At 65.0% G+C, this 115,343-nt stretch carries 95 protein-coding genes and 2 pseudogenes (2 of these 97 cut by a window edge); 57 read left to right on the top strand and 40 right to left on the bottom strand.

The window, feature by feature from the left end; genetic code table 11:
- Window positions 1–837 carry the 3' portion of an MFS transporter gene (locus HWV67_RS06365; protein ID WP_175650420.1) on the top strand. It extends 336 nt beyond the left edge of the window, so 837 of the gene's 1,173 nt are visible here — the last part of the coding sequence; its start codon lies off the left edge, out of view; it ends in the stop codon at window positions 835–837.
- Window positions 838–964: 127 nt separating this feature from the next.
- Here HWV67_RS06365 and HWV67_RS06360 read toward each other — a convergent pair whose 3' ends face one another.
- The 3 genes and pseudogenes from HWV67_RS06360 to HWV67_RS06350 form a co-directional block, all read right to left on the bottom strand.
- The gene (locus HWV67_RS06360; RefSeq protein WP_175650419.1) at window positions 965–1,273 is read right to left on the bottom strand and encodes a hypothetical protein; all 309 of its coding nucleotides are present in this window, start codon (window positions 1,271–1,273) and stop codon (window positions 965–967) included.
- 530 nt (window positions 1,274–1,803) lie between these two features.
- A pseudogene (locus HWV67_RS32025) lies at window positions 1,804–3,154 on the bottom strand (ATP-binding protein).
- Window positions 3,151–3,813, bottom strand: coding sequence for a response regulator (locus HWV67_RS06350; RefSeq protein ID WP_175650418.1), 663 nt, complete (start codon window positions 3,811–3,813; stop codon window positions 3,151–3,153). The pseudogene HWV67_RS32025 and the gene HWV67_RS06350 overlap by 4 nt, the downstream one beginning before the upstream one ends.
- 149 nt (window positions 3,814–3,962) lie before the next feature.
- Between HWV67_RS06350 and HWV67_RS06345 the strand changes: the two genes are divergently transcribed.
- Genes HWV67_RS06345 through HWV67_RS06335 form a run of 3 tightly spaced genes read left to right on the top strand, consistent with a single transcriptional unit; the run spans window position 3,963 to window position 6,467 of the window.
- Complete coding sequence (locus tag HWV67_RS06345) at window positions 3,963–4,229, top strand: PepSY domain-containing protein (protein WP_175650417.1); 267 nt, start codon at window positions 3,963–3,965, stop codon at window positions 4,227–4,229.
- On the top strand, window positions 4,226–4,768 hold the full coding sequence (locus HWV67_RS06340; RefSeq protein WP_175650416.1) for a cytochrome b/b6 domain-containing protein: 543 nt from the start codon (window positions 4,226–4,228) through the stop codon (window positions 4,766–4,768). Before HWV67_RS06345 ends, HWV67_RS06340 begins: the two co-directional genes overlap by 4 nt.
- A 16-nt stretch (window positions 4,769–4,784) precedes the next feature.
- Complete coding sequence (locus tag HWV67_RS06335; RefSeq protein WP_175650415.1) at window positions 4,785–6,467, top strand: phosphoethanolamine transferase; 1,683 nt, start codon at window positions 4,785–4,787, stop codon at window positions 6,465–6,467.
- A 15-nt stretch (window positions 6,468–6,482) separates the two neighbouring features.
- Here HWV67_RS06335 and HWV67_RS06330 read toward each other — a convergent pair whose 3' ends face one another.
- Window positions 6,483–7,553 carry an AbrB family transcriptional regulator gene (locus HWV67_RS06330; RefSeq protein WP_175650414.1) on the bottom strand — a complete coding sequence of 357 codons (1,071 nt, stop codon included), beginning with the start codon at window positions 7,551–7,553 and terminating at the stop codon, window positions 6,483–6,485.
- A 128-nt stretch (window positions 7,554–7,681) separates the two neighbouring features.
- Here HWV67_RS06330 and HWV67_RS06325 point away from each other — a divergent pair, with 128 nt between their 5' ends.
- Window positions 7,682–8,584, top strand: a complete 903-nt coding sequence (locus HWV67_RS06325) for a LysR family transcriptional regulator (protein WP_110973248.1) — start codon at window positions 7,682–7,684, stop codon at window positions 8,582–8,584.
- Window positions 8,585–8,590: 6 nt separating this feature from the next.
- Here HWV67_RS06325 and HWV67_RS06320 read toward each other — a convergent pair whose 3' ends face one another.
- The 3 genes from HWV67_RS06320 to HWV67_RS06310 all read right to left on the bottom strand — a co-directional run bounded on the left by HWV67_RS06320 (window position 8,591) and on the right by HWV67_RS06310 (window position 12,290).
- Window positions 8,591–10,744 carry a TonB-dependent receptor gene (locus tag HWV67_RS06320; RefSeq protein ID WP_175650413.1) on the bottom strand — a complete coding sequence of 718 codons (2,154 nt, stop codon included), beginning with the start codon at window positions 10,742–10,744 and terminating at the stop codon, window positions 8,591–8,593.
- 72 nt (window positions 10,745–10,816) lie between these two features.
- Window positions 10,817–11,212, bottom strand: coding sequence for a DUF2946 family protein (locus HWV67_RS06315; protein WP_175650412.1), 396 nt, complete (start codon window positions 11,210–11,212; stop codon window positions 10,817–10,819).
- Window positions 11,213–11,285: 73 nt separating this feature from the next.
- Window positions 11,286–12,290, bottom strand: coding sequence for a helix-turn-helix domain-containing protein (locus HWV67_RS06310; RefSeq protein WP_256680025.1), 1,005 nt, complete (start codon window positions 12,288–12,290; stop codon window positions 11,286–11,288).
- 439 nt (window positions 12,291–12,729) lie between these two features.
- Between HWV67_RS06310 and HWV67_RS06305 the strand changes: the two genes are divergently transcribed.
- From HWV67_RS06305 to HWV67_RS06280, 6 genes are all read left to right on the top strand, one after another.
- A complete protein-coding gene (locus HWV67_RS06305) occupies window positions 12,730–13,542 on the top strand; it encodes a transporter (protein ID WP_256680062.1) in 813 nt (270 codons plus the stop codon).
- 53 nt (window positions 13,543–13,595) lie between these two features.
- The gene (locus HWV67_RS06300) at window positions 13,596–14,636 is read left to right on the top strand and encodes a phenylacetaldoxime dehydratase family protein (protein WP_110973244.1); all 1,041 of its coding nucleotides are present in this window, start codon (window positions 13,596–13,598) and stop codon (window positions 14,634–14,636) included.
- Window positions 14,637–14,656: 20 nt separating this feature from the next.
- Window positions 14,657–15,283, top strand: a complete 627-nt coding sequence (nthA, locus tag HWV67_RS06295; RefSeq protein ID WP_110973243.1) for a nitrile hydratase subunit alpha — start codon at window positions 14,657–14,659, stop codon at window positions 15,281–15,283.
- Window position 15,284: 1 nt separating this feature from the next.
- Window positions 15,285–15,971 carry a nitrile hydratase subunit beta gene (nthB, locus tag HWV67_RS06290; protein WP_175650410.1) on the top strand — a complete coding sequence of 229 codons (687 nt, stop codon included), beginning with the start codon at window positions 15,285–15,287 and terminating at the stop codon, window positions 15,969–15,971.
- A gap of 174 nt (window positions 15,972–16,145) precedes the next feature.
- Window positions 16,146–17,660, top strand: a complete 1,515-nt coding sequence (locus HWV67_RS06285; protein ID WP_175650409.1) for an amidase — start codon at window positions 16,146–16,148, stop codon at window positions 17,658–17,660.
- A 346-nt stretch (window positions 17,661–18,006) separates the two neighbouring features.
- Window positions 18,007–18,687, top strand: a complete 681-nt coding sequence (locus HWV67_RS06280; RefSeq protein WP_175650408.1) for a hypothetical protein — start codon at window positions 18,007–18,009, stop codon at window positions 18,685–18,687.
- A 268-nt stretch (window positions 18,688–18,955) separates the two neighbouring features.
- Here the strand turns inward: HWV67_RS06280 and HWV67_RS06275 are convergent, their stop codons facing one another.
- Window positions 18,956–20,284 (bottom strand): OprD family porin, encoded by a 1,329-nt coding sequence (locus HWV67_RS06275; protein WP_175650407.1) that lies wholly within the window; start codon window positions 20,282–20,284, stop codon window positions 18,956–18,958.
- Window positions 20,285–20,648: 364 nt separating this feature from the next.
- On the opposite strand from HWV67_RS06275, the gene HWV67_RS06270 reads away from it, so the two are divergent.
- From HWV67_RS06270 to HWV67_RS06255, 4 genes are all read left to right on the top strand, one after another.
- Window positions 20,649–21,167, top strand: a complete 519-nt coding sequence (locus HWV67_RS06270) for a sigma-70 family RNA polymerase sigma factor (RefSeq protein WP_175650406.1) — start codon at window positions 20,649–20,651, stop codon at window positions 21,165–21,167.
- Entirely contained in the window at window positions 21,164–22,084 is a 921-nt protein-coding gene (locus HWV67_RS06265; protein WP_175650405.1) for a DUF4880 domain-containing protein, read from the top strand. Before HWV67_RS06270 ends, HWV67_RS06265 begins: the two co-directional genes overlap by 4 nt.
- 76 nt (window positions 22,085–22,160) lie before the next feature.
- A complete protein-coding gene (locus HWV67_RS06260; RefSeq protein ID WP_175650404.1) occupies window positions 22,161–24,530 on the top strand; it encodes a TonB-dependent siderophore receptor in 2,370 nt (789 codons plus the stop codon).
- A gap of 14 nt (window positions 24,531–24,544) precedes the next feature.
- Window positions 24,545–25,384 (top strand): alpha/beta hydrolase, encoded by an 840-nt coding sequence (locus tag HWV67_RS06255; protein WP_256680023.1) that lies wholly within the window; start codon window positions 24,545–24,547, stop codon window positions 25,382–25,384.
- Window positions 25,385–25,390: 6 nt separating this feature from the next.
- Here HWV67_RS06255 and HWV67_RS06250 read toward each other — a convergent pair whose 3' ends face one another.
- From HWV67_RS06250 to HWV67_RS06240, 3 genes are all read right to left on the bottom strand, one after another.
- Window positions 25,391–26,722 carry an MFS transporter gene (locus HWV67_RS06250; RefSeq protein ID WP_175650403.1) on the bottom strand — a complete coding sequence of 444 codons (1,332 nt, stop codon included), beginning with the start codon at window positions 26,720–26,722 and terminating at the stop codon, window positions 25,391–25,393.
- Window positions 26,723–26,863: 141 nt separating this feature from the next.
- Window positions 26,864–27,685, bottom strand: a complete 822-nt coding sequence (locus HWV67_RS06245) for an NADPH-dependent oxidoreductase (RefSeq protein WP_175650402.1) — start codon at window positions 27,683–27,685, stop codon at window positions 26,864–26,866.
- Window positions 27,686–27,819: 134 nt separating this feature from the next.
- Window positions 27,820–28,521: a GntR family transcriptional regulator gene (locus HWV67_RS06240; protein WP_175650401.1), complete on the bottom strand. Its 702-nt coding sequence runs from the start codon at window positions 28,519–28,521 to the stop codon at window positions 27,820–27,822.
- Window positions 28,522–28,715: 194 nt separating this feature from the next.
- Here HWV67_RS06240 and HWV67_RS06235 point away from each other — a divergent pair, with 194 nt between their 5' ends.
- The 3 genes from HWV67_RS06235 (at window position 28,716) to HWV67_RS06225 (ending at window position 32,328) form a co-directional block, all read left to right on the top strand.
- Window positions 28,716–29,777 (top strand): aromatic ring-hydroxylating oxygenase subunit alpha, encoded by a 1,062-nt coding sequence (locus HWV67_RS06235; protein WP_175650400.1) that lies wholly within the window; start codon window positions 28,716–28,718, stop codon window positions 29,775–29,777.
- A complete protein-coding gene (locus HWV67_RS06230) occupies window positions 29,774–30,724 on the top strand; it encodes a PDR/VanB family oxidoreductase (RefSeq protein ID WP_175650399.1) in 951 nt (316 codons plus the stop codon). The genes HWV67_RS06235 and HWV67_RS06230 overlap by 4 nt, the downstream gene beginning before the upstream one ends.
- A gap of 560 nt (window positions 30,725–31,284) precedes the next feature.
- Window positions 31,285–32,328 (top strand): ABC transporter substrate-binding protein, encoded by a 1,044-nt coding sequence (locus HWV67_RS06225; RefSeq protein ID WP_175650398.1) that lies wholly within the window; start codon window positions 31,285–31,287, stop codon window positions 32,326–32,328.
- A gap of 57 nt (window positions 32,329–32,385) precedes the next feature.
- On the opposite strand, the gene HWV67_RS06220 is transcribed toward HWV67_RS06225, so the two are convergent.
- The 7 genes from HWV67_RS06220 to HWV67_RS06190 all read right to left on the bottom strand — a co-directional run bounded on the left by HWV67_RS06220 (window position 32,386) and on the right by HWV67_RS06190 (window position 41,361).
- Window positions 32,386–33,519: an LLM class flavin-dependent oxidoreductase gene (locus tag HWV67_RS06220; protein WP_110970598.1), complete on the bottom strand. Its 1,134-nt coding sequence runs from the start codon at window positions 33,517–33,519 to the stop codon at window positions 32,386–32,388.
- A complete protein-coding gene (locus HWV67_RS06215; RefSeq protein ID WP_175650397.1) occupies window positions 33,509–34,522 on the bottom strand; it encodes an LLM class flavin-dependent oxidoreductase in 1,014 nt (337 codons plus the stop codon). Before HWV67_RS06215 ends, HWV67_RS06220 begins: the two co-directional genes overlap by 11 nt.
- A gap of 39 nt (window positions 34,523–34,561) precedes the next feature.
- Window positions 34,562–35,590 carry an LLM class flavin-dependent oxidoreductase gene (locus HWV67_RS06210; RefSeq protein ID WP_175650396.1) on the bottom strand — a complete coding sequence of 343 codons (1,029 nt, stop codon included), beginning with the start codon at window positions 35,588–35,590 and terminating at the stop codon, window positions 34,562–34,564.
- Window positions 35,587–36,603 carry an LLM class flavin-dependent oxidoreductase gene (locus HWV67_RS06205; RefSeq protein WP_175650395.1) on the bottom strand — a complete coding sequence of 339 codons (1,017 nt, stop codon included), beginning with the start codon at window positions 36,601–36,603 and terminating at the stop codon, window positions 35,587–35,589. Before HWV67_RS06205 ends, HWV67_RS06210 begins: the two co-directional genes overlap by 4 nt.
- Complete coding sequence (locus HWV67_RS06200) at window positions 36,600–37,538, bottom strand: 5'/3'-nucleotidase SurE (protein ID WP_175650394.1); 939 nt, start codon at window positions 37,536–37,538, stop codon at window positions 36,600–36,602. The genes HWV67_RS06205 and HWV67_RS06200 overlap by 4 nt, the downstream gene beginning before the upstream one ends.
- Window positions 37,535–38,878: an LLM class flavin-dependent oxidoreductase gene (locus HWV67_RS06195; protein ID WP_175650393.1), complete on the bottom strand. Its 1,344-nt coding sequence runs from the start codon at window positions 38,876–38,878 to the stop codon at window positions 37,535–37,537. The genes HWV67_RS06200 and HWV67_RS06195 overlap by 4 nt, the downstream gene beginning before the upstream one ends.
- 62 nt (window positions 38,879–38,940) lie before the next feature.
- Window positions 38,941–41,361, bottom strand: a complete 2,421-nt coding sequence (locus tag HWV67_RS06190) for a TonB-dependent receptor plug domain-containing protein (protein WP_175650392.1) — start codon at window positions 41,359–41,361, stop codon at window positions 38,941–38,943.
- A 247-nt stretch (window positions 41,362–41,608) separates the two neighbouring features.
- Between HWV67_RS06190 and HWV67_RS06185 the strand changes: the two are divergent.
- Window positions 41,609–42,669 (top strand): annotated as a pseudogene (locus HWV67_RS06185) (P1 family peptidase).
- Here the strand turns inward: HWV67_RS06185 and HWV67_RS06180 are convergent.
- The gene (locus tag HWV67_RS06180; protein ID WP_175650391.1) at window positions 42,656–44,023 is read right to left on the bottom strand and encodes a tetratricopeptide repeat protein; all 1,368 of its coding nucleotides are present in this window, start codon (window positions 44,021–44,023) and stop codon (window positions 42,656–42,658) included. The pseudogene HWV67_RS06185 and the gene HWV67_RS06180 overlap by 14 nt on opposite strands.
- A 338-nt stretch (window positions 44,024–44,361) precedes the next feature.
- Between HWV67_RS06180 and HWV67_RS06175 the strand changes: the two genes are divergently transcribed.
- From HWV67_RS06175 to HWV67_RS06110, 14 genes are all read left to right on the top strand, one after another.
- Entirely contained in the window at window positions 44,362–45,909 is a 1,548-nt protein-coding gene (locus HWV67_RS06175) for an ABC transporter substrate-binding protein (protein ID WP_175650982.1), read from the top strand.
- Complete coding sequence (locus HWV67_RS06170; protein WP_175650390.1) at window positions 45,906–46,898, top strand: ABC transporter permease; 993 nt, start codon at window positions 45,906–45,908, stop codon at window positions 46,896–46,898. The genes HWV67_RS06175 and HWV67_RS06170 overlap by 4 nt, the downstream gene beginning before the upstream one ends.
- Window positions 46,895–47,743 carry an ABC transporter permease gene (locus HWV67_RS06165; RefSeq protein WP_175650389.1) on the top strand — a complete coding sequence of 283 codons (849 nt, stop codon included), beginning with the start codon at window positions 46,895–46,897 and terminating at the stop codon, window positions 47,741–47,743. The genes HWV67_RS06170 and HWV67_RS06165 overlap by 4 nt, the downstream gene beginning before the upstream one ends.
- Window positions 47,740–49,377, top strand: coding sequence for an ABC transporter ATP-binding protein (locus HWV67_RS06160; protein ID WP_175650388.1), 1,638 nt, complete (start codon window positions 47,740–47,742; stop codon window positions 49,375–49,377). Before HWV67_RS06165 ends, HWV67_RS06160 begins: the two co-directional genes overlap by 4 nt.
- Window positions 49,374–50,597: an LLM class flavin-dependent oxidoreductase gene (locus HWV67_RS06155; protein ID WP_175650387.1), complete on the top strand. Its 1,224-nt coding sequence runs from the start codon at window positions 49,374–49,376 to the stop codon at window positions 50,595–50,597. Before HWV67_RS06160 ends, HWV67_RS06155 begins: the two co-directional genes overlap by 4 nt.
- Entirely contained in the window at window positions 50,590–51,429 is an 840-nt protein-coding gene (locus HWV67_RS06150; RefSeq protein ID WP_175650386.1) for an alpha/beta fold hydrolase, read from the top strand. Before HWV67_RS06155 ends, HWV67_RS06150 begins: the two co-directional genes overlap by 8 nt.
- A 670-nt stretch (window positions 51,430–52,099) precedes the next feature.
- Window positions 52,100–52,636, top strand: coding sequence for an XRE family transcriptional regulator (locus tag HWV67_RS06145; protein ID WP_256680019.1), 537 nt, complete (start codon window positions 52,100–52,102; stop codon window positions 52,634–52,636).
- Between the two features lie 38 nt (window positions 52,637–52,674).
- Complete coding sequence (locus HWV67_RS06140) at window positions 52,675–53,481, top strand: ubiquinol-cytochrome C chaperone family protein (RefSeq protein ID WP_175650385.1); 807 nt, start codon at window positions 52,675–52,677, stop codon at window positions 53,479–53,481.
- Window positions 53,482–53,516: 35 nt separating this feature from the next.
- Window positions 53,517–53,657 (top strand): hypothetical protein, encoded by a 141-nt coding sequence (locus HWV67_RS06135; RefSeq protein ID WP_175650384.1) that lies wholly within the window; start codon window positions 53,517–53,519, stop codon window positions 53,655–53,657.
- Between the two features lie 26 nt (window positions 53,658–53,683).
- Complete coding sequence (locus HWV67_RS06130) at window positions 53,684–54,913, top strand: hypothetical protein (RefSeq protein ID WP_175650383.1); 1,230 nt, start codon at window positions 53,684–53,686, stop codon at window positions 54,911–54,913.
- A gap of 91 nt (window positions 54,914–55,004) precedes the next feature.
- A complete protein-coding gene (locus tag HWV67_RS06125; RefSeq protein WP_175650382.1) occupies window positions 55,005–56,033 on the top strand; it encodes a radical SAM protein in 1,029 nt (342 codons plus the stop codon).
- Entirely contained in the window at window positions 56,030–56,896 is an 867-nt protein-coding gene (locus tag HWV67_RS06120) for a histidinol-phosphatase (RefSeq protein WP_175650381.1), read from the top strand. The genes HWV67_RS06125 and HWV67_RS06120 overlap by 4 nt, the downstream gene beginning before the upstream one ends.
- Window positions 56,893–58,023, top strand: coding sequence for a hypothetical protein (locus HWV67_RS06115; RefSeq protein WP_175650380.1), 1,131 nt, complete (start codon window positions 56,893–56,895; stop codon window positions 58,021–58,023). The genes HWV67_RS06120 and HWV67_RS06115 overlap by 4 nt, the downstream gene beginning before the upstream one ends.
- Window positions 58,020–58,820, top strand: a complete 801-nt coding sequence (locus HWV67_RS06110) for a glycosyltransferase (protein WP_256680018.1) — start codon at window positions 58,020–58,022, stop codon at window positions 58,818–58,820. The genes HWV67_RS06115 and HWV67_RS06110 overlap by 4 nt, the downstream gene beginning before the upstream one ends.
- Here HWV67_RS06110 and HWV67_RS06105 read toward each other — a convergent pair.
- The 5 genes from HWV67_RS06105 to HWV67_RS06085 form a co-directional block, all read right to left on the bottom strand.
- Window positions 58,811–60,280 carry a glycosyltransferase family 9 protein gene (locus HWV67_RS06105; RefSeq protein ID WP_175650379.1) on the bottom strand — a complete coding sequence of 490 codons (1,470 nt, stop codon included), beginning with the start codon at window positions 60,278–60,280 and terminating at the stop codon, window positions 58,811–58,813. The two genes, HWV67_RS06110 and HWV67_RS06105, sit on opposite strands and share 10 nt — an antisense overlap.
- Before the next feature lie 84 nt (window positions 60,281–60,364).
- Window positions 60,365–61,975: a methyl-accepting chemotaxis protein gene (locus HWV67_RS06100; protein ID WP_371929285.1), complete on the bottom strand. Its 1,611-nt coding sequence runs from the start codon at window positions 61,973–61,975 to the stop codon at window positions 60,365–60,367.
- 240 nt (window positions 61,976–62,215) lie between these two features.
- On the bottom strand, window positions 62,216–63,511 hold the full coding sequence (locus tag HWV67_RS06095; RefSeq protein ID WP_175650377.1) for an NAD(P)/FAD-dependent oxidoreductase: 1,296 nt from the start codon (window positions 63,509–63,511) through the stop codon (window positions 62,216–62,218).
- A gap of 30 nt (window positions 63,512–63,541) precedes the next feature.
- Window positions 63,542–63,964: a RidA family protein gene (locus tag HWV67_RS06090; protein WP_175650376.1), complete on the bottom strand. Its 423-nt coding sequence runs from the start codon at window positions 63,962–63,964 to the stop codon at window positions 63,542–63,544.
- A gap of 37 nt (window positions 63,965–64,001) precedes the next feature.
- On the bottom strand, window positions 64,002–65,141 hold the full coding sequence (locus HWV67_RS06085) for a tyramine oxidase subunit B (RefSeq protein ID WP_175650375.1): 1,140 nt from the start codon (window positions 65,139–65,141) through the stop codon (window positions 64,002–64,004).
- A 317-nt stretch (window positions 65,142–65,458) separates the two neighbouring features.
- Here HWV67_RS06085 and HWV67_RS06080 point away from each other — a divergent pair, with 317 nt between their 5' ends.
- Window positions 65,459–66,550, top strand: a complete 1,092-nt coding sequence (locus HWV67_RS06080) for an MBL fold metallo-hydrolase (protein ID WP_175650374.1) — start codon at window positions 65,459–65,461, stop codon at window positions 66,548–66,550.
- Window positions 66,551–66,693: 143 nt separating this feature from the next.
- Window positions 66,694–68,754: a TonB-dependent receptor gene (locus HWV67_RS06075; RefSeq protein ID WP_175650373.1), complete on the top strand. Its 2,061-nt coding sequence runs from the start codon at window positions 66,694–66,696 to the stop codon at window positions 68,752–68,754.
- A 4-nt stretch (window positions 68,755–68,758) separates the two neighbouring features.
- Here HWV67_RS06075 and HWV67_RS06070 read toward each other — a convergent pair whose 3' ends face one another.
- Entirely contained in the window at window positions 68,759–69,550 is a 792-nt protein-coding gene (locus HWV67_RS06070) for an ABC transporter permease (RefSeq protein ID WP_175650372.1), read from the bottom strand.
- Window positions 69,547–70,257, bottom strand: a complete 711-nt coding sequence (locus tag HWV67_RS06065; protein WP_256680017.1) for an ABC transporter ATP-binding protein — start codon at window positions 70,255–70,257, stop codon at window positions 69,547–69,549. Before HWV67_RS06065 ends, HWV67_RS06070 begins: the two co-directional genes overlap by 4 nt.
- 127 nt (window positions 70,258–70,384) lie before the next feature.
- Between HWV67_RS06065 and HWV67_RS06060 the strand changes: the two genes are divergently transcribed.
- From HWV67_RS06060 to HWV67_RS06040, 5 genes are all read left to right on the top strand, one after another.
- Window positions 70,385–70,897, top strand: coding sequence for a sigma-70 family RNA polymerase sigma factor (locus HWV67_RS06060; protein ID WP_175650371.1), 513 nt, complete (start codon window positions 70,385–70,387; stop codon window positions 70,895–70,897).
- A complete protein-coding gene (locus HWV67_RS06055; RefSeq protein ID WP_175650370.1) occupies window positions 70,898–71,875 on the top strand; it encodes a FecR domain-containing protein in 978 nt (325 codons plus the stop codon).
- A 141-nt stretch (window positions 71,876–72,016) separates the two neighbouring features.
- Window positions 72,017–74,449 (top strand): TonB-dependent receptor, encoded by a 2,433-nt coding sequence (locus HWV67_RS06050; protein ID WP_175650369.1) that lies wholly within the window; start codon window positions 72,017–72,019, stop codon window positions 74,447–74,449.
- 287 nt (window positions 74,450–74,736) lie between these two features.
- Complete coding sequence (locus tag HWV67_RS06045) at window positions 74,737–74,937, top strand: hypothetical protein (protein ID WP_175650368.1); 201 nt, start codon at window positions 74,737–74,739, stop codon at window positions 74,935–74,937.
- Window positions 74,934–76,766 (top strand): pentapeptide repeat-containing protein, encoded by a 1,833-nt coding sequence (locus HWV67_RS06040; RefSeq protein WP_175650367.1) that lies wholly within the window; start codon window positions 74,934–74,936, stop codon window positions 76,764–76,766. The genes HWV67_RS06045 and HWV67_RS06040 overlap by 4 nt, the downstream gene beginning before the upstream one ends.
- Here the strand turns inward: HWV67_RS06040 and HWV67_RS06035 are convergent.
- The 9 genes from HWV67_RS06035 to HWV67_RS05995 all read right to left on the bottom strand — a co-directional run bounded on the left by HWV67_RS06035 (window position 76,753) and on the right by HWV67_RS05995 (window position 86,106).
- A complete protein-coding gene (locus HWV67_RS06035; protein WP_175650366.1) occupies window positions 76,753–78,690 on the bottom strand; it encodes a sensor histidine kinase in 1,938 nt (645 codons plus the stop codon). The two genes, HWV67_RS06040 and HWV67_RS06035, sit on opposite strands and share 14 nt — an antisense overlap.
- A 51-nt stretch (window positions 78,691–78,741) precedes the next feature.
- On the bottom strand, window positions 78,742–79,425 hold the full coding sequence (locus HWV67_RS06030) for a response regulator transcription factor (protein ID WP_175650365.1): 684 nt from the start codon (window positions 79,423–79,425) through the stop codon (window positions 78,742–78,744).
- 168 nt (window positions 79,426–79,593) lie between these two features.
- Window positions 79,594–80,511, bottom strand: coding sequence for a dihydrodipicolinate synthase family protein (locus tag HWV67_RS06025; RefSeq protein WP_175650364.1), 918 nt, complete (start codon window positions 80,509–80,511; stop codon window positions 79,594–79,596).
- A 21-nt stretch (window positions 80,512–80,532) separates the two neighbouring features.
- Window positions 80,533–81,255: an amino acid ABC transporter ATP-binding protein gene (locus tag HWV67_RS06020; protein ID WP_175650363.1), complete on the bottom strand. Its 723-nt coding sequence runs from the start codon at window positions 81,253–81,255 to the stop codon at window positions 80,533–80,535.
- On the bottom strand, window positions 81,248–81,898 hold the full coding sequence (locus HWV67_RS06015) for an amino acid ABC transporter permease (protein ID WP_175650362.1): 651 nt from the start codon (window positions 81,896–81,898) through the stop codon (window positions 81,248–81,250). The genes HWV67_RS06020 and HWV67_RS06015 overlap by 8 nt, the downstream gene beginning before the upstream one ends.
- A 10-nt stretch (window positions 81,899–81,908) precedes the next feature.
- Window positions 81,909–82,574 (bottom strand): amino acid ABC transporter permease, encoded by a 666-nt coding sequence (locus HWV67_RS06010; RefSeq protein WP_110971629.1) that lies wholly within the window; start codon window positions 82,572–82,574, stop codon window positions 81,909–81,911.
- Window positions 82,567–84,342, bottom strand: a complete 1,776-nt coding sequence (gene lhpI, locus HWV67_RS06005; protein WP_175650361.1) for a cis-3-hydroxy-L-proline dehydratase — start codon at window positions 84,340–84,342, stop codon at window positions 82,567–82,569. Before lhpI ends, HWV67_RS06010 begins: the two co-directional genes overlap by 8 nt.
- Window positions 84,343–84,352: 10 nt before the next feature.
- The gene (locus HWV67_RS06000; protein ID WP_175650360.1) at window positions 84,353–85,171 is read right to left on the bottom strand and encodes an ABC transporter substrate-binding protein; all 819 of its coding nucleotides are present in this window, start codon (window positions 85,169–85,171) and stop codon (window positions 84,353–84,355) included.
- Between the two features lie 260 nt (window positions 85,172–85,431).
- A complete protein-coding gene (locus HWV67_RS05995; protein WP_175650359.1) occupies window positions 85,432–86,106 on the bottom strand; it encodes a GntR family transcriptional regulator in 675 nt (224 codons plus the stop codon).
- 380 nt (window positions 86,107–86,486) lie between these two features.
- On the opposite strand from HWV67_RS05995, the gene HWV67_RS05990 reads away from it, so the two are divergent.
- Complete coding sequence (locus tag HWV67_RS05990; protein WP_175650358.1) at window positions 86,487–87,476, top strand: DNA-binding protein; 990 nt, start codon at window positions 86,487–86,489, stop codon at window positions 87,474–87,476.
- Window positions 87,477–87,479: 3 nt separating this feature from the next.
- On the opposite strand, the gene HWV67_RS05985 is transcribed toward HWV67_RS05990, so the two are convergent.
- Window positions 87,480–87,995 (bottom strand): GNAT family N-acetyltransferase, encoded by a 516-nt coding sequence (locus HWV67_RS05985; protein ID WP_175650357.1) that lies wholly within the window; start codon window positions 87,993–87,995, stop codon window positions 87,480–87,482.
- A gap of 120 nt (window positions 87,996–88,115) precedes the next feature.
- On the opposite strand from HWV67_RS05985, the gene HWV67_RS05980 reads away from it, so the two are divergent.
- Window positions 88,116–88,325, top strand: a complete 210-nt coding sequence (locus tag HWV67_RS05980; protein WP_175650356.1) for a hypothetical protein — start codon at window positions 88,116–88,118, stop codon at window positions 88,323–88,325.
- Window positions 88,326–88,407: 82 nt separating this feature from the next.
- A complete protein-coding gene (locus HWV67_RS05975) occupies window positions 88,408–89,151 on the top strand; it encodes an enoyl-CoA hydratase (protein WP_175650355.1) in 744 nt (247 codons plus the stop codon).
- A gap of 27 nt (window positions 89,152–89,178) precedes the next feature.
- Here HWV67_RS05975 and HWV67_RS05970 read toward each other — a convergent pair whose 3' ends face one another.
- Together HWV67_RS05970 and HWV67_RS05965 are read right to left on the bottom strand one after the other, a co-directional pair.
- Entirely contained in the window at window positions 89,179–90,480 is a 1,302-nt protein-coding gene (locus tag HWV67_RS05970) for a spinster family MFS transporter (RefSeq protein WP_175650354.1), read from the bottom strand.
- Complete coding sequence (locus tag HWV67_RS05965; protein ID WP_175650353.1) at window positions 90,477–91,460, bottom strand: flavin reductase family protein; 984 nt, start codon at window positions 91,458–91,460, stop codon at window positions 90,477–90,479. The genes HWV67_RS05970 and HWV67_RS05965 overlap by 4 nt, the downstream gene beginning before the upstream one ends.
- A 197-nt stretch (window positions 91,461–91,657) precedes the next feature.
- Between HWV67_RS05965 and HWV67_RS05960 the strand changes: the two genes are divergently transcribed.
- The 6 genes from HWV67_RS05960 (at window position 91,658) to HWV67_RS05935 (ending at window position 100,703) form a co-directional block, all read left to right on the top strand.
- The gene (locus tag HWV67_RS05960; RefSeq protein ID WP_175650352.1) at window positions 91,658–93,094 is read left to right on the top strand and encodes a coniferyl aldehyde dehydrogenase; all 1,437 of its coding nucleotides are present in this window, start codon (window positions 91,658–91,660) and stop codon (window positions 93,092–93,094) included.
- Between the two features lie 18 nt (window positions 93,095–93,112).
- Window positions 93,113–94,765, top strand: a complete 1,653-nt coding sequence (locus HWV67_RS05955) for a methyl-accepting chemotaxis protein (protein ID WP_175650351.1) — start codon at window positions 93,113–93,115, stop codon at window positions 94,763–94,765.
- 97 nt (window positions 94,766–94,862) lie between these two features.
- Complete coding sequence (locus HWV67_RS05950; protein ID WP_175650350.1) at window positions 94,863–96,401, top strand: amidase; 1,539 nt, start codon at window positions 94,863–94,865, stop codon at window positions 96,399–96,401.
- 125 nt (window positions 96,402–96,526) lie between these two features.
- Entirely contained in the window at window positions 96,527–98,239 is a 1,713-nt protein-coding gene (locus HWV67_RS05945) for an FAD-dependent oxidoreductase (protein ID WP_175650349.1), read from the top strand.
- Window positions 98,236–99,927 carry an FAD-binding protein gene (locus HWV67_RS05940; RefSeq protein ID WP_175650348.1) on the top strand — a complete coding sequence of 564 codons (1,692 nt, stop codon included), beginning with the start codon at window positions 98,236–98,238 and terminating at the stop codon, window positions 99,925–99,927. The genes HWV67_RS05945 and HWV67_RS05940 overlap by 4 nt, the downstream gene beginning before the upstream one ends.
- Window positions 99,924–100,703, top strand: coding sequence for an SDR family oxidoreductase (locus tag HWV67_RS05935; RefSeq protein WP_175650347.1), 780 nt, complete (start codon window positions 99,924–99,926; stop codon window positions 100,701–100,703). The genes HWV67_RS05940 and HWV67_RS05935 overlap by 4 nt, the downstream gene beginning before the upstream one ends.
- Before the next feature lie 146 nt (window positions 100,704–100,849).
- On the opposite strand, the gene HWV67_RS05930 is transcribed toward HWV67_RS05935, so the two are convergent.
- Entirely contained in the window at window positions 100,850–101,779 is a 930-nt protein-coding gene (locus HWV67_RS05930; RefSeq protein WP_110970658.1) for a LysR substrate-binding domain-containing protein, read from the bottom strand.
- A 146-nt stretch (window positions 101,780–101,925) separates the two neighbouring features.
- Between HWV67_RS05930 and HWV67_RS05925 the strand changes: the two genes are divergently transcribed.
- A complete protein-coding gene (locus HWV67_RS05925; protein ID WP_175650346.1) occupies window positions 101,926–103,302 on the top strand; it encodes an L-serine ammonia-lyase in 1,377 nt (458 codons plus the stop codon).
- Window positions 103,303–103,376: 74 nt separating this feature from the next.
- Window positions 103,377–104,672 (top strand): serine/threonine transporter, encoded by a 1,296-nt coding sequence (locus tag HWV67_RS05920; RefSeq protein WP_175650345.1) that lies wholly within the window; start codon window positions 103,377–103,379, stop codon window positions 104,670–104,672.
- Window positions 104,673–104,763: 91 nt separating this feature from the next.
- On the opposite strand, the gene HWV67_RS05915 is transcribed toward HWV67_RS05920, so the two are convergent.
- The gene (locus HWV67_RS05915; protein ID WP_256680016.1) at window positions 104,764–107,391 is read right to left on the bottom strand and encodes a hypothetical protein; all 2,628 of its coding nucleotides are present in this window, start codon (window positions 107,389–107,391) and stop codon (window positions 104,764–104,766) included.
- A 355-nt stretch (window positions 107,392–107,746) separates the two neighbouring features.
- Here HWV67_RS05915 and HWV67_RS05910 point away from each other — a divergent pair, with 355 nt between their 5' ends.
- From HWV67_RS05910 to HWV67_RS05885, 6 genes are all read left to right on the top strand, one after another.
- Window positions 107,747–110,254, top strand: coding sequence for a hypothetical protein (locus HWV67_RS05910; protein WP_175650343.1), 2,508 nt, complete (start codon window positions 107,747–107,749; stop codon window positions 110,252–110,254).
- Window positions 110,255–110,265: 11 nt separating this feature from the next.
- Window positions 110,266–112,230 (top strand): GMC family oxidoreductase, encoded by a 1,965-nt coding sequence (locus HWV67_RS05905; RefSeq protein WP_175650342.1) that lies wholly within the window; start codon window positions 110,266–110,268, stop codon window positions 112,228–112,230.
- 300 nt (window positions 112,231–112,530) lie between these two features.
- Complete coding sequence (locus HWV67_RS05900; RefSeq protein WP_175650341.1) at window positions 112,531–113,202, top strand: DUF3313 domain-containing protein; 672 nt, start codon at window positions 112,531–112,533, stop codon at window positions 113,200–113,202.
- Between the two features lie 100 nt (window positions 113,203–113,302).
- On the top strand, window positions 113,303–113,881 hold the full coding sequence (locus tag HWV67_RS05895; RefSeq protein ID WP_110970651.1) for a flavin reductase family protein: 579 nt from the start codon (window positions 113,303–113,305) through the stop codon (window positions 113,879–113,881).
- A 105-nt stretch (window positions 113,882–113,986) separates the two neighbouring features.
- A complete protein-coding gene (locus HWV67_RS05890) occupies window positions 113,987–114,670 on the top strand; it encodes a helix-turn-helix transcriptional regulator (protein ID WP_256680014.1) in 684 nt (227 codons plus the stop codon).
- A 9-nt stretch (window positions 114,671–114,679) separates the two neighbouring features.
- Window positions 114,680–115,343: the 5' portion of a PhzF family phenazine biosynthesis protein gene (locus HWV67_RS05885; RefSeq protein ID WP_175650340.1), read on the top strand. It continues 131 nt past the right edge of the window; 664 of the gene's 795 nt are visible here — the first part of the coding sequence; the start codon lies at window positions 114,680–114,682; its stop codon lies beyond the right edge, outside the window.

The following is a 115,343-nucleotide window of genomic DNA, read 5'->3' as shown; positions in this document are numbered from 1 at the left end:
ACGCTGCCGACCCCCGGTTTGCTGCGGCGGGTGGTGCCCGAGGACCGGTTGTCTTTCAGCATGGGGTTGTGGGGTTGCTACGTGGCGCTCGGCACTGCTGCGGCGTTTCTCGGTGGGCCGCTGGCGATCGAATGGTTTGGCTGGCGCCTGTGGTGGACCCTGCCGGCGCTGGGCTCGGCGCTGATGATCCTCGGCGTGCTGCGCTGGGTTCCTGCGGACCCGGCGCGGCCTGAACGGTCGGGTGACGGATTGCGGCAGACCTTGCGGCAACTGCTTCAGGGGCGGGATGCCTGGCTGGTGGGGATCGGCTTTGCCCTGTACGCGGGGCAATGGCTGGCGGTGATTGGATTTTTGCCGACCATCTTCGCCGGCATGGGCGCCGGTCCGGTGCTCATCGGCGTGCTTTGCGCCAGTGCGGCGCTGGCCAATATCGTCGGCAGTCTTTCGGCGGCGGTGCTGTTGCACCGGGGTGTCGGGGTGAGCCTGTTGTTGCGGGTGGGGTATCTCGGCATGACGGTCATGAGCGTCATTGCTTTTTCGTCGTGGAGCAGCGGGTTGCCGGTGATGCAGTTTGTGGCCTTGCTGATGTTCTCGGCGTTGGGCGGGTTGATTCCTGGCAGTTTGTTTCTGCTGGCGGTCAAAGCCGCGCCGACCCCGCAGCGGATTGCGTCGACGGTTGGGCGGGTGCAGCAATTGACGTCCATGGGGATGTTTTCGTTGCCGCCGTTGTTGGCGAAGATGACCGCGTTTGCGGGCGGGTGGCAGTGGACGTGGGTGTTTAGTGGGGTGGCTTCGGTGGTGGCGGTTTTGGTGTTGGCGTTGCGGGAGGGGGAGTGAGGGCTGCGAGGTGCATGGCGATGGTTTTCTAGCGCCCTCAAGATCGAGCGCCGCGTGAGCGGCGCCCGATCTTGAGGGCGCTGAAGATCCACCGACATGCACCTGGCAGCCCTGACACGCTCCCCCGTCAGGTGCTTTGCCGTCGCCCCTGCTCAATAACCGTGTTCAGCATCGACATCACCAGCGCCTGGCTCATTTCCAGCGACTGCTGGGTGGCCCAGGCCAGATCACTGAATTGCTGGTCGACCAGTTCGCTGAGCTGGAGATTGGTTTCGGCGGCCGAGGTCAGTGATGCCGAGAGATGTGTGAGCGCATCGCGGAATTCGGCGCCTGCGCAGACGGCGAAGAGGGGTGGGTGGCCGGCGGAGGAGCCGAAAGGGGTATGGCTGGTGTAGAGGGAGGAGGTTTGAGGCGGATCGGGAACAAGCTTTTTCATCAGTGAATCCTTGGTCAGTTGAAAGGAGTCACCACGAGCGCGCTGTCAAACGAGAGGGTGGCAACTGTGCGCGGGTTGACAGACCAGGGACCAAGGACCCGGCGCGCCCGAAGGCGCCCACACGCACAGCCGCCATAAAGGACAACCAGCGTCTTGGATCGGTCCAGCCTGTCAAAGCCGGTCGTTGATGTGCAACGACGGGCGAAGACTAGGCAGCGTTTCCCAAGAGCGCAACGGCTAATACGGCGCGGGAGTATGCTTGGGAAATTGCCTACAAGAAAGACGGAAATAGCCGGGATTTCGTTGCTATATGCGACACCTTTTGGGTGGGCGGGGTGTAGGTCGGTGGGTTTTTTGTGTTGATGAGATCGAGCGCCGCCTGGGCGGCGCATCGCGAGCAAGCTCGCTCCTACGGACGTATCGCATGACAGACAGGAGCACGCCGGAATAACTGTAGGAGCGAGCTCGCTCGCGATGCGTCGCGCTAGCGGCGCTCGATCTCAAGAACACTAGACCTCTGAAGCCATGCACTACCCCGGCAACTGCAACCTAACCCCAAACCCACCCGCATCCCGAGTGAAAAACTGCAACCGTCCCCCCAACTGCTCCACCACCAACGCCACGATCGCCAGCCCCAGCCCGGCGCCCCCCGGGTTGTTGGCGCTGTAGAAACGGTCGCTCAGGCGTTGCAATTGCTCCGGCTCCACGCCCGGCCCCTGGTCCAGAACCTGCAAAACCAGCCAGCGCTCCTGCCGTTCCAACGCCAGGCTGATTTCGCTGCCCGGCGGGCTGAAGTGCAGGGCGTTGCCCACCAGGTTCTGCAGCATCACGGTGATCGCCGCAGGGTCGGCGTAAACCTGGCACGGTCCCTGATCCTCCAGCACCAGCTCCACCCGGCGACGCAACGCCAAAGGTGTCAGCTCCGCCAGTTCCTCCCGCACCAGCGCGTCCAGTTGCACCGCCCGGCGGTTCTGCGACAGCGGCTCCAGCCGGGCCATGGTCAGCAGTTGCCCGGCCAGCCGGGTGGTGCGGGCCACGCCTTGTTCGAGCCAGTTCAGGGCTTCGTCGCGCTCGGCCGCGCTGCCGGCACCGCGGGCGTTGCTGGCATGAATGGCCAGCACGGCCAGCGGCGTGCGCAGTTCGTGGGCGGCATCGGCGATAAAGCGGCGCTCTCGCTCCAGCAGCGCGGTGAGCTGTTGCAACTGATGGTTGAGGGCATTGGCCATGGGCGTCAGTTCTGCTGGCAGCCGGTCGATGGCCAGGGGGTCGGTGCTGTCAATGGGCCGCGCCCGCAGTTGCCGGGCCAACCGTTGCAGCGGCTGCAGGCCCCAGCCGAGCACCAGCCAGATCAACACCGCCAGCAGCGGAATGCCGATCAGCGCCGGGGTCAGGGCCTGGTCGGCGATGCGCTGGATCAGGTCTGGCGCAGGTCGTCCCGCTCGCCAACCCAGATCAGCAGGCCACGCTCCTTATCCACCAGCAACACGCCGCACCAGTCCTGGCCCTGGTAGAGCAGGTCGTGGATGCCGGGGGCGGGCGGGGCGTCAGGGGCGGGGCGTCGGAGGAGCGCATCAGCAACCGGCCGTCGTCGCGCCAGACCTGGAACGCCAGGTTGATTTCGTAAGGGTGGCTGAGGATGCCGTCGGCGGTGAGGTCCATGGCCTGTTGCAGGGACTGGCGCACGCTTTGCCAGTCGCGCTCGGCGGGCATCTGCCGGAACAGGCCCTGGAAGACCCGCGCCGCCTGCACCAGTTGGGCGTCGTAGACGTTCTCGATTTCCCGGTGGTTGTCGCGCACGGCGGTGAGTACCAGGCCGAAGCTGCCGAGCAGCACCAGCAGCAGGGTCGGCAGCAGGATGCGGGTGCGGATGGCGGTGGTCATGGGCTTTCGATCAGGTAGCCGACGCCGCGCACGGTGCGGATCAGCCCGCTGTCGAGCTTGCGTCGCAAGTTGTGGATGAGCACTTCGAGGGTGTTGCCGGGGCCGGCTTCCTGCCAGCCGTACAGGGCGTCGGCCAGGCGTTCGCGGGTCAGCACGGTGCCGGGGCGGGCGAGCAATTGGTGCAGCAACTGGAATTCCATGGGGGTGAGGGTTACCGGCTGGTCGCGGTAGCGCACTTCATGGCGGGCCGGGGCGAGGCTGACGCCGGCTTGGCTCAGCACCGGGTTGGCGCGGCCCTGGCTGCGCCGCAGCAGGGCGCGAATGCGCGCCTTGAGTTCGTCGACGTCGAACGGTTTGACCAGGTAATCGTCGGCGCCGGCGTCGAGGCCCTGGATGCGGTCGCTGGTGGCGTCGCGGGCGGTCAGCACCAGCACCGGCACCTGGCCGTCCGGGCGGGCGCGTACTTGGCGCAGCAGGCTGAGGCCGTCCCGCCGCGGCAGGCCGAGGTCGAGCAGGACCAGATCGAACGCCTCGTCGCGCAGGGCGCGCTCCGCGTCCAGGCCATCGGCCAGGCAGTCGAGGGTGTAGCCCTCGCCGCGCAGGGCCGCGCGGATGCCCTGGGCCAGGGCCTGATCGTCTTCCACCAGCAACACGCGCATGTTCAGGGCTCTCTCGTGAAAGGCGCCATCATGCCTTCTGTCCGGGAGTGTGTTACCCGATATCTGTAACAGCTCATGACTCGCTAAGCTTCCATTAAGCCTGACAAGGCATCGTCCGCAGCACCCTCAACCGATTGGAGTTTCTTGTCATGCGTACCCTGATGATGCTCGCCCTCCTGCTGGGTAGCAGCAGCGCCTTCGCCGCCACCCAGTGCACCACCGCCGACCGCAGCACCTGGCAGGACCCGGATGCCTTCCAGGCCCAGCTCAAGGAGCAGGGCTACAAGATCAACAAGTTCAAGGTCACCAAGGGCAACTGCTACGAGATCTACGGCTTCGACAAGGACGGTCGCAAGGTCGAGATCTACCACGACCCGGTCACCGGCAAGGCGGTCAAGACCGAGATCGAGGATTGAGCCCGACGGCCAGCGTCCGCCTCTGGGACCCGCTGCTGCGCCTGTGCCACCTGTCGTTCGCCACGGTGTTTGTCGCCAACTACTTCATCAATGAAGAAGGCGAGGACTGGCACCGATGGCTGGGCTACTACGCGGTCGGGTGCCTGGTGGTGCGGTTGATCTGGGGCTTCGTCGGCCCGCGCAGCGCCCGCTGGTCGGACTTCTGGCCGACCCCCGCGCGCCTGGCCGCCCATGGCCGGGCGTTGTTGCGCGGGCAGCCTTTCCATCGCCTCGGCCACTCGCCGATCGGTGCCCTGGTGATGCTGTTGATGCTGGCCTGCATCGGCGGCCTGGGCCTGAGCGGCTGGCTGATGGAAGAAGTGGACGCCCTGTGGGGCGCCGACTGGCCGATGGACCTGCACAGCTTCCTCGCCGACGCGTTGCTGGCGCTGGTTTGCGTGCATGTGCTGGCGGCCCTCGTCGAAAGCCTGCGAATGCGCGAGAACCTGCCGCTGTCGATGCTCACCGGACGCCGTCGGCGCTTGCCTGACGATCACTGATCACGAGAATTTTCCGATGCTCCTGCACCTGACCCTCCCGCGCTCGGGCTCAACCGGCGCGGACTGGCTGCGCCTGCTCGCACTGGCGACCCTGAGTTGCGCGTTGCTACTGGCCGATGACTTCATCCAGCAGCTTTTCACCGCCAATAACCGCGCCGAACTGGAGGCGGGCTGGGTCGCCGGGCTCTGGGTGTTCTGTCTGGCGCTGTGGTTGTGCAACCTGCGGACCGTGGTGGTGGCGATCCTCGCATCGTTCGCGGCCATGCAGGTGATGCAGCTGGCGAATATCAGCTTCTTCGGTGAGCCGCTCAGCGCCATCGATATTCGCGGCCTGCTGCGCGAGCCGGGCGAGGTGAGTGAGACTGCCCTGCACAGCGCGGCGGCGCACTGGCCGGCGCTGCTGAGTGTGGTGCTGCCTTACGCGGTGTTGATTGCGCTGCACTGGCGCTTGCCGGGACGGGTGGCGCTGCCGTCCAGCCGCTGGGCATTGGTGCTGATCGCCGTGGTGTTGCTGGCCAAGCCGTACCGCGCCACGTACCGCAATCTCGACTCGTTCACCCCGGGCCCGACCCGCAGCGGCCTGCACAACAGCCTCAACGCCTTTTCCGCCTGGGCCGTGCGCCTGGCCTTCAGCGCCGAAACCGTGCTGCCGCCAGCGCCCTTCGTGCCGTATCGGCTGAGCCCGCTGCCCAGCGGCGCGAAACATGTCTGGCTGGTGGTGGCCGATTCGCTGCGCAGCGAGCGCCTGGGTATCTACGGTTACCAGCGGGACACCACGCCACGGCTGCGCGAGTACCTGGCGCGACACCCTGAGGCGCTGGTGCGGCCTGGCGTATCCGCCGGCGTTGCGACCGATGTCAGCCTGCCGTACCTGCTCAACCCGATCCGCGAGCCGGGCCAGGATCACCTGCTGCGCAACGGCGAGATCAATCTGTTCCGCTTCGCCCGCCAAGCCGGCCTGCGCACCCACTGGATCTCGTCCCAGGAATCGCGGCTGCTGGCGCACCTGGGCAGCCGCCACCTCGACGTGTCGATCACCCGCGAAGACCACCCGCTGCGCTTTCTCCAGCGTCAGGACCACGCCGTGCTCGACCTGCTCGACCAGCAGGCGTGGGCGCCGCGTAACTTCGTCGTGCTCAACCTGCGCACCGCGCACCTGCCTTACGCCGCCAACTACCGCCACCTGCAGCAGGAGGCGCGCTGGCCGGATGCCGGTGCCGAGGGGCAGAACAATGCCTACGACAACTCCATCCACTACCTCGACACCTTGCTGGCCGGCGTGCTGGAGCGTTTCGACCGGCTCGAAGGCGAGCGCTATCTGGTGATTACCGGCGATCACGGCCAGCGCCTGGGAGAGGATGGCAAATGGGGGCACAACGATCTGGTGCCGGAGGTGAGCGATGTGCCGGTGATCGTCATCGCCCGCGACGCACCGGCCGCGCCGTTGGCGGCGTTGCAACCCGAGCGCTGGATCAGCCACTACGAGATCGGCAAGTGGCTGGCCGCGCGACTGGGCACCGGCATCGACAACCCCAACCTGCGCCCGAATGAGCACTTCGTGCATGGCAAGTTGTTGTTCAGCGACAACTACATCCAGCGGGTGTGCGAGACGCCCAAGGGATTGGTCCATCAGCCGCCGATGTTGCTCAGCCGGTTGTTGATCGAGGTGGGTAATGCGGGGTGTGGAGCCGGGGGCTGAGCTTGACGTGAGTCCTCACGCCCGCGTCAGCCGAATGATCTGCCGGGCGCACCAGGCGCCGGTCAGGATGACGCCGAACAGGCGCAGGGTCTGCATCGCCAGGACCATGCCGACGTCGGCGTGGGTTTCCACCGCGATAATGGCCATGGCGTCCAGTCCGCCGGGGCTGGTGGCCAGGTACATCGACAGGAAGTCGCTGCCCACCGCCTTGGCCAGCAGCCAGGCACCGCCGGCGCACAGCAGGATCAGCGCCACTGCGCCGGCGATCATGGTCGGCAGGCGCTTCCACACGTAGCGCACGGTCTGGCGGTCGAAGCGCAGGCCGATGTAGCAACCGATGGCGCCGTAGGCGAACGCCAGCACGCCGCTCGGCAGGGTGATGGTCAGCACACCGCCAAGCTGCAGCGCGGCGCCCAGCAGCAGCGGCATCAGCAACGCCCCCGCCGGCATCTTCGCGCCCACGGTCACCCCGAGCAGGATGACCGCCAGGCTGAGCAGCAGGTCACCCCACTGGGTGGCGTCGACCACTTCCGGTGCGCTGGCGGCGGCGCCGGCGACTTCGTCGGCACCGAGCAGATGGCTGACCACCGAGCCGATCATCACCACGCACACCACCCGCACGTATTGCATGGTCGCCACCACTCGGGCGTCGGCGCCGTTGTCCTCGGCCATCGACACCATCGCCGACGCCGCGCCCGGCGCGGTGCCCCAGGCTGCGGTACTACCGGGGATGCCGCCAAAGCGCACGGTGCCGAGCCCGACCAGTGCGCTGAGCGCCACTGTCAGGAAGGTCGCGAACAGCATGACCTGCCACGACTGGCCGAGGGCGGCCAGCACCGACCAGCTCACCGAATGGGCCACCAGCAGGCCGACGCAGCCTTGGCCGAAGCGAAACACCTGGCGGTGCAGTTGCAGGCGGGCACCAGAGACGGCGAAGACAATCGCCACCAGCATCGGGCCGAGAAACAGACCGGCCGGTACCGAGAGCGCGTGCAGCGACTGGCCGGCAGCGCCCGCGCAGATGACAAGCGCGAGCCATTGAAAGACAGGGAAGCGGGAAGGGCGAACAGCGAGAGGGGTTTGCAACGTCTGAATCCTCCGAGACAGAGGGGCCGCGCGAAGGAACGTGCGGCTGGCGGAGAAAATTATCGACGCCACGATTCATCAAGTCTATTTTCTACTTTTGATGAATCCATAACTGAAATTGATGAATCATGGACCTACGCGATCTTACGTACTTTGAAACCATCGCCGACTTGGGTCACTTGGGCCGGGCTGCGGAAAAGCTCAATCGCAGTCAGCCAGCGTTGACCAAGAGCATCCAGCGCCTCGAGGAATCCCTCGGCACCAAGCTGTTTCAGCGCGACGGCCGGCGAATCAAGCTGACGGACGTTGGTGAACTGCTGCTGGTCCGTGGCCGGGAACTGCAACGCAGCATTGCCGAGACCGAGCGCGAGGTGCGTGATTTCGCCAGTGGCCTGGTGGGCACTCTGCGCCTGGGCTGCGCTGCCAGCATGGCCGAGCACCTGCTGCCGCAACTCACGGCCTCGTTGCTCGAGCGTGCGCCGGAACTGACCCTGACCCTGTCCATCGCCCAGGACGATGTGCTCAAGGCGTCACTGCGGGCCGGGCAACTGGACGCAATCATCCGCCCGTTGATCGTCAACGATCCGGACTTCGAGACCTGGCCCATCCTCGAAGACGAGGCGGTGGTGGTGGCCAGCGTCGATCATCCGGTGTTCTCCGGCCCGATCACCCTCAAGGACCTGTGCCAGTACCGCTGGGTGCTTGCCGGGCCGACGGTGACCGCGCGGCGCTGGATCGACAACGCCTTCACCTCCAATCAGCTACCGCCGCCGGTGGTGCAGGTGGAGACCAACTCGATTTCCCTGATGCCGCGCCTGATCGCCCAGACCCGGCTGCTCAGCTTCGCCGCGCGGGAAACCCTGGAGCATGGCCACGGCACCGCCTGGCTGCGGGAAGTGCCGCTGGCGGAAACCACCATGCGCCGCACCGTGGCGGTCTCGGTGCGGGCCGGGGCTTACCTGCCGCCCGCCGCCGAAGCGATGGTGGCGCTGCTTCGGGACAACGGGCGCAGGTACTTTCGCGGGGAGTGAGCGGCCTCAGTATTTCCAGCTCACCGCCACTTCCACACTGCGCGGTTCACCCAGGTAGTACTGGGTGTTGCTCTGGTGGATGAAGCGGGCGTAGACCTCGTCGGTGAGGTTGCGCACCCGGGCGCTGAGTTGGGTGTGTTGGTCGAGGTCGTGGCTGACGAACAGGCCGTACACCGTATAGGACGGCACCCACATCGTGTTCGCGGTGTTGGCGTACACCGACGACACGTAGCGCGCATCCGCCCCGGTCTGCCAGCCCGGCGCGACGTCCCAGGTCAGCCACAGGTTGGCGACGCGGTCGGGAATGTTGACCGGGTTTTTGCCTTTGCGTGAATACAGCACGCCGCCGATGGTTTCGTTGAACTCGTCGTACTCGGCCCGCACCCAGGCGAAGTTGCCCGCCGCCAGCAGGGTCGGGGTGACCTTGAACGACGCCGCCAGTTCGATACCGGTGGAGGTCTGCTGACCCGCCTGGTCAGTGGTGTTGGGCACGCTGGACGAGGGCACCGAAATGTTCTTGCGCACGATGCGGTACGCCGCCGCCGTAGCGCTGCCGCGACCGTCGGCAAAGTCGAACTTGCTGCCTACTTCCACCTGCCGGCCAGTGCTCAGGTCGAGGTCGCCGACCTGGGCGATGGACGCGCCGGTCAGGCTGCCGCCCGGTGGCTCGGCGGAGGTGCTGTATTGGCTGTAGAGGCTGATGTCTTCGTTGATGTCGTAAACCAGGCCGAGGCGGCCGGTCACGGCATCCCAGCGGCGGTCGAGATTGGCCCGGGCCACATGGTCCACCACCTCGAAGTCGATATGGTCGTAGCGCAGCGCGGACACCAGCGACAGCCGCTCGGTCAGGCGCGTGCGGTTCTCGACGAAGGCTGACGAGGTGTCGGTCCAGGTGCTGCGGCCCTTGCTGCGCGGGGCGTCCATGCCGGGGATGTCGAGGAAGTGGTCGGGGGCGAAGTTGCCCGGCGTCACCGTATCGAAGGCGCCTTTGGACAGCGGGTAGTTGGTCTGCTGGTTGCGGTTGTAGTCCAGGCCGAAGGCCCAGTCGCTGGCCTGGCCGAACAGTTCGCTGGCGTGGGTCAATTCGATGCGGTCGCCGTTGACTTGCTGGTCGTGGCGCTGCCGGTAGCCGCCGGAACGCAGGACCTGGCGGTTGTCGTCGCTGTAGCGGTAGGTCTCCAGGTTGCGGTAATCACGCTGGCCGTTGTAGTGGTAGAAGGTGTTGCGCAACTGGGTGGCGTCGTTGAAGCGGTAGTCGGTGATCGAGCGCAGCCAGCGGGTGCGCTGCTCGTAGCGGCCGTCCTCGACGTTGTAGTTGGCGAAGCGCTCGTGTTTGTCGATATGCAACGTGCCGCCCAGTGGCCGCAGTACCGGCGCGCCCCAGTACGGGCTGTCTTCCTGTTCTTCCAGGTACTCGATCGCCAGGGTGTGGGAGAGCTGGTCGTTGATGTCGCTGAGCAGCGAGAAGGCCAGGTTGCCGGCCCCATTTTCCTGGCGGTCGATGTAGCCGTTGGTGGCGGTGCGGCTGTAGTCGAGGCGCGCGTAATGGTGCGGGCCGTCGCCGTCGTTCAGCGCCTTGTTCACGCCGATGGCGGTTTCCCAGGTGTCATAGCGGCCGTAGCTGACCCGGCCTTCGAAGCTGTCTTCATCGCGGCGGGCCAGGCGGGTGATGAAGTTCAGGCTGCCGCCCACCGCGCCGCTGCCGTTGAGGAAGGACGACGGGCCGCCCAGCAGCTCGACGCGGTCGTAGATCCAGGCGCCCACCGGCCTGCCGGCGGCGCCGTATTGCAGGTTGATGCCGTTGAACAACTGGCCGATCTGCGCGCCGTTGAAACCCCGATAGGACACGAATCCGCCCCAGCCAGGCGGCGCCGAGGCGTTGACGCCGGGCAGGGCGTTGGCCGCGTCCTGGAAGTTGCGTGCGCCGATGCGTTCCATGGTCTTGCGGTCGGCGACGCTGACCGAGGCGGGGTTTTCGCGGGCGCTCAGGTTCAGGCGCGAGCCGCTGGCAATGGGCGCATCCAGATCGAGGCGGGTGCCTTCGCGGGGTTCGTCGGCCGCGGCGGTGATGGTGCTGGCGGGCAGCGTCAGGCTGTCATCCTGCGCCCACGCGCAGGTTGCGCTGCTGATCAGCAGCGCCAAGGTGGTCAGGCGAAACATGGGGTGCTTCCTGGCTTGTCTTCGATAAGCCGCGACGGCCGGGCACAGGGAGGCCCGCCATATGCGGCGATGTCAGTGCGAAGGAAGCAGGGCGGGGGAGGCGCGGGGGTTTATCAGTGGCCAGCGATAGCGCGGCGAGCGCGAGATATCCAGCACCGGCAGCGGCCTGACCGCTTCGCCGGCGAGCAGCCCGAGCAAGCCGAAAAATGCGGCGAGGATGATGGCGCTGAACAGGCTGGTCACGGCACAGCCGGTGTCACCGGTCATGCTCATGGGCATGCCGCCGGCATCATCGAGGTTGGTGTGTACGCCGTGGTCATTGCTGACCGAGCAGAACGCACCATCGAGACCACTGAGCTGCAACCCGGCCATCTGCCCGTGGCCGATCGCGCACAGCACGGAGCTGAGCAGCACGCTGAAATACAGCGCCCAGGCGATAAGCGATTTGTGTGGGCGGGCCAGGGTCATTGCGGCAGGGGCGCTCGGGACTGAAAGTGAAGGGCGCGGCAATCATACCTATTTTGCAATGCCTGAACAGGGATCAGCGTACAAGACTCGCCTCCCGCCATTCCTTCGGTGACACCCCGTAGAACTCGCGAAACACCCGGCTGAAATGCGACAGGTCGTTGAAGCCCCAACTGAAGGCCAGTTCGGAAATCCGTGCACCGGCATTGAGCGGGTGGGTCAATTCGGCGCCGCAGCGTTCCAGCCGACGCCGCAACACGTAGCGCATCAACGAGCTGCCTTCACGTTCGAACAGCTTGCCGATGTAGCGGCTTGACAGGCCGTTGGCCTGGGCCACCTGCTGGGCGTTGAGGCCAGGGTCGCGCAGGTGGTCGTTGATATAGAGCTTGATCCGCGTCAGCGTCAGCGCCTGTGAGCGCGAGTGCTCCGGGTCCATGACCTGCAGGTTGCCCAGGGTCAGGGCGATCAGGTGGGTGGCCGACTCCGACAGCCGCGCCATTTCGGTGGGGGTGAACTGGCCGATCTGGGCCGACAGGGTTTCCAGAAAGGCCCGCAGCACTCGGCCCATGGGCGTGTCCAGCGAGACCCGCGTGGCGGTGCGCGATTCCATGTCCACCACCATCTGGTTGAGGCTGGCCCGCGGCACGCTGATGATGATCTGCCGCCAGTCGCTGTCGAACGTCAGGTGGTGGGGGCGGGTGGCGTCGTAGATGGAGAATTCGCCGGGGCCGATCCGCGCGCGGCTGCCGCCTTGCTCCAGGCATTCGTGGCCTTCGAGCATGAGCACGGCGAAGTATTTGTCCTCGTCGCGGCAGCGCGGTTGCAGGTGGCGGCGGTTGACGGCCTGCGCGGCGGCGCCAACGTCGCTGACCCGCAGCAGCTCGCACTTTTGCGAGCGCACCTTGCCGTAGAAGGCCGGATTGGGCAGGGCGCCGATCTCTACGTCGGCGAACAACCGCAGGATCATCTCGCGCCAGTAGTCCACCCGGTCGTTGAAGCTGTTGCTCAGCGTCGCCAGTTCGATGCTGTCGCTCGTCCAGTTGGCGGGCGACGGTACGCCCGCGCAGAAATCGTTGACCATCGTCGATGCACCCCTGTTATCGAATTTGTTCTCAGGATGAATCCTCAGCCCGCCGTGGTCCGGTCCTCGGTGGCGCTCATCGCGACGGCCCGGCTCTCCGTATTCCAAGCAGTCGCGAAGAAGCTGCAGGCTCATTCATACACCCGCAAATCCCCACCCGCCAGCGCATCGGACGCAAGGGCCGACCAAGCACAGTTTTTGTTCCGTTTCAGCCAAGAATCACGGCGCCCGGGCTCTCATCCTTGAGTCACCGGCGGCGGGGAGGTTCGCCGGGCCTGTCTCCGTGCAGGAATCTGGCCAGGACAGCCGGTCATTCGAATGCCCCAAAGAGGGCCCCTGACTCAAGGCAAAAAACATGAAAAGAACAAGCCTTTCGTTTTGCGAACTGAAGCACTCCGTGATCTGTGGTCTGGTACTGATTGGCGTGTCGTTTTCCAGCATGGCGGTGGAGGTGGCGCCCGGCGATTACGAGCAGTACCCCGCGGGCGCCACCATCGGCGCGATCTATTACCAGCACGCGACCACCGACGCCTTGCGCGCCGACGGCCATTCGGCCAGCTCCGACTTCAACCTCACCTCCGATATCGGCATCCTGCGTCTGCTTCACGTCATCCAGGTCAACGACAAGGTCACCATCGATCCGCAGTTTCTGTTGCCCTTCGGCCATGTCGCCGGCAGTGCCGACGCTTCGGCCCTGGGCAGCACCAGCGGCGTCGGCGACCTGATCCTCACTGCGCCGATCAAGCTGCTGCTCAACAGCGCCCGCGACACCCTCAGCGCCAACGCCTACCTCTACGTCCCCAGCGGCAGCTACGACAAGAACGACGCGCTCAACCTCGGTGAAAACCGCTGGAAGGTGGATTTCCAGGGCGCCTACATCAAGCACTTTGGCGACAAGTGGGCGCTGGACGTGATCGGCGACGCCATCTGGTACGGCGATAACGACACCTATGGCCCGACCTCCGCCACCCTCAAGCAGAAGGTTTCCTACGCCGCGCAACTGATGGGCCGCTACATGCCCGACCCGGCCACCGCGCTGGCGGTGGGCGTCGGCCAGCTCTGGGGCGGCGAAACCCGCGTCGATGACGTCGATCAGGACAACCGTCAGCGCACCACCAACCTGCGCTTTACCGCGACCCGTTTCTTCACGCCCAAGGACCAGTTGCAACTGCAATTGGGCCGCGACCTTGTAGTGGAAAACGGGCCACGCGAGGACTTCCGCTTGAACCTGCGCTACGCCCACATCTTCTAGGGCGCCCGATTTCCGCTGCCAACACACCGACAACTAAAAATGAGGTCAGCCTGATGGAATCCGCAATCGACAAGCATTTGATGTGTCCGCGCCTGCGTCCGCGCCGCATCGACGATGACTACACCCCACCATTCCCGGCCTGGGTCGGCCGGGCCGACGCCGAGGTCAGCCAATACGTGATGGCCTACTTCGGCGTGCAGGGCAAGGGCGAAAGCCAGTTGGGCGCGGTGTGCGCCGCGCTGCGCCAGATCGTCCAGCACCTCGGGCTGGACAACGCCCCACGGCACTACGACATGGCCCACTACGTCGATGCCGCCGGCTACGACAACATGATCGCTATCGCCTATTGGGACGACCCGGCGATCTTCCAGCGCTGGGAGGCGGACGAGCGCGTCGCCGGCTGGTGGAACGCCGCGCAGCGCGAGCAGGACGGCCTGGGCTACTTCCGCGAAATCGCCAGCCCCGGCGTCGAGCGCTTCGAAACCCTGTATGCCATGCCTGTCGGCATGGAAGGCGTCGGTCTGGCGATGGGCACCCGCAGCGGCGAAATCCAGGAGCATGGCTACTGGGGTTCGATGCGTGACCGCGTGCCGCTGTCGCAGACCGATGCAATGCAGCCCAGCGGCGACCTCAAGGCCAGTCGCGAACCGGCGCGGGTCAAGGTTGGCGGGCATGAAAACCTGGTGATCATCCGTTCAGGCCAGGACTGGAGCGAAACCGTCGAGGAGGAGCGCGACCTCTACCTCGGCGAGATGGAGCCGGTGCTGCGCGCCGGCATGGACTTCCTGCGGGACGACGGCTTGCCGGTGGGCTGCTACAGCAACCGCTACATGCAGCACATCGACGCTCGCGGGCAGCGTGAGGAAAAGAGTTTTTCCGTCAGCCACTGGCGCTCGATGTCGCACCTGGAGCGCTGGTCTGAATCGCACCCGACCCATATCGAGATTTTCGGCACGTTTATGCGCATGGTTCAGCGCCTGCAGGGCGAACTGAAATGGAAGGGCTATCACGAGGTGAGCGTGCTGCGCGCCGCCGACCAGCATTACGAATACATCAACTGCCACCCTGGCACCGGCCTGTTGCGCGGCGTCTGAGCGCAGCGAAGGAGAATCGCATGAGCAAACACAACAGCGCCGTGGCAGCGTCCGCGGCGGATCGCGCCTTCGCCCTGAAGCGGGCCCTGGAAGAACAGGGCCTGCTGCCCGAAAGCTACGTCGAGCAATTCACCGAGGTGATGGAAAACGATTTCGACCCGGCTAACGGCGCCCGCGTGGTGGCCCGCGCCTGGGTCGATCCGGCCTACCGCGAACTGTTGCTGCGCGACGGCACTGCCGCCTGCGCGCAGTTCGGCTACACCGGGGTGCAGGGCGAGTACATCGTCGCCCTGGAAAATACCCCGACGCTGCAGAACGTCATCGTCTGCACCTTGTGCTCGTGCACCGCCTGGCCGGTGCTCGGCCTGCCGCCGGACTGGTACAAGAGCTTCGAATACCGCGCCCGGGTCGTGCGCGAGTCGCGCAGCGTACTGCGGGAAATGGGCCTGGACCTGCCGCACGAGGTGGCGATCCGGGTCTGGGACACCACCGCCGAAACCCGCTACATGGTCCTGCCGTTTCGGCCTGAAGGCACCGAGGGCTGGAGCGAAGAACAGCTCGCCAGCCTGGTGACCAAGGACGTGCTGATCGGCATCGCCCGGCCCGAGGTCGGTGTGCATGCCGATCACGGCAAGGGAGGGCACTGAAATGGACGGCATCCATGACCTGGGCGGCGTGCAGGGCTTCGGCCCGGTGGCGCATACCGCCAACTCCCTGAGCTACAAACCGGTGTTCCACGAAGACTGGGAACACCTCGGCTACAGCCTGCTGTTTCTCGGGGCGGGCGAGCTGGGGTTGTTCAACGTCGATGAACTGCGCCACGCCATCGAACGCATGGAGCCCCGGCAGTACCTGACGTCCAGTTACTACGACCGGATCGTGGTCGGCACCGCCTCGTTGTTCGTCGAGAAGGGCGCGTTGCAGCAGCAGCGCCTGGAGCAACTGGCGGGCGGCCGTTATCCGCTGGCCTTGCCGCTCGGGCCAGGGCGCGAAGCGCAGCCGCCGCGCGAGCCTTTCGCGGTGGGTGATGAGGTGCGGGTGCGCGACGAATTCGTCTGCGGCCATATCCGCATGCCCGGCTATGTGCGCGGCAAGCGCGGCGTGGTACTGCACCGCACCACCCATGCCTGGCCGTTCCCCGATACGGTGGGCCACGGCCAGCAGAGCCCGATCGAGCCGACTTATCACGTTTTGTTCACCACCCAGGAGCTGTGGGGCGATGCCGCCGATGACGGCACGGTGGTGGTCGATCTGTTCGGCGGCTACCTGGCTTTGTGCGAGAAGTCGCCGAGCGGTGATCAGGCAAGGCGAAAACAGGCGAGGAAGCGGAGTTGACTGGTTGTCAATGAGCATTCCGAGCCTGTTTTCAACGCAGCCTGATCGCCGCGCAGGCACTTCTCGTGCAAAGCCCTGCTCCAGGCTTGACGAACAGTGTTGGTGTGGCGAGTCCCCGCACGGACGATCAACCCCTCGCCACACCGTTTTTCTTCTTTTCAGCGAGATACCCTCATGGCCATTCGCAGACCCGATCCGACCGAACTCGACGACATTGCCGCCGACTTCGGCATCTCCCTCACGCCGGCGCAACTGGCGGGCTACCACGCCGCGTTGCAGGCCAACTTCGACGCCTACGACCAGCTCGATGCGCTGCCTGACTATCTTCCCGCCGTCCGTTATCCGCGTCAGGACGTTCATCACCCCGCAGCCGGCGACAACCCGCTGGGGGCCTGGCAATGCAAGGCGCTGATCCGCGGCCAGGCTGCCGGGCCGCTGGCGGGCAAGCGCGTGGCGATCAAGGACAACATCGCCGTCGCCGGCCTGCCGATGCTCAACGGCACCTTCACCCTCGATGGCTACACGCCGGAAGTGGACGCCACGGTGGTCACCCGCCTGCTCGACGCCGGGGCAACCATCACCGGCAAGGCGGTCTGTGAGGCGCTGTGCTTCTCGGGCGGCTCGCACACCTCGGCCAGCGGTCCGGTGCACAACCCGCGCCGCCACGGCTATTCGGCAGGCGGTTCATCTTCCGGCTCCGCTGCGCTGGTGGCGGCGGGCGAAGTCGATATGGCGGTGGGCAGCGACCAGGGCGGTTCGGTGCGGATTCCCGCCGCGTACTGCGGCGTCTACGGCATGAAACCGACCCACGGGCTGGTGCCCTATACCGGTGCCATGCCGATCGAAACGACCCTTGATCACCTCGGACCGATCACCGCCAACGTGCGTGACAACGCCCTGATGCTCGACGCACTGGCGGGTGTCGATGGCCTGGACCCGCGACAGGCGTTCGTTGGCGCTACGGGCGGTTATGTCGAGGCGCTGAACCTTGGTGTGACGGGCCTGCGTATCGGCGTGCTGCGCGAAGGTTTCGGCCAGGCCAATTCGGAGGCGGTGGTGGACGAGGCGGTGCAGGAGGCGGCGCAGGTGCTGCGCGGGCTGGGTGCCAGCGTTGCGCAGGTGTCATTGCCGATGCATGCCCAGGGGCCGGCGATATGGCTGGCGATCGCCGCCGAGGGCGCAACGCAGCAGATGATGAAGGGCAACAGCCATGGCTTCAACTGGCGCGGGCTGTACCTCAACGGCATGATCGGGCACCACGCCAGTTGGCGCGAGCGCGCCGATGAACTGCCGGACACGGTGAAAACCACGATGATCCTCGGCGAGTACATCAATCGGCATTACCAGGGCCGCATGTACGGCAAGGCGCAGAACCTGGCCCGCGCACTGCGGGCGGCCTATGACGACCTGTTCGAGGATTTCGACCTGCTGCTGATGCCGACGCTGCCCCTGCGCGCCACGCCACTGCCGGGGCCGGATGCCGGGCTGGAAGACACGCTTGGGCGGGCGTTCGAGATGCTTGGCAACACCTGCGGCTTTGATGCCACCGGGCACCCGGCGATGTCGATTCCATGCGGCGAAAGCGACGGCTTGCCGATCGGCCTGCAACTGGTGGGGCGCTACTTTGGCGAGAGAGAGATTTACCGAGCGGCTTATGCGTTTGAGCAGCGTTCTGGCGTGGGTGAATAGTTGAGTTTGAGGCCCCAATCGCTGGATGGGTATCTACACCTCTCGCAGGCAGCACAAGACGTCAGATCGCCTCGTGCTGTGGGAGCGATTACCGGACGCCGGACCGCCTAAAACCATCCAGCACCCTGTTCCTGCCTGGCCTGGATCTCACATTCAGGCGTCTTGGCAAACTAAGTGCGCAAATCAAATGTTAATTGATGATGCTGAATCAAAGGATAGGCTCCGCTTGATAAGCGGCTGACGAGCATTAATTGCAATTTCAGCCAAAAAGTAGCGGGCTTTGATTCACAAATGCTATTCATGGCCAACCTTCAACCCCCTCTCTCCATGACGGAGTGACACTGACATGCAATATCGTCTTGATCTGCAGAATGCCTTGGACAGCACTGAAAACTTCATTGTCTTCCAGGCTCCCCCTTCCGCTGGTGGCCAAGTCTTCGTGCAAACCAATGTCCTTGCTAATTGCCAGATAGGGCCAGGGGAGATCGTAACGTTGGCAATCACGGCGCAACCTTTTGCATGCGCACAAATGCGGACATCACCTCTTGAGTTCGGCCAGGTCTCAGGTGGTGCAATCACCTCTATGCCAATAAACCTGACAGAGATTCCCTTTCTAGCAGGTAACTCCACTGCGCTGACGGTTGACCCGCTAGGTTTTTCGCCCGCCATCCCAACTGACAACGTGTGTATTGGCGCATTCCTTGTTGCATCGCCTGCTCAAGTTGCAGAGCCCATTAACCTTGGCGTTGGTTACTCGATTGAATGTGGGAATGACAGCACGATAGTGCTATCCGGTTACTGGCTGGCACAGCCAAACCAGGTTATTGAGTGCGAACCCGCTCCAGTCTTCTATGTCGCAGCGGCTGGCGGTTCAAGCGGTTTTCCCCCTGAGGGATTCGTTCCTGGAGCTGTGATCGACTTTGCCGGGGTAGTCACTGGCGCACAGATCTGCGATTTCAGCAGATTTCCGATGTTCACCGTGATCCGCAATAGTGGCTGGGTTCTTCTCCCCTCCGAGCAGAATTGATTGTCCCGGCAAAAACTCAAACGCTTGCATCTGGATTTCAATGAAGGAAAGTCGCTTTCCGGCCATGCCCGTGGCCTGGACAGCCATCTCGTGGGGGACGGTTTGGGCCGCTATGCGGCCCTTCGCGGCGGTCCGGTGAATCCGCTCCTGTCGGCTAGCGGTTTGCGATTGCCTGGGAGATGTGTAGATACCCATGCTCATCGCCGGCAAGCCGGTTCCCACAGCTGCACGCAGGCGCATGTGGGCGCTGGCTTGCCGGCGATCAGGATCACAACAGACTCAACGGATACTCCACGATCACCCGGGTCTCATCCAGATCCGACTCGAATTGCGTCGCCCGTGTCGTCGCCTGGCGCACGCGCAGCGACAGGTCCTTCAGCGACCCGCTCTGCACCACGTATTTCACCTCGATATCCCGCTCCCAGCGCTTCTGGTCAGTGAGCGGGTTGCCGTCGGCGTCGCGTCGCATGTAGACACTGTTGGCATTGGCGTAGTCGGCGTCGGTGCCCTTGCCGTAACGGGTCATGAAGCTCAGGCCCGGCACGCCATACGACGCCATGTCGAGGTCGTAGCGCACCATCCACGAACGCTCTCCCGGCGAGTTGAAGTCGCTGTACTGGATCGAGTTGTCGAGGTAGATGGAGTCGGACTGGCGCAGGTAGTCGAAGTCGTCGTCGCCGTTGTTGCGCTGGTGGGTCAGCGCCAAGGTGTGGGCGCCGAAGCGCAGGCCCAGCTTGCCGCTCCAGATGTCGTTGGTGAACTCGCCGAGCAGTTGCTTGCCTTCGTCCACCGCGCGGTAATAGTTGAAGCCCGCCAGCAGGGTGAGGTCATTGCTAAGCGGATAACTGAAGGCGGTGCCGAGGTAGTGCTGGTTCCAGGCGTCTTTCAGGCGGCTGGTGTACAGGCTGACGCTGGCGTGCTCGGTCAGTTGGTAGTCGCCGCCGACGTAGCCGACCCACGGCGCGTTGACCGGCCCGCCGTAGAAGGTGACGAAGTTGTCGCGCAGGTTGCTCGACACCGGCTGGCTCATAGCGTGCAGCCGGCCGCCTTGCAGGGTCAGGCCGTCGACGCTGGTGTTGGCCAGCGTCACGCCGCGGAAGGATTCCGGCAGCAGGCGCGAGTCGCCGTAGGACACCACGGGCGTGGTCGGGAACACGTCGCCGACCTTGATCACCGTGTCGAACACCCTGGCTTTCAGCGCGCCACCGACCTTGCTGTAGTCATCCCGGGCGTTGCCGTCGCTGTCCACCGGCAGCACATCGAACGAACTGCGTGCGCCATTGCGTCCGCCGCCGGTATCGAGTTTCAGGCCGAGCATGGCGAAGGCATCGACACCGACGCCCACGGTGCCCTGGGTGAAGCCTGATTCGAAGCGGGCGATCAGCGCGTGCGCCCACGCCTCGGAGTAGCCGGCGCCACCGGGGGCGTGCGCGCCGTTGCGGTCGTCGCGGTTGAAGTAGAAGTTGCGGTTCAGCAGCGTCAACTGGCTGCCTTCGATAAAGCCTTGCTGTTCGTCGGTTTGCGCGGCACCGACCACGCTGCTGAAGCCCGCTGCGGCCGTAAAGGCCGCCAGGGAAAACCGGGTACGTCTGTTCATGATTGCTCCGTAGTCCTGGCAGTTTTTATTGTGGGGATGGCACGGTCGGTTGTTATTGATCGAGTGACCGCGCGGCATCATTGCCGGGGGAAACTAACGGGGAGGTGAGGGGGGCATTACGATTCTGAAAGGTGTTATTGGGGTCGCGTTGCGACCCTTCGCGAGCAATCTCGCTCCCACAACCAACTGAGCGGCTTGTAACCCCCATGGAGCGAGCTTGTCGGGATACCGAACCGTCGCGAAGGGCTGCCAAGCAGCCCAGGGGGGCAATCAGTAAAAAGATTGAAATAAGAATGATTCGCTATTAATGTGCCCCCGCGTTCGCCACGCCAACCCGTGGCGTTTTCCTGCTGCGGGGTTTGGTATGTCGCTACATGAAGCGGATTCGATCGTTCCTTTCGAGGTGCTCTATGGCACTCACCACGGCTGGCTGAATGGCTGGCTGCGGCGTTCGGTCGGATGTTCGCAGCAGGCGGCGGACCTCGCCCAGGACACCTTCGTGCGCCTGTTGGTGCGCGGTCAGCCGGTCAGTGACCGGGCGCCGCGGGCCTTGCTGGCGCGTATCGCCCGCGGGCTGGTGATCGATCACTGGCGCCGCGACGCGCTGGAACGGGCGTATCTCGAAGCCCTGGCGCAGTTGCCGGAAGCCAGCCATCCCGCCCCGGACGTGCGCCATGAAGCCTTGCAATGCCTGGAGCGCATCGCCCGTTTGCTGGATGGCCTGAAGCCCGCGGTGCGCGAGGCCTTTTTGCTGTACCAGCTCGGCGGCCTGACCCACGACCAGATTGCGCGGCAACTAGGCGTCTCCAGCCGCACGGTCGAGCGCCATGTCGCCAGCGCCCTGTGGCATTGCTATCAGGTGTGCTTCGAGGACGCCTCATGAGCGCGTCCGGTCAGCCGGTTCCGCAAGCCATCGTGCACAAGGCCATCGAGTGGCAGATGCGCCTGCGCGGCAATGCCGGCAACACTGAATTGAACGAGCAGTTGCAGGACTGGCTGCGCCGCGATCCCCGGCACCAACTGGCCTGGCAGCGCCTGCAGCAGATGGCCGGGCTGTTCCAGGCCAGCCAGTTGCCCGACGCCGGGCAGACCATCCCGCTGCTGCGCCGCGCCGAAGCCGATGTGGGACGTCGCCGCGCGTTGAAGCTGCTTGGCCTGCTGGTCGGCGGCACGGCGCTGGTGGCGGTCAGTTCGCCTCCGGGCTGGCGCGCCGACTACGCGACCTTCACGGGCGAGCGTCGGCGGCTCGGCCTGGGCAACGGTACCGAGATTGTGCTCAACACCGACAGTTCGGTGGATGTGCAGGGCGGCGAACTGCTGCTGCGCTCCGGTGAGGTGCTGGTGGAAGGCGCGCATTGGCGGGCGCGCTGCCGCTTCGCCCAGTGCACCGGGCAGGATGCGCGGGTGCTGCTGCGCGAGCGCGACGGCTACAGCGAAATCCGCGTCGACCGTGGCGAGGTCCAGGTCTCCGCCGCGGCCGGGCAACGCCTGTTGCGCGCGGGCGAGGGGCTGGGCGTCTCGGCGACGAGCATGACCGCGCTGGACAAGGGTGCCTTCGACCCCTTCGCCTGGACCCGCGGCCTGCTGGTGGTCAGCGACATCCGCCTGGCCGACTTCCTCGCCGAAGCCGGGCGCTATCGCCAGGGCTGGCTGGGCTGTGACGCGGCGGTGGCGGACCTGCGCCTGTCCGGGGTGTTTCGCCTGGATGAGCCGGCGTCGATGCTGGACAACATCACCCATTTGCTGCCGGTAAAGGTGGTCGAACGCACCCGTTGGTGGGTGCGCGTGGTCGCCGTTTAAAAAAAACGAAAAATTTCTGTCGGACTTCAAGGACTCGTCCGGTTAGGGAAGATCACTCCCTCATTTGGACTCCGTCATGCGTTCTGCCCGACCCCAGCCATTGCCGTTCCAGCCCCGTCATCTGCCCCGCGCCGTGTGCCTGGCGATCGCCCTGGGCGGCGGCGTCGCCAGCCTGCCCGTGCTGGCGCAAACCGCGGCGCCGGCCACGGTCGCTCCGGCCATCGCGGCCGGTCCGCTGGGCGCGGCGTTGAGCACCTTTGCCGAGCGGGCGGGGATCATCCTCTCGTACTCGCCGCAAGACGTGCGCGGCCTGAACACCGCAGGCCTGGCGCAAGGCGGCTCGCTGGAAGACGGCCTGGCGTCCCTGCTCAAGGGCAGCGGCCTGGTCGCCCACAAGACCGCCTCCGGCTATGTGGTGCTGCGCGCCGCCGATGCCAGCCTGCAATTGGCGCCCACCAGCATTGAAACCACCGCGTTGCAAAGCGCCTTTGCCCCGGTGCCGGGCTATTTCGCCAGCAATGCCAGCAGCGCCACCAAGAGTGACCGGCCGATCCTCGAAACCGCCCAGAGCATCAGCGTGGTGACCGCCGAGCAGATCGCCGACCGCAAGGTCAACAAGGTCGAGGATGCTGTGGCCTATGCCGCCGGCGTGCGGGTTGGCAGTTCGGGCCTTGATCCGCGTTTCGACAACATCCAGGTGCGCGGCTTCGAGACCACCATCGCCGCCGACTTCCTCGACGGCTTGCGCCAGCCGGGCAGCGGCTGGCTGTCGCTGTATTCCACCGAGGCGTACAACCTGGAGCGCATCGAAGTGCTCAAGGGCCCGGCTTCGGTGCTGTACGGGCAGATCAGCCCCGGCGGCATGGTCAACCGGGTGAGCAAGCGGCCGAGCCTCCTGGCCAAGAACGAGGTGCAGGTGCAGGGTGGCAATTACGGTCACGAACAAGGCCAGTTCGACATCGGCGGCAAGCTCGACGAGGCGGGCGATGTGCTGTTCCGTACCGTGGGCCTGTACCGCGACTCCGGCTACTCGGTCGAGCAGATGGACAACCAGTCGCGCCTGCTGGCGCCGTCGTTGAGCTGGCAGATCGATCCCAACACCAGCCTGACCCTGCTGGCGCAGTATCAGGAACGCCAGACCGCCGCCTCGCCGATGCTCTATCAGGAAGGCGACCACCTCACCAACTTCTGGCAGGGCGACGAGTACTACGACAAGCTCCACCAGCGGCAGTGGACCTTCGGCTACGAGTTCGAGCACGCCTTCAACGAGACCTTCAGCCTCCAGCAGAACCTGCGCTACGGCGAGGTCGGCACCACCAACCAGTACCTGCAGCCCACCGGTTCCAGTGACGGCCACACCCTCGACCGTTACGCGGTTGGCCTGTACGAAGACATGCGCTCGGTGACCACCGACACCCGTCTGGTCAGCCGCTTCGCCACCGGTGACGTGCAACACACCCTGATCAGCGGCGTGGATTACGCCTGGCTGGACACCTCGCTGCTCTACGCCTGGGGCCCGGCACCGAGCATCGACCGCTGGGCGCCGGACTATCACCAGCCGGTGACCCGCCCCACCGACGCACTCGCCGACCAGGACGGCATCGAGCAGCGCAGCGGCCTCTATGTGCAGGACCAGATCGAGCTGGACCGCTGGCGCCTGTCCGCCGGCTTGCGCCGCGATTGGGTGCATGTGCGCCGTGACGACAACCTGACCGGTATCAACACCAAGACCAGCGACTCGGCCACCACCTGGCAGGCGGGCGTGCTCTACCTGTTCGACAACGGCCTGGCGCCTTACGCCAGTTACGCCCAGTCGTTCCTGCCGGTGACCGGCAACAATGCCAGCGGCCAGCCTTACAAGCCCACCGAAGGCGAGCAGTATGAAATCGGCCTGAAATACCAGCCGCCGGGCAGCAGCACGCTGTTGACCGGGTCGCTCTATCACCTGACCCAGACCAACGTGCAGACCCGCGATCTGCTCAATCCGTTGAACAACGTGCAGACCGGCGAGCAAGTTTCCCGTGGCCTGGAACTGGAAGCCGTGTCCGACCTCGGCGAGCACCTGCGCATGACCGCCAGCTACAGCTTCAACGACGCCGAAGTCACCCGCGGTAACAATGGCGACCAGGGCAAGGTGCCGAAAAACGTGCCACGCCACCTCGCGTCGCTGTGGCTGGACTACAAGCTGCCGTTCGGCCTGGGTCTCTCCGGCGGCGTGCGCTACACCGGCAGCACTTACGGCGACCCGAGCAACGAGGTGAAGAACGAGGCCTACACCCTGGTCGACGCCGGCATTCATTACGACTTCGGCGGTGGACTGGACGGTGTCCGTCTGGGCGTCAACGCGCGCAACCTGTTCGACGAGCGCTTCATCAACTGCCAGGACGGTTACTGCTACCGCGGTGAAGCGCGCAGCGTGGTCACCAGCCTGAGCTACCGCTGGTAAGGGGAGGGAAGCGCATGTTCAAGTCAATTCTGAAAATGGCCGGCGCCTGTTTGCTGGCCGCCGCCTCGCTGGCCAAGGCCGACCCGGTGACGCTGGACGGCACCGAGCAATGGCTGATGAAGAGCGCCGAAGGCCGCGAGTACCGGATCATGATCAGCCTGCCGGAAGGCGATGTGCCGTGGACCGGCGGCTACCCGGTGATCTACCTGCTCGATGGCAACGCCTATTTCCCGGCGTTCCATGCCGCCAAGCGGGCGCAGGACCGCTTGCGCGGGGCGATTCTGGTGGGCATCGGCTATCCGAGCGATACGCCGCTGGACTTCGTCCGGCGCGCCTACGACCTGTCGCCGCCAGCCCCGGCGGAGCGCAATGAGCCGCCGCAGGGTGGCCAGGACGTGTTCCTCGACTTCATCGAAAAGCGCCTGATGCCCAAGGTCAACGAGCGCTTCAAGGTGGACCAGGACCAACGCAGCCTGGTCGGGCATTCGTTCGGCGGGATGTTCGGCATCTACACGCTGTTCACCCGTCCGGCGCTGTTCCAGCACTACGTCGCCATCAGCCCGAGCCTGTGGTGGCAGGATCGCTACCTGCTGGCCCACGAGCGGGCATTCACCCGCCAGGCCCACGCCGGCAAGCTGGACCTGATCCACCGCAGCCTGACCCTGATCGCCGGCGACCGGGAAATGCCGCAGGAAATCCAGGATGTCCGCTCGCTGCAACGGCGTCTGGAAGACCTCTCGCAGTACGGCCTGCGCAGCGATTTCCAGATCGAGGCGGGCGAGGACCATGCAGCGATTCCGTTCCGCGTGCCGAACCGGGTGCTGGACGAGTTGATGAGCACGCGGCGCTACTGACGGCGCTCAGTCACCCTCCAGCCGGCGAAACACCAGGACCGACGCCAGGCAGATCAGGCTCATCGCCAACAAGGTGAGCTGGATATCACCGGCGGTGGGCTGGGCGTGGCCGCCGAGCAACTGGATCAGGCCGAGCAGCATGGCGGCCACGCAGACCGCCAGGCTCATGCTGATCTGCACGCTGGTGGCCGACAGGGTGGCGGCGCTGCTGGAGCGCTCGGCGGGGATGTCGGCGTAGGTCAGGGCGCCCATCGCGGTCATCTGCAACGACCGCGACAGCCCGCCGGCGAACAGCATCAGCATCACCAGCATCGGCGCAGTGTCGGCGCTCAACAGCGCGCAAGCCGCCATCGACAGGCTGGCCAGCAGGGTGTTGTACACCAGCAACCGACGAAAACCGAAACGCCGCGCCAACGGCACCGAAATGAACTTGATCAGCAGCGCGCCGGCGCCACCGGCAAAGGTCATCAGGCCCGCCTCCAAAGCACTCAGCCCATAGCCGACCTGAAACAGCAGGACCAACAGGAACGGCAGCGCCGCAGCGCCCAGGCGGAACAGAAAACCGCCGTTCAGCACCAGGCCGAAGGTGGCGATGCGCAGCAGCGACAGGTCGAGCAACGGCGCGGTGGCGCGCCGCGCATGGCGCACGTAAAGGCCGGCGAACAGCACGCCGATCACCAATAGCAGGCACGACCAGGTGCGGTTCAGCGAACCGTGGCCGAGGGTTTCGAAAGCCAGCACCAGGCAGGCCAGGGCCGGGCTGCCGAGCAGGAAACCGCGCAGGTCGAGGGTCTGGCTGGCTTGTCCCGGATAGTTCGGCACATGGCGCAGTACCAGGTAGATCCCCAGCAGGCCGATAGGCAGGTTGACCAGGAAAATCCAGTGCCACGACAGCCAGGTCACCAGCATGCCGCCCAGCGGCGGCCCGAACACCGGACCGAGCAGGGCGGGCATGGTCAGGTAGGCCATGGCCCGCAGCAGGTCGCGCTTGCTCGACCAGCGCAGCAGGATCACCTGGCCCACCGGCACCATCAGCGCGCCGGCCATGCCCTGGAAGAACCGCGCCAGCGCCAGTTGCCACAGGGCACTGGAGGCGGCGCAGGCCAGCGAACTGAAGACGAACAGCAGGATCGAGGCGATGAACACCCGTCGCGGCCCGAGCCGTTCAGCCAGCCAGCCGCTGAGCGGAATGAACATCGCCACCGCCAGCAGGTACAGGGTGACCACCAGGTTCATGCGCACGCTGGGCTCGCCGAAGTCTGCCGCCAGTTGCGGCAGCGCGGTGAGCACGGCGGTGGAATCGAGCAGTTCCATGAACAGCGCGCAGCCGATGATCATCTGCACCTTGCGCTGGAAGGTGCCCTCGGGTGTGGCGTCGTTGCCCGGTGGCGGGGCAGGGTCAGCTTGCCGTTCGGTGTGTGTCGGTTGGGCGATGCTGTTCAGGGCGGACTTCCATGCAAGAGGGTCAGGGCGTTCGGCTCAGCGCAGCGCCAGTTGCTGGTCGTTGAGGACCTTGCCGATGCGCTCGCGGCCATGCAGCGCCGACTCGTCTTTCAGGCGGTTGATCACCTGTTCGCTCCAGCCTGGCGTGTTCTGGCCCTGGGCCCGGCTGAACGCGGCGGCGAGTGCTTCGTAGTCGCCAATCAGGCGTTGTTCCTGGGCCGCATCGACCTGATAGGTCTCGTGATGCAGCGTCACCGCCTGCGGCAGTCGCGGCTTGATGGCGCTGTCAGTGGCGGCGTAGCCCACGCACAGGCCGAACACCGGATAGACCAGCGGCGGCAGTTGCAGCTCATCCACCACCGCTTGCAGGTCATTGCGCAGCGCGCCGATGTAGACGGTGCCCAGACCCAGGGCCTCGGCGGCGACCACCGCGTTCTGCGCCGCCAGGGCCGCATCGACGCTGCCCACCAACAGGCTGTCGAGGTAGGACGGGGCGCGCAGTTCGGTCTCGTGCCGGGTGGCGATGCGCTGGGCGCGGGAGAAATCCGCCAGCCAGATCAGGAACAGCGGCGCCTGCTCGATATGCCGCTGGTTGTTGGCCAGCTTGGCCAGGCGCGCGCGGCGGGCCGGATCACGGACTTCGATCACGCTCCAGGCCTGCAGGTTGGACGAGGTGGCCGCGGACTGGGCGGCGGCGATCAGGGTTTCCAGGGTGCCGTCGGGCAGGGCGCGGTCGCTGTAGCTGCGCACGCTGCGGTGATTGAGCAGGTGATCGATCACCGGGTTGTTCAGGGCGCTGGCGGCATGCTGCTCGCCGTAGCGTTGTTGCAGAAGGTCGGTGGTGGCAGCGTTGGACATGGCAGGCGTTCTTCATCACGGGACGGGATGGCGAACACGGTAGGGGCAAGCGGCCTGCTTGTGAAATATCCGTTGGTGCTTTGTTAATAACAAGGCGCATAGTTTTGCGTGATCACTATGCGCTGTGGGCATTTCTACTGAATGATTTTCAGGCCGTCCTGGCGCGGCCCGCTGAAGATCTTCATGTAGCGGATGGTCACGTTGGCGTGCTCGCGCATGATCGCTTCGGCGCGGGCGCTCTGCCCGGCCAGCAGGGCGTCGACGATCATGTGGTGCTGCATGTTGGCGAAGTTGAAACGGCGGAATTCCTGATCGAGGTTGTTGCGGTCCACCGCAATCGAACTGACCGAGGCGAAGGGCAGGTGCTCGTTGCGCGACAAGGCTTCGGCCACCGCGCCGTTGCCGCTGGCCTCGATGATGGTCTGGTGGAAGCGCTTGTTGATGTCGTGGTATGCCGCCAGGTCGTACTCAGTGACGTGGCCTTTTTCGAACAGCCGGTCGGCCTGTTCCAGGCACTCCTGCAACACCGCGCGGGCGGCTTTCGACAGCCCGCTTTCGGCCGCCTGACGCGCCGCCAGGCCTTCCAGCACTGCGCGCACTTCCACTGCGTCGGACAGCGTTTGCGCGGTCACCTGCTTGACCGCGAAACCGCGCGCGCCCTGGCGGACCAGCAGACCTTCCTGCTCCAGCGCGCGGAACGCCATGCGCACCGGCATCCGCGAGACCTCCAACAATTCGGCGGTGGGAATCTCGGCGATCCGCTCGCCGGGGGCGAAGCGCCCGTCGAGGATCATCCTGCGAAGCAGGTTCAATACACGCTGTCCAGATCCACTCACACGCGACTCCACGGGCCAAAGGCTTTCCAGCGCGGGACTTTACCCGCTTTGCGCGCGGCTGCGAAAGGAGGTTCGACGCAAATGCCGTGCGATTATCGAACCGTTATTGGATCCAGTAAGTGCTGTTTTGTTGTGTTTTATCCGCTGAATATTCAATCTCTGGATCCATCACAACAACAAAACGAGCCACACCCATGCATCCGAAGAACGCCTGGTACGTCGCCTGCACGCCTGATGAAATCGCCACCAAGCCGTTGGGGCGCAAGATCTGCAACGAAAACATGTTGTTTTACCGTGGCCACCAGCAACAGGTGGCGGCGGTGGAAGACTTCTGCCCGCACCGCGGCGCGCCGCTGTCGCTGGGCTTTGTCCGCGACGGCAAGCTGGTCTGTGGTTATCACGGCCTGGTGATGGACTGCGACGGCAAGACCGCCGCCATGCCCTGCCAGCGCGTGCAGGGTTTCCCGGCCATTCGCAGCTTTCCGGTGCAGGAGCGCCACGGTTTTATCTGGGTCTGGCCGGGTGATCCGGGGCTCGCCGATATCGCGCTGATCCCTCACCTGCATTGGGCCGAGAGCCCGGACTGGGCCTATGGCGGCGGGCTTTACCACATCGCCTGCGACTACCGGCTGATGATCGACAACCTGATGGACCTCACCCACGAGACCTACGTGCATGCATCGAGCATCGGCCAGAAGGAAATCGACGAAGCCCCGGTGAGCACCCGCGTCGAAGGCGACACGGTGGTGACCAGCCGCTTCATGGAAAACATCCTGCCGCCGCCGTTCTGGCAGGCGGCGCTGCGCGGCAACGGCCTGGCCGATGACGTGCCGGTGGACCGCTGGCAGATCTGCCGTTTCAGCCCGCCCAGCCATGTGCTGATCGAAGTCGGCGTCGCCCATGCCGGCAGCGGTGGCTACGACGCCCCGGCCGCGCTCAAGGCCGGCAGCATCGTGGTCGACTTCATCACCCCCGAGAGCGACACCTCGATCTGGTACTTCTGGGGCATGGCGCGCAACTTCAAGGCCGATGACCCGGACCTCACCGAAACCATCCGCGTTGGCCAGGGCAAGATCTTCGCCGAAGACCTGGAAATGCTGGAGCGCCAGCAGCGCAACCTGCTGGAGTACCCGCAGCGCGCGCTGCTCAAGCTCAATATCGATGCCGGCGGGGTGCAGTCGCGGCGCATCATCGAGCGGATCATCGCCGCCGAGCAGGCGACGGCAGCGCCGGTGATTGCCCGGAGTGCATCGTGATGGAGGTGCTGATCAAGGCGATGCGCCTGGTCGCCCGCGACATCCTCAGCCTGGAACTGACCAGCGTCAGCGGCGCAGAACTGCCGGCGTTCGACGCCGGCGCGCATATCGACGTGCACCTGCCCAACGGCCTGATCCGTCAGTACTCGCTGTGGAACAGCCCGCACGAACGTAACCGCTACTGCATTGGCGTGCTGCGTGACCCGGCGTCTCGCGGTGGTTCCAGCGCCGTGCACCAGTTGCTCAGGGTGGGCCAGGTAATCACGGTTGGCGAGCCGCGCAACCTGTTCCCGTTGCAGCCAGCGAAGCGCTCGATCCTGTTTGCCGGCGGTATCGGCATCACGCCGATCCTGGCCATGGCCCAGAGCCTGGCGCGGCAGGGTGGCGACTTTGTGTTGCACTATTGCGTCCGCTCGCCAGACAGCGCGGCGTTCGTCGAACGGCTGCGGGCCATGCCGTTCGCCGCACAGGTGCAGGTGCACTTCGATGACGGCGCGGCGGAACAGCGATTGAAACTGCAGGCTGTGCTGGAAGCGGAGCCCGACGACAGCCAGTTGTATGTCTGCGGTCCGGGCGGCTTCATGGAGCATGTGCTGTCCGGTGCGCGGGCGCACGGCTGGGACGAGGCGCGGCTGCACCGCGAGTACTTCGGCGCCGCACCGTTGGCCAAGAGCGAGGATGATGCCTTCGAAGTGCGCATCCACAGCACCGGGCAGGTGTTTGCGGTGCCTGCGGACCAGTCGATCACCCGGGTGCTGGACGAGGCCGGGATCATCATTCCGGTGGCTTGCGAGCAAGGCATCTGCGGCACCTGCCTGACCCGCGTGCTCGACGGCGAGCCGGACCACCGCGACCAGTTCCTCACCGCCGAGGAGCGGGCGCGCAACGACCAGTTCACACCTTGCTGCTCCCGCGCCAGAAGTGGCTGCCTGGTGCTTGATCTGTAATACCCGCCAAACACATCTGACAGCCGACGCGAAATCTGTAGGAGCGGCTGTTAGCCGCGATGGGCCGCAAAGCGGCCCTGAATCCATCCAGCACCGTATTTCTGGCGGGTCTGGATATCACATTCAGGAATCCTCAAGGTTAGTGCCAGTCAGTTAAACCGATTGGGGCCGCTGTGCGGCCCATCGCGGCTAACAGCCGCTCCTACAGGTTGCGCATCACCACGGCATTTGCCTGCAAAGCTTTTTCATGCCCAGCGATAACAATTTTCATAATTTGCCTGCCGGCCCAACTAACGCATTATCGGGTCAAGCCAATAACAAATGATCGCTTCGGCGATCGACAATGAGCGGCCAACTGATTCGCTCTCCGGCAGGTGTCGAACTTCGCGGCAATCCCACGACCGCGCCCAAAAGAACGATCGCACACCCGCCTTACTGCCCTTTTAAGACTGTCGTGTTGCAACCGTGTCGGGGTCATGAAACCCGCGAACGCCGCTGGCGTGCGCACGGAATTTCATACCGGCCCCGGCATTCATCTTGAGCGTAGGGAGGGTGTTTCAATGTCTTTGAATTTGCGTGCGTGCATTGTGGCAGCGGTAGCGTTGCTGGCAGGAAACCAGGCCATGGCGGCCTCCGACCGGCTGACCATCATCTCCTTCGGTGGCGCCACCAAGGCGGCGCAGGACCAGGCCTATTTCAAACCGTTCGAGCAGAGCGGGGCGGGCAAGGTGGTGGCCGGGGACTACAACGGCGAATTGTCCAAGGTTAAAGCCATGGTCAGCGTCGGGCAGATTTCCTGGGATATCGTCGAGGTGGAAAGCCCGGAGCTGCTGCGCGGTTGCGAGGAAGGGCTGTTCGAGCGGCTCGATCCGGCCCTGCTGGGCAGCGGCGACAACTACATCGCCAATACCGTCAGTGAATGCGGCGTCGCCAGTTACGTGTGGTCGATGGTGCTGGCCTACAACGCCGCGAAACTCGACACGCCGCCCGCTTCCTGGGCGGACTTCTGGGACGTGTCACGCTTCCCCGGCAAACGCGGCCTGCGCAAGGGCGCCAAATACACCCTGGAAGCCGCGTTGCTGGCCGACGGTGTTGCCCGCGACGATCTCTATAAAGTCCTCTCTACCCCCGCCGGCGTGGCCCGCGCCTTCGCCAAGCTCGATCAGCTCAAGCCCTACATCCAGTGGTGGGAAGCCGGCGCCCAACCTCCGCAATGGCTGGCGGCCAATGACGTGGTGATGTCCGCCGCCTACAACGGCCGCATCGCCGTGGCGCAGAAAGAGGGGACCAACCTCGGTATCGTCTGGAACGGCGGGCTCTATGACCCGGACCACTGGGCCATCGTCCGCGGCTCGCCGAACAAGGCCCTGGCCGAGCGCTTCATCGTCTTCGCCAGCCAGGCCGAAAACCAGAAAACCTTCTCGATGAACATCCCTTACGGGCCGGTCAACAAGCAGACGGTGGCGCACCTGCCGGAGGCCATCCAGACCCAACTGCCAACCGCGCCGGCCAATATGGACAAGGGCCTGCTGGTGGACTCGACCTTCTGGGTGGACCACGGCGAGGAGCTTGAGGAGCGTTTCAACGCCTGGGCTGCGCGCTAAACCAAGGGCAGGGAATGAGGCAGGGCGGCGCTGGATTTCGAGAATGCCAACGCCCTGTCAGCCCTTGCGCCGCGCCCGTCCCGCTCCCAGCCGCCGCAACTGCGGCAACAGTTCCGCCCCGAGGTGGATTGCTTCTTCCAGATGGGGAAAGCCGGACAGGATGAAGCAGTCGACGCCCAATTGATGGTATTCCTCGATCCGCTCCGCCACCTGCTGGTAGCTGCCCACCAGCGCGGTGCCGGCGCCGCCGCGCACCAGGCCGACCCCGGCCCAGAGGTTGGCCGACACTTCCAGTTCCCGCGCCCGTCGCCCACGGCCTTTGACCAGCTCGGTCTGGCGTGACTGACCCACCGATTCATACGCCGCCATCTGCACCTGGGCACGGTCGATGGCTTCCTTGGGAATCTCGTCCAGCAAGCGCTCGACATGGCTCCACGCCGCATCATCGGTGGCGGCGGCAAACACGTGCACGCGCAAGCCGAAACGCAGCGTGCGGCCACGGGCGGCGGCCAGTTCGCGCATGTGGCGGATGCGCTCGGCGATCATCGCAGGCGGTTCGCACCACATCAGGTAGGTCTGGGCATGGGCGGCACCGACCTGTTCGGCGGCACTGGAGGCGCCGCCGAAATAGATCGCCGGCGCCTGCGCCCGTGGGTCGATCGGGCTGTCGCCGGCGCAGCGGTAGTAACGTCCGTGATGCGGTTGGCGACGCCCGGCCCAGACGGCCTGGAAGGCGTCGAGAAATTCGGCGGTGCGGGCATAACGTTCGTCGTGTTCGAGAAAGTCGCCAAGGGAGCGTTGTTCGAAACGGCTGGAACCGCTGACCACATGCAGGTCCAGGCGGTTGTCGCTGAGCAGTTGCAAGGTTGCCGCGCGGTGGGCGCTCCAGGCCGGCAGTTCCAGGCCGGGGCGCAGGGTCAGCAGAAAGCGCAGGCGGCGCACTTCCTGGGCCAGCACTGCGGTGATCAACCATGGGTCTTCGAAGCCGCTGGCAGTCGGCACCATGATGCCGTCGAAGCCGGACAGCTCGGCGGCGCGGACGATCTGCCGCAAGTAATCCAGGGTCGGCGTGCGTTCACCCTGCTGGAACAGGCCGACCTTGGGCAGGCCGCTGCTGGTCAGATGGCGACCGTCACCGTTGGTGGGCAGGAACCAGTCGAGTTCGATGGGCGGGCGGCGTTCACTGGCCATGGTGCAGGCGCTCCTTGCGCAGGCCCTGCTCGTGCAGCAGGGGCAGGATCCGCTCGCCGAAACGCAGCACTTCGCTGACCGCCGGCTGACCCTGGATAACGATGTGTTCGATGCCCAAGCCGTGCAACTCCTGTAGCCGCGTGGCGATCTGCTGCGGCGTGCCCACCAGGTACAGCGGCTGGCCGGGCTGCAGTTGCAGCAGGTTGGGGTGGATTTCGAAGCGCCGCAGCGGGTGGCGATCGCGGGACAGCCTCGGTAACGCGGCTCTGGCCGGCAGCGCCTGGACATCCACCGCCAGGTGCCGGGCGGCGGCGTCCCAGGCCAGGGCTTCGCTGTCGCCCTGGATCAGGCCGAAGGTGCAGGCAAAATTCAGCGCCGGTTGCGCGCTGCGCAGGCGTTGGACTTCCTGTTCCAGCCAGGCCGGTGCCGACGGGCGCAGCAGGCAGGTGCCGGCATGGGCGGCGATCAGCGCGGTGTTCTGGCTGTCGTCCAGCAGCAGCGGCGGGGCGGGCAGTTGGCGGCGGGCAAAGCCGGCGTTCTCCAGTTGGAAGTAGCGTCCGCCGTAGTTGAAACCGGTTTCGTCGCCGCTGAGCAGGCGCTGGAGAATTTCCAGGTATTCACCGATCCGTTCGCTGCGCTGGTCGCGGTTGAGCCATTCGCCGAAGGCGTGGCGCAGGCTGTCGCGCTCGCTGTCCGGCAGGTGCAGGCGCACGCGGTTGGCGCTGATCGATTGCAGGCTCTGCAACGTGGCGGCGAGCGCGGCCGGCAGCACCACCTCGGGCGGCACGCTGACGGTCAGGTGCAACTGGCGGGTGTGCGCGCACAGCGCCGCCGCAACGCCGAGGCTGTCGGCGCAGGGTGCGCCGCCGGGAATCCACAGGCCATCGATGCCGGCATATTCCACCGCCTGGGCCAACTGGATCCACTGGCCCGGCCGCGCACCCCACTCGCTGGCGCCATCCGGCCCGCAAAGCGGCAGTTGCCAACTGAACTCAAGGGCCATGCACGGGCTCCGCAAGGGTGAATGAAACAAGGTTGGCCATCATCCCACCGCCGTCTGGGTCTGGGTAGCGCGGGGTTGCCAGCCGAGTGCCGGAGCGATGTCTCGGGCGATGATTTCCAGGCGCTTGAGCACCTGGGCCTGGGTCGAGCTTTCCGCTTGCACCACCACGATCAGGTAATCGGCGTAGGGCAGCAGCGACGGGTCCTGGCGCAGGCTGTCGATTACCTCGTCGAGATGGCCGTGGTGCACGTTCATCAGACGCAGGTGCTCCTCCAGGTCGATGGCTTCGTCGATCAGGCCCTCACGCTGCAAGCGCGGGATATGCCGCTCGATGTCCGGCGCCAGCTCCGCCTGGGCGGTGGCCCGGTCGTTGGCCGGGAACACGGCGCGCACCACGCCGATTCGCGGGGCGCGGTCGGCATGCGCCCAGGCCTGCAGATAGGCGTCGGCCAACGGCTTTTGCACGGTCAGCGGATCATGGGTCGCGGTGCCCAGCAGCAGTCCGTTGCCTTGTTGCGCGGTGTAGGCCGCGCCTTCGACGCTGCCGTGGGAATGCCACAGGCGCTGGCTCAGGCCCGCGGCGGGCGGTTGCAGGGTCTGCGCGCTGTCAGGGCTGGCGGGCTGGCCGTCGAGCAGGTGTTGCAGGCGCTGTTGATCGGCGCTGAAACGCTGTTGGCGCTGCGCCGGGTCGCGGTCGAAGGCGCTGAAGCTGTCCAGATTGGCACCACCGCTGCCCAGTCCCAGTTGCACCCGGCCGCCGCTCAGTTGGTCGAGCACACTGGCGTCTTCGGCCAGGCGTACCGGGTCTTCGAAGGGCAGGACAATGACTCCGGTACCCAGTTCGATATGGCGGGTCCGCTCGGCCACGGCGGCGAGGAACAGCAGCGGCGACGGCAAGCGGCCAAAACCGTTGCTCAAATGGTGCTGGGCAATCCAGCCGCCGTCGAAACCGAGGGCTTCGGCGACTTCGAATTGCTCCAGCAGGTCCTCGTAGACCTGTTTCGGCTCTTCGCCGAAAGCGTGGGTGAGAAAGCCCAGCTTGAACGGGTGTGGTGTGGCAGCAGTCATGACAGGGCGGGTTCCTTGGCGGTGGTGGTGACAGCGCGACGCCAGCCCAGGGCCGGGGCGACCTGCTCGCTGATGATTTCCAGGGCGCGGATGGCGTCACGCAGCGGCGTACTCGCGCTTTGTACCTGGACGATCAGGTGGTCATGCACGCCCAGTTGCGGGCCGCTGCGCAAGCCGTCGACGATCGACTGCGCCGGACCATGCAGCACGCCGAGGCGCGTGAGGGTGTCGCCGAAGTCAGCATCCAGCGGCCCGTGGTAGACGCCGATGCTGTGCTGGCGCTGGAGGTAGGTCTGGATATCGCGACGCAGGGCGCTGTCGTCGCCGCCGATACCGGCGGTAGGAAACACTCCCTGGACCCGGGCAACCCGCGGCGGCGTGCCGTTGTCGCCGGTCCAGGCGGCGCGGTAGCGCTGTACCGCCTCGATACCGGCTTCGGCCGGCAGGTGCGGATTGGGCGCCATGATCAGGCCGTTGCCACGGGCCGCCACCAGTTCCACCCGCGAGGTCGCTTCCCAGAGCCGACCGCCGAGGCCGGGGGACAGCGGTTGCAGGCGTAGCCCTTCGCTGTTCAACGGCGCGTTGCCGAGGGCCGCCTGCAGCACGTGCAGGTGGTTTTCGTAGTCGCGGTGGCGCTGTTCGTGGGGCAGGCCGAAGGCGCGGAAGCTGTCCGGATCGAAACCCGCGCCCAGGCCCAGTTCCAGCCGGCCGTTGCTGAGCAGGTCAAGCACTCCGGCATCTTCCGCCAGGCGCAGCGGCAGCTCTTGCGGCAGCACGATGATTCCGGTGCCGAGGGCGATGCGCCGGGTGCGCTGGGCTACCGCTGCAAGCAGCACCAGCGGCGAGGGCAGACGGCCCTGTTCGCTGGCGAAATGGTGTTGGGCCACCCAGCCGCTGTCGAAGCCCAGTTCTTCGGCGACCTGGAACAGCTCGATCGTCTCGCGGTAGACCTTGGCGTCGAAGTGCGGGTGATAGACCCGGTTGAGAAAGCCCAGGGAAAACCCGCCGCTCATGGTTGCTGCTCCTGCGGAATCAGCGGCAAACCGGCGAGTGCCTTGGCGGCACCGGCCTGGTCGCTGGATTGCAGTTGGCCGTTGAACGGGCTGATGGTCAGGTAACCCTTGGCCAGCCACACCGCTTCGTCGTCCTGTTGGGCGGAGGTGGCCGCTGCGCTGTACTCGAAGCTGATGCCGGGCTTGCCGGCGAGTTTCGGGAACAGCGTGCCGAGGTCGTCGGTGTAGCGCGTGTCGAAGCCCACGTAGCTGCCGATTTGGGTCAGACGTACCCCCTTGAGGCTGGTGTCGGCGGGGAAGTTGATGTTCAGGCCGAGGCCGGCCGGCAGCAGTTTGCCGTCGGGCTGGCGATGGCGGTCGAGGGCATCCACCATCTTCACCACCTGGGCGGCGACCCGTTGCGGGTCCTTGTCCTTGAGGTCGGTGCTCACCGCCAGTGCCGGATAGCCGGCGCGCACCGCGAAGCTGGCGGCGTTGAAGGTGCCGGAGGCGGTATTGATCGCGCCGACGTTATTGCCGGGGTTCGGCCCGACGATCACCAGGTCCGGTTCCGGCAGCACCTTTTTCAGGCCCATCAGCAGTGCCATGACCGGCGTGCCGCTGATCTCGATCTGCACCTCTTGTCCTGCGCAGGCGGCGCTGCTGCACAGGCCGGTTTCGTGGGTGCTGATGTAGTAGCTGTCGGGGTAGGCCGGGTCGTCGTCGCGGCCGACAGTCACTTCCCGGCCATAGATGAAGGCGCCGCCACGGGCGCTCTGTTCGCTTTGCGGCGCGGCGATCTTCACCTGGTGGCCGGCGCTTTTCAGGGCGCTGTAGAGGGCGCGGATACTCGGGTGGCGATAGCCGTCGTCGTTGCTCAGCAGGATATTCAAGGCGAAGGCCGGGCTCGCGGCCAGGCCGCAAAGGGCCAGGACCACACAAGGCAGTGTTTTCATGCGCCGACCTCCGCCGCCGCGCTGAAGCGGTTGGCCGGGCGCGGCAGGCCGAGGTTTTCCCGCAGGGTGCGGCCCTCGTACTCGTGGCGGAACAGCCCGCGCGCCTGCAGCAGCGGGATCACGCGGTCGACGAAGGTGTCGATCGACCCTGGGTAATACGGGAAGAACACGTTGAAACCGTCGCAGGCGCGGGTCTGGAACCAGGTTTCGAAGCTGTCGGCGATGTCTTCGGGCGTGCCGATCACCGGGTTGCCACCGGCCAGGCGCAGGTACAACTGGCGGATGCTCAGGTTGTCGCGGCGGGCCAGCTCCAGCACCTGATCACGGCGACTGCCACGCTGGCCGGGCGGCGTTTCCGGCAGCGGACCGTCGAGGTCATGGCCGGACAGGTCGATGTCTTCGCCCAATGTGTCGGCCAGCAGGCGCAGGCCCAGTACCGGGTCGATCAGCGCCTGGAATTCCTCGAACAGCGCCTGCGCCTGCTCGCGGGTTTCGCCGATAAAGGGGGTGACGCCGGGAAGAATCTTGATGTGCTCGGGGTCGCGGCCCAGCGCGGCTGCACGCTGTTTGATGTCCTGGTAGAACGCCTGCGCCGCCGGCAGTTCGTGGTGCGAGGCGAAGATCACCTCGGCGACCCGCGCCGCCAGGGCTTTGCCCGGTTCCGAGGCGCCGGCCTGGACCAGCACCGGGTGGCCCTGGGGCGGGCGCGCGACATTGAGCGGACCACGTACGGCGAAATGCGCGCCGCGGTGATTGAGGGTGTGCAGTTTGTCCGGGTCGAAGTATTGGCCGCTGGCTTTGTCGCGGGGGAAGGCGTCGTCGTCCCAACTGTCCCAGAGGCCCTTGACCACGTCGTGGAACTCTTCGGCACGCTGGTAGCGGTCGGCGTGCTCGATGTGGGTTTCGCGGCCAAAGTTCCAGGCTTCGTCGGAGACCACTGAGGTCACCAGGTTCCACGCTGCGCGGCCCTTGGACAGGTGGTCGAGGGAGGCGAACTTGCGGGCGATGTGGTACGGCTCGTTGTAGCTGGTGGTGGCAGTGGCGATCAGGCCGATGCGCTCGGTGACCGCGGCCAGCGCCGCCATCAGGGTCAGCGGCTCGAAGTGCTCGCCACGGGCGGTGCGGCTCAGGGCGTCGATGTGGTGACCCCAGAGGGCGACCACATCGGCGACGAACAGGGCGTCGAACTTGCCGCGTTCGGCGCTGCGGGCGATGGACTTGAAGTGCTCGAAATCCAGACTGGCATCGGCCTGGGCCAGCGGATGGCGCCAGGCCGCGACGTGGTGGCCGCTGTTGGCCAGAAAAGCGCCCAGCTTGAGTTGATCGGTACGGCGGGTCATGGAATCGCGCTCCCGTGGGGTGACGAAAGCCCTGCCGGCACCGACGCCGGCAGGGCGGCGGGTCAGAAGTTGTAGCTCAGGCCGGTGTACCAGTAGCCACCGGTGGTGCCGTAGGGCGAGAAGTTGCCGTAGGGGAACGCGCCCGAACTGCTCGGCAGGCCGGTGCGTTCCGGGTACTTGTTGAACAGGTTGTTGGCGCCGGCGGTAAGGGTCAGGGCCGGGGTCAGGTGGTAGTCGAGGTTGAGGTCGGTGATCCACGCCGGGGAGAAGGTGCGGTCGTAGATTTCCACGGTGCCGTATTGGGTGTATTCGCCGTAGCGGGTCAGGTTCAGGCTCAGGTCGAGCTTGTCGAAGGTCCAGGTTGCGCCCAGCAGCAGCTTGGATTCTGGCAGGCCGTGCTTGAGGTTGCCCTGGCGCTGGCGGTCGTAGCCACCGGTTGGGCCGAGCGCTTGCTGGGCCACGGACGAGGCCTTGATGTCATCGATTTCGGTGGTGTTCCAGTTGAAGCCGAGGGTGTAGCGCAGGCCGCCCCAGGCGCCGAGGTTCTGCCGGTAGTCGCCGACCAGGTCGATGCCGCGGGTGGTGGTGTCGAGGGCGTTGGTGAAGTAGGTCACCGACTGGTTGGTGGCAAGGCCGGCGGCGGCGAGGATGGCGTTGATCTGTGGCGTGCCGCCGAGGTAGCCGGTCTGGGCGATGCGGTCCTTTATCTTGATCTGGTAGGCATCGAGGGTGACGCTGGTGGCGTCGTTCGGCTGCAGGGTCAGGCCGAAGCCGATGTTGGTGGATTTCTCCGGTTTCAGGGTGGTGGCGCCGAGGGCTTTGGCCACGGCGGAGTCGACGGCGACGTTGCGGTAGTCGATCAGGTTGCCGTTGACGTTGCTTTGCGAGGTCGAGCTGTAGATCTGTTGGGCCAGGGATGGCGCGCGGAAGCCGGTGCTGAAGGTACCGCGCACGGCGAGGATCGGGGTCAACTGATAGCGGGTGGAGAACTTGCCGTTGCTGGTGGTGCCCGAACCGTCGTTGTAGTCCTCGTAGCGCCCGGCCAGGTCGACATGCCATTTATCGGTCAGGTCCTGGCCGATCTCGGCGTAGGCACCGAGGCTGGTGCGGCCTTTTTCCGCGGCGTCAGCCGGGGTGGTACCGGCACCGGAAATGGTCCCCGGGGCGATCGGGTTGCCGCTGGCGCCGGTGGTGAACGGGCCGCTGGCATAGGAGGCGTAGTCGCCCTTGCCGATCTTGTAGTTTTCGTAACGGTGTTCGAGGCCCCAGGAAATCTGCGTCGGTTTGGCCAGGCCAAGGTCGAAGGCGCGGGTCAGGTCGAGGTTATTGGTCCACTGGCTGAAGGTCTTCACCCCGGTGTCCACCGAGGTTGGCGAGTTGGCGCCGTAGCTGAGGTTGTAGGTGTGGCGCAGGGTGGCTTCGGCGTGATCCTGGCCGTAGGTGGTGGACAGGTCGTAGTCCCAGCCGACCACGTTGCCCTTGCCACCGAAGGCTACCTGGAAGTCGTTTTCGATGAAGCGCAGGGTGTCTTCCACGCCTTCCGGGAACGGCGTGGCGATGCCGTCGAAGCTGGACGGCTGGTGGAACGCCAGCGGCTTCTCGGAATTGCGTCGGGTGTAGGTGGAGAACGAATACAGGCTCAGGGCGTCGCTGACCGGCAGCTCGGCGTTGTAGCCCAGGCTGAAGTTGCGCGCTTCCGGCAGGCCGGTGCCGTAATAGGTGTGCTGCAGGCTGGTGTTGCCGGCGCTGTCGGTGTATGGAGCCTTGTCCGAGCGGTCGGAAATTTTCTGCTGCTTCACATCCAGGGCGAGGTTGATGAAACCGTCGTTGGGCAGGGCCAGGCCGACGTTGCCGGTCTGCCGGGTGGTTTCGCCGTCGCCGTTCTCGTAGTTCTGACCGTAGGTGGTGGACACGCTGCCGCCGTGGTCGGTCTGTTTCAGCACGATGTTGACCACGCCGCCGATGGCGTCGGAGCCGTACTGGGCCGAGGCGCCGTCGCGCAGGACTTCGACGTGGTCCACCAGCGCGGTGGGGATGGTATCCAGGTCCACCGGCTGCGAGCCGGAGTTGAGGTAGGTGCCGTTGTTGAGCAGGGCGCTGTTATGCCGGCGTTTGCCGTTGACCAGCACCAGCACCTGATCGCCGTTCAGGCCGCGCAGGCTGATGGGGCGCACCACCGAGGTCGAACCGAAGCCCGACGAGGCCGGCTGGTTCAGCGACGGCAGCACCCGGCTGAGGGCGCGGGTCAGGTCGCCCTGGCCGGTGGCGAGCAATTGTTTGGAGGAAATCACATCCACCGGCGCCGGGCTTTCCGCCAGGGTGCGGGCCTGGCCGCGGTTGCCGATCACCACCACGGTGTCCAGCGGGTTGTCGCTGTCGGCGGCCAGCACCGGGGATGCCGCGTCGCTCAGGGCGAGGAACAGCAGGCTGAAGGCGAAGACTTTATGAGGCGGCCGCAATCCGCCGAAATTCGAGGAACGCATGAGGGGCTTACTCCGATGAGGTCAGTAGGGGCGGCTTGTTGGGGCAAGCTCTGGTGATGGGACAGGAGCAAGGGCTGTGCCAGTCGAGAAAAGGCTTTTAAAACAGTGGGTTGAGGCTGGGTGGTGAGGTTGTGTGGTGATTTTTCAGCGGTGGCGGGGGCAGGGTGTTGGTTTTTCTACAGTGATCAGGCCAGCGCGGACGTGTCGGGGCGCCGAGCCATCGTGATGGGCTGCACACCTGTCCCACATGGCATATGACTTGCTGAGGACCCTGGCACCACCACATCGATTTTCAGGATTCCCGCTTATGCCGCTCCCCGGTCCTCGCAACGCCCTCACCGATATTCCCGGCCTGACCGTCGGCCACGCCACCGATCCCCGGGTCGATACCGGGGTCACGGTGATTCGCACCGATAGCGTCTGGACCGCCAGCGTCGATATTCGCGGCGGCGGGGAGGGCGGGAGACGGCGGCACTGGAGCCAGAAAACATGGTCGGCCAGTTGCACGCGCTGGTGTTCGCCGGCGGCTCGGTGTTCGGCCTCGGCGCCGCCGATGCGGTGGCGGCGGCGCTGTCCGTCGAAGGCATCGGCCTGCACTTGAAAGCCGGTGCGCCGGCCATTCCGATCGTCCCCGCTGCGGTGTTGCACGACCTGGCCAATGGCGGCGACAAGCAGTGGGGTCTGGAACCGCCATACCGTCGCCTCGGCTTCGAAGCGCTGGCCAACAATTCCAGTGACTTCGCCCTCGGTGCGGTCGGTGCCGGGCGCGGCGCCATGGCCGGGGTGCTCCAGGGCGGCCTCGGCTCGGCATCGCTGGATCTGGGCGACGGTCTGATCGTCGGCGCGCTGGTGGTCGCCAACCCCATTGGTTCGGTGTACATGCCCGACGGCAAGACCTTCTGGGCCTGGCCCTGGGAAATCGCCGGCGAGTTCGGCGGCGCACGGCCGCAAGGTGATCAGGATTGCAGCGATCCGATCCCGGAACTGTCGCGGCTGGATTCCATGGGTCGCCTGCAGGCCGGGGCCAATACCACGTTGGTAGTGGTGGCCAGCACTGCGCGGCTGAACACTGCCGAGTGCAAGCGGGTGGCGATCATGGCCCAGGACGGCATCGCCCGGGCGGTGCGGCCGGCGCACTTGCCGTTTGATGGCGACACGGTGTTCGCCCTCGCCTCTGGCGCGGTGGAACTGGGCAGTGGCGCCCAGCGTCAGGTGCGCATCGGCAGCATCGGTTCGGCCGCCGCCGATTGCGTGGCCCGGGCGATTGCCCGGGGCGTGTTCGAAGCGCGGCGGGCTAACGCTGGTTGAGCACCTGCTCGACCCGGTCCTCGGCCTGTCGGGCCAGGGCCGGCAACGCCAGTTCACGATAAACCCGCGCCAGGCTGCGGTTGGTCGGTACGTCGAGGGCGTCGTAGCGGCGGCGCAGTTCCAGGGTCTGCTGGGCGACTTCCCATTCACCGCCGCGCAGCCGCGCATCCAGCTCGATCTGGGCGAACAGGTCGCGCTGGGCATGGCTGCCGCCAATCTCGTTGAGGCGCGGCAGGCTAAGGGCGAGCAACCGCGCGGCCCGCCGGAAATCGCCACGGGCATGGGCCAGCAACGCTTCGGCCACCGGCAGGGTGACATCAGCCCAGGTCGCCCGACTGAAGCTCGGGGCCTGGTGGGCATGGACCTGCAGCGCTTGCAGCAGCAGGTCCGCTTCCGGTTTCTCGGCTCGGGCCAGGCCGTAAAGGTATTGCAGGCTGAGAAACGGTTGCACGGTATCGGCGTGGCGTTTCTGCAGCCAGGGCGCCAGTTCCTGCCAGCGCTCGCCGACATCGATACCCGCCAGTTCCAGCCGCGCCAGCAGCGACACCGCGCCAATCTGGTCCTGGGAATACTCGGGCAGGATGCCCCAGACATGCCGATCATAGATTTCCAGCACCCGCGCCTCCTCGCCGCGGGCCAGGTAGAACAGCGCCAGGTGCCACCAGTTGTGGGTGTACATGAACGAATTCAGGCCCTGCCAGTGCACCTTCACGCCTTCGAGAAAGGCGATGCCTTCGTCGATACGGCCTTCGGTCAGCATCACGTGGGCCAGCGCATGCTGGGCCCAGGGCTCGCTCGGTTGCAGGGCCAGGGCCTGGCGCGCACTGGCTTCGGCCTCTTCGAGCAGGTGGCATTGCTCGTAGGCGAAGGCCAGCATGCCGTGGCTCTGGGCGATGTCCGGCGCAGCCGACACCGCATTCAGGCCGATGCGCAGCAGCGCCGGCCAGTTGCCGCGGTTGAATTCCACGTACTGGTTGAGCTTGGCGGCGAACAGGTCGCGCGGGTACTGCGCCTGCACGCGCCCGGCGAGCAGCAGCACCCGGTCGAGGTCGTCGGCGATCCACGCCTGCAACAGCGCCAGGTACAGCGCCGCCCGCGGGTGCAGCGGCTCGACGCTGGCCGCGCGCTGCCGATAACGCTCAGCCAGCGTCGGGCCTTCGGGGGACTCGACGAACATCAGCAGGATGCCCGCCAATGCGTTGCTCAGGGCGGATTCCGGGTGGCGGTCGGCGCTGGCAAGGATGGCTTCGGCGCGGGGCTGGTAGCCGATGAAGCCGGCGATGAAGTCATCCAGGCCCTGACGCGCGTCGTGGTCGTCGGTATCGATGGGGTTGCCCAGGTAGTCGAGTGACATGGCGCTCACATTTTCAGTGGTTCGAATTCAGCTGACAGGGCAAACCCTGTGCCAGCGCGGCCAGGCCCGGATTACGCGGCCATCCGCGAGCAGGCCAGTGCCGGCACTGTTGCTTTTTCCACAGCCGCCGCTGGCAGGTGTGGCTTTTTCATCATTTGAGCGCCCGCAACGCGGCGTTTCGCCAGGCTTTACGGGATGCGCCAGCCGTGGCACAGCGCTTGCTAAAACCCTTGGCACAGTCGCTGGACCATTGCCAAGGAGTCACCATGCCCAGTCACCCTCATCGTCAGTCACCCCGGGTCGGGCCGCGTCATCTGCTCAAGGGGCTGGGCGTCGCCATGCTGGCCTGCGCCGCGCTGCTGGCCGGCACCGTCCAGGCCGAACCGCGCGACGGCGGCGTGCTCAACCTCGTCGCCCAACCCGAGCCGCCATCGTTGATGCACGGCGTGGTTACCCATGTTTCCACCCAGTACGTCAGCGGCAAGGTGCTGCAGGGCCTGTTGACCTTCGACACCGCGCTCACGCCGCAGCCGGTGCTCGCCAAGTCCTGGAAGGTGTCGGCGGACGGCCTGACGTACACCTTCGACCTGCAGCCGAACGTCAAATGGCATGACGGCAAGCCGCTCAGCGAGCAGGACGTGCTGTTCAGCTTCAACACCTTCTACCCGGAAGTGGACAAGCGGGTCGGGAGCGTCTTCGAGGAATACGTGGCGTCGATCGATTCGAGCGCGCCGCTGCAAGTCACTTTCCACCTGAAAAAGCCTTTCGCGCCGTTGCTGTCGTTGCTGGGCAGCGGCCTGCGTCCGGTGGTGCCGAAGCACCTCTACGAAGGCACCGATTTTCGCGCCAATCCTTACAACCTGAAGCCGGTGGGCACCGGGCCGTTCGTCTTCCAGGAATGGAAGCGCGGCGCCTGGATCAAGCTGGCGAAGAATCCTGACTACTGGAAAAAGGGCCTGCCGCACCTCGATGCGGTGATCTTCCATGTGATCCCGGACGCCTCGTCGCGGGCTGCAGCCTTCGAACGCAACGACGTGCAGGTGCTGCGCGGCGGCGACGCCGATTACTCCGACCTCAAGCGCCTCAGCGCGCTGCCGGACGTGACCGCCTCGGACAAGGGCTGGGAGCTGTACGCCGGGCTGGCCTTCCTGCAGATCAACACGCGCAAGCCGCCGCTGGACAACCCCAAGGTGCGTCAGGCGATCCTCTACGCACTGAACCGCGATTTCATCGTCAACAACATCTTCTTCGGTGCCGGCCAGGTGGCCCGCGGGCCGTTCGCCGCCGGATCGCCGTACCACGACCCGCAACTGCCGCAATACGCCCATGACCTGAAAAAGGCCAAGGCGCTGATCGCCGAGTCCGGCGTCGATGTCGGCGCGGTGCGTATCCGCCTGCTCAATGGTGAGAAGGGCGGCGCCTGGGAGCGGCTGGCCGAGTACACCAAGCAGGTGCTGCAGCCATTGGGCTTCAAGGTCCAGGTGGTGACGTCCGACGCCGCGACCTGGTTCCAGCGGGTCAGCGACTGGGACTTCGACCTGACCTACAACTTCATCTTCCAGATCGGCGACCCGTACCTGACCAACGCTTACCTGTACCGCAGCGACTACATCCTCAAGCCCTCGCCCTTCGCCAATGTCGGCGGCTACAGCAACCCCGAGGTGGACCGCCTGTGGCGTCAGGTGGCCGATATCCCCGAGGGCGCCGAGCGGCAGAAAACCTATGGCCAGCTCGAGAATCTGCTGAACGACGAGTTGCCGATCGCGCCGATCTTCGAGATGCGCTACCCGACGCTGTACCACACGCAGGTGCACAACCTGCTGCGCACCGCCACCAGCCTCAATGAAGACTACGAGAGCGTCTACCTCGACGCCCCGGCGCCATGAGTGCGCTGCTGTTCCTCGGCGCGCGCCTGGGCCGCGCCGGGCTGATGGTGCTTGGGGTGCTGGTGTTGGCGTTCCTGCTGATCCGCCTGGCGCCGGGTGATCCGGCGCTGCTGATGGCCGGCGAGGCCGGGGTCGATGACGCCGCGTTCATCGCCGACCTGCGCCAGGAGATGGGCCTGGATCTGCCGTTGGGCCAGCAATTGCTGATCTACCTGGGCAAGGTGGCGCACCTGGACCTGGGGTATTCCTACCGCAACCAGACGCCGGTGTGGACCCTGCTGGCCGAGCGTCTGCCGGCAACCCTGAGCCTGATGGGCTCGGCATTTCTGCTGTCGTCGCTGCTCGGGGTGAGCCTCGGCGTGCTGGCGGCCCGCGCGCGACAGCGTCGGCACTGGCTGGACGGGGTGATTTCCCAGGGGGCGCTGCTGCTCTATGCGATCCCCACGTTCTGGTTGTCGATGCTGCTGATCCTGCTGTTCTCGGTGAACCTCGACTGGCTGCCGGCGTTCGGCATGGAAACCGTGGCCCGCGAGCTGCACGGCGGCGCCTGGCTGACGGACCGCCTGCGCCATCTGCTGCTGCCGTGCCTGTCGCTGAGTTTTCTGTTTCTTGCGCTGTATATCCACCTGACCCGCGCCGCCACCCTTGAAGCGATGAACCAGGAATACGTCTATACCGCCCGGGCCAAGGGCCTGGCGCCGCGACGGATTTTGCTGGTGCATGTGCTGCGCAATGCGCTGCTGCCGGTGGTGACCTTCGCCGGCCTGCAACTGGGCCAACTGGCCAGCGGCATGCTGCTGGTGGAAGTGGTCTATTCCTGGCCGGGTATCGGCCGGCTGATGTACGACGCCCTGGCCCAGCGCGATTACGGCGTATTGATGGGAGGTTTTCTGGTGATTTCGCTGCTGGTGGTCGGCTTCAACCTGCTGACCGACCTGGCCTGCCGCCTGCTTGATCCGCGCATTGGCGTCGGAGGGCAGGGCGCATGAGCCAGTCGAGCGTGGCGCGACGTTTTCTCGCGCAACCGTCGGCGCTGATCGGCGCCGCCTGGCTGCTGCTGGTGGCCTTGCTGGCCGTCGCAGCGCCGTGGATCAGCCAGGGTTCGCCCTGGGAAATGAACGCCCAGCCGATGCTCAAACCGTTGCAGGATGCCGGCCACTGGTTGGGCAGCGACCTGCTCGGGCGTGATCTGGGCAGCGGCTTGCTGTACGGCGCCCGGGTATCGCTGGCGGTCGGTGTGCTGAGCAGCCTGGCGACCCTGCTGACCGGCCTGCTGGTTGGCGCGCTTGCCGGCTACTTCGGCGGCTGGCTGGACGCCGTGCTGATGCGCCTGGCCGAGTTCTTCCAGATCATTCCGCAATTGGTGCTGGCGGTGATTCTGGTGGCGGTGCTGGAACCGTCCCTGGGCTCCATCGTCCTGGCTATTTCGCTGGTGGCCTGGCCGGCGGTGGCGCGGCTGGTGCGCGCCGAATTCCTCAGCCTGCGTCAGCGTGAATTCGTCCAGGCGGCGCGGGTTCTCGGGCAATCGCCGCTGGCCATCGTGTTCCAGCTGATTCTGCCCAATGCCCTGGCGCCGCTGCTGGTGACCATGACCTTCGTCATGGCCACGGCGATCCTGACCGAGGCAGCGCTGGCCTTTCTCGGCCTCAGCGACCCCGAAGCCATGAGCTGGGGCTACATGATCAATGCGTCCCGCGGCCTGCTGCGCGAGGCCTGGTGGATGAGCCTGTTGCCGGGTCTGGCGATTCTGTTGTGTGTGCTGGCGGTCAACCGCGTCGGCGAGGGCCTGCGGGTCGCCTTCGAGCCGGCCCGCCGGCCAGGAGATTCCCTATGAGCGCAGCTACGTTGCTGAGCATCGAACACCTGCGCATCGCACTGCCGGCCGGTGCCGACCGCAGCCACGCGCTGTATGACCTGTCGCTGGAGCTGCAACGCGGCGAATGCCTGTGCGTGGTCGGCGAGTCCGGCTCGGGCAAGTCCATGCTGGCCAAGGCGCTGTTGCGCCTGCTGCCGTCGCCGTTGCAGGTAGATGGCGGACGGCTGCTGTTTCGTGGCGAGGACCTGGCAAACCACGATGAAGACGCCATGCGCCAATTGCGCGGCCGCGATATCAGCATGGTCTTCCAGGAGCCGATGAGCGCCCTCAATCCCTTGCTCAGCGTTGGCCGGCAGATTGACGAAACCTTGCAGGCCCATGGCGTCAAGGACGCCCGCGCCCGCCGCCAGCGAGTGGTCGAACTGCTCGGTTATGTCGGCCTGCCGGACCCCGAGCGGCTGCGCCACGCCTATCCGTTCGAACTGTCCGGCGGCCAGCGCCAGCGAGTAGTGATCGCCATGGCGCTGGTGTTCGACCCGGCGCTGCTGATCGCCGACGAGCCGACCTCGGCGCTGGACGTCACCACCCAGGCGCAGATTCTCGTGCTGCTGCAGCGGATCCAGCGGGACAAGGGCATGGCGATGCTGTTCATCACCCATGATTTCGGCGTGGTCCAGGCCATCGCCGACAGTGTGCTGGTCCTGGAAAAAGGGCATCTGGTGGAGCAGGGCACGGCGCGTGACGTCCTCGATGCGCCACGCCAGCCTTACACCCGACAACTGATCGCCGCAGTGACGGCCAGCCCGCTGGAAGCCCGGCCCGCGCTGCATGATGCGCCCGTGGTGTTGCAGGCACAGGCGCTGGAAAAGAGTTTCTCCAGCCGTGGCGGTTGGTGGAAACGCCGGCGTACCCGGGCGCTGGCCGGCGTCGATGTGCAACTGGCGCAGGGTGAAACCCTCGGTATCGTGGGTGAGTCGGGCTCCGGCAAATCGACCCTGGGCCGTGCCCTGGTGCGGCTGTTGCCGGTGGAGTCCGGCAGCATCACCTGGCAAGGCCGGGAAGTGGCGGGCCTGTCCCAGCGCCGGCTACGCGGCCTGCGCAGCGATGTGCAGATGATCTTCCAGGACCCGTTCGCCTCCCTCAATCCACGCCAGCGCATCGATACCATCCTGATGACCGGGCCATTGGCCCAGGGCGTGAGCAAGGCCGAGGCGGCGCGGCGCGCACGGCAGGTGCTGGAACTGGTGGGCTTGCCGGCCACTGCACTTGAGCGTTTTCCCCATGAGTTTTCCGGTGGTCAACGGCAGCGTATCGGCATCGCCCGAGCGCTGGCGGTGGAGCCGAAGATTCTTATCGCCGACGAATGCGTGTCGGCCCTCGACGCGGTGATCCAGGTGCAGATCCTCGAATTGCTGGAATCGCTGCAGCGCCGTCTGAAACTGAGCATTGTTTTCATCACCCACGACCTGCGGGTAGCGGCTCGGCTGTGTGACCGCATCGCGGTGATGCAGGGCGGTCAGGTGGTCGAGCAGGGCGCCACGGCGCAAGTGCTGACCCAGCCGCAACATCCTTACACCCGCGCGCTGCTCAGCGGCGTGTCGCTGGCGCTGCCCAAAGCCAACCACTTGAGCGGCGCGGAGGTGGCGTCATGAGCCGTGGGATGATGAGCCTGAACGCCTTTGTCATGGCCACCGGGCACCATGTCGCCGGTTGGCGGCACCCCGATGCCCAGGCCGATGGTGGCCTGGATATCGAGCATTATCGGCGTCTGGCGCAGACTGCCGAGCGTGGCTGCTTCGACGCACTGTTCCTCTCCGACACGCTGGCGATGTTGCCGGGCAATCTCGATGCACTGAGCCGCATGGCGCGCACCGAGCATTTCGAACCGCTGACCCTGCTGGCCTCACTCGCCGCAGTGACTGAACGTATCGGCCTGGTGGCCACGGTCACCACCTCCTACAACAGCGTCGATACCGTGGCGCGCAGCTTTGCTTCGCTGGAAGCCCTGAGTGGCGGGCGCAGCGGCTGGAACCTGGTGACGTCGAGCAATGCCGAGGAAGCCTTCAACTTCGGCCGCCAGACTCACTTCGAACATGCCCGGCGCTATGGCCTGGCACGGGAATTCCTCGGCAAGGTGCGCGAACAGTGGAAGGCGCGCAACGTGGCGCCGGTGCAGGTGCTGGCGGGGGCGTCGAAGGCCGGCTGCGAGCTGGCCGCAGCCCATGCCGAGATGGTCTTTACCGCCCAACCGGAGCTGGCCGGCGCTCAGCAGTTCTACCGCGAACTCAAGGCGCTGCTGCCGCGTTACGGTCGGCACGCCGGGCAACTGAAGATCATGCCCGGACTGTTGCCGGTGGTTGCCGACAGTCAGGCCGACGCGGAGGCGCTGTACCAGCAGTTGCAGGCGCTGGTGCAGCCGCAGGTGGGTTTGTCGCTGCTGGCGGATATCGCCGGCGGTAGCGATCTGTCCGCGTATCCGCTGGACGGGCCGTTGCCGGAACTGCCGGCGACCAACTCCGGGGTCAGCCGCCGCGACCTGCTGATCGCCGTGGCCCGCCGCGAGAACCTGAGCATCCGCCAGTTGTACCTGCGCATGGCCGCCGCGCGCGGGCATCTGGTGGTGGTCGGTACGCCGTCGACGATTGCCGACCGCATGGAACAGTGGTTCAGCGAAGACGCCGCTGACGGTTTCAACATCATGCCGCCGTTTCTGCCCGGTGGCCTGGAGCGCTTTGTCGACAGCGTGGTGCCCGAACTGCAACGGCGCGGGCTGTTCCGCCGCGCCTACCAGGGCCGCACGTTGCGCGATCACCTGGGCCTGTCGCGGCCCGCTTACCTTGACCCCGAAGAGGCCCTGACTGCCCATGGCTGATGCCCCTGCATTTTCCGAATTACCGCGGGTTCGCGGCGAACTGCTGGAAGTCCGTCCCGGCCGGCACTTGAGCGTGGCCCACCAGCCCGGCACCGAACGGGCCGACACCGTGGTGTTTTTCGCCCACGGTGGCGGTGGCAACAAGGACCAGTGGCGCGAGCTGTGGCGCAGCCTTGGCGAAGAAGGCTACAGCCTGGTGGCCTGGGACATGCTCGGTCACGGCGACAGCGACAAACCGCGTGCAGCGGCGGCTTATGCCTGGTCCGAGCTGGTGGCGGACCAACTGGAAATCGTCCGCCGCCATGGCGGCGCGCGCAACCTGGTGGTGGCGCATTCCTTTGGCACCGGCGTGACCCTCAGCGCCTTGCTGGAACAGGCACAGGTCAGCATCGATGGCGCCTTGCTGCTGGGCTCGCAGTTGCACCGGCCGCTGGCTCGCGGTGGGTTGCTTAACCTGCCGGCGTGGGTACTGGAGATCATCCGGCCGCTGCTGTCGAAGGGCTTTCGCGAGAAGGCCTGGCACCCCGAGGCGGATCAGGCATTGGTGGCGTATGAAGAGGGTCTGACCCGGCGCAATCGCTTGTATGTGTTCAAGTCGCTGGTGGCGAATGCGCAATGGCCGCAAGCGGATGCCGTGGCCGGTTTGACGTTGCCAGTCCGGGTGGTGTCTGGCGACCACGATGGCCTGACCCCCGCTAGCGGTGGCGAAGCGTTGGCCCGGCAGTTGCCGCGAGGTGAGTTCGAGTTGCTGGAGCGGTGTGGGCATCAGTTGATGTTGGAGAAGCCGGGGGAGGTGTTGGCGGCGTTTCGTGCTTTGGCGAGCGGGGTTTAGTGCTGAATTTGTGGGATCTCGTGGCTCTATTAAGGCCATGAGGCGCTTGCCAGTAGACCGGGTAATGGCGACCAGGCTCTAGCCGAAAGATTTTCAGCGCCCTTGAGATCGAGCGCCGCCCGCGCGGCGCATCGCGAGCAAGCTCGCTCCTACAGTAGGTTGCAACGTACCTATGTCTGTCAGGCCATGGTTGACCGCCTTGTTTATACGACGCGGTATCGAGTAGACCTCAACAGCCTGCTCGCGATTCATCGCCAAACGCCAAGGGCGGGCAACACCTCTCTGACAGGCTATGGCACGTTGCAACCTACTGTAGGAGCGAGCTTGCTCGCGATGCGCCGCGCGGGCGGCGCTCGTTCTCAAGGACGCTAAAGGCCTGTCGACTAGCACATGGTGGCCATCACCAGATCCTCTGACAGGCAGCTTGTGGCCTTTGCACAATTCAAGCCCGCGCCCATGAGGCTTACGTAGCAATGGAGTGTTTGCGCTCCACCGTTTTTAAAATTCTCCATTGCTTGGAGCGCCCGCACTCCATTCATCCTTTGAAACAGCAAAAACCGTGGTTAAAGTGCCATCACTCACTCGCAGGATGATGGCAATGCAATTTCATTCTCTTCAACCCGATCTCTCTCCAACGCTGGGCCAATGCTTCAGCACGAACCTCTCGGCAGTGCTAGCCGTCGCCGGCGCGCCGCGCGAGGGCGACAAGCCGGGGCCGTTTCCGGCGGCGCGGATGCAGCGCGAAACCGGGATTGCCCGCAGCACCTTGCGCGCCCTCAAGGTCCCCGGTGTCGATGCCAACCCGGACCTCGCCACCATCAGCCGACTCGCCGACGCCCTCGGCGTCCCGCCCGCGTTTTTGCTGATGCGTCCGCAGGACTGGTCGGACCTGGCGACGGCCTTTGCCGACAGTCGCGACTACCTGGCGGCCGCGGAAAAGCTGCGCCGGGAAGACAAAGCGTCCGACATCAATGCGGTCGAGTTGGTCCTGCGCGAGTGCAAGGTCCACCCGGACGTGCTCCCCAGGGGCTTCAGCGCATCGTCGGAAGTGGTCCGCGCCAAGGCCCGCGATGAATGGCGCCGCGGTGCCTGTCTCAAGCTCGATGCCCTGATGCTGCGCCATGCCAGTTCGGTTTACCTGCGTCCGCTGTTGACGGCGATGGCCGGTGCCTTTGTCGCTCGCTCCACGCCCAACGACCCGTCCTGAAAACCCCGGACCCCACTTTTTCCCAGAGGAATCGAAAGATGCCGATCATCCACGACCCCGATCTTGCCGATGTGCTGATGAGCGCCAGTACCGATGACCTCGGTTTGCTTATCGACGTGATCACGGACAGCGGCAATGGCCGTATCTCGTTGTCTTCGTCGGTCTGCCGGCAATTGACCGAGGCCAAGAGCAACGGCGCCAATGACGCCAGCCGCGCCATGCTCGCCGAGGAGCTGACCCGTTATGGCGGCAACTCGCTGATGAACCTGTTCCGCGGCGGCAGCGGGGTGGCCTACCGCGAGCTGTTGAGCGATGTCGCCAGCCATGTGAGTGCCAGCACCACGGCGAGCACGTCCTGCGCCGAGATGGAAATGGCGATCATCGCCAAGGTCTTCACCCAGTCGCTGGGGCGCATGAGCGATGCAGACCGCTCGACCCTGTTCGAGTCCCTTGGTGCCGCCTATAAACCGGGCATGGGCCCGGCGGCACTGGCGGCCTGGCTGGCTTCGCTTGGTGCGTCGGGGCTGGCGTCCTACAACCTGGCGGCCATCGTCGCCAGCGCGACCATGAGCAGTCTGGTCGGACGCGGCGTCGCACTGGCAGGCTCCGCCACCCTCGGCCGTGGCCTGGCGGTACTCGCCGGCCCGCTGGGCTGGGCCATCACCGGTATCTGGACCGCCTTCGACCTGGCCAGCCCGGCCTACCGAGTGACCGTGCCGTGCGTGATCCAGATCGGCCATATGCGCCAGAAGATGCTGCTCAAGTCCACCTGCCCCGGTTGTCACGCGGTGATCACCCCGGGCAGCAATTTCTGCGGCAAGTGCGGGACGCGGTTGAACGGTTGAGACAGCCACTGCGGGTCCATTTTCAGGAGATTTCCATGAACCACACGATTTCCCCACTCGAATTTCTGCTGGTCAACGCCATCTGTTTCGCCGCCGGCGCGGCAACCGTGGTCGCACTCAAGCTGGCGGCAAAAGCCACTTATGCCGCCGGCAAGCGCTCCGCGAAAACTGCCTGACGCCTCCAGGAAAAGGAAAAACAGCCGTGTACAGGAACAATCACGCCAGCAGACTCGTCGCGCTGAAAAGCGAAGCCGAGCGGATCACCTCCAGCATCGATCACCTGCAAACCGACCTGCGCTGGTTCGAGGGCTTCGACAACGCGGCCAGCCACTCGCGGCTGGCGCAGCTCAACCGCGACACCGACAGCGCCCGCGAACAACTGAAACTGCTGGAAAAGAGCGTCCGCACCAACAAGTCAGAGCTGCAGCAGGCCCGCGAAAAAGCCGCGGCCGGTTGGTCGCCGGCGCACTGGATCTCGACGGAGCGCAGCGTCGCCAAGCGCCAGGTGACCACCCTTGAAGGGCGCCTCAAGCAGTTCCAGCGCACCCAGGCCGCCGTGGCGTCCGAGCTCAGCGAGAACGAGCGGCAGGAGCAAGGCTTGAGCGCCCAACTGCAGCGCTACCGGGACTTTGATCCGCTGCAGGCGCAGGCCGTGACCGGGCAGCTCAAGGATGAGTTGCAACGCCTGCGCGAAACCACCGAGCGGACGTACCGCGAAAGCGAGCGCTGGGAATCCAAGGCCGGGGAGGTGTTCCGGCACTGGAGCCATATCACCCAGCAATTGCGCGGGCTGGAGCAGGACATCAGCGACGCCGAGTGCTTTATCTACGAGCTGGACAATGCACAAAGCGCCCGCGACAGGGCGATCATTCACGGCCAGTGCGAACAGCGCTTTGGCGGCGGCAAAGGCCGTCCGACCGCGGTCCTCAGGGAGGCGCAGATGAACCACAGCCGGTTGCTGCGCGATGAAGAAAAGCTTAATCGCCGCCTGCGCGATATCACCCGCGTGCTGGACAAGCAAATCCGCGGGCTGGTGCTGGACAGCAATAACCTCTGCTACGCCAACGACAAGAACGGCGAGCGCCGCTTTATCGGCCTGGCCGCACTGAACGCGCTGGTGCCGGTGCTGTGTGCCAGCTACGAGGTGACCCTGGTGTTCGACGCCAGCATCACGCCGCTTACCGGCAAGGATGAAAGGGCCTTGCAGGCAGTGTTTCCCGGAACGCGGGTGCTGGTCGCGCCGGACCGCTTGAAAGCCGACGACGCGGTATTGGGCGCGGCGGAGTTCGACCAGAACGTATTCGCCATCAGCGGCGACCGCTACGCGGAATACCCCGACCGCGCCGCCGTGCGCGAGGAGCGGGTGCTGCGGCCGATCGTCCACCCCGACTCGGTGCAGATCCCGCAACTGGAAGTGCAGCAACGCTACTGAACCCAGGGTGGTCCCGCGAGGCATGGCGCCTGCGGGGCCTTTTGAAGAAAGATGCCCGCGCCGTTGCGCGGGCAGGAAAGAGCCCATCGACATGGATTTGCACGGTCACCTGCTGTACATCGACATCACCCAGATCTGCGGCATCGGTTGCGCGTTCTGCATGTACGCGGACAAGCACAAGTCCGGGATGAGCATGGAACTGTCCAGCCTCGCCCGGGAAAACCTCGCCGCGCTGATCAACGCCGCGGCGGTCAAGCGCATTTCCATCAGCGGTGAAGGCGAGCCGCTCAACAACGCCAAGGTGTTCCACGAAATCCTCGGGCTGTCCGACGGCGGCAAGCAATTCGAGTTCATCACCAGCGGTTTCTTCCCCCACGACAAGATGGCGGCGTTCTACGACACCACCCAGCAGCTCGTCGCGGAGCGGGGCGACCACTGCAACATCCGCCTGAGCGCCGACAGCCACCATATTGAAAAGGTCAAATGGCGGGCCCACGGTTTCAGCCTGGATTACCAGCGCCGGCAGGGGCTGGACGGCCTGAGTTTCTCGTTCCGCTCCATCGACACCGATCGTGACTTCACCCGTGGCTACCTGCTGGAAGAGCTGCAGCGCTGGGGGCTGGAGGCGGCTATCGAGCCACGCAATGCCCTTGAAGATGTGCTGGTGGTCGGCGACGCGCGGTTCGGCATCGACTACAAGAACCTGGTGCATCCTGCCGCCGACACGCCCGCCGGCTACCTGGACCTGCACGGCTATATCGGCGCCATCGAGGCCAAGATCAACAAGCGCTTCACCCTCGGCAGCCTGAACCCGCCGCCTGCGGCCAACGGCATGGACCTGACCATCAAGCCCAATGGCGATGTCTACCTGTACGGCATCGAACACCAGCGCCTGGGCAATATCCACTTCGACCGGATCCGCTGGGAGCACCTGGCGTCTCATGTGCGCGAGACGCCGCTGGTGCGGGCGCTCTACAGCCAGCCGCTGGCCGACCTGCTGGCCCGAGTGGACAAACCGGACCTGCTGCGCTCGATCCTGGCCAAGGCCAACAACCCGTACTGGCTGGTCAAGGAAATGGCCAACCACGACGGCTTGCTCGAACAACTGGTGCCCGCATGATCGACTCCCATAGCCACACGTTCTACTCCAAGCACGCCGTGGGCACGGTGGACGAGTTGGTGCGTGCCTCGATTGCCGCCGGGGTGAAGGTGCTGACCATCACCGACCACGCACCGTTTCCGGTGGACACCCACAACCGCCTGCTGGACGCCGAGCTTGAGCGCTATTTCGCCGATATCGAGCAGGCACGCCAGCGTTATCAGGGCCAGATCAGGATCCTGCGCGGCCTCGAGTTCGACTACATGCCCGGCGCCGATGCCAGGAACCGTGAGTTGATCGCTCGCCATGAGCTGGATTTCGCCATCGGCTCGGTGCATTACGTCGAGGTGCCTGGCGAGCCCATGGTGAAAGTCTGGGAGTTACCGCGGCTGGCCGCGCAGGCGTTTCTCGATCGCTATTTCGCCGATCTTGAAGGGCTGTTGCAGTGCGGCCTGTTCGACGCGGTCGGGCATGCCGACACGTTGTTGCGCGGGGTCCCGGAAGACATCGTGCTGCGCCGTTTCGAGCCGTTGCTGCCGTTATTCGCGAACGGCGGGGTGGCCTATGAGCTGAATGCCTCGGGGATTCGCAAGTCGAGCCTGGACCCTGGCACCGGGCGTGAAGTGCACGGCCAATGGTCGTATCCCAGCCGCGGCTTGCTGCCGCTGCTGATCGAGCAGGGCGCTGCGTTCACCGTGGGCTCGGACGCCCACGACCCGTGCGATGCCGGCGCGGGCATCGGCGAAATGCTTGAGCAGTTGCAGCCGCTCGGGCTGCGCCGCATCAGTTACTACGAAGCCCGTCGCCGCGTCGATGTGCCCCTGGACCTGCTGGCCACCACGGCCAGCGCTGAACACCTGATCAATGGATACGTTTCACCATGACCCTGAATCCTTGCCGCCTGCCGTCCGACTGGAGCCAACTGCACAGCGCCCCCGCAGCCGAACAACTGGCGGCCTTCCATCAGGCGCTGGCACTGGCCCGTCCCGAAGACGTACCGGGCGGTTTCCGCGCCTTTGCCGCGGAGCTGATGAGTCGCGGCCTGATCAGCATGGCGCAGTACGTTTCGATCTTTGCCGGGCATGCGCTGACCTGTCTTGCTCCGGCGGGGCCGGGCGAGTTCCGCGACATGGCCGACGATAGCGATGCCGCCGACCTGGCGGCGATCTACAGCCGCGCCAAGTACGGCAGCATCGGCGATATCCGCCAGCTTGCCTGGCAGGTGATCGACTACCTCGAGGCTCAACTGGACGACCCGCTGTCGCACTGGGCCCGGCTGTTCAGCGACGCCCGGGACCACGGCGACAACGTGGTGATGATGACCACTGGCTGGCGCAACGTGCCGTCCACGGCGAACGTGCTCTACGACATCGTGGTCGAGGAGATCAACGTCACGCTGGCGCACAAGGGCCTGCCGACCATCATTAACGTCAAGCTGCCGCGCATTGCGCCGCCTTGCGAAAACTACGCGAGCCTGAGCACCGAGGAGCGCGAGCGGGTCAATCTGGTCCAGGACCATGTGATTCCCGCCGAGAACTTCTATCGCTGGAGCGGGGTGCATGTGATCTTCGGCGACGACGTGCTGGTCACCGGATCGACCGCGGACAAGGTGTTCCATCACTCCATGCGCGCCGGCGCCAAGTCGTTCCAGGCGATCTATCCGGTGGCGGTCGATCCGCGCGTCGCGCTCAGCGACGCGACCATCGAAGAGCGCCTGAACATGACGCAGATCGGCCGCGGGCTTGGCGATAACCTGGCGCGGCTGTTGTCCGACCCGCAGTACCAGCCGATCCTGCGCACCTTGCGCCTGGTGTTCGGCGCGGACAACCACGAGGCGCTGGAGGCGTTTCTGCCACGGGTGCCAGCGGGTAACTGGCTGCGCTTGTACCGGTCGGCGCTGGGCAACGAGTTTTTGCGCCAGGAAGGTTGCGTTCCGTCACTGGCCCGGGTTCGCCGGCATCTGGTCGAAGCCGGCCTGTTGCGGGCCGATGGCAGGACGGTACGCCCGTGACCCGTCGCGACGACGCGCCGGTGCAGTACGTCAGCTACTGGGAGACCGCCGCCGGCCAGACGATGCCGCCGTGGATCGCGCTGGCGCTGGTGTCATTTCAGCGTGCGCTGGGTGAGCGCTTCACGCTGCTGACGCCGCACGACCTTGAGGCGCAAATCGATCCACGGGTGGTGGACAAGGCCTGGGGTTTTCATCCGCTGGCCTTCACCCTCGACGCCGGGATCGAGGCGATCGTCGCCAAGAGCGATCTGATTCGCATGGCTTACGTGCACCGGCATGGCGGCGTGTGGCTCGATGCCGACACCCTGTTGCTGCGGGACCCGACGGCGGATCTGTTCCCAGGCGGCATCAGCGACAAGCTGCACTGGCACAGCGAATGCCTGTTCGCTTCACGCGCGGGCAATCCGTTGCTGGAGGAAGCGCTGGCAACGGCGTTGGAGGGCGGAACCCACGCCTGGGGCAATCCTGGCGGGATCAAGAACATCGTCGCGCGGCGGGCCAGTGACGTGGTCCCGGTATCGCCGCAACTGATCGATCCCGGTTACCACCCGCGCTACAACTTCGACGGTTGTGAGGTGATGCGCCGCGAAGACGTCGCCGTCGCCGACTTTCTGCTGGCCGATATCAGCCTGCTCAAGCTCTACAACACTTACTTCAAGCGCACCAGCACGCGCACGGAGTCGGTTGCGCAGTTTCTGGATGGCGGCAGCCTGTTGGCGCGGCTGTTCCTGCATATCGAGCCCGACCGGCACTACTGGCTGGCGGAAACGGCGCGGCTGACGGGGGATCAGCCGTAGCGCACGGCGTCGGCAGGAAGATGAATCCGGCAACTGCCGGCGCCGTTCAGGTCGAGCCGCCCGGCGATTACTTCATGTACCGAAGGTGTTTGCCGGTGCACCGAGCCGTGGGCGATGTACAGCCACGCCGGGATGCGTGCCGGCATCTGGGCGAATTCCAGCTCGATGCGCAGCAGGTCGAACACTTCGGTGCTGCGTCCGCTGGGCGTCCAGGCCAGCGGCGCGGTGCGGTGATCCGGGCGCAGCAGATGCAGTGGATGCTCCAGTTGCAGGTTGAGCGTGCCGGGATGGCAGGCGTGGACCTCGGGAAACTCGCGGCTGATCAACGGAAGCTGGCGGGCGAGGGTGCCGCGAGCCACGCCCAGCCCGGCAATGATCCGGGCATCCAGTGCCAATGCCGGCCGCGGCGCTGATGCGGGCAGTAGGTCGGCGAGCCCCTCGATAACGGCTTCGAGCGCGAATGCGTTCATGTCTTTCTTCCCTGTGCGGCGGTAGTGATCCGGGCACTGCCGGCTGAAAATGACCCGTGTGTGCGGCGAGGCTGGCGGTAGCCAGGGATTGAACTCGTCTCCCGTGTCGGGATAGAGGGCGAGCAACGGCGTGCGTAATCCCACCGCCATATGCACGATTGCCGTGTCCACACTGACCACCGCTTGCGCCCGACTGATATAGCTGGCTGCCTCCATGGGCGTACTCAGGTTGTCCAGGCAGCGAACGTTGTCGCGCCCGGTCTCGGTTGCCAGCCGGCGCGCCTGTTCGCGGCTTGCCGGGCTGCACAGGATGCCAATCGATTTGCCCGGCCACGCATCGGCGAGGGCCCGTAGCAGCAGGCACGCCTTGGCGGCGGACAGGCTTTTGTCCTCGCGGCTGGCATACGGGTTGACCAGCAGGTGCGGCGGATTCTGCGGCGCCGTTTGCGCCAGGGGCACGATGTAGTCGCGCTGGACTGCGTCCAGGCCGAGGTCGGCCAGCACCCGGGCGAAACGGCCCGCCACGTCGAGCCCGGCGCTGGCCGCGCCGAACTTGCGGTTGACGCAACGCAGCGCATCGTCGAGGGAATACACCCGTGCGGGATTGAGTAAACGAATGAACAGCATCTCCGCCGGCTGGATCCGTCCCACCAGATGCACCATTACATCGACCCGGCCCAGCTTTCGGGCCAGCCGGCACAGCGCGAGGGCGCCGGGGTTCTCATCGGTGACGAGGACCTGATCGACGCCGAAATGCGCTTTATGCAGATCGGCCAGGGGCTCCACCGTCAGCACGGTGATCCGGACGTTGAGCTTTTTCGCTTCGCGAAAGAAGAACGAAGACACGATGGCGTCACCCAGCTTTGCATCCCAACGGGGCACCACGATGTGCAGCGGCCCACCGGAAAGCGGCGCCGTGAGGCGGCGATCGGCGAGCAGGCGCATCAGCAAACGAACGGCAGTCTTGCGATGTTGCGGGGTGATCCACATGTGGTCAGGTCTGAGCGAACAAGGCGCCGATGGTATGGATTGCAATCGGCTATTACCAGCGCGGCGCCCTGATTTTCAGCGTCCTCAGACCTTGAACTGCGCCACCATCCCGTTCAGTTCTACCGCCAGGCGCGACAGGTCCTGCGCGGCGGCGCTGGTCTGGTTGGCGCCGGCTGAGGTTTGCATCGACAGGTCGCGGATATTCACCAGATTGCGGTCCACTTCGCGGGCCACCTGGGCCTGCTGTTCCGACGCGCTGGCGATCACCAGGTTGCGCTGGTTGATCGCGGCAATCGCTTCGGCGATCAGTTCCAGCGCCTGGCCCGCGGCTTCGGCCACATCCAGGGTGCCGGCGGCGCGGCCCTGGCTGCTGTGCATGGCGTTGACCGCACGCTCGGTGCCGGACTGGATCTGGCCAATCATCTGTTCGATTTCGCCAGTGGACTGCTGGGTGCGGTGGGCGAGGGCACGGACTTCGTCGGCGACCACGGCGAAACCACGCCCGGCCTCGCCGGCGCGGGCGGCTTCGATGGCGGCGTTGAGGGCCAGCAGGTTGGTCTGCCCGGCGATCGAGCCGATCACGTCGAGTACCCGGCTGATTTCATTGGCGCTGGCTGCCAGTTGTTCGATATCGCCGGAGGTGCTGGTGACTTCACCGACCAGCGCCTGGATGGACTGCAGCGCCTGATTGACCCGGTCGCGGCCATCGCGGGTGGTCTGGTCGGCGCCCTTGGAGGCATCGGCGGTGCTGACCGCGTTGTTCGCCACTTCTTCCACGGCGGCGGTCATCTGGTTGACCGCGGTGGCGGCCTGTTCGATTTCCGCGCTCTGCTGTTGCAGGCCGCGGCTGGTGTCCTCGGTGACCGAATGCAGTTCTTCCGAGGCCGAGGCCAGTTGATCGGACGAGGCGCTGATCCGCGCCAGCGTCGAGCGCAGGTTGCTCTGCATGCGGGCCAGGGCACCGAGCAGCAGCGCCGGCTCGTCCTGGCCTTCGACCTTGATCGTCTGGGTCAGGTCGCCGGTGGCGACTCTATCGGCGACCGCCAACGCCTCCGCCAGCGGCACGACGATGCTGCGGGTGAGCAGGGTGGCAATGGCGACCAGCGCGGTCAGGATCAGCACCAGCGCAACGATGATCAGCAAGAAGGATTCCTGGGAGGCATCGGCACTGCGTTGCGAGGCTTTTTCGGCGCCGTCGGCGTTGTATTTCACCAGCGCCCGCAGCGTGGTCTGCATGGCGTCGGTGGCATCGGCCAGCGGACCGTTGACCAGTTGCCGGGCATTGTCGAGGCGGTTGTTGAGTACCGCTTCGCCGACGCTGGCCTGAATACCGGCATAGCGCTCCCGGGCACTGACAAAGGTCGCGAACAGGGCGCGATCCTCGGGTTCGATGATGGTGCTTTCGTAGAAATCCAGCGCCTTCTGCAAGCCCTGGTTGACCTCGGCTGCGCGGCGCAGGGAGGCTTCGCGGGTCTCGGGCTGTTCTTCGAGCAGGCTGCGCATGGTGATGGCCCGCGAGCGGTTGACGTCGGTGCCGATTTCGCCCAGGGAGATCACCGCGGGCAACCAGGTCACCCGGATTTCAGCCGAGGCGCGGTCCATCTGGCGGGTCTCGTAGAGTGATATCAGGCCGAGTGCCAGGACCAGAAGGCCGAGCAGGGTGAACAAGCTGGCGGCCCGTTTGCCGATTTTCATGTGGCGGAACTGCATGGGGACTCCTTGGGAAAAACAGGCAGCCAGAAAGCGGCGGCCAGGACAGCCAACGTCGGCCCCAGGATGGCAGCCGATGCATTGACGCCTTTGTTCGATGATGTCAGTTAGACATCGTTCCCCGCAGAGTACCCCGTATTCGTGAAGAGTTGTTTCAAACCAGTGATTCGTTTCAGCCCCTTACGCCAGAGCCTTAGCTGACACCCTTAGCCGCGTCCGTGCGCCTCAGGCCAGGCGCTCGAAACGGTACGGCGCGGGGTCGATAATTGGCGTTTCCCCCGACACCAGGTCCGCCGCCAATTGCCCGGCTGCCGGCGAGGTGCCGAAGCCGTGGCCGGAGAAACCGGTGGCCAGGGTCAGGCCGGGAATGCTCGACAGCGGGCCGATCACCGGGTTGGAGTCGGGCGTGACGTCGATGGTCCCGGCCCAGGCATCGGCGATCTGCGCCTGTTCGAACACGGGCCAGGCGGCGCGCAGGTTGCGCAGCGCGTCGTCGTTAAGGCCGTGGTTGGCGGGCGGGTCCTGGACGCGGACCTTTTCGAACGGGCTGACGCTGTCGGCCTGCCAGCGGCGGGCCAGGGTCAGGTCGTTGAAGAAGTATTTGCCGAAGGAAATCTTCAGGAAGTCGCGCTGCGCTTTCAGTTGCGGCAGGTAGCGGCGCCCCAGCAGCAGGTGGTCGAGGGTCAGGAAGGCGTCCAGCTTGCCGCGCTGGGTGATGATGAAGCCGCCATCCTGGTGTTTGCGGAAAGAGAAGTCCGGCGCGCCGACGGCGATGTCGGTCGGGCCGTCCACGGGTTTGGTGCGCAGCACCGAACAGGTCAGCGGCAGGGTCGGCAGGTTGACGCCGAGGTTGCCGAGGAACTTGCGCGACCACAGGCCGCCGGCCAGCAGCATCTGTTCGCAGCGGATTTCGCCGCGCTCGGTCATTACGCCGCTGACGCGGCCGGCGCTGGTCAGCAAGGTGCGCACCGCGCAGTGTTCGATGATGATCGCGCCCTTGGCCATCGCCGCTTTGGCTATTGCGCTGGAGGCCAGGGTCGGCTCGGCGCGGGCGTCCGACGGGGTGAAAATGCCGCCCGCCCAGTTGGCCTGGCCGCCGGGCACCAGTTCGCTGATTTCCCGATTGCTGAGCAAACGGGTATCCAGCGACAGGTGTTCGACGCTCTTGAGCCAGTTCTGGTGCATGTTCATCTGGGCTTCATTGCGGGCGATGAACATGATCCCGGCCTGGCGGTAGCCGACGTCGGCGCCCACCCGTTCCGGCATCTGCGCCCACAGTCGATCCGCGGCCAGGGCCAGGGGAATGTCGTCGGCATGGCGGCTGGTCTTGCGGACCCAGCCGAGGTTGCGCGACGACTGCTCGCCGGCGATCCGGCCTTTTTCGATCACCACCACGGGGATCTTGCGCTCGGCAAGGGCCAGGGCGGCGGTCAGGCCGATGATGCCGGCGCCGATGATCACCACGGTAGTGGCGGGCGGCAGCGTGGTGCTGGTCTGTACGGGATCGATGGTGGGCGACATGGCGGGCTCTATGAATGAAGGTTCAGCGGGTTACTGGCCGAGGTTGATCTGCACGACTTCGGCTTTCGACGCGCCGCGGTAGGCGGTGACTTCCAGCTCCACCTTGTAGACCGTCGAGCCCAGCGGCGGACAGGTCGCGGTGCAGGCCGGGTCGATGCCGCGGAACTTGGTGCCGATGAAGTCCATGACCTTCGGCACGTCGGCCGGGTCCTGGATGAATACGCGGGAACAGACCACGTCGGCCAGGCTGGCATCGACGGCGGCCAGGGCGCGTTCGATGTTGTTGAACACCTGTTCGGCCTGTTCGATCACGTCTTCCGGGATCAGCTTGGTGTCGGGGTTGCGCCCGGCGGTGTTGGACACATAGATCCAGTTGTCCACGGCCACCAGCCGCGAGTAGCTGGCTTTTTCTTCGAAAATGGAGCCGCTTTTGACCTTGACGATCTGCGTCATGGGGAATTCCTCGTGTGGGTTCGAATGAAGGGTGGGTTCAGCTAAGGACCGGGGTGTCCCAGAGATTGAGTTTCACGCCGATGCCCAGCTCGACCGCCTTGCGGTACACCACGGTGCCCCAGGCCAGGTCTTCGACCGGCATGCCGCCGACCGACATCAGGATGATTTCCTCATCGTTCAGGCGGCCCGGCGCATCACCGGCGATGATCTTGCCGATGTCTTCCAGTTGCTCGGGCTGCAGGCTGCCTTCGGCGATCATGTCCATGAAGCGCACGCCCACCAGCGGTACGCAGTTGTGCGCGGGCTTGGGCAACTCTTCGAACCAGGCGTTGTACATGCCGGTGTTGTCGAGCACCTTGCGCACGTCGTCCTGCTCCATGCCGGCGTCGATGCTGCACGGTGCCGGCATCGCCAGGAACGCGCCCGGCTTGACCCACTCGCGGCGTACCAGCGGGTAAGTGCTCGGGTCGCCGACTTCGCCGGTGCTGCAATAGGTGATCAGGTCGGAACCGCGCACCACTTCTTCCAGGGTGTCCACGGTGCTGATGTGGGTGATCTGCGGGTAGGTTTCTTTGACCCAGGCGATGAAGCTGTCGAGGCTGCGCTGGCCGCGGCCTTTGATCTTCAGGGTGTCCACCAGCGGGCAGACGGCCATGAACGCGGCGACGGTGGTCTTGCCCATGACGCCTGGGCCGAGCAGGCCGATGACTTTCGAGTCCTTGCGCGCCAGATGACGGGCGCCTACGCCGGGAATGGCGCCGGTGCGGTAGGCCGAGAGCAGGTTAGCCGACATGTGCGCGAGTGGCGCGCCGGTGTCCGGGTCGTTGAGGGTGAACATCAGGATCGAGCGCGGCAGGCCTTTGTCGCGGTTGGCGATGTTGGAGCCGTACCACTTGGCGCCGGCGGTGCGGAAGTTGCCGCCGAGGTAAGCGGGCATGGCCATCATGCGGCGGTCAGCGGTGGGCTTGGGCATGTCCGGGAACGGCGAGGTTTCCGGGAAGGTGATCATCGCGCCGTGAGAATCGTTGTTCGGCCCGGCCATGCGGTAGTCGCCCTGGTACAGCAACCCGAACATTTCTTCCATGGTGTCGACGCAGGCCGGCATGTCGGTCACGCCGGCGCGGATCATGTCTTGTTCGGAGAGGTAGATGAAGTCGATTCTGGTGTCGGTGGTCATGGTTGTCTCGAGGCGCTTCAGGTGGGCTTGTGCAGAAAAAAGCAGTCGGACAAGTTTTGCTAACGAGCGGTAGGCTGTCTTGAGCCTGAGCGCCAGAGGCTTTGACTGTGCGTGACATGCGGGGTGTCAGGGGGGCTTATCGCGAGCAAGCTCGCTCCTACGGGTAACAGGTAGATGTAGAGGAAGAGGTGGTGGCGGAGTGAGCGGCGCGATGAGCCGGCAGATCAGGCATTAACCTCGCAGGATCAGGCAATCGAGTCAGGCGGCGCGGCCCTATACTCGGGAGTGTTCCTACAGAGTGCTGAGGGTTTTTCGCCTTGAAACGTCATCCGCTGCTGCGTGCTCCCATCGCCGACCACGGGCATTCGCCCCAGTCCAGGGATGGGCGTTTCCACAACCTCACCCCGCGTCCGGCAAACATGCCGGAGCCCGATGCCAAGGTGCTGTGGAATTTCCTCTTCAACAAACCCGCTAACACCGTGCCGAAAGCCGCCGTGCCGGTGCGCCGCCTGAGCCGGGCGGAGCTGGATGCGGCGCCGGAGGCCAGTCTCTACCGCCTCGGCCATTCCACCGTGTTGTTCAAGCTGCAAGGCGGCTGGTGGCTGACCGATCCGGTCTTCGGCAAGCGCGCTTCGCCGCTGCCGTTCGCCGGACCCAAGCGGTTTCACCAGCCGCCTCTAAGCCTTGATGAGCTGCCGCCGATTCGCGGCGTGATCCTTTCCCACGACCACTACGACCACCTCGACCGCGCCACCATCAAGGCCCTGGCGCCGAAGGTGGAACTGTTCGTCATGCCGCTGGGTGTGGGCGATCGGTTGCTGGCCTGGGGCGTGCCGGCATCGAAGGTGCGCCAGTTCGATTGGTGGCAGGGCATCGAGGTGGACGGCCTGCGCCTGACCGCCACGCCCGCCCAGCATTTTTCCGGACGCGGCCTGCGCGACGGCAACCGCACGCTGTGGTGCTCCTGGGTGATCGAGGCGCCGCAGCTGCGCATGTTCTTCAGTGGCGACACCGGCTACTTCGACGGTTTCGCCGAGATTGGCCGACGCTTCGGGCCGTTCGACCTCACGTTGATGGAAACCGGCGCCTACAACGAGCACTGGCCCTATGTGCATATGCACCCGCGCCAGACGGTGCAGGCCCACGTCGACCTGGGCGGGCGCTGGCTGCTGCCGATTCACAACGGCACCTTCGACCTGTCGATGCACGCCTGGTACGAGCCGTTCGAAAGCGTGCTGGAGTGGGCGGGCGAGCAGGGCGTCAGCGTGGCCACGCCGAGCATGGGTGAGCGCGTTGATCTGCGCGCGCCGCAGACGGGCGAACGCTGGTGGCGCGAAGTAGTGGCGCAAGAGCAGGGCGACGCCGGCAAAGGCCGGCAATGCCGGTGGTGCTTGCGCGCAGCACAGTAGCCAGCGGCAAACGAAAAACAGTTAATGAGAGGTGTTATCAATATCGTTTATTTATAGGTGCCGTTGAATTAGACTCCGCCGGCTGCCAGCAGAGCAGCGTTCTGAACATAAGAACAATCACAACTTTCAGTTGGGAGCGGCGTGTGGAATTCAAGAAGAATGTGATGGCGTTGGCTGTCGGCTCGGCGGTCTGCCTGTTGAACACGGCATGGGCCGCCGACCCGGCGGGCTCCATGGAGCTTGCGCCAATCACGGTGACCGGCGAGAAGATCGATCGCACGCTGGAGCAGACCCAGTCCAGCGTGGTGGTGGTGACCGAGCAGCAACTGCGCGAGAAGGCGGATCAGGACCTGGTCGATGTGTTCGCGCGGACTCCCGGGGTCTACTCGCAAGCGGGTAACGAGAACTGGGGCATCCGCGGCGTGCCGGTGTCGGGTTTCGATGACCAGGGGCCGGCCACGCTCAATGGTGCGGTGTCGGTCTTCGTCGACGGCGCCGTGCAGCCCAACCGCGCACTGACCTTCAGCCCGCAGAATCTGTGGGACGCGGAGCAGGTTGAAGTGTTCCTCGGCCCTCAGTCCACCACCCAGGGACGCAACTCCCTGGCGGGCGCCGTGGTCATCCAGACTCGCAATCCGACCTTCACCCCCAGCCTTTCCGCGCAAACCAGCGTCGGTTCCTACGGTGAGCGCGGTGCCGCGGTTGCCGGTGGCGGTGCGATCGTCGATGAGCGGATCGCCGGGCGCATCGCCGTGGACTACCAGGCGGGTGATGGTTATATCGACAACGTTGCACGCAACGACGACGGCAACCCGAACCGCACCAGCAACGCCCGCGGCAAGCTGCTGATCCTGCCCAACGAGGATCTGGAGGTTTTGCTGACCTACGCCCACAACGAGCACCGCCAGGGCGATAACTCGGTGATGCGCGACGGCGACAGGGTTCGCTACTACAAGATGTCGTCCAACACCCAGGCGTTCGACAACCTCAAGCAGGACACCGTCAGCGCCAAGCTCGACTACCGCCTGAACGACGACTGGTCGCTGACCAGCCTGACCGCCAACACCCGCTCCGACTACAGCGCGCGCCTGGACTTCGACCAGACGGCGATCGACAACCAGGTGATTCTGCGCACGCAGGATGGCGACCTGTTCAGCCAGGAACTGCGCCTGAACTACAGCGCCGACACGGTGAAGAGCTTTGTCGGTGCCTACTACGGCCACAACACCAACAATTTCCATGACCGCCTGTTGTTCGACGACGAGCTGTTCGGCACCGCCAAGGGTGATACCACCATTGAAAACAAGGCGCTGTTCGGTGAGATCAACTGGACCTTCGTCCCGCGCTGGACCCTGGTCACCGGGCTGCGCTACGACCACGAAAGCAACGTCACCGACATCCAGCAGGATGACTTCTCCAGCGCCGGCAAGCTGAGCAAGTCGTTCAACGCGCTGCTGCCCAAGCTCGGCGTTGACTATGAACTGGCCGAGGGGCAGTACCTTGGGTTCATGGCGCAGAAGGGCTATCGCGGCGGCGGCGTCAACGTGCGGGCCGGTGGCGGCCATGAAGCCTACGACCCGGAATACACCACCAACTACGAGCTTTCCTACCGCGGTGCATTCCTCGACAAGACCCTGCGCGTGCGTGCCAACGCCTATTACACCGACTGGAAGGATCAGCAGGTCAGCGTGCTGGACCCGGATACCGAGTTCGCCCACATCTTCAACGCCGGGCGCAGTGACATAAAAGGCCTGGAGGCGTTCATCGAGAAGGACTTCACTGAGCAACTGACGCTGAACCTCGGCGCTGCCGTTACCCACGGCACCTACAAGGATTTCGTCACCGGGGATGGCCGCGATATGAGCGGCGAGGACTTCCTCTATTCGCCCAAGTACAAGGTGTCGCTGGGCGCAACCTATCGCTGGAACGAGCGCCTGACCCTGAACACCGATGTCGTCTACCAAAGCACGTCGCCGTCGGAGTACGAGTTCGACGCCGCGGGCCAGGTCACTGGCGAGCGCCGGAGCGACAACTACTGGCTGGCCAACTTCAATTCCGAGTACAAGCTCACCCGCAACATTGCGCTGTCCGGTTTCGTGAAAAACGCCTTCGACAAGCAGTACATCACCAACAACCGTGGCGGCGACATCCTCGACGCCGGCGCTCCGCGCACGGTGGGTGTGGCACTGCGTTACGACCTGTAAGCCGCTACTTCCTCAACAGCCGGTGCAGCATGAACTGGTGAGCGGGGGAAAACAGCCGGTTAAAGGTCATCAGCACGGCGCAGACGGTGCCCAGCGCCGAGGCGGCAGCGATCAGAAACATGATTACGATCTGATAGCGCACCGCCTCCGCCGGGCTTTGTCCGGCGAGGATCTGCCCGGTCATCATGCCGGGCAGGCTGACGATGCCGACCACGGTCATCTGGTTCAGGGTCGGCATCATCCCGGCTTTCACCGCCTGGACGGCGGCGGCCTGCGCCGCTTCCCAACGGGTTCCGCCCAGGGCCAGGACCATTTCCACCACGTCGCGACGGGCGCTCAGTTCCCGCGTCATGCGGTCGAGCCCCAATGAAACCGCGGTCAAGGTGTTGCCCAGCACCATGCCGAGAATCGGGATCGCGTACTGCGGTTCGTACCAGGGCCGCACCCGCAACACCACGAACAGCCCCAGCGCGGTGACCAGCCAGGAACTGAGCCCCACGGCCACGACGCTGTCGGTCAGCAGCCCGGCATGCCGCTGCTTGCCGCGTCCGGCGGCGGAAATACCGGCAATCAGGGTCATGGCCAGCATCAGCGGCAGCACCACATACCAATGCGCGGACTGGAATACCCAGCCCAGTACATAACCGATCGCCAGCAACTGCACGACGGTACGCACTGCTGCCAGGAGCAATTGCCGCTCCAATTGCAGTTTCAGCAGCACGGACAACAGGCCATTGATCAGGATCAGCGCGGAGGCGATGCCTAGGTCGGTGTAGGAAAGTGTCTGGTAGTTCATGCGGGCTTCTCGTTCAGCAATACGCCTTGATCCATGGTCAGCCAGCGGCTGCTCATGCGCCGGGCTTGCTCCTGATCATGGGTGACCCAGATGTAGCCGCGGTCTTGCGGGTGTTGCTCGAACCACTGCACCACCAGCGTTTCCACTGCGGCGGCCGATTGCGGATCGAGCGCCGAGGTGGGTTCGTCGAGCAACAGGACCTGAGGCGCCAGCAACAATACCCGGACCAGCGCCACGATCTGCGCTTCACCGCCCGACAGGTCGGCGGCCTGCTTGTCCAGAAAGCCGGCGCTCTTTCCCGCCTGCACCAACAGGCGTTCCGCGATGCCGATATCGAAGGTGCGTTCGCGCAACGCTTTCAACGTGAACGGGAAGCGCAGGTTGTCCGTGACAGTTCCTTCCACCAGTGCGGCACGCTGGGCCAGGTAACAGACCTGAGTGCGAAAGCGCGGGATCTCCTGCGCCAGTACCGCCTGGTTCATCCAGGTCAGAGTGCCGTCGGCGGGCGCGTCCAGCAGCGCCAACGCCCTCAGCAACAGGCTTTTGCCCGAGCCGGAGCTGCCGGTGATGACCACGCGTTCGCCGGCCCGCAGGGAGAAATCGACAGGGTTGAGCAGCGCCGCATGGGTGGTCGGGTCAACACGGCTGAGGCGCCGGGCTTCAAGCAGGATCGGCGCGGATCCCGGAGCGGAATGGGGTGGTGACACAGGCGTTCCTCAGGTATCCGGCGGGTCATTCAGTTTGTCTTCAACACGGGCGATCTGTCGATTGCAGGCAGGGCGCGGTTAACTTAGCATTGCAAACCATTATCACTTACAACAATTGAAGCCTCCTATGAGCGAAGTTGTGGTCGCCCCCAGCAATCACCTGCGAAATATCGAAGAGCTCTACAGCGGGCATCATGGATGGCTTTATGCCCGGTTGCACCGCAAGTTGGGTAATGCGCTGGATGCGGCCGATCTGGTGCAGGACACCTTCGCCCGGATCCTGGCGTCCAACGTCTCGGTATTCGATGAACCGCGCGCCTATTTGAGTTGTGTTGCCGGCGGCATTCTCGCCAACTGGTGCCAGCGAAAATCCCTGGAACGCGCCTATCTGGCGGCCCTGGCGCAGCTTCCGGCGCCCGAGGTGCCCTCGCCGGAGTCGCGCTTGCTGGTGCTGGAAACCCTGCATGAAATCGATGCCATGCTCGACACGCTGCCGCCACTGGTCAGACGCGCTTTCCTGCTGTCGCAACTGACCGGCATGAAATACGAAGCCATCGCCAGCGAACTCGACGTGTCGCTGATTACCGTCAAGCGCTACATGAAACAGGCCTTCCTCAAGTGCCTGGCGCTGGTGAACTGAATGACCGAGACAGCTTCTGCAGCGCAGATCAGCCCGCAAGCACTGGAAGAAGCCGCCGAGTGGCTGATGTGCATGGGCGAGGGCGACGTCTCCGAGGCGGAGCAGGCCGCCTGGCGCGTCTGGCGCAGCAGCAGCCCGGACCGCGAGCGCGCCTGGCAACGGGCGGAGTTGCTGATGGGCAAGCTGGGCGGCCTGCCGCCGACGCTGGCGATGTCTGCGCTGGATCGTCCGGGTAACCCGGGACGCCGCGCCGTCATCACCCGCCTGGCGATGTTCCTGGCATTGGCGCCTGCCAGTTGGCTGGGTTTCAACCTGAGTGAACGGCAGGGCTGGATGGCCGATTACCGTGCGGCCATCGGTGAGTGCCGCGAGATCATCCTGGTCGACGGCACGCAGGTGTTTCTCAACACCGATTCGGCAATCGACGTGCGCTTCGACCCCGATCAGCGGCTCATCCGGCTGGTCCGTGGCGAGATTCTGGTGCAGACGGCGGCGGACAGCGCGGTTCCGGCCCGGCCGTTGCGCGTCGCGACCAGCGAAGGCCGGATGCAGGCGCTGGGCACGCGGTTCTCGGTTCGCGAGCGGGCGGGGCGCACCTACCTGGCCGTGCTGGAAGGCGCGATCCGGGTGGAGGCGGGCAGCGCCGCCTTTGTCACGCCTCTGGTGGTCAAGGCCGGTGAGAAAACCGACTTCGACGCCCGCGCGACCGCACCGGTCAGCCGGGTGGATGAGACCGTCACGGCCTGGACTCAGGGCATGCTTCTGGCCGACAAGATGCGGATGGACGATTTCGCCGCGGAACTGGCGCGCTACGGGCGCGGCTTTGTGCGCTGCGACCCGGCGATTGCCGACCTGCTGGTGTCGGGCGCTTACCCGATCAATGACCGGCGTCGGACGTTGAACATGCTCGCAGCTACCTATTCGATTTCGGTGACGGAGCATATGAGCGGGTATTGGACTTTGTTGGCGGCGCGCTGAGCTTTTCGCGAGCAAGCTCGCTCCTACAGGCGGCTGAGCGAAGGGCTCCAAATTTTTTTGCTACGGCCTGATACTTTTTTCCGCCTCGACTGGCAGAGGAAGTGAAACCACCTCTTTCCCAGTCAAAAGGATCTTCTTGTCATGCCTGTTGCAAGTCGCCTCCGCGCCGAATGCACGTTAACGATGGCCGTCCGTACCGCCCTGCTGAGTGTTGCCCTGGCCACGGCAAGCACCAGCGCCTGGGCGGCAACGTCCCTGCAACCGGACAGCGTGGCCAGCAAGGCCTACGACATTCCGGCCGGACCACTGGGCCGGGTGCTGTCCAGCTTCGCGGTGAAATCGGGGATGGCCTTGTCGTTCGAGCCCGCGCTGACGGAAGGGCTGCACAGCCCAGGCCTCACGGGCAGCTACTCGGCTGGCGAAGGCATTGCCCAACTGCTAGCGGGCAGCGGCCTGGAGCTGGTGGAACTCGGCGATGGCAGCTTCATGCTGATCAAGCAGCCTGCGGCCGGCGACGGTGGACTCACACTCGCCGCAACCAGCGTCGATGCGTCGAGCCTTCGTCTCGGCGGCTTGCCCGAAGCCTTCGCCGGTGATCAGGTGGCCCGCGGCGGCCGGGTCGGGATGCTGGGCAACAAGGATGTGATGGACACGCCGTTCAACGTCACCAGCTACACCGCCAAGACCCTCGCCGACCTGCAGACCGTGACAGTCGCCGATGCGTTGGAGCGTGATCCCTCGGTTCGCTCCACCGGCCAGGCGGGCGGCATTGTCGACTCGTTCTTCATTCGCGGCTTCCCGGTGGGCGAGGGCAACCTGGGCGAACTGGCCTTCGACGGCGTCTATGGTGTAGCGCCCAACTACCGGGTGTTCACCGAGTACGCCGAACGCATCGAGGTGCTCAAGGGCCCGGGGGCGCTGATGTATGGCATTTCTCCCAACAGCGGCGTCGGCGGCGTGATCAATATCGTGCCGAAACGGGCGCTGGCCGAGGACCTGACGCGCTTCACTGCCAGCTACGCTGCCAACACCCAACTGGGCGGCCATATCGATGTCAGCCGGCGCTTCGGTGACGAGAAACAGTGGGGCGTGCGCTTCAACGGCAGCATGGCCCAGGGTGACACCGCCATTGACGACCAGCAGCGCGCACTGGATATCGGCGCCATCGCCCTGGACTATCAAGGCGAACGGCTGCGTTTGAACCTGGACTTCCTCAGCCAGAAAGAGAAGTGGGACGCCTCGTCGCGGCCGTTCACGGTGGCGGCCGGGGTCAAAGTGCCGTCGGCGCCGAATGGCCGCACCAACCTGCCACAGGACTGGGGCTGGTCCAACACCCGGGAGCAGTCTGCGCTGGTCGGCGCGGAGTATGACCTGAGCGATGCGGTGACCGTGTTCGCCCACGCGGGCGGCGGCCGGGCCGATGTCAAACGCATGTCCGATCAGGTGCCAAGGATCCTCAGCGAGGACGGCACTATCAGCAATACGCCGGGCTACTACAAATTCAACGTCGATCGCTCGACCGTCGATATCGGGATGCGCGCCTTGTTCGAAACGGGCCCGGTCAGCCATACCACCACCGTCATGGCCACCCGGTATCAGGATGAACTGCGCCGAGGCATCAACAACGGCACGGAAATCGTCTCGAACATCTACCACCCAGTGGATGTGCCCAAGCAATACATCGCCGCGCCGAAGGTGTTGCGGATTTCCGAGTCGGAGCTGTCCGGCGTTGCCGTCACCGATACCCTGTCTGTTCTCGACGACCGCGTGCAACTGACCCTGGGTGTGCGCCGGCAAGCCATCGAGTCACGCAACTACGCCGCCACCGGCGCGGTGACTTCCCGTTACGACGACAGCGCGACGACCCCTGTGGTGGGCCTGGTCGTCAAACCCTGGGAAAACGTTTCGTTCTACTACAACTACGTCGAAGGCCTGAGCAAGGGCGATGTCGCGCCCGCCACTGCGGCCAACGCCGGGCAGGCGTTCGCGCCCTATGAGTCCAAGCAGCAGGAACTGGGCGTGAAAGTCGAGAAGGACAGCTTCATGGCCAGCCTGTCGGTGTTCCAGATCGAGAAGCCCAGCGGCGAGCTGGGAGCGGGCAATGCGTTCTCGGTGCAGGCCGAACAGCGCAACCGTGGTGTCGAGCTGAGCCTGTTCGGCGAAGTCGCACCGGGTACGCGCCTGCTTGGCGGCGTCACGTTGCTTGATGGCGAACTGACTGACTCGGCCACGGCCAGCAACCGTGGCAACGACCCGGTAGGTGTGCCCGATGTGCAAGCCAACGTCTGGGCCGAATGGGATACCCCGGCAATCGAAGGTTTCACCCTGACGGGTGGCGCGATCTATACCGGCAGCCAGTACATTAACCAGGCCAACACCCAGGAACTGGACGCCTGGACTCGCGTCGACCTCGGCGCCCGCTATGCCACCCGCATCGAAGGCCGACCCACCACCTTCCGCGCCACCGTGCAGAACGTCTTCGACCGGGAATACTGGTCGGGCGTAGCGTCCTATGGCGCGATCTCGCCGGGCTATCCGCGCACCCTGCAATTGTCGGCGACGATCGATTTCTGATACGTCGCAGCGCATCGCGTCCAGACCGTGTATGCACTGTGCACCATCGGCCAGTGCCTGCCGGGTCTGCTGGGGCAGTTGCGGATTTGAGCGGCGGCTAGCCGTCGCACAACAACGCCATTCTTATAGCGCCTCCCGCAATTGCCATTGCCGGAGAGCGCTCAGATTCGCTCAGAAACCCAATGCTGACAAAAAGCCATCTCGCCGCCTATTTTGGCCGCCGCACGGGGCACTGCCCCCCTTTATCAAGGAGATGGCAATGAAGCATCTGCATTTCGATCGGCGGCATGTCGAGCGCACGGCAACGCTGGAGGTTCGTGTTGGTAGCGCGCTATCCACTCAGTCTCCATGGCGAGCAGAGTCTCGAATGCGCCGGGGCGACCCATGGCGCGCTGCCGATGATGCAGATGTTCCATTTCGTCTTCGAGGCGGCGAAAGCCAGCATCCAGCAGACCTGTGTCTCGATCAAAGCCAAGGTGCAGCTGTGAGGACCGGAACGTTGGGCGAGTTCATGGGCAAGTTCACCTTCCATGCGGGGGCAACGTGCCTGGCCACTCTTGTGCTTCAGGATGGCGAGCAGGAGTATCGCTGGCTCCCGGCAATGGTCGCGCGCGACGACATTGCGCAGCCCGGGCTTGCCAGTGTTTATCGCTTGGCCGACGGCAGTTTTCGCTTGCGTCTCGACGATCGCTGGATAGGTTTCGCGCCCGTGGCGGGTTGTCTGACCCTGAACAGTGAGGTGGCGGACGCCGCAACCCTGCGTCTGGCAGGCGAGCCCTTGGGGCAGGGGTGGGAAGTGCAGGTCGGGGATGCCTGGAAGCCGGTGGTGTTCTACCCGCAAACGGCACAGGCGATCCTCACGACCAACTCTGGCAAGAGCGCCGTGTCGGGTTTCGAGCCGGTGATCGTCACGCCGTCGTTGGCGGCGTTGGTGGCAAGCGGACAGGGCCGTGGCGTGGACCTGACCGATGTGGTGCTGGATGGCTTAAGCGCGGTGGGTGTGGACTTCACCGGCGCGCGATTTACCGGTGCCAGCCTGCAGGACGCGGACCTGTCCAACTGCCTGTTGGGCGAGGCCGATCTGCGCGACACCCGGCTCAACGGCGTGTTTTTCGACGGTGCATTGCTGGATCACGCCAACCTGTCCGGCGCGACCCTTGGCGGGCCTGGCTGGGGTGCGCCACGCAGCGCCCGGGGGATCGACCTGAGCTTTTGCCAAGCCCGGGGCGCGATTCTCGGCAGCCCATCCGCCCGCCTCGACTGCGCCCACGCCAACTTCAGCGGCGGCGATTTCAGCCACGCCGACCTGAGCCGCCTGCAACTCACCGGGGCGCTGCTGACTGATGCTCGCCTGGAAAGCTGCTGGCTGGAGGGCGCGGTGCTGGACGGCGCCGACCTGAGGAATGTTTTCGCGCAGCGGGCAAGCCTGCGCAAGTGCTCGCTGAAAAACATCCTGGGCAGCAATGCCAACTTTACCGAGGCGGATTTTTCCGCCGCCGACCTGAGCGACAGCGTGCTGGTGGATGCACGGTTTGCCGGTTGTACCATTCGCGCCGATGGATCTGCCCGCGCGCTTTCACTGGCGGGCGCGCAGATCCAGGGTGTCGATTTCAGCGATAGCCTGCTTGACGGCGCGCTGTTGCTCGGCGCGGGCGTTGCGCTGGCGCAGGGTGTGCCGTTGTTCCGCTTGCCGGCAGTGGCGTGGGAATACCTCACGCCCGAAGGCATTGGCGGGTTGGCGCCCTTGTTCGCCCGAGCGGGTTACCCATTGGGGGCCGCACCGATCCTCGACATGGACCGCCAGTGGTGGCTGGATAATGACCGCGATACCGACTTGAGCCATCCCCGGGCTTACTCGGTACGGCGGGTTGGCGGGCAACTGGAGGTGTTCGATGCGTCGGGGGCGCTGGGGCATCTCTTCACCTTGCCGGGGTGGGCGTCCTTCGGCCTGGACGGGGTGCACCCCGATGCCTCGTTGATCACCGGGTTCGAGATGGCTGGCTATGGGCTTTCCGCCAGTGCCAACATCGACCAGGTCGAAGACCCGCGACTGCACCCGGCGGCGGACGCGGGCATTGTCGGCGCGTTCGGTTATGCCTCGTTTCGTCTTGTCCGGCGCGAGCAGGGCGTGCAGGTGTTCGGCATGGCGCCCCTGCTGATGCGCGACTGGCCTGCCTATCCCGCCGGCGTGGCGTTCAAGGCGACCGCCAGTCTGGCCGCGGCGATGTCGCCAAATAGTCTGGGCCCGGCGGGCTATCCGCGGCGCGCGCTGACTCCCGACAGCCTCGACGTCGAGGAATTTTTCACAGCGCACTGAGGGCCGGTTGCGGCAGTTCCAGGCAGAAACAGATCGGATGCCGCTGCCCCCGGCTTTCCAGTACCAGGCTGCCGCCATGCAACTCGGCAATACGCTTGACCAGGTACAGGCCCAGCCCGGTTCCGGACGTATGCTGGGCCTGGGTGCCGCGAACGTACTTGTTGAAGAGCAGAGGCGCCTGCTCGGCGGGAATCTCCGCGCCGTCGTTGGTGACGCGGATACGCACGCCGCTGGCGCTGTCCTCGACCTCAAGTAGGATGCTCGCGTCGGTCGGTGCATGGCGGTCGGCGTTGGCCAGCAGATTGCGCAAGGCCACGCGCAGCAGGCCGAAGTCGCATTCCAGCAACGCGCGCGCGCTGCGCAGGTCGAGTTCGACGCGGCCGGGCGGGAAGTCTTCAAGGCAACCCTCAAGCAACCCGTTCAGGTCATGCCTGGCACAGCGTGGTTCGCTGGCCTGTTCCGCGACGCGGTCATGCTCAAGATAATCATCCACCAGTGACAGCAGGCGCCTGGACGCCTGGTGGATATTGCGGCAACGCTGCTCGTTGCGCTCGGGTGCCGCCGCCAGGTTACGCAGCATCTGTTGGGCCGAGGTGCCGATGATCGCCAGCGGCGTGCGGAATTCGTGGGAGACCATGGCCACGAAGTCACGCTGTTCTTCGCGCATCTGCTGTTCCTGCTGCAGTGCCTGACGCAGCTCGCGGGTGCGGCTGTCGATTTCCTTTTCCAGCCTGGCGTTCTGGCTGCGGATCAGGGCATTGACCGCCTCTTCGGCATGGCGGGTTTGCGCTTTCAGCCAGCGGTAGTGGCTGATGATCCGCAGGCTCATCAGCAGCATATGCAGGAGCGCGCCGAGGGCCACGGCGTTGTCGGTGAAAAAACTCGCCGGCAGTTGGCCGAGGTTACGCAGGAAACTGATGCCGATCCCCAGGTAATAGATGCCGAACAGCAGCAGGAAGTAGCGCGCCGGGCGATGACCTTTGTACATCAGCCAGAGCGCCAGACCGATAAACAACACAATACTGGCCAGCACGGTGACCTGGTGCAGGGGCGCGCCGATCTGGTAATGCCCGGCAAGCACCGCCAGCGCCGAGGCCGTGCCGATGATCAGGCTGGCGGCGATCAGGCCGCGTTGCAGTCGCACAAAACCGGGCGCCTGCAATTGGCGCAGGGTGAAGATCACCCCGATCGGCAGACTCAGGCCGAGGGCGCATCCCAGCAGGGTGTCGCTGAACGCCATCGGCAGAGCGAGCAACTGCTGGGGCAGGCCCAGGCTCAGCAGTTCGATCAGCACGGCAATGCTGACATAGGCCAGGTACCAGCCGCTCTCCGGGGCGTGGGTCATGCGCCAGAACGCGGTATGGAACAGGATCAGCACCAGGCAGATGCCGAAGTACAGGCCGTAGCCCAGGTATTCCATGGACAGATCGCGGGCGAACCGCTCGCCGGAGACAAGGCGCAGGCTGACCGACATCGCGTTCTTGCTTTCCAGGCGCAACAACAGGACCTGCGGTTGCCCGGGGTTCAGGTCCAGGGCAAACACCGGCGAGCGATAGTCCAGGGCCCAGTGCTGGCGGCCGATGGCTTCGCCGCTGCGGATCGGGTGGGACATGTCGCGGACATCGAACAGGGTGGTCTCATCGAGCAGGGCGTTGCTCAGCATCAGCATCCACTGGCGTGGCGCGTTCGGGCCGGTTTGCACCTGCACGCGTAACCAGACCGCACCGGGCACGAAGCCAGCGCTCAGGGAGCCGGGCAGTGCTCGCCAGGCGTTCGATGTCAGCGCGGCGCTGGCATCCAGTTTCGCACCCGGATCATCCAGGCGTTCGACCACCAGGCGTGCGTCGGCGGGCAGCAGCGTAGCCGCCGGGGCATGCAAGGCAAACAGGAGCAGGCAGAGCAGCCAGGGCAGCGATCGACACATGGGACAGCCATCAGCAGGGAAGGGGGTGCGGTCTTGCTTGCAGCGCCGGGCTCAGTCGTTGATCCGGGCCACCGCGTGGAAGCAATAGCCGTTGTTGCGCAAGGTTTTCAGCGGCAGTTCCAGGCCGGTCGCTTCCTGCACATTGCGGCGCAGGCGACGGATCTGGGTATCCAGGCGCCGCTGATCATAGCTGAACCAATCCTCGCCCAGTGCCTCGACAATCTGGCGCCGGCAGACATCGGCGCCGGCGCTCGCCATCAAACGCTGCAGCACCAGGCTGTCCTGGTGCGACAGGCGCGTGACCGCGCAGTTGGGCGCCCGCAGTTCCCGCGCGCGGCTGTCCAGGTGCCAGGCGGCAGGTCGGGGTGGCAGGTCCAGGCGGCGGGCCAGGGCCTGGAGCACGGCGGCGAGTTCTTCCAGGTCGCAGCCCTTGGCGAGGTAATGGTCGGCCCCCAGGCGAAACCCTTCGACCTTCTGCACGGTGGTACTGCGGGCGGTGAAGGCGACGATGCCCAGCGGATTGCCTTGCTCGCGCAGGGCCTGGATCAGCTCCAGGCCGTCGCCATCCGGCAAATTCAGATCAAGCACCGCCAGGCGGTGACGCTCCGGCTCGAACGCCCGGGCGAAGCCGGCCAGGTCGTGGACCAGGGTCACGTCGTAGCCGCAGTCGGCGAGGAACTCGTGGAGTTCTTCGGCCATTATCGGCTCGTCTTCAAGGAGGATCAAATCGGGCATTTCAGGGGGTATCAGCGGTTCCAGGGAGGCGCCGAGTCTAGTGTGGTGTCACCTGAATAACGAACAGAATTCTCGGGAGCAGAGGCACATGTACTTCATCTTTATAACCACATGAACCTGGCCTAGCCAACTCCGGGCCGCCTCGAAGGAAGCGGCCCGGGCAATCACTCAGAGACCGACATCCGGTAGAGCAGGGCGGTTGTCCAGGCATTTGCGCATGATCGCCTGGACATAATCATGTTCTTCCTTGAGCAACGGCAGGCGCGGCGGACGGGTCAGGGCACTGCCACGCCCGACGATCTCTTCACACAGCTTGATGCACTGCACCAGATCGGCACGGGCATCCAGGTGCAGGATCGGCATCAGCCACTGGTAGATCGTCATGGCCTCGGCAAAGCGTCCGGCCCTGGCCAGGCGGAAGATGGTTTCGCCTTCTCTGGGGAACACGTTGGACATGCCTGAGACCCAGCCTTCGGCGCCAACGGCGATGCTCTCCTGGACGACGTCGTCGAGCCCGGCAAACAGCACGAAGCGGTCACCCACTTCGTTGCGTACGTCGATGAAGCGGCGGGTGTCGCCTGAGGAATCCTTGAAACACACCACGTTGTCGCAGTCGGCCAGCGAAATCAGGATCTCGGCGGTGACGTCATTCTTGTAGATCGGCGGGTTGTTGTAGACCATCAGCGGCACGTCAGCGTGCCTGGCAACGTAGCGGTAGTGTTCGGCGGTTTCGTGCGGCTTGGAGCCATAGACCAGCGCCGGCATCAGCATCACGCCATCAACGCCGACCTGGCGCACCGCATTGGCGGTTTTCGCGGCGGCAATGCTGGTGAATTCGGCGACCCCGCAGATCACCGGCACCCGACCACCCGAGGCATCCACGGCGACTTCGGTGACGGCGATTTTTTCTTCGGTGGTCAGCGAGGTGTTTTCGCCAACCGAGCCACATACCACCAGCCCCGAAACACCGTCACGGATGACGTTGGAGATGACCTGATGGGTCTTCTCGTAGTTGATCGAGAAGTCGTCATTGAATTGGGTCGTGACCGCGGGAAACACGCCGCTCCAGTTTACGCGCTTGCTCATGATTGCCTCCGGGGCTGAGGGTTACTTGACCGACTTGAGGAACTCGGCGGTTTCTGGCTTGAGCGGGTTGCCGATGACCTGGTCAGGCGAGCCGATCTCGTGTACCAGGCCGTTGCGGAAGAACGCCACACGGTCGGACACATCCCGAGCGAAGCGGATTTCATGCGTCACCAGAACCATGGTCATGCCGTCTTCGGCCAGCATGCGCATGGTGTCCAGCACTTCGCCGACCAGTTGCGGGTCAAGGGCCGAGGTGGCTTCGTCGAACAGCATGTAGTCCGGCGACATGGCCAAGGCGCGGGCAATCGCCATGCGTTGTTGCTGGCCGCCGGAAAGCTTGCCGGGGAACACCTTGAGCTTTTCACCGAGGCCGACGTGGGTCAGTTGTCTGACGGCCAGTTCTTCGGCCTCCTGCTTGCTTTTGCCGAGCACCTTGCGCGGTGCCAGCATGACGTTCTCAAGCACCGTCAGGTGCGGGAAGGCGTTCCACTGCTGAAACACGATACCGATCTTCTGCCGTAGCCGGTTGAGGTCGCAGGCCTTGTCGTGCACTTCGATGCCGTCGACGCGGATGCTGCCTTTCTGGATCGGTTCAAGGCCGTTGATGCACATCAGCAGGGTCGATTTTCCGGAGCCGGAGCCGCCAATGATCGAAACCACTTCGCCCTTGTTCACCGTCAGGCTGACGCCCTTGACCACTTCGAGGTTGCCGAAGGATTTGTGTACGTTGTCGATCTCAATCATTTTCTTGCCACCTTCTTTCCAGACGAGCGCCCAGGCGTGCGACCACCAGGCTCATGACGTAGTAGATGAGGCCGGCGATGCACAGCACCAGCAGCGGCTCCTGAATACGGGTAACGATGGTTTGCGATGCGCGCAGCAGTTCGATGATGCCGATCCACATCACCAGGGCGGTGTCTTTCATGACCCCAAGCACCAGGTTCAGCCAGCCAGGGAAGGCCACGCGGGTGGCCATCGGCAGGACGATGTAGCGCAGGTCCTGAAAAAAGCTCAGGCCCAGCGAGCGGCTGGCCCGGCGTACCGACGGCGGCACCGACAGGACACCGCTGCGCACCACTTCGGTGAAGTACGCGGCGGTGTAGACCGCAAGCACGATGCAGCCGACGGTGAACGCGCTGATGTTCAGGCCGACGATGCTCTTGAATGCATTGAACAGCACGAACTGGATCAGCAACGGTACGCTGCGAAACACGTCGAGCACCCATGCCAGCGGCAGGCTGGCCCTGGGTGCCAACGCCCGAAGCAGGCCGAACAGCAGGCCTGCGAAAGAACCCAGCAAGATCGCCCAGAAGGTCAGTTGCAGGGTGACCCAGGCGCCATCGAGCATGAACAGCAGGTCGTTCCAGGTAAAACCGGTAGTGAGCATGAACAGGTCCTCAGTAGCGGAACAGCCGCCAGGCCAGGAGCCGGGCTACCGCAACGATCGCTTTGGCGATCAGGTAATACAGCACCGCCGCGATGGCGAAGAACTCGAAGGTGCGGAAGGTCTTGACGTTGTATTCCTGGGTCACCCCGGTGAGGTCGTTATTGAGGCCGACGACGACACCCAGCGAAGTCATCAGCACCGCCCAGACCATCTGGTTGCTCAACGGGTAGAACACGATCCGCAGCAGTTGCGGCACCACAATCATCCGGTAGGCCTGGAAGGCGCTCATGCCCAGCGAGCGGGCGGCACGTATCTGGGTGGCAGGCACGGCCTTGAGGCCACCGCGAAAGTTCTCCGCCAGGTAGCCGGCATTGTTGAAGGTAATCCCGGCCAGCAGGGCCACCCACGAGCTGACGTGCAAGCCCATCGAGCCGAGACCGAAATACAGGATGTAGATCTGGAACAGCGACGGCGTGTTGCGCGCGATCGATACCCAGCCATTGCCGAAACCACGCAGCAACGGGTGGCGTGCTTCGCGCATGACCGTCAGCGCCAGGGCGATCAACACGCCGAAAATCATCGACAGCGCGGCGGTCTCGAACGTCACCCAGGCGCCGTTGAGCATGTCGGGCAGCGCCCGCAACGCCGCGCGCCACTGGAAGGTGTAGTCAAACATTGGGCAGTGTCTCCTCTGGTACGGCAGGTTCCAGCCAGGCTGGCAGACGACCGCAGGCCCTGGCGGAGCAAGCGGCATCGACACATTCGGCGAGATTGGCGAAGTGCACCGAACGGCCAACCAGCCCCGGTGCGTAGTGGGCGTATTTGCCCGAGTTGGTCATCAGCGTGCGGGCGTGCGGCGGGATCACCGGTTCACCGAGCATGCACCAGCAGGTGTCGGTCACCAGTTGCACGCCGAAGTCTTGCAGCACCGCGACGTGGCCGGCCTGGCGCGCCTGTTCCAGCACCCCGCGCCCGCTGGTGACGGCGATGACCACCGCCGGGTGTTTGTGCCGCCCCTGACATAGCCGGGCCAGTTGGGCGAACTCGCTCAAGGAAAAGTGCGGGTTGCCCAGCGACACCACATCGACTTCGGCGCTGCAGGCGCTGTTGAGCTCTCGCCAGCTCACGAGCAGGTCGCTCAGGCGCACGGTTTCAACGGTCGCCGAGGTATCGGCTGCCAGCACCTGGGCCGGGTCAAGCGCTTCGGGGGTGACCCCGGCGATGTGAAACAGCGGCGCGCTGGAGGTGGTGGCAAACGCCGCGCCGAATGCCTTGAGGTCATCCCGGCTCGGCGCGGCGTGTTCCAGTCCGAGCAACAGCGGGATGCGGCCGCCGGCCATCAGGCCGATGTGGTAACCGAGCAATGGGTAGAAGGCATCGTCGAGGTTGTTTGCCGCAGGCACCCGGACCTGCCATTGCGCCTTGCGCTGAGCGTCCAGGTGGCAGCCGATCAACGGCGCACGGCCGGTCAGGGCAATGCAGATATCAAGGTAATCGGGGTACTTCAAGGTGCGCGCGCCGAGCACGCTGTTGGCGTACACCACCGCGTTCGACTCGGCCCAACCGATGTGCTCGCCCAGCGCTGGCGCGCTGTCGAGCAGGTAAGGCGCACAGGTGAAACTCACCTGCGCACCCATGGCCATGTAGATATCGCCCAGCGTACTGGCCGGTATGCCCAGCGCGGGGTCGATGCTTTGTTGCAGCCAGCGCCGCTGGTCGACGGAAATCGCGTTGAGGGTGGTCGGCACGCGTACTGCCGCGCCCCAGCGCATCAACTGTTGAGCGAAATGCAGGCTGGCCGGGCCGGTGTAGATACAGCCATCGATGTGCGCCTGGCAGATGTCCAGCAACTGCGTGGCACCCTGCAACTGCGCCATGCGCACCACCAGTTGCATGGCCACCTGGGTGGCCTTGCCGTACTGGCCGTCAAGCATGGCCAGATCATCACGGCTCAGTTGCACGCTGGAGGGCGCGCGCTCGGCAGTCGCGGGGCGCGCATTCCAGAGCCCGGCCGGCGCGTGTTCATACAGGTTCAGGACCTCGTTCTCGACCCTTGCAAAGGCGCCGCCCTGCAAGCGTGCGAACGCTTCCTTGCCGATGCACAGCACCGGCAGGGAGCGTTCGAACAAAGCCTCGGCGACGAACACGCCGAGGGTCAGGATCTCATCGGCTTCAGCCAGCACCAGGGCGGCCGGCGCATGCCCGTTGCTGATCAACTCCATCAGCACGCTGCTGCCGGTGCACGAGCCACGGCCACTGGGGATCGCCAGCACTCGCCCGGCCAGCAACTGGCCGCTGAGCGGGTGATGGCGGTCGATCACTTCACCGGTGAACGAATCGACGCCGCCCCAGAAACTCAGGCCGACCTCGGCGAACAGCAGTTCACCTTGGGCCGCACCTGCAACCAGGCTGCGCCCGGTCAACTGGATGACTGAACCTGACATGGCCGGCGCCTCAGTAGTAGACGTGCGGGACGGTCAGGTCGGTCGGTGGAATATCAGTGCCGACCCATTTGACGAACAGCTCCTTATAGCGCCCGGTGCGCACCTGCTGATTGACGAACAGGTTCAGGTAGTTGAGCAGGCCGTACTCGTTGCGCTTGGCCCCCAGTGACACGAAGTCGACCACGTAAGGTGCGTTGCCGGCGACCTTGAGGTTCTTGTACTTGCCAGATTTCAAGGTGGCTGCGGCAACGGTATTGGTCACCACGGTGGCGTCGATATGACCCTGGGCGACGGCGAGGATGGTGTCGTTCTGCGACTGATAGGCGCGGAAGCTGCCGGTGCCCCAGCTCTTCACGTCTTTTTCCAGGGCGAGGGCTTCAAAGGTACCGCTGGTGTTGCCCAGGGCTTTGCCTTTGATGTCGTCGAAGCTATTGATGCCGGTATTATCGCGGGTCAGTACGACCATCTGGAAGGCGAAGTAGGGGATGGTCAGGCCGACGGTCTTGGCTCGTTCGAGGGTGTCGGAAGTGGAGGCGACGATCACGTCGGCGCGGCCGGAGATCAACGCCGGGATGCGATCGGGGAAAGGTGTCTCGACGATTTCGGCATCGACCCCGAGGACTTTTGCCAGGTCATTGCAATAGTCCACATCGAAACCTGCGGGGGCGTTGCTGGCGTCACGGAAACCCATCGGCGGGAAGTCCAGGGTCACTGCGCAGCGCAGGTTGCCGGAGCCGATGATGTCGTCCAGCTTGTCTGCCTGGGCGGTGGCCCTAAAGCTCGAGCCAAGTACTGCGCTGAGGGCTAAAGCGAGGGGTTGTTTTTTCATGGAGGCCTCGTTTGGGTTGCACTGGATATCGGATTAGGAATTTCGTATACGATATAAACATTGCAACGCGCGTGCCTGTTTTTGGCCTGGCGGCGGTAATCATTCGCAGGTCGTTGTGGGATAAGCCTTACAGGCTGATTGCTGACTCGGGGATCCGGTCAGGCGCTGGGTGACGGTGTTACATATCGGAGCATGGCGGGGAACTCATGCCCCTCGAGGGAACACCGGTGACACTTGTGCTGGAGGGTGGCTGCGGGGTCTTACTTGCCGGCGCTGGGCAGATGCTCGAACAGTGTTTTACACACCCCGGCGATGTGCTCATCGAGCAGCGCCACCGCCCGCTCCACATCACCGTCGCGGCAGGCCTGAAGAATCTCGCGGTGCTCGTGATCGGCGCGTTCCTTGCCAGAAGACAGGCTCATCTGCATGCGCAGGTAACGCTCCAGCTTGTCGTTGACCGAACGAATCAGATTCACCAGAAACGGCCGTTGCGCAGGCTCATATAAGCAGGCGTGCAGTTCCCAGTTGAGTTCCGCCCAGCGTCCCACGTCGTTTTCGCCGATGAATTCCTGGCAGATCGCCTCGGCCTGCTGAAAAGTGGCTTCGGTCATGTTCGGGATGGCAAGGCGCAGCGCCTTGTCTTCCAGCAGCATGCGCACTTCGAACATCTGCGCCAGTTCCGATTCCGACATGCGCGTGACCATCGCCCCGCGATTGCGCTGGAACATCACCAGCCCCTCGGCCTCAAGACGCTTGAGTGCCTCGCGTACGGGAATCTTGCTGACGTTGAACTGGCTGGCTACGTCGTCCTGGCGGATGGGTTCGTCTTCGGCGAATTGCCCGGCGACGATGGCATCGCGCAGATGCCGGGTGATGATTTCCGAGGTGGTGGGGATATTGCCCAGGTCCGGTGCGTTGAGTCGAGGTGGTTTCACGGTGCATGGCCGGTCTGAAGGAAGTTGCGGATATGGTATACGAGATTTTTATCCGCTTCGCGAGCAATGCCTTAAGGGCATTGCTCGCGGCTTTGTACTGCCGGCGTCATGACCATTGAGCCGGTAATCCGCCAACTTCCCCGCATGCTCGCCTTGCACCAGGCGTCCTGGCCACTTTCTCGGCCTACTTCTGATGAAACTGCTCTCACTTTTGATTAAAGGAGGCGTCTGGCCACTTTCTGACGGGTGAAAATCGCCTCTGATTTGATAAGTCGCAATTATTCCATCTTAAATTTCATCAAATTCCGAAAATTAATTTGATCTTTTTTGTATGTAAACACATGATACGTACCACATTATGAAATAGCAGGAACACAGACATGGCCCGCGGTGGTATCAACAAAGCAGTCGTGCACAAGGCCCGTCAGGCGATCCTGGCCCGGGGCGAGCATCCGAGCATCGATGCGGTGCGTATCGAACTGGGCAATACCGGTTCGAAAACCACCATTCATCGCTACCTCAAAGAGCTGGAAATCCAGAAGCCGCCCGCCACCACCAGCGTGCCGGACCTCAGCTCATCGCTGATGAGCCTGGTAAAGCAGTTGGCGGAGCAGTTGCGTGAAGAGAGCGACGCCTGTGTCGAAGAGGCGCAAAAGTCGTTCGATGTGGAAAACGCTGTGCTGAAAGGGCAGTTGCAGGAAAGCCAGCAAGCGCTGGCCGCCGCGCAGCAGCAATTGCAGATCCAGGGCGCGGCGCTGGCCGCTGAATCCGCGGAGCTGGCCACCGCCCGCAGCAGTCTGCAGAGCGAACACACCCGTAACGCCACGCTGAGTCAGGCGGTCGGTGAGTTGAATGTGCGCCTGGCCGACAAGGACGAGCAGATCGCTTCGCTCGAAGACAAGCATCAGCACGCCCGTGATGCGCTGGAGCATTACCGCACCGCCAGCCGTGAGCAGCGCGAGCAGGATCAGCGCCGCCATGAGGCGCAGGTCCAGCAGTTGCAGACCGAGCTGCGTCAGTTGCAGCAGACGCTGATCATCAAGCAGGACGAAACCACCCGGCTCAACCGTGACAACGAGCGGTTGCTGGTGGAAGCGCGGCACATCCAGCGCGAGTGCCAGCATCTCAAGGACCAGCAAGAGCAGCACGCGCTGGAAACCCGCACCCTCAGCGCCAACCTGGCGCAATCCCAGGGCGCGCGCGAAGAACTGCAGCGCCAGTTCCAGTCCCAGGGCCAGCAACTGGAGCTGGTGGGCGGCGAACGGCGTCAGCTACTCAAGCAGGTGGAATTGCTGGAGCAAACGACCGAAGCCTTGCGCGCCGCGCAACAGGCGGCGGCCGAAGCCGAGAAAGCGCAAGAACAGCAGTGATGTTCAGGCCGGGACGGGCAATGCTTTGCGCATCGCACAACGTCCCGGCAGCCCAAGCGCGTGCTCATGGGCTATTTGCTGCTGCAGAAAACCCTGCAACTGTCCGTCGTCCAGCGCGACGAAACCCAGCCGGGCATAGAAAGGTGCGTTCCATGGCACGTCCTTGAAGGTCGTCAGGGTCAATGCCGTGAAGCCTTGCGCTCGGGCCCACGCTTCGACAACGGCAATCAACTCCCGCCCCAGGCCTTGCCCTTGATGGCTGCGCGCCACGGACAATTCATCGAGGTGCAAGCCGCCGTCCTGAACGCTGGCACAGAGAAACCCCAGCGGCTGATCCTGCTCATCCACCGCCACCCAGAGCAGCCCTTTGTTGATGAACCCCAAGTGCTCCTCGACGCTCAGCACTTGATGGGTCGCGACCCACGCCAACCGCTCAACGCTGAGAAACGCCTCGGCCGCCGATTGCTCGATGGCGGGCAGCAGGTGTGCGTCTTGAGGGCGGGCAGGGCGGATAGGCATGGTGATCTCCATCGGTAGCGGCTTGCCACTTTAACAGCGTTGCTCCGTTGATCGGCTGCCCGGCACTCCGGGTTCTGTTGCCCCTTCCAATGATCAGGCACCCCAACCGAGGACGGCACCATGCACTCGCCCAAAGACGACCCGCTCTGGAAAGACCCGCTGAACAGCCCGCAACGCGGCACCGACCCGGTCACCGATCCCAACGTCAACGGTGATCCCCAGCGTTCGGAAGAACCCACCGATATCGAACGTGTGCCGGATGATCCGGAGCAAGGCACACCTGTGCCCGAGCCGGACGAGCCGACGCCGCTCTCGGATGAGCGACGCTGATAACTAACGCCTACTCAATCCGGACGTTTCGCGGCTGGCGGGGACGGGCTATTGCTAGGCCCCGTCAATCAGCGAGAGCGTCATGACCGATATCCTGACCCGCGAGGACTCCGGCGTCCTCATCATCACCTTCAACCGCGAAGCCAAGAAAAACGCCCTGACCGTGCCCATGTACCAGCGCCTGACCGAGCTGCTGCAACAGGCGCAATACGACCCGGCGATTGCCGTGGTGCTGTTTCAAGGCAGCGAGCAGGTGTTCAGCGCCGGCAATGACCTGGCCGATTTCATCAGCAACCCGCCTGACCGCCTTGATGCGCCGGTCTGGGAATTCCTGCGCGCCGTCAGTAGTTTCCCCAAACCGCTGGTGGCCGCAGTCTGCGGCGTCGCCGTGGGCATCGGCACCACGCTGCTGTTGCACTGCGATCTGGTACATGCCGGCAGCAACGCGCGTTTCAGCCTGCCGTTCGTCAATCTCGGTTTGTGTCCCGAAGCCGGCTCCAGCCTGTTGCTGCCCCGCGTGTTCGGTTATCAGCGGGCTGCCGAGGCATTGTTGTTCGGCGAGCCGTTCGATGCCGAGGCGGCCTCGCGCGCCGGGTTGGTCAATCGGGTGCTGGAACCGGCGCAGGTGCTCGACAGCGCCCTGGCCCGGGCGCGCGCGCTGGCGACCAAGCCGCTGGCAGCATTGATGGAAACCAAACGCCTGTTGAAGAGTGCCGATGCGCCCGCCCTGCGCGAGCGTATCGATGAGGAAGCGCGCATGTTCGCGAGGATGCTGGAACCCGACACGGCCCGTCAGGCCACCGCCGTTTTCAACAACCGCCGTTGAGGGAAAGGATCGATAGCGCTGACAGCGCTATCGATTCACCTGCCGCGAGGTACGCAGTAGCAACAGCACCGAACCCAGCACCGGCAGGCTCACCAGCAACAGGGCGTAACGCAGCGAATCCTCGCCGGCCAGCGGCAACAGCAGATCACTGAGCAACCCGGCCAGCAGCGGGCCGATGCCGATCCCGAGCAGGGTGCTGACGATGGTCTGCAAGGCCATTGCCGCACCACGGCGGTTGGCCGGCACCAGTTGCGTGACGAGGTTGTAGGACGGCGCCACCCACCACACGGCAAAAAAGCTGTACAGCGCACACCAGAGCATCGCCGTCGGCACCGGCAGGCTGCCCAGGTGCAGCAGCACGGTGTCGGGCCACAGCAGGTACGTGGCCAGGGCGCTCATGGCGGTGAGATGGCCGATGACCGGGATCGAGAATTGCCAGTGCGCGTCACGCCGGCTGAGACGGTCGCTGAGCCAGCCGCTGAACAGCCCGCCAACGCCTGCGGCAGTTCCGCAGATCACCCCGGCCAGTATTCCGGCGTGTTGCAGCGAGAGGTCATGGGAGCGCACCAGAAAACTGGTGTTCCACATGGCGATGGCATAGGAACTGAGGGTGGTCAGGCCGCCCGCCAGGATCAACTGCCGATACGCCGGCAAGGCCCACAGGCCACGGGCTTCGGCGGTCAGGCCGGGAGACACGCCGGGGGCGTGGGGCGTGAGGTCCCAGCGGCCGCGGGGTGGGTCGCGGACGATAAAGGCCAGCGCCGCAGCGAACAGCAACGCCGGCACGCCCAGGGCGATAAAGGCTACGCGCCAGCCGTAGTGCTCCACCACCCAGGCGCCGATGCTCAGGCCGATGATCGAGGAGAACGTCGGCGCCGCGGTGAAGCAACTGATGGCGAACGAGCGCTTCTGCGGCGGATAGAGGTCGGCAATCAGCGACAGCGAGGCCGAGGTGGTCGGTGATTCACTGACCGCCACCGCCATCCGCGCCAGCGCCAACAGCAGAAAACTGCCAGCCACCCCGCAGGCCATGGTCGCCAAAGCCCAGAGCAGGCATGACGCCGCCAGCAAGCGGGTGCGCGGCAGGCGGTCCACCAGCCGTCCGGCGGGCAGGCCCATGACCGCGTAGACCACGGCGAAGGCCAGCCCGGAAATCAGTCCCATCGCGGTGTCGCCGACGCCGAACTCGGCCTTCACCGGTTCGATCATCACCGCGAGGATCTGCCGGCCGACGAAGTTATCGGCGAACACCACCGCCAGCAACGCCAGCAAGCCATGGGCCCGCCAGCCCACCGGCGACGCCGACAGGGCCGGCACGGCCGCGCTCATCGCGGCGCCCAGAGGTCGGGCAAGCCGGGGTCGCTGACCACGATCAGGCGCTTGAGCAGCACTTTCAGCGCCTGGGCATCGGCGATGCCGAGCTTGGCGGTCAATTCCTGCTCCACCACCTTGGCCAGCGCAACCTGCTGCAGCGATGTCTCGCGGCCCTTGGCGGTGAGGACGAAACGCAGGTCGTCGTCATCGCCTTCGATCGCCACCAGTTGCTGACGCTCGAGGAAGCGCATGCCGGCCAGGGTCACCACATGCCCGGTGTAACTGACGAAGGTGTTGATCTCGGCGAGGTCGAGGTTGTCGCGAATGCACAGCACGGCAAGGATGAAAAACGCCTGCTCGTCCAGTTGCTGGTTGCTGAGCATGTGCCGCAGCACGTTGAGCACCTGGTAATGCCCGCGACCAAGCAGGTAACCGAGCAGGTCTTCGGTGTAGCTGCACTCGGGCGGCGGCGGGGTGGTCGCCAGGCGCAGTTCATTACGCGGCTTGCGTGTGGTCAGGGCGTACTGGCCGCTCTGGAACGCCAGCGGCGCGCGGTCGCTGTGGTCGAAGGCGAGTACCTCGCCGACGAAGATCACATGGTCGCCGCCCTCGTACTGGAACGCCGTGCGGCACTGGAAGCGCGCCGTGCAGTCCTGCAGCAGCGGCGCTTCGCTGATCCCCCGGTCCAGCTCGACCTCGGCGAACTTGTTCTCGCCCTGGGTGGCGAAGCGGCCGGAGAGTTTTTCCTGCTCGGTAGACAGCACGTGCACGTTCCAGTGCTTGCCGCTGCTGAACACCGGCAGGCTGCGCGCCTGCTTGGACAGGCTCCAGAGCACCAGCGGCGGATTGAGCGACACCGAGTTGAAGCTGTTGGCGGTGATGCCGACCGGCGCACCGTCTTCGCCCTGGGTGGTGATGATGGTCACGCCGGTGGTGAAAGTGCCGAGCGCCGCGCGGAAGGCCTGGGGGTCGAAACTGATGTGTTGTGTTGCCATGACTGGCCTCATGGGTGTTGTTTTCGTAGTGCCAGTATTGGACGCGGCCGAACGCGCTACATCGTCTCAACGGACTAACGCTTTTGCTCGATCCTCGTCCGATCGGACGAGGCGCGGCGGGGCCTGGCGGGGCAACGTGGTCCCAGGCGCATCGGGCGCTGCCAAGGCCATGAAGGCCACTTCGCAAGGGGACACGCATGAGTTCAGTCGCATCATCCGTCGACACGCTTTCCGGCCTTCTGGCCCGGCAGAAAAGCGCCTTCAATGCCGCCGGCGCCGTTGACGCGGCGACCCGCCGCGACCGCATCCAGCGGGTGATCGACCTGCTGGTGGCCCACCACGGCGAACTGACCGAAGCCATGGACGCGGATTTCGGCGGCCGTCCCGCCGGCTTCTCGCTGATGAACGATGTGCTCGGCGCACTGGCCTCCCTCAAGCACGCCCGCGATCACCTCGCGCACTGGATGCAGGACGAGCAACGCCCACCGTTCGTGCCTTACGACCAGCTGGGCGCCAAGGCCTGGATCATGTACCAGCCCAAGGGCAGCGTCGGCATCATCGGCACCTGGAATGCGCCGCTGTACACCTTGTTCAGCCCGCTGGCGTCGGTTCTGGCGGCGGGTAACCGGGCGATCCTCAAGCCCTCCGAAGTGACCCCGCGCACCGCCGCGCTGGTGGCCCGGCTCTGCGCCGAGCGCCTCGACCCGCTTGAAGTGGCGGTGGTAACCGGCGACGCCGAACTGGCCGAAGCCTTCACCGCGCAGCCTTTCGATCACCTGGTGTTCACCGGCAGCACCGCCGTTGGCCGTGCGGTGATGCGCAATGCTGCACAGAATCTGGTGCCGGTGACCCTGGAACTGGGCGGCAAATCGCCGGTGATCATCTCGACTACTGCGGACCTGGACCAGGCCGCCTTGAGCATCGCCGTGGCCAAGGCTACCAATGGCGGGCAGATCTGCATCAACCCCGATCTGGTCTATGTGCCGCGCCACCTGCAAACCTCGTTGATCAGCGCGCTGCGCAGCGCCTACGCCAGCCTGCATCCGAGCATCCAGGGCAACCCGGACGTGGTGGCGGTGGTCAATCAACGTCATCTGTCGCGGGTCGAAGGCTATATCGACGACGCCCGGCAGCGCGGCGCCCGCATCGAATCCTTGCCGGAAGCACTGCCGCTGGACGCCAGCGACCGCCGCCGCCCGCTGCGCCTGGTGATCGATCCGCCGCACGACGCACAGATCATGAACGAGGAGATCTTCGGCCCGGCCATGGTCTTGCTCAGCTATGACGACCTCGGCCAGGTCATCGACGCGATCAACGCCGGCCCAAGGCCGCTGGCCCTGTACTACTTCGGCCAGGACGCGGCCGAGCAGCGCCGGGTGCTGGAACACACGGTGTCCGGTGGCGTCACCCTCAACGACGTGATGATGCACGCGGCGATGCACGACGCGCCGTTCGGTGGCGTCGGTGCCTCCGGCATGGGGCATTACCACGGCCGCGAGGGCTTCCTTGAATTCAGCCACCTGCGCACGGTGTTCAAGGCCCCGGCCCATGACCCCCGCCGCGAGTGGGGCCTGCTGCCCCCCTATGGCGAGCACTACCTGGCGACGATGCTCGCCATGGTCACCTCCGACTGATCCGGGCGAGGAACGACCGTGTTCAAAGCCATCACCATCGCTCAGCGCCTGTGGATATGGGCGCTGCTGGCCACCTTGCTGTTCGTCGCCGCCGTCGGTTTCGGCGTCTACGGGCTGCAACAGGCGCGCGACAGCCTGCGCACCATCAACGAAGACAACCTGGCGACCCTGCTCACCTTCGGCGAGATCCAGCACCGCCTGGATGAAAGCCGGCGACAGGCGTTGCTGGCGGTCCTGCAGGATCCGGAAGGACCGCTGATGGCGGCCTTCGACCGCTCGGTGGAGGTCACCCTCGGCACCATCGAAGCCAACGGCCAGGCCGTGACCCAGCGCTGGAACGACTACCGCCAGCGCGCCCTGAGCGCCGAGGAACAGCAGGTCGCCGAAGCGTTCGAAAGCCATTACGCCGTCTGGGTCGAGGAACTGACGATCCTGCTGGAGTCGCTGCGCGCCGGCGATTTCCGCCTGCCGGGGATCATTTCCTTCCTGCGCGTGGCGGAACCGGCCGGCAGCGCTGCCGGCGTCGAACTGGGCAAGTTGCAGGCGCTGCAACAGGCCGCGGCGGAGCAGGCGTATGAGGCGGCGCAGCAGCGTTACCAGCGCACCGTTCTGGCGTACCTGCTGTTGGGCGTGGTCGGTGTGGTGGTGGGCAGCGCCACGGCGCTCACCACCCTGGGCCGGCTGCGTCGCGCCTTCGGCCAGGCTTCAGCGAGCATGCGCGCGATTGCCGGGGGCGATCTGTCGCAGCCCATCGTGATCCATGGCCGCGATGAATTTGCCCTGATGCTCGGCGACACCGCCGCCATGCGCGACAGCCTGCACGGCCTGATCTCGCAGATGCGCGAACTGGTCCAGCGGGTCAGCCGCGAGGCGGCGCACCTGGCCGAGTCGGCGGAACTGGCGTCAGTGGCGACCCAGCAGCAGAGCGAGGCGGTGCGCGGCATTTCCAGCGCGGTGGAACACCTGTCCGGCTCCATCGGCGAGGTGGAAAACCATGTTGGCGTGTCCCGCGATATCACCCAGCACTCGGCGGGGCGTTCGGGCAAGAGCGAAGGCTTTATCCGCGACATGGCCCAGGAAATGAACCGCATCAGCGACGTGATCAGCGACACCGCCGTGCATATTCACGAACTGGAAGTGTTTTCTGCCGAAATCAGCGATGTGCTCAACGTTATCCGCAACATTGCCGAGCAGACCAACCTGCTGGCCCTGAATGCCGCGATCGAGGCGGCCAGGGCAGGGGAGCAGGGTCGCGGTTTTGCCGTGGTCGCCGATGAAGTAAGGTTGCTGGCCCAGCGCACCGGGCGCTCCATTGGCGAGATCGACATCACCGTGCAACGCATCCAGGAAGGCACCCGCGCCGTGGTCGATGGCATGGGCCGCGTGGTGTTGCGGGTTCGCGAAGGCGTCAACCTGGCCCATGAAGCCGGCGACTCCGTGGCGCAGATCCGCACCGGCACCGACGAAGTGATCCGCAGCGTGGACACCATCGCCGCAGTGATCGACGAACAGGTCCGCGTCACCCGCGAGATGGTCGTGCGGGTCGAGAATGTCTCGGCGGGTACCGGCGCGCTGTCGGCGAGTGCCGGGCGCAGCGCCGTTGCGGCAGCGGACCTGGAGCAACTGGCGCGGGCGCTGGATCAGCTTTCGGCGCGGTTCAATGTTGCCTGACAGATAGCCGCCCGCAGCCCCTTGCAGGAGCGAGCTTGTCGGGGCGCCGAACCGTCGCGATGCCCCTAAACCATTAATAACTAAAAAGGTGCCCTCCATGACCACCGAAATCCCCCGCCGCACCGTGCTCAAAGCCACTGCCATCACCGCCGGCATCGGCCTGCTCGGCCGATTCGCCAGCGTCCAGGCCGGCGACCTTTCCGCCAGCGACTACCAATCCCTCGATGCCTGGGCCATGGCCGAGGCCGTACGCAAAGGCGACCTCTCACCCGAAACCCTGCTCAACGCCGCCCTGGCCCGCCACGCGCTGGTCAATCCCAAGGTGCAGGCGGTGAACATGCTGCACGAGGACTACGCCCGCAACCTGCTGGCCCAGCGCCGCGCCGCCGGCCAGTTGGCCCAAGGTGCGCTGGCCGGTGTGCCGGTGCTGCTCAAGGACCTCAACACTTACCTGCAAGGCACCACCACCAGCAACGGCAGCCGCCTGTTCAAGGACGCGCCGCCCGCGCCGTTCACCAGCACCCTGATCGCCCGTTACGAGCGGGCCGGCGCGGTGCCGTTCGGCAAGACCACCTGCCCTGAATTCGGCCTGACCACCACCACCGAATCCCTGGCCTGGGGCCTGACCCGCAACCCGTGGAACCTTGGCCACAGCGCCGGCGGTTCGTCCGGTGGCGCCGCCTCGGCAGTGGCGGCGGGCATTGTGCCAGTGGCCCATGCCACCGACGGCGGCGGCTCGATCCGTATCCCGGCGTCTTATTGCGGCCTGGTCGGGCTCAAGCCCGGCCGCTACCGCACCCCCAGCGGTCCGGCGCATTTCGAGGGCTGGTTCGGCGCCAGTGTCGGCAATGTGGTGTCGCGCAGCGTGCGCGACACGGCGCTGTTCCTCGACGCCGGTCACGGTCATGAGCCCGGCAGCGCCTACTGGGCCGCGCCGGTGGAGCGTCCCTACGTCGAAGAACTGCGCCGCGATCCGGGCAAGTTGCGCATCGCCGTGGTCCGCCAGTCGTTGACCGGTGCACCGCTGGATCCTGCGATCGCCGCGACCCTGGAGCAGACCATCAAGCAATTGCTCGGTCTGGGTCATGAGGTGGAAGAGCTGAACCTCGGCATCGACCCACGGCAACTGTTCGGCGCCCACGGCGCGGTGATTGGCACTGCGTTGCTGAGCCTGGTCCATGACCGCGAGCAAGCGCTGGGCCGCGCCGCCACTCCTCAGGATCTGGAGCAGATCACCCAGGTGGTGCTGGAACGGGCCAAGGGCGCCAATGGCGAGGCGCTGTACCGGGCACGGCAATCGTTCGAAAGCATTGGCGCTGCGATGGAAAAGCACTTTGAGCGCTTTGACCTGATTCTTTCGCCGGTCACCGCCAACCTGACGCCGGAAATGGGCTTGCTCACCCTTGACCAGGACTGGGACAGCTACGCCCACCGGGCCATGGGCAGTGCCGGTTTTACCGTGCTGGCCAACGTCAGCGGCCAGCCGGCGATTTCCTTGCCGCTGGGCATGAGCGATAGCGGATTGCCGGTGGGCATGATGTTTACCGCGCGGCTGGGCGGGGAGGATGGGTTGTTGCGGATTGCCAGTCAGTTGGAGCAGGACCGGCCTTGGGTGGGGCGGCGGGCGGTGGTGTAAATTCGAGTGACCCATCTAGTCCGCTTTGACGATGATCCCCACCCCGCCACCCGCTGAAGATGGAATCAACCGCCGGCCGCACACGCCGCCGGCCTTTCCTGACCTCAGCTAATGGCATAACAACAATGACGGCTCAAGTTCAGTCTCAATCCGCCTACGACGTGATCGTCGTCGGCTCGGGCGCGGGTGCGATGACTTCGGCGGTGTTTCTCGCCGATCACGGCCTGCGTGTCTTGATCGTGGAAAAAAGCGACAAGTACGGCGGCACCTCGGCGATCTCCGGCGGCGGGATCTGGATCCCCAACAATCACTATTTCGCTCGCCACGGCGGCAACGACAGCCGCGAGCTGGCACGCACCTACCTGCAAGCGTCCGCCGGCGAGCACGTCGAACCGGCCCGCCTCGAAGCCTACCTCGACAACGCGCCGAAGATGATCGAAGCACTCACGCGCAACAGCCGTGTGCGCTACGCAGTGGCGGCGAAATACCCGGATTACTACCCGCATTTGCCCGGCTCGCTGCCCGGCGGGCGGACCCTCGACCCGGAGCTGTTCGACACCAGCCTGCTCAAAGACGAACTGGACAACCTGCGCAAGCCATCGCCCTCGACCCTGCTCATGGGCCGCATCGCCTGGACCGCGCGCCACGCGCACAAGGCCATGGCCCGCAGCTTTGGCTGGCGCCTGCTGATTCTCGGCTTGATGCTGCGTTACAAACTCGATTTCAAATGGCGCAAGAAAAGCAAATACGACCGCCGCGCCGCCCTCGGCAGTTCGCTGGTGGCAGCGCTGCGCCGCTCGCTCATGGACCGCAATGTGCCGCTGTGGCTCAACACCGATTTCAGCGAGTTGCTGATGGAAGACGGCAAGGTCGCCGGGATCGTGGTCAATCGCGACGGCCAGGAACTGCGCATCGCCGCCCGTCACGGGGTGATTTTCGGCTCCGGCGGTTTCGAGCAGAACCAGGCGCTGCGTGAACAGTACCTGCCCAAGCCCACCGAAATGACCTGGAGCGCCACGCCGCCCGGCAACAACACCGGCGCCGCGCTGCTGGCCGGGATGAAGGAGGGCGCCGCCACCGCGCTGATGGATTGGGCCTGGTGGGCGCCAACCATCGCGGTGCCGGGCGAAGACAAGCCCCGCGGCATCTTCGCCGAGCGCGCCTTCCCCGGCGCCATCGTGGTCAACGGCCTGGGCCGGCGCTTCGTCAACGAGGCGGCGCCGTACCTGGAATTCGTCGACGCCATGCACCGCGACAACCCGCACAGCGGCGGACGCAGCGTGCCGGCGTGGGTGATCTTCGATGCGCATTTTCGCTTCAACTACGCCATGGGCCCGCTGATGCCGGCCCAGGTCATGCCCGACAGCCGCCTGCGCAAGGAATGGCTGAACACCCTTTACTGGAAGGCCGACACCCTGGCCGACCTGGCCGGGCAGATCGGCGTCGATGCCGCCGGCCTGGAAGCTACCGCAAGCAAGGTCAACGACTACGCCCGCACCGGGGTCGATGCTGATTTCGACCGAGGCGGCAACGTCTTCGACCGCTATTACGGCGACTGCAATATCAAGCCCAACCCGTGCCTGGCGCCGCTGCGCAAAGGGCCGTTCTACGCCATGCGCCTGGACGCCGGCGACATCGGCACCAAAGGCGGCCTGCTGACCAACGAGCATGCCCAGGTGGTGCGCGACGACGGCACGCCGATCCCCGGCCTGTACGCCATCGGCAACTGCTCGGCGTCGGTGATGGGCACCAGCTATCCGGGCGCCGGCGGCACCTTGGGCCCGGCCATGACCTTCGGCTATGTCGCCGCCAACCACCTGGCCAAGGAGGCTTCATGAGCGCCGGGAAAGGATGCGTGACGCAGGTTTTGCCGCCCTTGCAGGTGGACGACAGCGCGTCATTGAAGTGGGACGCGCAGTGCGAAGTGCTGGTGCTCGGCTGGGGCGCGGCCGGTGCCTGCGCCGCCTTGCAGGCACGGGCTGAAGGCGCCGATGTGCTGGTGGCCGACCGTTTTCGCGGTGGCGGTGCCAGCGCCAAGAGTGGCGGGGTGGTGTATGCCGGTGGCGGCACCCGCCAACAGCGTGCGGCCGGCTACAACGACAGCCCCGACGCGATGTTCGACTACCTCAAGCATGAAACCCAGGGCGTGGTCAGCGATGACACCCTGCGGCGCTTCTGCGACGACAGCGTGGCCAATCTGGAATGGCTGGAAAGCCATGGCGCGCCGTACTCCCACCAAGTTCCGCCGGGCGGCAAGACGTCCTATCCACAGGACGGTTATTACCTGTACTACTCCGGCAACGAACTGGTGCCACTCTATGGCGGCGTCAACCCACCGGCCCCGCGCGGTCACCGCACCGCCGGCAAAGGCCAGTGCGGCGCGGTGCTCTATGCCCATCTGCAAAGCGCCTGCCTCAAGGCCGGGGTTCGCACGCTGCTGCAGGCGGCGGCAAAACGCCTGGTGCAGGATGGCAGCGGCCGGGTGATCGGCGCCGAGTTCTGGCGTCTGCCGCCGGGCAGCGAGCAGGCGACCCTGCATGCGAAATGGATCGAGCGCGCCGAGCGCCTGCAGAATTTCGCCCCGGCTTACTGCGACAAACTGCGCCAGCGCGCCAGCCAACTGGAGCGCGACTTCGCCCGGCCGGTGCTGGTCCACGCCAGCAAGGCAGTGATCCTCAGCACCGGCGGTTTCATCTTCAACCGCGAGTTGATCGCCCAGCACGCGCCGAAATTTCGCCGCAACTTCAAGGTCGGTGCCACCGGCTGCGACGGTAGCGGGCTGCGCCTGGGGCTTAGCGTCGGCGCCGCCAGCGACCGCCTGGAGCGGGTTTCGGCCTGGCGCTTTATCAACCCGCCGTACAGTTGGCACAAGGGCATCGTGGTCAACACCGAAGGCCGGCGTTTCTGCAACGAAGAAGTCTACGGCGCCACTCTCGGCCAGCCGTTGATGGAAGAGCAGGGCGGGCGCGCCTGGCTGGTACTGGATGCGCCGCTGCGCTGGAAAGCCATTCGCGAGGCCCTGTTTGGCGGCTACTGGTGGTTCCAGAGCGTGCCGGCCCTGGCGCTGATGCTGCTCAAGGTGCGCAAGGGCAAGAGCCTCGATGAACTGGCCCGGGTTACCGGGATGAATGCGGCGGTCTTGCGCGAGTCGGTCCAGGCTAACAATGCCGCGGCCCGTGGCGAGGTCGGCGATCCCTTCGGCAAGTCCCGTGGCGGGCGCCGGGTGCTGGAAAAGGGCCCGTTCCAGGCCTGCGATATTTCCGTGGGCAACCCGATTTTCCCGCTGGGCGCGTTGACCCTCGGAGGGTTGCGGGTCGATGAACAGAGCGGCGCGGTGCTGGACGTCGCCGCCCAGCCCATTCCCGGTCTGTATGCCGCTGGCCGCGCCGCAGTGGGGATTCCTTCGCACCTGTATATCAGCGGTCTGTCGCTGGCCGACTGCGTGTTTTCCGGCCGTCGCGCCGGCCAGGCAGCAGCCTGCGAAACACTGAACCAAGCGCAATTTGCCGATGAGGCCCTGTCATGACTGAACTGCAACAGAAACTCCCCGGCCGGGTGCGCGACAAGATCGCCCTGGTCACCGGCGGTGCCAAGGGCATTGGCCGTGCCAGCGTGCGTCTTCTGGCACGGGAAGGCGCCCGCGTGGTGATCGCCGATATCGATGTGGCGGCGGGTGAAGCCCTGGCCGCCGAAATCGGCGACGCAGCGCTGTTCATCGCGCATGACGCCAGCAGCGAAGCGGGTTGGCAGCAACTGATGGGCGAGGTGCGCGAGCGCTTCGGGCGGCTGGATATCCTGGTCAACAATGCCGGCATCCTGATCCCCGGCACCATCGAGGAAACCACTCTGGAGGACTGGCACCGGCTGATGCGGGTGAACGCCGACAGCGTGTTCCTCGGCTGTCGCGAGGCCATCGGGCTGATGAAGACGGGCGGCGGCTCGATCATCAACCTGTCGTCCATCGCCGCCCTGGCCGGGCGCGACGATTACCTGGCCTACAGCGCCTCGAAAGGCGCGGTGGCGGCGCTGACCCGTTCGGTGGCGGCGTTCTGCCGGCGGCGCAAATACCGCATCCGTTGCAACAGCCTGCACCCGGACGGCGTATTGACCGACATGACCAGCGGTGGCTTCCCCGCTGGTCTGGACCCGGAGCGCCTGACCATCGACAGCGACCCGATGAACCGCATGTGCCGGCCGGAAGACGTGGCCGCCAGCGTGCTGTTCCTCGCCAGCGACGAGGCGCGGGCGGTGAACGGCGTCGAGTTGCGGGTGGACAGCGGGCAGATGGTGATGAGCATCTAGGCTCTGTATGAACAGCCTTGATACTCGGTGATGCTGCGTTGAAAACAGCCTCGGAATGCTCATTTACAACCCGTAAACTCCGCTTCCTCGGCTGTTTTCGCCTTGCCTGACCTTCGTCTCAAGGCTGTTCATACAGACCCACGCGCTCATTCGTACAGCGTGCGGAATGTTTGCGCCTCTTCCACCAGCCAGTCGTGCACGGCCCGTGCACTCGGGTGGGCCAGGGTTCCGGCGCTGTACAGCAACACGTAACGCTTGTGATTGGGCACCGGCGAGCCGAACGGCACGATCAGCGTGCCCCGTTCCAGCTCGTCGTTGAGCAGGGTGCGCCGGGCAATCGCTACGCCGATCCCGGCAATCGCCGCCTCGATGGTCAGGTGGTTACGGTTGAAGGTGTGCCCGCGCCGCACGTCCAGTCCCTCGGCGCCGATCGCTTCCAGGTAGAACTCCCATTCCGCGTATTCCGAGCTGCCGCGCCAGGCGGTGATGTCGTGCAGCAGCGGGTAATGCACCAGGTCGCTCGGCCCGTGCAACGGCGGACGGCCGCGGAGCAGGGCGGGGGAGCAGACCGGGAAGATTTCTTCGTCCAGCAGCGGCGTCGAGTGCATGCCGGGGTAGCTGCCGTCGTTGAGGTCGATGGCGAGGTCGAAATCGCCCTCGTGCAATGAGTGGTTGCTGTCCTCGGCCACCAGGCGCAACTGGATATCCGGAAAGCGTTGCTGCAGGCGCGGCAAGCGCGGCGTCAGCCACTTGGCGAGAAACGACGGGATCGAGCGCACGCGCAAGGTGCCGCGGATTTCCCCGGCATCCAGCCGGCGCAGCTCGGCATCGATGTTGCCGTAGGCTTCGTGCACGGTCAGGGCCAGGCGCTGACCCTCGGCACTCAACTCCACGCCACGGGCCCGCCGCAGGAACAGGCGAAAGCCCAGGCGCTCTTCCAGTTGGCGAATCTGCTGGCTCACCGCACCGGGGGTGATGTGCAGTTCTTCGGCGCAGCGGGTGAACGACAGGTGCCGCGCCGCACAGGAAAACACGTGCAACCAGACGTACATCTGGCCGTTCATTTGTCGCCTCATCGTTTAGTCCTGCTAAAGCCTTGCTTAGAAAGTTTCGTTGGTCATCGCCCGAGCCGCGGGGCAGTATCGCCCAACTTCGCGACACCTCTCAATTTTTTCACCGTGCACCGAAAGGGTCGTCGTCGTTCGGGCACGCAGGCATTAGCATGGCTATCAGTGTTTTCGATCTGTTCAAAATCGGCATCGGTCCGTCCAGTTCCCATACCGTCGGCCCGATGCGCGCCGCCGCGACCTTTGTCGAGGCGCTGCGCGGGCAGGGTGTGCTGGGCCAGGTCAGCCGGGTCGAGGTGCGCCTGTACGGTTCGCTGTCGGCCACCGGCGTTGGCCACGCCACCGATCGGGCCTGCCTGCTGGGGCTGATGGGCGAGTGGCCGGACCGCATCGATCCGCAGAGCATTGGCCCGCGTATCGAACAATTGCAGGCAACCCGCGTACTGATGCTCGGTGGTGACCTGCCGATCAGCTTCGATTGCCAGCGCGACCTGCTGCTGCTGAATGAAAGCCTGCCTTACCACCCCAACGCCATGACGCTTGAAGCCAGCGGCGACAACGGCCTGCTGCTGCAGCAAACCTACTACTCGGTGGGCGGCGGCTTTATCGTCGAGGCCGCGCAATTGGCCGAAGCGGGTGGCGGCACCGACGCGGTGCAATTGCCGTATGAGTTCTCTAGCGCCGAGGAAATGCTCGCGCTGTGCAAGCGCCACGGCCTGCGGGTCAGCCAGTTGATGATGGCCAACGAACTGGCCTGGCGCGAGGAAGCCGAGGTGCGCAGCGGCCTGTTGCAGTTGTGGGCGGCGATGCAGGAGTGCGTGGTCAACGGCTTGCGCAACGAAGGCATCCTGCCGGGCGGGCTGAACGTCAAGCGCCGCGCCGCCAAGCTGCACCGCAGCCTGCAGGAGCTGGGCAAACCCAACGTGATCGGCTCGACCTTGAGCGCCATGGAGTGGGTCAATCTGTTCGCCCTGGCGGTCAACGAAGAAAACGCCGCCGGCGGGCGCATGGTCACCGCGCCGACCAATGGCGCGGCGGGGATCATCCCGGCGGTGCTGCATTACTACATGAAGTTCAACCCCGAAGCCTGCGACAACGATGTCGTCGACTTCCTCCTGGCCGCCGCCTCGGTGGGCATTCTGTGCAAGAAAAACGCCTCGATTTCCGGCGCCGAGGTCGGCTGCCAGGGCGAGGTCGGTTCGGCCTGTGCCATGGCCGCAGCGGGCCTGGCCGATGTGCTCGGGGCCACTCCGGCGCAACTGGAAAACGCGGCGGAAATTGCCCTGGAACACAACCTCGGACTGACCTGCGACCCGGTCGGCGGCCTGGTCCAGGTGCCGTGCATCGAGCGCAACGCCATCGCTGCGGTGAAGGCGATCAATGCCGTGCAAATGGCCCTGCGCGGCGACGGCGAGCATTTCATTTCCCTGGACCGGGTGATCCGCACCATGCGCGACACCGGCGCCGACATGCACGAAAACTACAAGGAGACCTCCCGCGGCGGCCTGGCCGTCAGCTTTGTTGAATGCTGAACCCCTTGGCGCGGATCGCTAACGCGCCACCCTGGTTATTCATAGGCGACAAAAACAACTACAAGGCGTAATCAATGACTGATGTAAACACCACGAACCTCGGTGTCGCGGCGAGCCCTGCTGCGCGCGAAACGGGCTGGAACCGTCACGACACCACCTGGACCCTCGGCCTGTACGGCACCGCCATCGGCGCCGGCACCCTGTTCCTGCCGATCAACGCCGGCGTCGGCGGCTTCTGGCCGCTGCTGGTGCTGGCATTGCTGGCGTTCCCGATGACCTTCTTTGCCCACCGCGGCCTGACCCGCTTCGTCCTGTCCGGGCGCAAGGGCGGCAACGAAGACATCACCGAAGTGGTGGAAGAACACTTCGGCGCCGGCGCGGGCGCGATGATCACCTTGCTGTATTTCCTCGCGATCTTCCCGATCCTGCTGGTGTACAGCGTTGCGCTGACCAACACCCTGGGCAACTTCCTCGAACACCAGTTGCACATCGCGCCGCCGCCACGGGCGTTGCTGTCGCTGCTGCTGATCTGCGGCCTGATGATCGTGGTGCGTTGCGGCCAGGGCATCATCGTCAAGGTGATGAGCCTGCTGGTCTATCCGTTCGTGGCGGCGCTGCTGTTGCTGGCCCTGAGTCTGATTCCCAACTGGAACGGCGCGTTCTTCGCCCAGGCGGCCGAGGGCATGGCGCCAAGCCTGTTCTTCAAGACCTTGTGGCTGGCGATTCCGGTGATGGTGTTCTCGTTCAACCACTCGCCGATCATCTCGGCCTTCGCGGTCAGCCAGAAGCGCCGTTATGGCGAGCAGGCGGATGAGAAGAGCGGGCGCATCCTCGCGCTGTCGCACCTGATGATGGTGCTGACGGTGATGTTCTTCTGCTTCAGTTGCGTGCTGGCCCTGTCGCCGACCGATCTGGGCGCGGCGAAGACCCAGAACATCTCGATCCTGTCGTACCTGGCGAACCACTTCCAGACCCCGATCATCGCCTTCGTTGCACCGCTGATTGCGCTGGTGGCGATCACCAAATCCTTCCTCGGTCACTACATCGGTGCCAGCGAAGGTTTCCAGGGGCTGATCGTCAAAGGCCTGCGTGGTCGCGGCCGCAGCTTGTCGGCCAAGCGCCTGGAGCAACTGACGGCGCTGTTCATGGTGGTGACCTGCTGGATCGTCGCGACCCTCAACCCGAGCATTCTCGGCATGATCGAGTCCATGGGTGGGCCGGTGATTGCCTGTCTGCTGTTCCTGATGCCGATGTACGCGATCAATAAAGTGCCGTCGCTGCGCAAGTACTCGGGCAAGGTGTCGAACGTGTTCGTGGTGCTGGTGGGGTTGGTGACCTTGTCGGCGATTGCCTGGTCAGTGGTGGCCTGACATCGCGACGGCTCGGCGCCCCGACAAGCTCGCTCCTACAATGCGTGATTCACACCTCTGTAGGAGCGAGCTTGCTCGCGATTCGCCGACACTACCTCCCCAAATACGCCCACAACGCATCCGCAACACCCGATCCCGCCTTGCCATCCCCGAACAACCGCTGCCCGGTCTGCAGACCCAACTGCCGATAGCTCTCGAACTGTGCTTCATCAAAGAACTGGTTGGCCGTGCTTTCGTTGGGGAAGGTCGGGTGTTCGCTGGCGTAGTTGATCACGTCCACCGGCAACCCGGCGACGACGTTGGGCTTGAGCAGCAGGATGCACGCGGTGCGCTCGCCTCGCTGGTTACTGACGTTGAACAGCATGGCGCAGCGCAGGCTGTCGCCCGGTCCCGGTGTGGCGAAGTTTTCCGGCAGGCCGAAGTAGGGGCCCAGCACCGGGTCGCCCAGCACGTCCATGTCCTGCCTGATTTCCAGCGCCTGGTCGATACGCGCCAGGCGGATCAGGTTGGCCAGGTCGTCGAACTTGTAGGTAGGGTCGGCGCCGCAGTCACACATCACGATCAGCTCGACATTGCGGCCTTCACGGATCAGTTCGTAGGTCGCGGTGTTCTCGAAATGACCGCCGTCCGAGAGGTATTGGAAGTCACGGCGCAGGCCGTGGAAGTGGGCGGTCAGTTCATAGAACAGGTAGGTCTGGGTCGGGAAGGTCGTGGCCCAGCCCTTGTCGCGCCAGACGCGTGTCCCGCCGGTCTTTTCATCATCTTCGAGGAAGTTCGCCGGCCACCAGCTCCCCAGGCGCACGTTGGTCAGGCCGAAGGCCAGTGAGGTGCCCAGGCTGGTGGCACGCCCCAAACCGGTGGAAAACGCAGCGCCGGATGTAGCGACCCAGTGCGCCAGACCCAGCGGCTGGTAGATTTCGCTGGCGATCCAGCGTTGCTGGGTACCACGTTGACGCGGGTCGCCATCGAGGATGTAGCTGACGCTGGCCAAACCCGGTTGACCACTGGGCGCCAGGCACAGGGGCTTGCCTTTGCGGTCGCGCTGCACCAATTGCTCGGCCGGGTCGACCGTCAGGTTCATGGTGACGTTGATCAGGTGCACCGGCGCGCAGGTGGTGGTGCCGTAGTAGGTTTCGATCGGTACGTCATCGCCGGGCAGGGCTTCGGCGACGCTCATGCGCTGCTTGCGGATCTTGCGGGTCGCGCCGTCGAAACGCCGGCCATTGGAGGCGCCGAGGTAGGCCCGGGCCAGCCGGCTGGAATAGAACGACTGCAACGAAGACTGGTTGAGGAAGCCGATAAAGCGGCCCGTGCCGAAGGCCAGGATCGCCGTCACCGGCACCAGCACCCAGAGGCGGGTGAGGGCGTCGTTTTCCAGACCCTGGTAGCGCACGAACTGCACCAGCAAGCCCCACAACACTGCGACCAGCATGAAGATGGTGACCCCGGCTGCGCCGGCAATCACGCTCATCGGCAGACGGCCCAACCAGCTCGGCATGTCTTTGTCATCGCTGAACGCGGACAGGCCGCGAACAACGGCAATCAGCACCGGCAGCAGGGCAGTGGAGGAGATCAGTGGGCCGCGCTGCTCGCTGTTGTAGATCCACTCGGTCAGCCAGGGCAACAGGGCGTAGAAGCTGGCAACCAGCACCGCAATCAGCGCCTGGCTCAGGTAGCGGGTAACCAGCACGCGGTAGGTGCGCACGCAGTCGTTGCGGGCCATGGCTTCGTCGCGGTCGCGCTTGTGCTTCAGCGACAGGCCGATCCACACGGCATAGGCAATCCCCAGCCAACTGACGACGCCGAGCCCGACCAGAATGGCCCGCAAGTCACCGTCCATGCCCCAAGGGGCGAAGGCCAGGACGAAGAACATCAGCCCCGCCGCGAACGAGAGCACGGTGGACCAGTTGAACAGGTGCACGCGTTCGTCCTGGTTTTTCTGGAAATACACCATCCAGAACGCCGCCATCAGCGGGATCACCGCCACCACCGTCAACAGTCCCGGCACCCACCACAGTGAGCCGCAGAGCAGGTGCACCACGCTCATTGGCAGCAAGGCGGCAACCGGCGAACAGATCACGCTGCTGGAGATATACGCCTGCAACAGCACGGCCGCCGCGAAGGTGAACAGCAGCGGCAGGCCAATCACCACATGCAACGCCAGCAGGTTGCGCAACGACAACCCCAAGACATAGAAGATGTCGCCTGAACCGCCAGGGGTCAGGTAACGGCCGTTTTCCCGCAGCCAGGCCAGCGGCGCTTCCCCGGGCGGCGAAGTGCGGTAGTCGGTGCTGGTATGGATGCGCCCCGGCGGTTCGTAGTCGAGCACTTTGTAGGCGGTGTCGGCGGCCTGGACTTCCGGGGGGCTGGCGATCGGCGCTTCGTCGGTTTTGCGCAGGCGGTCGGGGAGAAACAGGCTGCCGAAGAATGAGCCGAGGTAGCCGCCACCGCTGACGGTGGACAGGTAATCGAACTGGGCGATCAGGCGGTTGCGTGGGTTTGCCTGGTCGTCGTCCGCCCCCGGCGCTTTCGCCCGGGCCAGCGATTGCAGCACGCCCAGGCAGAACGTAGCGCTACGAATGCCGCCGCCCGACAGCGCCACTGCCCAGTGCGCCTTTTTCTCGTTGCCGAGGCCAAGCAAGTTGCGGCGGGTGTCGATCCGCGCATGTTCGGCACGGTATTGCGTGCGTTGCTCGGGTGAAACCTGTTCCTGTGACACGGGCTGTTCCTTGTCCATGTTCCGCCTGCCAGATAGGTAGTGGATGAGCGTCCTGGCGAAGGAGTGTAGAGCAGCAAAATAGCCATTAGCCAGCAGCGTGATGGACTTCACAAAAACACTGCACGCAAACCTATAAGAAGCCGCGATAAGTGCCGGTTTTTCATAGCGAAATGAAATTAATCAGCTGGCTGGAAATAGCCTAGTCTGGGCGCTTGCAAGGAGTTGTAACGTAACTGGCGTGGCGGATTAACCGGTCTGTCGCGCGGCTGTCAGTTCAACCGGCCATCTGGACCGGCCGCAATAACGTGTCCCCAAGGACAGAGGGACCGGTCTGTACGTTTGCAAGGAGCAGCGCATGAAACCCGTGAAGCTGATGCTGAGCGTCTTCCTTCCTTTGGTGCTGTTACAGGGGTGTAACAGCGAAACGAAGAATCCCTGCGGGGATCAATCCGGCAAGATCCTCGATGAAGCCAAGTGCGTCGGCCGTGAAGCCGACAGCCTGAAAGGCGCCGAAGAGGACTACTTCGCCGACATGGACTATGGGGTGTCGAAACAGCCCCATCTGCTGGTGGAGCGGCTGTCGCCGTTCATTCCCGGCATCACCGAGCAGCAGGCGGTCGACGCCTTTGCCCGGGGACGCAACAACTGGATCGTCTGGACCGCCGGCAACGACAAACTCTGGGACCAACTATCCCGCGACAGCGTCGGCAACCTCGACTTCCTCAAGACCATCTCCAACTACCCCAGCCTGAAAGCCAACCGCGACAACCGCTGGCAGTACCTCGGCGTGGTCAACGAGCCGTGCTACACCAAGGCGCAAGGGCCGCGCGAGGACCGCCATGGCCTGTGGCTGGACAGCCGCGATCCGTCCTGCGGCGCAGACCCGTTCGAGAACGAGAGCAAATACCCCGGTGTGAAAATTGGCGCCCGCGGCAAGAACCTGCCGGTGGGCTCGTACTACGGCTACGGCACCGGCATCGTCGGCCTGCGGCTGTTCCCCAACCCGGACTTCGACGAGAAGGCGGAGAAACGCTGGGACGCCAAGCGCTACTACGAAGACCCCAGCTACTACAACGACAGCAAGCTGGTAAAACCGTACCGCGTGGGCATGTCCTGCGGCTTCTGCCACGTCGGGCCGAACCCGACCAATCCGCCGGCCGATCCCGAGCGTCCAGCCTGGGCCAACCTGAGTTCCAACCCTGGAGCGCAGTATTTCTGGGTTGACCGCATCTTCATGTGGGACCAGGACCCGACCAGCTTCCCCAATCAGTTGTTCCACACCGCACGGCCAGGGGCGCTGGATACCTCGCTGGTGTCGAGTGACTACATCAACAACCCGCGCACCATGAACGCGGTCTACAACCTCAAGGCGCGGATCGAGCTGGCCGCGCACCTGGGCAAGGAGAAACTCGCCGGCGGCGACCTGAACAACCGCCAGTTCAACGATGTGCCGGGGATTCCCGCCGACAGTCCGCTGACCCAGTTCTACAAGAAGCCGGACACCGTGTTCACCCCACGAGTGCTCAAGGACGGTTCCGACTCGGTCGGCGCCCTCGGTGCGCTGAACCGGGTGTTCGTCAATATCGGGCTGTTCAGCGAGGAGTGGACCACCCACTTCCGGCCACTGATCGGCGGCAAACCGATCACGCCGTTCCGCATCGATGTGGCGCGCAAGAACTCCTCGTACTGGAACGCCAACGAGCTGCAAACGCCCGACCTGGCGTTGTTCTTCCTGGCCTCGGCGACCCCGGACTACCTGAAGAACGCCCCCGGTGGTGCGGCGCACCTGAACGCTTCGCCGACGGAGCTGGATCGCGGCAAGGAAGTCTTCGCCGACACCTGTGCGCGCTGCCACTCCAGCAAACTGCCAGACAAGGCCTGGGCCAAGTTCCCGGATAACGGCTGCGTCAACGGCAACTACCTGCAGTGCTGGAACGACTACTGGAGCTACAGCAAGACGCCGGAGTTCAAGAACGCGATGCGGGACATCGTCAAGAAAGACGACTTCCTCACCGACAACTTCCTCTCCACCGAGCTGCGCGTGCCGGTGACGCTGCTGGAAACCAACGCCTGCAGCCCGCTGGCGACCAACGCCCTGGCGGACAACATCTGGGACAACTTCTCCTCGGAGTCGTACAAGAAGCTGCCGGGCGTCGGTTCGGTGCTGGTGCAAAACCCGTTCACCGGCGATGCGAGCGAGTACACCATGCCGGCAGGCGGGCGCGGTTATACGCGGCCGGCGTCGCTGATCAGCGTCTGGTCCACTGCACCGCTGTTCCTCAATAACACCCTCGGTACGTTCAAGTGGTCGGGCAGCGTGAATGACCGCATGGCGTCCTTCGACAACTCCATCGAGATGCTGCTGTGGCCGGAAAAACGCCAGGGCAACTTCCAGGTGGTGACCCGTTCCGGCAAGACCCACCCCGGCACCGTCGATGTGACCACCGAAACCAGTTACCTGCGGGTCAACAGCGGTTACCTGCCGGGCTTCCTGCAAAAACTCGAAGGTGTGCTGAGCCGCTGGTTCCCGTGGGCGTTCGGCGATGACGGCATCCAGCTCGGGCCGATCCCGCAGGGCACGCCGGTCAACCTGCTGTCCAACATCGACCTGGACAAAGGCGACCAGGTGCTCGACCTGCTGCTGAAGATCAAGCACGACCTCAAGCAACTGCCGCCCGGCGCCAGCGACGATGAAGCGCGCAAGGTGTTCAAACGTCTGGTCAAGCCGTTGCTGGAAGTCAGCAAGTGCCCGGACTTCGTGGTGGACAAGGGGCATTACTTCGGCACCGGCTACCTCAAGGATGAGCCCGGACTGAGTGATGAAGACAAACGGGCACTGATTGCCCTCCTGAAAACCTTCTGAGGTTGGCTGCGATGACTGACGAAATGGATTACGAATACATCGTGGTGGGATCCGGGGCAGGGGGCGGCACGGTCGCTGCCCGCCTGGCCGAACAAGGGCGTCGCGTGCTGGTGCTGGAATCCGGCAGCGACCCGGTGGCCAATGGCGGCGAGGAAGGCTTGCCGGAGCAGTACCAGGTGCCGGCGTTCCACCCGCGCTCCACCGAGAACAACGCGATGCGCTGGGACTTCTTCGTACGCCACTACAGCAGTGACGCGCGGCAGTTGAAGGACCCCAAGTTCACCCGCGACTACGAGGGCGAGCCCGTCGACGGCGTGCTCTATCCGCGGGCCAGTTGCCTGGGCGGCTGCACCGCGCACAACGCGATGATCACGGTCTACCCGCACAACCAGGACTGGGACCATATCGCCCAGATCACCGGTGACCCGTCGTGGCAGGCCAGTGCCATGCGCGAGCATTTCGAGCGCCTGGAAAACTGTCATCACCGGCCGGTCCAGCGCTTTCTCTCGTGGTTTGGCATCAACCCGTCGCGGCACGGCTACAAGGGCTGGCTGCACACCGAAAAGGCGGTGCCGGAAGCGGTGATCGACGACCTGTCGCTGGTGCGCTCCATCGTCAAGTCCGCCGAACAGGCGTTCAAGACCCTGGGCGAAACCCTCAAGCGCATCGGCTGGCAATTGCAAGGGGTGGGCGATCCCAACGACTGGCGGCTGGTGCGCGACGAGGCCATCGGCCTGCGCTATCCGCCGCTGGCGACCCACAAACACCACCGCATGGGCACCCGCGAGCGGTTGCTGGATATCCAGCAACGTTTCCCCGACAACCTGCACATCGAGCTGGATGCGCTGGTGACCCGGGTGCTGCTGGATGATCAGCAGCGCGCTTATGGCGTGGAGTACATCAAGGGCGCGCGGCTGTACCGGGCCTGCACCTTGCCGCGCAACCCGGCCTCGGCCGGCGAGCTGCGCCAGGTGCGCGCCAGCCGCGAGGTGATCCTCGCCGGTGGCGCGTTCAACACCCCGCAGATGCTGATGCTTTCGGGCATTGGCCCACGCGAGGTGCTGGAGTCGGTCGGGGTGCCGGTGCAGGTGGAGTTGCCCGGTGTCGGGCGCAACCTGCAGGACCGCTACGAGGTCGGCGTGGTCAACCGGATGAACTTCGAGGAGTGGGAAGTGCTCAAGGGCGCGCGTTACGCCAAGGGCGACCCGCAATACGAGGAGTGGGCCAAGGGCAAGCTCGGGGTGTATTCCACCAACGGCGCGGTGCTGGCGGTGATCAAGAAATCGCTCAAGCAGCGGCCATTGCCGGACCTGTTCTGCTTCTCCCTGCTGGCGCTGTTTCGCGGGTACTTCCCCGGCTATTCGAACCTGATCGTCGACAAGCTCAACTACCTGACCTGGGCGGTGCTCAAGGCGCACACCAACAACACCGCCGGCTTCGTCACCCTGCGCTCGAAGGACCCGGCGGACACCCCGCTGATCAACTTCCGGTACTTCGAAGAAGGCAACGACACCAAGGGTGAAGACCTGCAATCGGTGGTGGAGGGCATCAAGTTCGTCCGGGGCCTGGCCAAGCCGCTGAAGGAGGCGAAACTGATCGCCGCCGAAGAGCTGCCGGGCGACGCGGTGCAGACCGACGAACAGCTCAAGGAGTTCGTGCAGAACCAGGCCTGGGGTCACCACGCCTCGTGCACCTGCCCGATCGGTGCAGCCAACGACCCGATGGCGGTGCTCGACAGCGCCTTCCGGGTGCGCGGCGTGAGCAACCTGCGGGTGGTGGACGCGTCGATCTTTCCGAAGATCCCGGGCTTCTTCATCGTCACCTCGATCTACGTTGCAGCGGAAAAAGCGGCCCAGGTGATTCTTGCCGATGCCGCCCGCAGCCAACCGCAGAGCGCACGCAGCGGCGCCCGTTCAGCGGCCGTCAGCAGCAGCGCGACGAGCACCGTGGAGGCGATGGTCGGCCAGAAAAACTGAACCGGTCGTGCTTTTCCGGCTTTGCCCCGGCAGGCCGGAAAAGCTGGGCTATACCTAGGCTCTGTATGAAAAGCCTTGAGACGAAGGTCAGGCAAGGCGAAAACAGCCGAGGAAGCGGAGTTTACGGGTTGTAAATGAGCATTCCGAGGCTGTTTTCAACGCAGCATCACCGAGTATCAAGGCTTTTCATACAGAGCCTAACCCTGCCTGATCTGCCCGCCGGCCGTGCTTGGCGGGTCCCTTTCCAGTATTTCGCGGTGGCGCGGTCGAAGCAGCGTGAGGCCACCCAGGGAGCATGTTATGAAAGCCGCATCCATGATGGGTTCGCTTTGCCTGACTTCGCTGCTACTGACCGGCTGCTCCAGCGGCCTGACCCAACCGACCGAGTATTCGGGTTTTCTCAAGGACTACAGCACGCTCAAGGAAGCCCGCTCGCCTTCCGGCGCGCCGGTGATGCGCTGGATCGATCCGCAGTTGAAGGTCGGCGCTTACCGAAGCGTGTATATCGAGCCGAGCCAGCTGTATCCCAAGCCGCAGGCGACGGCGCAGATTCCCCAGAGCACCTTGAACGGCATCACCACCTACTACGATCAGGCGCTCAAGCGCGAACTGGGCAAATCCCTGCCACTGGCCAGCGCGCCGGGGCCGGGAGTGATTGTGGTACGTCCGGCGATTACCGCCGTCAGCAGCAAGACCGAAGGGCTCAAACCCTATGAAGTGATCCCGATTGCCCTGGTGGCGGCGGCGGTGAGTACTGCTTCGGGGATTCGCGATCAGGAAACCGATATTGGCACCGAGGCGCAGTTCATTGATGGCGGCACCCAGAAGGTCGTGGCCCAGGTGGTGCGCAAAGGCACCGGCAAGCCGCTGGAAAACGATAGCCAGGTGCTCAAGCCGGATGATGTGAAGGCGGTGATCGATGGCTGGGCGGCGGATTTGCATCAGTCCTATCTGAACCTCAAAGCCAAGTAGAACCATCTGTAGGCGCGAACTTGCTGGCGATCGCGAGCAAGCTCGCTCCTACAGCTGGTGTTGTAGACTGCCTCGATTCCGCATTCCAAGGTCCTACCCCATGCCCGAGCACTTCCAGCCTGTCGACCTGAAAAAAGCCTACCGCCTGCTCAATCACGGTCCTACCGTGCTGGTATCGGCGTCCCACGACGGGGTCGATAACGTCATGGCTGCCGCCTGGGCCTGCGCGCTGGATTTCGACCCGCCCAAGGTCACCGTGGTCCTCGACAAGATCGCCAAGACCCGGCAACTGGTGGAAGGCAGCGGCTGGATGGTGCTGCACGTGCCCAATGTCGGCCAGATGAAACTGACCCATCAGGTCGGTACCCAAAGCCTCGCCGATACCCCGGACAAACTGGCGCAGGCCGGCGTCGAACTGTTTCGTGTCGACGGCTACCCGGCGCCCTTGGTGGCCGGTTGTTCGGCCTGGCTGATGTGCCGCGTCATCGATGAGCCGCACAACCAGTCCACCTATGACCTGTTCATCGCCGAAGTCGTCGCCGCCTGGGCCGATGAGCGAGTATTCCAGGATGGTCACTGGACCTTCGAAACCGCCGATCCCGCGCTGCGCAGCCTGCACTACGTCGCAGGCGGGCACTTCTACGCCATCGGCGAGGCGCTGGACGTCGAGCAGCCCTGAAACGATTGCCCGCTGGCGAGTCCCGGCGGGCAACCTTAAATACTTTGTTGAAATTTCTACAACCTGTTGATATTTTTCCTGTCCATTCCCCCTGGACAGTTCGCCGTGACCGACGCCACCCACGAAGAACGCCGCCTGGTGCTGGACGTGCTGCGGGCCACGATCCGCATGCTCGGCAGCGTACTGGGCCGCAACACTGAAGTGCTGCTGCACGACCTCACGTGCCCGGAGCGTTCGGTGCTCGCCATCGTCAACGGCCATATCAGCGGCCGCCAGGTCGGCAGCCCGATTCTCGCCGGCCCCAAGGATGACCGCGGTTTCGATGCGGTCTTGCAGGCCGCGCTGGAGAAGGGCAGCCAGGCGCCGGTGGTGGTGGAGAACTATCCCACCCGAGGCCGCGATGGCCGCGCGTTGCGCAGCGCCACGGTGGTGTTTCGCGATACCGCCGGCGAGCCCTACGCCAGCCTCTGCGTGAATACCGATCTCAGCGGCATCGCTGCTGCCCAGGCTTGTCTCGAACAACTGCTTGCCACCGCCGCGGAGCCGGCGCCGCCGATCACCGATACGCCCGACCTGGAACAACTGATGACCCAGATTATCGATGGCGCGCTGCAAGACGCCCGCCGCCAGGGCGTGCGCTTCGGCAAGGCTCAGAAGCTCGATGCGGTACGGCAGATGCACGACGGCGGGCTGTTCATCGTCAAAGGCGCGGTGGAGAAAGCCGCCGCCGCGCTCGGCGTCAGTCGTTACACGATCTACAACTACCTCGAAGAAATCCGTAACGGTTAAGGAGTCTCCATGCAAGTACCGCTCTATCAGGTCGATGCCTTCAGCGACCGCGCGTTCGGCGGCAACCCGGCGGCGGTCTGTCCGCTGCCGGCCTGGCTGGACGACGAGACGCTGCAGCGCATCGCCGAGGAGAACAACCTGTCCGAAACCGCCTACTTCGTCGCCGAAGGTGAAGGTTACCGGCTGCGCTGGTTCACCCCGGGTGTGGAAGTCGACCTGTGTGGCCACGCCACGCTGGCGGCGGCCTGGGTGTTGTTCAACGAACTGGGCGAACGCCGCGAGACCCTGCGCTTCTTTACCCGTAGCGGCGAACTGCGGGTCAGCCGCAACGGCGCGTTGCTGGCCATGGATTTCCCGCTCAAACAACCACAACTGCAGACCCCGCCGGCCGGACTGGCCGAAGCGCTGGGTTGCCAGATCCACGCGCTGTACCTCTGTGACGATTACATCGTGGTGGTGGAGAACCAAGCGGTGGTGGAAGGGCTGCAACCTGACTTCGCCGCGCTGGCGCGCTATGACGTGCGCGGCGTCGCGGTGACCGCGCCGGGCACCGACGTCGATTTCGTTTCGCGCTGGTTCGGGCCGCAGGTCGGGGTCAACGAAGACCCGGTGACCGGCTCGGCGCACACCGCGCTGGCGCCGTATTGGGCCGAACGCCTCGGCAAGCGCAGCC

The sequence above is a fragment of the Pseudomonas sp. Marseille-P9899 genome, assembly GCF_903166565.1.
Lineage (GTDB): Bacteria > Pseudomonadota > Gammaproteobacteria > Pseudomonadales > Pseudomonadaceae > Aquipseudomonas > Aquipseudomonas huaxiensis.
The sequence above is the reverse complement of the archived record's forward strand: the minus strand, read 5'-3'. Positions and strand labels throughout refer to the sequence as shown.

Bases quoted from the DNA above. Each gene is read 5' to 3' on its own strand.
- HWV67_RS06175 (WP_175650982.1), top strand. From the start codon at position 44,362: ATGCTGGCCTGCGCCGCGCTGCTGGCCGGCACCGTCCAGGCCGAACCG.
- HWV67_RS06180 (WP_175650391.1), bottom strand. From the start codon at position 44,023: ATGTCACTCGACTACCTGGGCAACCCCATCGATACCGACGACCACGAC.
- HWV67_RS06010 (WP_110971629.1), bottom strand. From the start codon at position 82,574: ATGTTTGACTACACCTTCCAGTGGCGCGCGGCGTTGCGGGCGCTGCCC.
- HWV67_RS06225 (WP_175650398.1), top strand. From the start codon at position 31,285: ATGTCTTTGAATTTGCGTGCGTGCATTGTGGCAGCGGTAGCGTTGCTG.
- HWV67_RS06195 (WP_175650393.1), bottom strand. From the start codon at position 38,878: ATGACCCGCCGTACCGATCAACTCAAGCTGGGCGCTTTTCTGGCCAAC.
- HWV67_RS05985 (WP_175650357.1), bottom strand. From the start codon at position 87,995: ATGCCTATCCGCCCTGCCCGCCCTCAAGACGCACACCTGCTGCCCGCC.
- HWV67_RS06315 (WP_175650412.1), bottom strand. From the start codon at position 11,212: ATGACCCTGGCCCGCCCACACAAATCGCTTATCGCCTGGGCGCTGTAT.
- HWV67_RS05950 (WP_175650350.1), top strand. From the start codon at position 94,863: ATGACCACCGAAATCCCCCGCCGCACCGTGCTCAAAGCCACTGCCATC.
- nthA (WP_110973243.1), top strand. From the start codon at position 14,657: ATGAGCAAACACAACAGCGCCGTGGCAGCGTCCGCGGCGGATCGCGCC.
- lhpI (WP_175650361.1), bottom strand. From the start codon at position 84,342: ATGTCAGGTTCAGTCATCCAGTTGACCGGGCGCAGCCTGGTTGCAGGT.
- HWV67_RS06085 (WP_175650375.1), bottom strand. From the start codon at position 65,141: ATGACCACCGACACCAGAATCGACTTCATCTACCTCTCCGAACAAGAC.
- HWV67_RS05990 (WP_175650358.1), top strand. From the start codon at position 86,487: ATGGCCCGCGGTGGTATCAACAAAGCAGTCGTGCACAAGGCCCGTCAG.
- HWV67_RS06060 (WP_175650371.1), top strand. From the start codon at position 70,385: ATGAGCGAAGTTGTGGTCGCCCCCAGCAATCACCTGCGAAATATCGAA.
- HWV67_RS06015 (WP_175650362.1), bottom strand. From the start codon at position 81,898: ATGCTCACTACCGGTTTTACCTGGAACGACCTGCTGTTCATGCTCGAT.
- HWV67_RS05905 (WP_175650342.1), top strand. From the start codon at position 110,266: ATGACTGACGAAATGGATTACGAATACATCGTGGTGGGATCCGGGGCA.
- HWV67_RS05945 (WP_175650349.1), top strand. From the start codon at position 96,527: ATGACGGCTCAAGTTCAGTCTCAATCCGCCTACGACGTGATCGTCGTC.
- HWV67_RS06260 (WP_175650404.1), top strand. From the start codon at position 22,161: ATGCGTTCTGCCCGACCCCAGCCATTGCCGTTCCAGCCCCGTCATCTG.
- HWV67_RS06210 (WP_175650396.1), bottom strand. From the start codon at position 35,590: ATGACTGCTGCCACACCACACCCGTTCAAGCTGGGCTTTCTCACCCAC.
- HWV67_RS06215 (WP_175650397.1), bottom strand. From the start codon at position 34,522: ATGGCCCTTGAGTTCAGTTGGCAACTGCCGCTTTGCGGGCCGGATGGC.
- HWV67_RS06125 (WP_175650382.1), top strand. From the start codon at position 55,005: ATGGATTTGCACGGTCACCTGCTGTACATCGACATCACCCAGATCTGC.
- HWV67_RS06345 (WP_175650417.1), top strand. From the start codon at position 3,963: ATGCGTACCCTGATGATGCTCGCCCTCCTGCTGGGTAGCAGCAGCGCC.
- HWV67_RS05975 (WP_175650355.1), top strand. From the start codon at position 88,408: ATGACCGATATCCTGACCCGCGAGGACTCCGGCGTCCTCATCATCACC.
- HWV67_RS06030 (WP_175650365.1), bottom strand. From the start codon at position 79,425: ATGCCCGATTTGATCCTCCTTGAAGACGAGCCGATAATGGCCGAAGAA.
- HWV67_RS06335 (WP_175650415.1), top strand. From the start codon at position 4,785: ATGCTCCTGCACCTGACCCTCCCGCGCTCGGGCTCAACCGGCGCGGAC.
- HWV67_RS05980 (WP_175650356.1), top strand. From the start codon at position 88,116: ATGCACTCGCCCAAAGACGACCCGCTCTGGAAAGACCCGCTGAACAGC.
- HWV67_RS06310 (WP_256680025.1), bottom strand. From the start codon at position 12,290: ATGGTCAACGATTTCTGCGCGGGCGTACCGTCGCCCGCCAACTGGACG.
- HWV67_RS06265 (WP_175650405.1), top strand. From the start codon at position 21,164: ATGAGCGCGTCCGGTCAGCCGGTTCCGCAAGCCATCGTGCACAAGGCC.
- HWV67_RS06115 (WP_175650380.1), top strand. From the start codon at position 56,893: ATGACCCTGAATCCTTGCCGCCTGCCGTCCGACTGGAGCCAACTGCAC.
- HWV67_RS06105 (WP_175650379.1), bottom strand. From the start codon at position 60,280: ATGTGGATCACCCCGCAACATCGCAAGACTGCCGTTCGTTTGCTGATG.
- HWV67_RS06350 (WP_175650418.1), bottom strand. From the start codon at position 3,813: ATGCGCGTGTTGCTGGTGGAAGACGATCAGGCCCTGGCCCAGGGCATC.
- HWV67_RS06140 (WP_175650385.1), top strand. From the start codon at position 52,675: ATGCCGATCATCCACGACCCCGATCTTGCCGATGTGCTGATGAGCGCC.
- HWV67_RS06245 (WP_175650402.1), bottom strand. From the start codon at position 27,685: ATGTCCAACGCTGCCACCACCGACCTTCTGCAACAACGCTACGGCGAG.
- HWV67_RS06160 (WP_175650388.1), top strand. From the start codon at position 47,740: ATGAGCGCAGCTACGTTGCTGAGCATCGAACACCTGCGCATCGCACTG.
- HWV67_RS06220 (WP_110970598.1), bottom strand. From the start codon at position 33,519: ATGGCCAGTGAACGCCGCCCGCCCATCGAACTCGACTGGTTCCTGCCC.
- HWV67_RS06150 (WP_175650386.1), top strand. From the start codon at position 50,590: ATGGCTGATGCCCCTGCATTTTCCGAATTACCGCGGGTTCGCGGCGAA.
- HWV67_RS05970 (WP_175650354.1), bottom strand. From the start codon at position 90,480: ATGAGCGCGGCCGTGCCGGCCCTGTCGGCGTCGCCGGTGGGCTGGCGG.
- HWV67_RS06000 (WP_175650360.1), bottom strand. From the start codon at position 85,171: ATGAAAAAACAACCCCTCGCTTTAGCCCTCAGCGCAGTACTTGGCTCG.
- HWV67_RS06190 (WP_175650392.1), bottom strand. From the start codon at position 41,361: ATGCGTTCCTCGAATTTCGGCGGATTGCGGCCGCCTCATAAAGTCTTC.
- HWV67_RS06045 (WP_175650368.1), top strand. From the start codon at position 74,737: ATGTCGAGCGCACGGCAACGCTGGAGGTTCGTGTTGGTAGCGCGCTAT.
- HWV67_RS06255 (WP_256680023.1), top strand. From the start codon at position 24,545: ATGTTCAAGTCAATTCTGAAAATGGCCGGCGCCTGTTTGCTGGCCGCC.
- HWV67_RS06300 (WP_110973244.1), top strand. From the start codon at position 13,596: ATGGAATCCGCAATCGACAAGCATTTGATGTGTCCGCGCCTGCGTCCG.
- HWV67_RS06025 (WP_175650364.1), bottom strand. From the start codon at position 80,511: ATGAGCAAGCGCGTAAACTGGAGCGGCGTGTTTCCCGCGGTCACGACC.
- HWV67_RS06120 (WP_175650381.1), top strand. From the start codon at position 56,030: ATGATCGACTCCCATAGCCACACGTTCTACTCCAAGCACGCCGTGGGC.
- HWV67_RS05935 (WP_175650347.1), top strand. From the start codon at position 99,924: ATGACTGAACTGCAACAGAAACTCCCCGGCCGGGTGCGCGACAAGATC.
- HWV67_RS06155 (WP_175650387.1), top strand. From the start codon at position 49,374: ATGAGCCGTGGGATGATGAGCCTGAACGCCTTTGTCATGGCCACCGGG.
- HWV67_RS06285 (WP_175650409.1), top strand. From the start codon at position 16,146: ATGGCCATTCGCAGACCCGATCCGACCGAACTCGACGACATTGCCGCC.
- nthB (WP_175650410.1), top strand. From the start codon at position 15,285: ATGGACGGCATCCATGACCTGGGCGGCGTGCAGGGCTTCGGCCCGGTG.
- HWV67_RS06100 (WP_371929285.1), bottom strand. From the start codon at position 61,975: ATGAAAATCGGCAAACGGGCCGCCAGCTTGTTCACCCTGCTCGGCCTT.
- HWV67_RS06250 (WP_175650403.1), bottom strand. From the start codon at position 26,722: ATGATCATCGGCTGCGCGCTGTTCATGGAACTGCTCGATTCCACCGCC.
- HWV67_RS05895 (WP_110970651.1), top strand. From the start codon at position 113,303: ATGCCCGAGCACTTCCAGCCTGTCGACCTGAAAAAAGCCTACCGCCTG.
- HWV67_RS05900 (WP_175650341.1), top strand. From the start codon at position 112,531: ATGAAAGCCGCATCCATGATGGGTTCGCTTTGCCTGACTTCGCTGCTA.
- HWV67_RS06050 (WP_175650369.1), top strand. From the start codon at position 72,017: ATGCCTGTTGCAAGTCGCCTCCGCGCCGAATGCACGTTAACGATGGCC.
- HWV67_RS05925 (WP_175650346.1), top strand. From the start codon at position 101,926: ATGGCTATCAGTGTTTTCGATCTGTTCAAAATCGGCATCGGTCCGTCC.
- HWV67_RS06165 (WP_175650389.1), top strand. From the start codon at position 46,895: ATGAGCCAGTCGAGCGTGGCGCGACGTTTTCTCGCGCAACCGTCGGCG.
- HWV67_RS06090 (WP_175650376.1), bottom strand. From the start codon at position 63,964: ATGACGCAGATCGTCAAGGTCAAAAGCGGCTCCATTTTCGAAGAAAAA.
- HWV67_RS06035 (WP_175650366.1), bottom strand. From the start codon at position 78,690: ATGTGTCGATCGCTGCCCTGGCTGCTCTGCCTGCTCCTGTTTGCCTTG.
- HWV67_RS06275 (WP_175650407.1), bottom strand. From the start codon at position 20,284: ATGAACAGACGTACCCGGTTTTCCCTGGCGGCCTTTACGGCCGCAGCG.
- HWV67_RS06170 (WP_175650390.1), top strand. From the start codon at position 45,906: ATGAGTGCGCTGCTGTTCCTCGGCGCGCGCCTGGGCCGCGCCGGGCTG.
- HWV67_RS06135 (WP_175650384.1), top strand. From the start codon at position 53,517: ATGAACCACACGATTTCCCCACTCGAATTTCTGCTGGTCAACGCCATC.
- HWV67_RS06020 (WP_175650363.1), bottom strand. From the start codon at position 81,255: ATGATTGAGATCGACAACGTACACAAATCCTTCGGCAACCTCGAAGTG.
- HWV67_RS05920 (WP_175650345.1), top strand. From the start codon at position 103,377: ATGACTGATGTAAACACCACGAACCTCGGTGTCGCGGCGAGCCCTGCT.
- HWV67_RS06320 (WP_175650413.1), bottom strand. From the start codon at position 10,744: ATGTTTCGCCTGACCACCTTGGCGCTGCTGATCAGCAGCGCAACCTGC.
- HWV67_RS06200 (WP_175650394.1), bottom strand. From the start codon at position 37,538: ATGAAAACACTGCCTTGTGTGGTCCTGGCCCTTTGCGGCCTGGCCGCG.
- HWV67_RS06280 (WP_175650408.1), top strand. From the start codon at position 18,007: ATGCAATATCGTCTTGATCTGCAGAATGCCTTGGACAGCACTGAAAAC.
- HWV67_RS05930 (WP_110970658.1), bottom strand. From the start codon at position 101,779: ATGAGGCGACAAATGAACGGCCAGATGTACGTCTGGTTGCACGTGTTT.
- HWV67_RS06360 (WP_175650419.1), bottom strand. From the start codon at position 1,273: ATGAAAAAGCTTGTTCCCGATCCGCCTCAAACCTCCTCCCTCTACACC.
- HWV67_RS06305 (WP_256680062.1), top strand. From the start codon at position 12,730: ATGGCGGTGGAGGTGGCGCCCGGCGATTACGAGCAGTACCCCGCGGGC.
- HWV67_RS05940 (WP_175650348.1), top strand. From the start codon at position 98,236: ATGAGCGCCGGGAAAGGATGCGTGACGCAGGTTTTGCCGCCCTTGCAG.
- HWV67_RS06070 (WP_175650372.1), bottom strand. From the start codon at position 69,550: ATGAACTACCAGACACTTTCCTACACCGACCTAGGCATCGCCTCCGCG.
- HWV67_RS06325 (WP_110973248.1), top strand. From the start codon at position 7,682: ATGGACCTACGCGATCTTACGTACTTTGAAACCATCGCCGACTTGGGT.
- HWV67_RS06235 (WP_175650400.1), top strand. From the start codon at position 28,716: ATGCATCCGAAGAACGCCTGGTACGTCGCCTGCACGCCTGATGAAATC.
- HWV67_RS06205 (WP_175650395.1), bottom strand. From the start codon at position 36,603: ATGAGCGGCGGGTTTTCCCTGGGCTTTCTCAACCGGGTCTATCACCCG.
- HWV67_RS06055 (WP_175650370.1), top strand. From the start codon at position 70,898: ATGACCGAGACAGCTTCTGCAGCGCAGATCAGCCCGCAAGCACTGGAA.
- HWV67_RS06270 (WP_175650406.1), top strand. From the start codon at position 20,649: ATGTCGCTACATGAAGCGGATTCGATCGTTCCTTTCGAGGTGCTCTAT.
- HWV67_RS05960 (WP_175650352.1), top strand. From the start codon at position 91,658: ATGAGTTCAGTCGCATCATCCGTCGACACGCTTTCCGGCCTTCTGGCC.
- HWV67_RS05910 (WP_175650343.1), top strand. From the start codon at position 107,747: ATGAAACCCGTGAAGCTGATGCTGAGCGTCTTCCTTCCTTTGGTGCTG.
- HWV67_RS06095 (WP_175650377.1), bottom strand. From the start codon at position 63,511: ATGTCGCCCACCATCGATCCCGTACAGACCAGCACCACGCTGCCGCCC.
- HWV67_RS05965 (WP_175650353.1), bottom strand. From the start codon at position 91,460: ATGGCAACACAACACATCAGTTTCGACCCCCAGGCCTTCCGCGCGGCG.